At 40.1% G+C, this 115343-nt stretch carries 105 protein-coding genes, 10 tRNA genes, 1 rRNA gene and 1 riboswitch; of the genes, 18 read left to right on the top strand and 98 right to left on the bottom strand.

Annotation, left to right across the window (positions count from 1 at the left end; all coding sequences use genetic code 11):
• Positions 1–52: 52 nt before the first annotated feature.
• A complete protein-coding gene (locus F0Q01_RS00580) occupies positions 53–856 on the bottom strand; it encodes an enoyl-CoA hydratase-related protein (RefSeq protein WP_090153605.1) in 804 nt (267 codons plus the stop codon).
• A 177-nt stretch (positions 857–1033) separates the two neighbouring features.
• A complete protein-coding gene (nagB, locus tag F0Q01_RS00575) occupies positions 1034–1759 on the bottom strand; it encodes a glucosamine-6-phosphate deaminase (protein ID WP_090489708.1) in 726 nt (241 codons plus the stop codon).
• Between the two features lie 268 nt (positions 1760–2027).
• On the opposite strand from nagB, the gene F0Q01_RS00570 reads away from it, so the two are divergent.
• Genes F0Q01_RS00570 through F0Q01_RS00560 form a run of 3 tightly spaced genes read left to right on the top strand, consistent with a single transcriptional unit; the run spans position 2028 to position 4711 of the window.
• The gene (locus F0Q01_RS00570) at positions 2028–2720 is read left to right on the top strand and encodes an N-acetylmannosamine-6-phosphate 2-epimerase (RefSeq protein WP_090489706.1); all 693 of its coding nucleotides are present in this window, start codon (positions 2028–2030) and stop codon (positions 2718–2720) included.
• A gap of 1 nt (position 2721) precedes the next feature.
• Positions 2722–3891 (top strand): N-acetylglucosamine-6-phosphate deacetylase, encoded by a 1170-nt coding sequence (nagA, locus tag F0Q01_RS00565; RefSeq protein WP_090489704.1) that lies wholly within the window; start codon positions 2722–2724, stop codon positions 3889–3891.
• Positions 3878–4711, top strand: a complete 834-nt coding sequence (locus tag F0Q01_RS00560; RefSeq protein WP_090489702.1) for a MurR/RpiR family transcriptional regulator — start codon at positions 3878–3880, stop codon at positions 4709–4711. Before nagA ends, F0Q01_RS00560 begins: the two co-directional genes overlap by 14 nt.
• Positions 4712–4833: 122 nt before the next feature.
• Here F0Q01_RS00560 and F0Q01_RS00555 read toward each other — a convergent pair whose 3' ends face one another.
• The 5 genes from F0Q01_RS00555 to F0Q01_RS00535 all read right to left on the bottom strand — a co-directional run bounded on the left by F0Q01_RS00555 (position 4834) and on the right by F0Q01_RS00535 (position 11936).
• Complete coding sequence (locus F0Q01_RS00555; RefSeq protein WP_090489700.1) at positions 4834–6309, bottom strand: PTS transporter subunit EIIC; 1476 nt, start codon at positions 6307–6309, stop codon at positions 4834–4836.
• Positions 6310–6466: 157 nt separating this feature from the next.
• On the bottom strand, positions 6467–9034 hold the full coding sequence (locus F0Q01_RS00550) for an EAL domain-containing protein (protein WP_090489698.1): 2568 nt from the start codon (positions 9032–9034) through the stop codon (positions 6467–6469).
• 44 nt (positions 9035–9078) lie between these two features.
• Positions 9079–9759: a DUF6320 domain-containing protein gene (locus tag F0Q01_RS00545; protein WP_090153589.1), complete on the bottom strand. Its 681-nt coding sequence runs from the start codon at positions 9757–9759 to the stop codon at positions 9079–9081.
• Positions 9759–11006 (bottom strand): hypothetical protein, encoded by a 1248-nt coding sequence (locus F0Q01_RS00540; RefSeq protein WP_090489696.1) that lies wholly within the window; start codon positions 11004–11006, stop codon positions 9759–9761. Before F0Q01_RS00540 ends, F0Q01_RS00545 begins: the two co-directional genes overlap by 1 nt.
• Positions 11007–11015: 9 nt before the next feature.
• Complete coding sequence (locus F0Q01_RS00535; protein WP_242941886.1) at positions 11016–11936, bottom strand: alpha/beta hydrolase; 921 nt, start codon at positions 11934–11936, stop codon at positions 11016–11018.
• Between the two features lie 201 nt (positions 11937–12137).
• On the opposite strand from F0Q01_RS00535, the gene F0Q01_RS14015 reads away from it, so the two are divergent.
• Positions 12138–12335, top strand: coding sequence for a YjfB family protein (locus F0Q01_RS14015; protein ID WP_090153585.1), 198 nt, complete (start codon positions 12138–12140; stop codon positions 12333–12335).
• Positions 12336–12616: 281 nt separating this feature from the next.
• Here F0Q01_RS14015 and F0Q01_RS00525 read toward each other — a convergent pair whose 3' ends face one another.
• The 12 genes from F0Q01_RS00525 to F0Q01_RS00470 form a co-directional block, all read right to left on the bottom strand.
• On the bottom strand, positions 12617–14116 hold the full coding sequence (locus F0Q01_RS00525) for an ASKHA domain-containing protein (protein ID WP_090489694.1): 1500 nt from the start codon (positions 14114–14116) through the stop codon (positions 12617–12619).
• Entirely contained in the window at positions 14106–14609 is a 504-nt protein-coding gene (locus F0Q01_RS00520) for a metallophosphoesterase family protein (RefSeq protein ID WP_090489692.1), read from the bottom strand. The genes F0Q01_RS00525 and F0Q01_RS00520 overlap by 11 nt, the downstream gene beginning before the upstream one ends.
• Positions 14590–15201, bottom strand: a complete 612-nt coding sequence (locus tag F0Q01_RS00515; RefSeq protein ID WP_090153577.1) for an XTP/dITP diphosphatase — start codon at positions 15199–15201, stop codon at positions 14590–14592. The genes F0Q01_RS00520 and F0Q01_RS00515 overlap by 20 nt, the downstream gene beginning before the upstream one ends.
• Before the next feature lie 41 nt (positions 15202–15242).
• On the bottom strand, positions 15243–16307 hold the full coding sequence (locus F0Q01_RS00510; protein WP_090489689.1) for an N-acetylmuramoyl-L-alanine amidase family protein: 1065 nt from the start codon (positions 16305–16307) through the stop codon (positions 15243–15245).
• Between the two features lie 4 nt (positions 16308–16311).
• Positions 16312–18036, bottom strand: coding sequence for a lectin like domain-containing protein (locus tag F0Q01_RS00505; protein WP_090489687.1), 1725 nt, complete (start codon positions 18034–18036; stop codon positions 16312–16314).
• A 4-nt stretch (positions 18037–18040) separates the two neighbouring features.
• Positions 18041–19189: a THUMP domain-containing class I SAM-dependent RNA methyltransferase gene (locus F0Q01_RS00500; RefSeq protein WP_330388756.1), complete on the bottom strand. Its 1149-nt coding sequence runs from the start codon at positions 19187–19189 to the stop codon at positions 18041–18043.
• A 307-nt stretch (positions 19190–19496) separates the two neighbouring features.
• Positions 19497–19880, bottom strand: coding sequence for a response regulator (locus F0Q01_RS00495; protein WP_090153571.1), 384 nt, complete (start codon positions 19878–19880; stop codon positions 19497–19499).
• 100 nt (positions 19881–19980) lie between these two features.
• Positions 19981–20982, bottom strand: coding sequence for a substrate-binding domain-containing protein (locus tag F0Q01_RS00490; RefSeq protein WP_090489684.1), 1002 nt, complete (start codon positions 20980–20982; stop codon positions 19981–19983).
• A 14-nt stretch (positions 20983–20996) separates the two neighbouring features.
• On the bottom strand, positions 20997–22988 hold the full coding sequence (locus F0Q01_RS00485) for a methyl-accepting chemotaxis protein (protein WP_090489682.1): 1992 nt from the start codon (positions 22986–22988) through the stop codon (positions 20997–20999).
• A gap of 127 nt (positions 22989–23115) precedes the next feature.
• Entirely contained in the window at positions 23116–24117 is a 1002-nt protein-coding gene (gene hypE / locus F0Q01_RS00480) for a hydrogenase expression/formation protein HypE (RefSeq protein ID WP_090489680.1), read from the bottom strand.
• Positions 24118–24161: 44 nt separating this feature from the next.
• Positions 24162–25202, bottom strand: coding sequence for a hydrogenase formation protein HypD (gene hypD / locus F0Q01_RS00475; protein WP_090489678.1), 1041 nt, complete (start codon positions 25200–25202; stop codon positions 24162–24164).
• Positions 25202–25411, bottom strand: a complete 210-nt coding sequence (locus F0Q01_RS00470; protein ID WP_090153560.1) for a HypC/HybG/HupF family hydrogenase formation chaperone — start codon at positions 25409–25411, stop codon at positions 25202–25204. Before F0Q01_RS00470 ends, hypD begins: the two co-directional genes overlap by 1 nt.
• Positions 25412–25637: 226 nt before the next feature.
• On the opposite strand from F0Q01_RS00470, the gene F0Q01_RS00465 reads away from it, so the two are divergent.
• On the top strand, positions 25638–25979 hold the full coding sequence (locus F0Q01_RS00465) for a hydrogenase maturation nickel metallochaperone HypA (RefSeq protein ID WP_163927083.1): 342 nt from the start codon (positions 25638–25640) through the stop codon (positions 25977–25979).
• 160 nt (positions 25980–26139) lie between these two features.
• Entirely contained in the window at positions 26140–27357 is a 1218-nt protein-coding gene (locus tag F0Q01_RS00460) for an iron-containing alcohol dehydrogenase (protein ID WP_090489674.1), read from the top strand.
• Positions 27358–27404: 47 nt separating this feature from the next.
• Here F0Q01_RS00460 and F0Q01_RS00455 read toward each other — a convergent pair whose 3' ends face one another.
• From F0Q01_RS00455 to F0Q01_RS00405, 11 genes are all read right to left on the bottom strand, one after another.
• Complete coding sequence (locus tag F0Q01_RS00455) at positions 27405–28169, bottom strand: zinc ribbon domain-containing protein (protein WP_090489672.1); 765 nt, start codon at positions 28167–28169, stop codon at positions 27405–27407.
• Positions 28170–28243: 74 nt separating this feature from the next.
• Positions 28244–28606, bottom strand: a complete 363-nt coding sequence (locus tag F0Q01_RS00450) for a VOC family protein (RefSeq protein WP_090489670.1) — start codon at positions 28604–28606, stop codon at positions 28244–28246.
• A 62-nt stretch (positions 28607–28668) separates the two neighbouring features.
• Positions 28669–31197: a carbamoyltransferase HypF gene (locus F0Q01_RS00445; protein WP_090489668.1), complete on the bottom strand. Its 2529-nt coding sequence runs from the start codon at positions 31195–31197 to the stop codon at positions 28669–28671.
• Between the two features lie 726 nt (positions 31198–31923).
• Positions 31924–32364, bottom strand: coding sequence for a 4Fe-4S dicluster domain-containing protein (locus F0Q01_RS00440; RefSeq protein ID WP_090153543.1), 441 nt, complete (start codon positions 32362–32364; stop codon positions 31924–31926).
• A gap of 169 nt (positions 32365–32533) precedes the next feature.
• Positions 32534–33613, bottom strand: coding sequence for a nickel-dependent hydrogenase large subunit (locus F0Q01_RS00435; protein WP_090153541.1), 1080 nt, complete (start codon positions 33611–33613; stop codon positions 32534–32536).
• Position 33614: 1 nt separating this feature from the next.
• Positions 33615–33977: an NADH-quinone oxidoreductase subunit C gene (locus F0Q01_RS00430; RefSeq protein WP_090153539.1), complete on the bottom strand. Its 363-nt coding sequence runs from the start codon at positions 33975–33977 to the stop codon at positions 33615–33617.
• A 13-nt stretch (positions 33978–33990) separates the two neighbouring features.
• Positions 33991–34434 carry an NADH-quinone oxidoreductase subunit B family protein gene (locus F0Q01_RS00425; protein ID WP_090153537.1) on the bottom strand — a complete coding sequence of 148 codons (444 nt, stop codon included), beginning with the start codon at positions 34432–34434 and terminating at the stop codon, positions 33991–33993.
• Between the two features lie 30 nt (positions 34435–34464).
• The gene (locus tag F0Q01_RS00420; RefSeq protein ID WP_090153534.1) at positions 34465–35343 is read right to left on the bottom strand and encodes an NADH-quinone oxidoreductase subunit H; all 879 of its coding nucleotides are present in this window, start codon (positions 35341–35343) and stop codon (positions 34465–34467) included.
• Entirely contained in the window at positions 35343–37289 is a 1947-nt protein-coding gene (locus F0Q01_RS00415; protein WP_090489666.1) for an NADH-quinone oxidoreductase subunit L, read from the bottom strand. The genes F0Q01_RS00420 and F0Q01_RS00415 overlap by 1 nt, the downstream gene beginning before the upstream one ends.
• A 704-nt stretch (positions 37290–37993) precedes the next feature.
• On the bottom strand, positions 37994–40438 hold the full coding sequence (locus F0Q01_RS00410) for a hypothetical protein (RefSeq protein WP_090489664.1): 2445 nt from the start codon (positions 40436–40438) through the stop codon (positions 37994–37996).
• Positions 40439–40593: 155 nt separating this feature from the next.
• Positions 40594–41307: a LytR/AlgR family response regulator transcription factor gene (locus F0Q01_RS00405; protein WP_090153527.1), complete on the bottom strand. Its 714-nt coding sequence runs from the start codon at positions 41305–41307 to the stop codon at positions 40594–40596.
• 338 nt (positions 41308–41645) lie between these two features.
• On the opposite strand from F0Q01_RS00405, the gene F0Q01_RS00400 reads away from it, so the two are divergent.
• Positions 41646–44105: an ATP-binding protein gene (locus F0Q01_RS00400; RefSeq protein ID WP_163927081.1), complete on the top strand. Its 2460-nt coding sequence runs from the start codon at positions 41646–41648 to the stop codon at positions 44103–44105.
• Between the two features lie 22 nt (positions 44106–44127).
• Positions 44128–44211, top strand: a tRNA-Leu gene (locus F0Q01_RS00395).
• Between the two features lie 98 nt (positions 44212–44309).
• Here F0Q01_RS00395 and F0Q01_RS00390 read toward each other — a convergent pair.
• The 6 genes from F0Q01_RS00390 to F0Q01_RS00365 form a co-directional block, all read right to left on the bottom strand.
• Positions 44310–45428, bottom strand: a complete 1119-nt coding sequence (locus F0Q01_RS00390; protein WP_090489661.1) for a CobW family GTP-binding protein — start codon at positions 45426–45428, stop codon at positions 44310–44312.
• Positions 45429–45488: 60 nt separating this feature from the next.
• Entirely contained in the window at positions 45489–45905 is a 417-nt protein-coding gene (locus tag F0Q01_RS00385; protein ID WP_090489659.1) for a Fur family transcriptional regulator, read from the bottom strand.
• Positions 45906–45990: 85 nt separating this feature from the next.
• On the bottom strand, positions 45991–46503 hold the full coding sequence (locus F0Q01_RS00380) for an ECF transporter S component (protein WP_090489657.1): 513 nt from the start codon (positions 46501–46503) through the stop codon (positions 45991–45993).
• A gap of 12 nt (positions 46504–46515) precedes the next feature.
• Positions 46516–47271: an amidohydrolase family protein gene (locus tag F0Q01_RS00375; RefSeq protein WP_090489655.1), complete on the bottom strand. Its 756-nt coding sequence runs from the start codon at positions 47269–47271 to the stop codon at positions 46516–46518.
• Positions 47272–47362: 91 nt separating this feature from the next.
• Entirely contained in the window at positions 47363–48631 is a 1269-nt protein-coding gene (locus F0Q01_RS00370; RefSeq protein WP_090153514.1) for a diaminopimelate decarboxylase, read from the bottom strand.
• Positions 48628–49308 carry a lytic transglycosylase domain-containing protein gene (locus F0Q01_RS00365; RefSeq protein WP_090153512.1) on the bottom strand — a complete coding sequence of 227 codons (681 nt, stop codon included), beginning with the start codon at positions 49306–49308 and terminating at the stop codon, positions 48628–48630. Before F0Q01_RS00365 ends, F0Q01_RS00370 begins: the two co-directional genes overlap by 4 nt.
• A gap of 106 nt (positions 49309–49414) precedes the next feature.
• Between F0Q01_RS00365 and F0Q01_RS00360 the strand changes: the two genes are divergently transcribed.
• Positions 49415–49486: transfer RNA gene (locus F0Q01_RS00360), tRNA-Thr, on the top strand.
• Between the two features lie 71 nt (positions 49487–49557).
• On the opposite strand, the gene F0Q01_RS00355 is transcribed toward F0Q01_RS00360, so the two are convergent.
• Positions 49558–50172: a viroplasmin family protein gene (locus F0Q01_RS00355; protein ID WP_090489652.1), complete on the bottom strand. Its 615-nt coding sequence runs from the start codon at positions 50170–50172 to the stop codon at positions 49558–49560.
• 198 nt (positions 50173–50370) lie between these two features.
• Positions 50371–50856 (bottom strand): QueT transporter family protein, encoded by a 486-nt coding sequence (locus tag F0Q01_RS00350; protein WP_090489650.1) that lies wholly within the window; start codon positions 50854–50856, stop codon positions 50371–50373.
• Positions 50857–51014: 158 nt separating this feature from the next.
• On the opposite strand from F0Q01_RS00350, the gene F0Q01_RS00345 reads away from it, so the two are divergent.
• Complete coding sequence (locus tag F0Q01_RS00345) at positions 51015–52052, top strand: M42 family metallopeptidase (protein WP_090489648.1); 1038 nt, start codon at positions 51015–51017, stop codon at positions 52050–52052.
• 39 nt (positions 52053–52091) lie between these two features.
• On the opposite strand, the gene F0Q01_RS00340 is transcribed toward F0Q01_RS00345, so the two are convergent.
• The 17 genes from F0Q01_RS00340 to F0Q01_RS00260 form a co-directional block, all read right to left on the bottom strand.
• Complete coding sequence (locus tag F0Q01_RS00340; protein ID WP_090153504.1) at positions 52092–52925, bottom strand: YitT family protein; 834 nt, start codon at positions 52923–52925, stop codon at positions 52092–52094.
• Positions 52926–52951: 26 nt separating this feature from the next.
• Positions 52952–53221: a hypothetical protein gene (locus tag F0Q01_RS00335; RefSeq protein ID WP_090153502.1), complete on the bottom strand. Its 270-nt coding sequence runs from the start codon at positions 53219–53221 to the stop codon at positions 52952–52954.
• 18 nt (positions 53222–53239) lie between these two features.
• Complete coding sequence (locus F0Q01_RS00330; RefSeq protein WP_090489646.1) at positions 53240–53761, bottom strand: hypothetical protein; 522 nt, start codon at positions 53759–53761, stop codon at positions 53240–53242.
• A 746-nt stretch (positions 53762–54507) separates the two neighbouring features.
• Complete coding sequence (locus F0Q01_RS00325) at positions 54508–55485, bottom strand: diaminopimelate dehydrogenase (RefSeq protein WP_090489644.1); 978 nt, start codon at positions 55483–55485, stop codon at positions 54508–54510.
• Positions 55486–55691: 206 nt separating this feature from the next.
• On the bottom strand, positions 55692–56153 hold the full coding sequence (locus tag F0Q01_RS00320; protein ID WP_090153713.1) for a MarR family winged helix-turn-helix transcriptional regulator: 462 nt from the start codon (positions 56151–56153) through the stop codon (positions 55692–55694).
• Between the two features lie 55 nt (positions 56154–56208).
• The gene (gene fabZ / locus F0Q01_RS00315) at positions 56209–56637 is read right to left on the bottom strand and encodes a 3-hydroxyacyl-ACP dehydratase FabZ (protein ID WP_090153495.1); all 429 of its coding nucleotides are present in this window, start codon (positions 56635–56637) and stop codon (positions 56209–56211) included.
• A 222-nt stretch (positions 56638–56859) separates the two neighbouring features.
• Positions 56860–58092, bottom strand: coding sequence for a beta-ketoacyl-ACP synthase II (fabF, locus tag F0Q01_RS00310; RefSeq protein WP_090489642.1), 1233 nt, complete (start codon positions 58090–58092; stop codon positions 56860–56862).
• Positions 58092–58817, bottom strand: a complete 726-nt coding sequence (gene fabG / locus F0Q01_RS00305; RefSeq protein ID WP_090489640.1) for a 3-oxoacyl-[acyl-carrier-protein] reductase — start codon at positions 58815–58817, stop codon at positions 58092–58094. Before fabG ends, fabF begins: the two co-directional genes overlap by 1 nt.
• Entirely contained in the window at positions 58814–59770 is a 957-nt protein-coding gene (gene fabD / locus F0Q01_RS00300; protein ID WP_090489638.1) for an ACP S-malonyltransferase, read from the bottom strand. The genes fabG and fabD overlap by 4 nt, the downstream gene beginning before the upstream one ends.
• A gap of 24 nt (positions 59771–59794) precedes the next feature.
• Positions 59795–60730 (bottom strand): nitronate monooxygenase, encoded by a 936-nt coding sequence (locus F0Q01_RS00295; RefSeq protein ID WP_090489636.1) that lies wholly within the window; start codon positions 60728–60730, stop codon positions 59795–59797.
• A gap of 167 nt (positions 60731–60897) precedes the next feature.
• Positions 60898–61827 carry a beta-ketoacyl-ACP synthase III gene (locus F0Q01_RS00290; protein ID WP_090489634.1) on the bottom strand — a complete coding sequence of 310 codons (930 nt, stop codon included), beginning with the start codon at positions 61825–61827 and terminating at the stop codon, positions 60898–60900.
• Positions 61828–62679 carry an acetyl-CoA carboxylase carboxyl transferase subunit alpha gene (accA, locus tag F0Q01_RS00285; protein WP_090489633.1) on the bottom strand — a complete coding sequence of 284 codons (852 nt, stop codon included), beginning with the start codon at positions 62677–62679 and terminating at the stop codon, positions 61828–61830.
• A 9-nt stretch (positions 62680–62688) separates the two neighbouring features.
• Positions 62689–63462, bottom strand: coding sequence for an acetyl-CoA carboxylase carboxyltransferase subunit beta (locus F0Q01_RS00280; protein ID WP_090489631.1), 774 nt, complete (start codon positions 63460–63462; stop codon positions 62689–62691).
• Positions 63455–64837, bottom strand: a complete 1383-nt coding sequence (accC, locus tag F0Q01_RS00275; RefSeq protein ID WP_090489629.1) for an acetyl-CoA carboxylase biotin carboxylase subunit — start codon at positions 64835–64837, stop codon at positions 63455–63457. The genes F0Q01_RS00280 and accC overlap by 8 nt, the downstream gene beginning before the upstream one ends.
• Positions 64838–64839: 2 nt before the next feature.
• On the bottom strand, positions 64840–65283 hold the full coding sequence (gene accB, locus F0Q01_RS00270; RefSeq protein ID WP_090489627.1) for an acetyl-CoA carboxylase biotin carboxyl carrier protein: 444 nt from the start codon (positions 65281–65283) through the stop codon (positions 64840–64842).
• A gap of 2 nt (positions 65284–65285) precedes the next feature.
• Positions 65286–65510, bottom strand: a complete 225-nt coding sequence (gene acpP, locus F0Q01_RS00265; protein ID WP_205467945.1) for an acyl carrier protein — start codon at positions 65508–65510, stop codon at positions 65286–65288.
• Positions 65511–65706: 196 nt separating this feature from the next.
• Complete coding sequence (locus F0Q01_RS00260; RefSeq protein WP_163927079.1) at positions 65707–67389, bottom strand: methyl-accepting chemotaxis protein; 1683 nt, start codon at positions 67387–67389, stop codon at positions 65707–65709.
• A 218-nt stretch (positions 67390–67607) separates the two neighbouring features.
• Between F0Q01_RS00260 and F0Q01_RS00255 the strand changes: the two genes are divergently transcribed.
• Positions 67608–68762, top strand: a complete 1155-nt coding sequence (locus F0Q01_RS00255) for an FprA family A-type flavoprotein (protein WP_090489623.1) — start codon at positions 67608–67610, stop codon at positions 68760–68762.
• A gap of 213 nt (positions 68763–68975) precedes the next feature.
• The gene (locus F0Q01_RS00250; RefSeq protein ID WP_090153466.1) at positions 68976–69932 is read left to right on the top strand and encodes an L-lactate dehydrogenase; all 957 of its coding nucleotides are present in this window, start codon (positions 68976–68978) and stop codon (positions 69930–69932) included.
• Between the two features lie 47 nt (positions 69933–69979).
• On the opposite strand, the gene F0Q01_RS00245 is transcribed toward F0Q01_RS00250, so the two are convergent.
• The 3 genes from F0Q01_RS00245 to F0Q01_RS00235 all read right to left on the bottom strand — a co-directional run bounded on the left by F0Q01_RS00245 (position 69980) and on the right by F0Q01_RS00235 (position 71591).
• A complete protein-coding gene (locus F0Q01_RS00245) occupies positions 69980–70183 on the bottom strand; it encodes a hypothetical protein (RefSeq protein ID WP_143001132.1) in 204 nt (67 codons plus the stop codon).
• Positions 70183–70740 carry an elongation factor P gene (gene efp, locus F0Q01_RS00240; protein WP_090153462.1) on the bottom strand — a complete coding sequence of 186 codons (558 nt, stop codon included), beginning with the start codon at positions 70738–70740 and terminating at the stop codon, positions 70183–70185. The genes F0Q01_RS00245 and efp overlap by 1 nt, the downstream gene beginning before the upstream one ends.
• Before the next feature lie 134 nt (positions 70741–70874).
• Positions 70875–71591, bottom strand: a complete 717-nt coding sequence (locus F0Q01_RS00235) for a GH25 family lysozyme (protein ID WP_090489799.1) — start codon at positions 71589–71591, stop codon at positions 70875–70877.
• A gap of 263 nt (positions 71592–71854) precedes the next feature.
• Here F0Q01_RS00235 and F0Q01_RS00230 point away from each other — a divergent pair, with 263 nt between their 5' ends.
• Positions 71855–72304 carry a CYTH domain-containing protein gene (locus F0Q01_RS00230; protein WP_090489622.1) on the top strand — a complete coding sequence of 150 codons (450 nt, stop codon included), beginning with the start codon at positions 71855–71857 and terminating at the stop codon, positions 72302–72304.
• Positions 72305–72405: 101 nt separating this feature from the next.
• Here the strand turns inward: F0Q01_RS00230 and F0Q01_RS00225 are convergent, their stop codons facing one another.
• The 4 genes from F0Q01_RS00225 to F0Q01_RS00210 all read right to left on the bottom strand — a co-directional run bounded on the left by F0Q01_RS00225 (position 72406) and on the right by F0Q01_RS00210 (position 76802).
• Positions 72406–73407 carry a substrate-binding domain-containing protein gene (locus F0Q01_RS00225; protein ID WP_163927077.1) on the bottom strand — a complete coding sequence of 334 codons (1002 nt, stop codon included), beginning with the start codon at positions 73405–73407 and terminating at the stop codon, positions 72406–72408.
• Positions 73397–75427: a methyl-accepting chemotaxis protein gene (locus F0Q01_RS00220; RefSeq protein ID WP_090489618.1), complete on the bottom strand. Its 2031-nt coding sequence runs from the start codon at positions 75425–75427 to the stop codon at positions 73397–73399. The genes F0Q01_RS00225 and F0Q01_RS00220 overlap by 11 nt, the downstream gene beginning before the upstream one ends.
• Before the next feature lie 115 nt (positions 75428–75542).
• Entirely contained in the window at positions 75543–75791 is a 249-nt protein-coding gene (locus F0Q01_RS00215) for a hypothetical protein (protein WP_090153454.1), read from the bottom strand.
• A 27-nt stretch (positions 75792–75818) separates the two neighbouring features.
• Positions 75819–76802, bottom strand: coding sequence for a phosphatidylinositol-specific phospholipase C domain-containing protein (locus tag F0Q01_RS00210; RefSeq protein WP_163927075.1), 984 nt, complete (start codon positions 76800–76802; stop codon positions 75819–75821).
• A 256-nt stretch (positions 76803–77058) separates the two neighbouring features.
• Here F0Q01_RS00210 and F0Q01_RS00205 point away from each other — a divergent pair, with 256 nt between their 5' ends.
• Entirely contained in the window at positions 77059–77319 is a 261-nt protein-coding gene (locus tag F0Q01_RS00205) for a hypothetical protein (RefSeq protein ID WP_090153448.1), read from the top strand.
• Positions 77320–77323: 4 nt separating this feature from the next.
• Here the strand turns inward: F0Q01_RS00205 and F0Q01_RS00200 are convergent, their stop codons facing one another.
• The 10 genes from F0Q01_RS00200 to F0Q01_RS00155 form a co-directional block, all read right to left on the bottom strand.
• Entirely contained in the window at positions 77324–78931 is a 1608-nt protein-coding gene (locus F0Q01_RS00200) for a GGDEF domain-containing protein (protein WP_090489614.1), read from the bottom strand.
• Positions 78932–79075: 144 nt separating this feature from the next.
• On the bottom strand, positions 79076–79735 hold the full coding sequence (locus tag F0Q01_RS00195) for an alpha/beta fold hydrolase (RefSeq protein WP_090489612.1): 660 nt from the start codon (positions 79733–79735) through the stop codon (positions 79076–79078).
• A 23-nt stretch (positions 79736–79758) separates the two neighbouring features.
• Positions 79759–80520 carry a 4-hydroxy-tetrahydrodipicolinate reductase gene (gene dapB / locus F0Q01_RS00190; protein WP_090489610.1) on the bottom strand — a complete coding sequence of 254 codons (762 nt, stop codon included), beginning with the start codon at positions 80518–80520 and terminating at the stop codon, positions 79759–79761.
• Between the two features lie 8 nt (positions 80521–80528).
• Positions 80529–81677, bottom strand: coding sequence for a GGDEF domain-containing protein (locus F0Q01_RS00185; protein ID WP_090489607.1), 1149 nt, complete (start codon positions 81675–81677; stop codon positions 80529–80531).
• Positions 81678–81695: 18 nt separating this feature from the next.
• Positions 81696–83528 carry a translational GTPase TypA gene (gene typA, locus F0Q01_RS00180; RefSeq protein WP_090153437.1) on the bottom strand — a complete coding sequence of 611 codons (1833 nt, stop codon included), beginning with the start codon at positions 83526–83528 and terminating at the stop codon, positions 81696–81698.
• 290 nt (positions 83529–83818) lie between these two features.
• Positions 83819–85108 (bottom strand): serine--tRNA ligase, encoded by a 1290-nt coding sequence (gene serS / locus F0Q01_RS00175; protein ID WP_090153435.1) that lies wholly within the window; start codon positions 85106–85108, stop codon positions 83819–83821.
• A gap of 24 nt (positions 85109–85132) precedes the next feature.
• Complete coding sequence (gene secD / locus F0Q01_RS00170; protein ID WP_090489605.1) at positions 85133–87481, bottom strand: protein translocase subunit SecD; 2349 nt, start codon at positions 87479–87481, stop codon at positions 85133–85135.
• Positions 87482–87529: 48 nt separating this feature from the next.
• The gene (gene scfB / locus F0Q01_RS00165) at positions 87530–88906 is read right to left on the bottom strand and encodes a thioether cross-link-forming SCIFF peptide maturase (RefSeq protein WP_090489603.1); all 1377 of its coding nucleotides are present in this window, start codon (positions 88904–88906) and stop codon (positions 87530–87532) included.
• A 102-nt stretch (positions 88907–89008) separates the two neighbouring features.
• Positions 89009–89152 (bottom strand): six-cysteine ranthipeptide SCIFF, encoded by a 144-nt coding sequence (gene scfA / locus F0Q01_RS00160; RefSeq protein WP_033151787.1) that lies wholly within the window; start codon positions 89150–89152, stop codon positions 89009–89011.
• Between the two features lie 88 nt (positions 89153–89240).
• Positions 89241–90416 carry an FKBP-type peptidyl-prolyl cis-trans isomerase gene (locus F0Q01_RS00155; protein ID WP_090489602.1) on the bottom strand — a complete coding sequence of 392 codons (1176 nt, stop codon included), beginning with the start codon at positions 90414–90416 and terminating at the stop codon, positions 89241–89243.
• 183 nt (positions 90417–90599) lie between these two features.
• Here F0Q01_RS00155 and F0Q01_RS00150 point away from each other — a divergent pair, with 183 nt between their 5' ends.
• The 3 genes from F0Q01_RS00150 to F0Q01_RS00140 all read left to right on the top strand — a co-directional run bounded on the left by F0Q01_RS00150 (position 90600) and on the right by F0Q01_RS00140 (position 94790).
• On the top strand, positions 90600–91604 hold the full coding sequence (locus F0Q01_RS00150) for a LacI family DNA-binding transcriptional regulator (protein WP_090489600.1): 1005 nt from the start codon (positions 90600–90602) through the stop codon (positions 91602–91604).
• A gap of 24 nt (positions 91605–91628) precedes the next feature.
• Positions 91629–93104 (top strand): 4-alpha-glucanotransferase, encoded by a 1476-nt coding sequence (gene malQ / locus F0Q01_RS00145; RefSeq protein WP_090489797.1) that lies wholly within the window; start codon positions 91629–91631, stop codon positions 93102–93104.
• A gap of 120 nt (positions 93105–93224) precedes the next feature.
• Entirely contained in the window at positions 93225–94790 is a 1566-nt protein-coding gene (locus F0Q01_RS00140) for a DUF5722 domain-containing protein (protein ID WP_143096676.1), read from the top strand.
• A gap of 38 nt (positions 94791–94828) precedes the next feature.
• On the opposite strand, the gene ade is transcribed toward F0Q01_RS00140, so the two are convergent.
• The 16 genes from ade to F0Q01_RS00060 form a co-directional block, all read right to left on the bottom strand.
• Complete coding sequence (gene ade / locus F0Q01_RS00135; RefSeq protein ID WP_242941885.1) at positions 94829–96544, bottom strand: adenine deaminase; 1716 nt, start codon at positions 96542–96544, stop codon at positions 94829–94831.
• An 86-nt stretch (positions 96545–96630) separates the two neighbouring features.
• Positions 96631–96888, bottom strand: coding sequence for a hypothetical protein (locus F0Q01_RS00130; RefSeq protein WP_090153421.1), 258 nt, complete (start codon positions 96886–96888; stop codon positions 96631–96633).
• Positions 96889–96904: 16 nt separating this feature from the next.
• The gene (gene hypB / locus F0Q01_RS00125; protein WP_090489596.1) at positions 96905–97579 is read right to left on the bottom strand and encodes a hydrogenase nickel incorporation protein HypB; all 675 of its coding nucleotides are present in this window, start codon (positions 97577–97579) and stop codon (positions 96905–96907) included.
• Between the two features lie 73 nt (positions 97580–97652).
• A complete protein-coding gene (locus F0Q01_RS00120; RefSeq protein ID WP_163927073.1) occupies positions 97653–98048 on the bottom strand; it encodes an ATP-binding protein in 396 nt (131 codons plus the stop codon).
• A gap of 447 nt (positions 98049–98495) precedes the next feature.
• A complete protein-coding gene (locus tag F0Q01_RS00115) occupies positions 98496–99257 on the bottom strand; it encodes a class I SAM-dependent methyltransferase (RefSeq protein ID WP_090489592.1) in 762 nt (253 codons plus the stop codon).
• 32 nt (positions 99258–99289) lie between these two features.
• Complete coding sequence (locus tag F0Q01_RS00110; RefSeq protein ID WP_330584230.1) at positions 99290–100000, bottom strand: class I SAM-dependent methyltransferase; 711 nt, start codon at positions 99998–100000, stop codon at positions 99290–99292.
• A 146-nt stretch (positions 100001–100146) separates the two neighbouring features.
• A complete protein-coding gene (locus F0Q01_RS00105) occupies positions 100147–100905 on the bottom strand; it encodes an ABC transporter ATP-binding protein (RefSeq protein ID WP_090489589.1) in 759 nt (252 codons plus the stop codon).
• A 5-nt stretch (positions 100906–100910) separates the two neighbouring features.
• On the bottom strand, positions 100911–101696 hold the full coding sequence (locus tag F0Q01_RS00100) for an ABC transporter ATP-binding protein (protein WP_090489587.1): 786 nt from the start codon (positions 101694–101696) through the stop codon (positions 100911–100913).
• Between the two features lie 23 nt (positions 101697–101719).
• On the bottom strand, positions 101720–103285 hold the full coding sequence (locus F0Q01_RS00095) for an ABC transporter substrate-binding protein (protein ID WP_090489586.1): 1566 nt from the start codon (positions 103283–103285) through the stop codon (positions 101720–101722).
• A 29-nt stretch (positions 103286–103314) separates the two neighbouring features.
• Positions 103315–104166 carry a nickel transporter permease gene (gene nikC / locus F0Q01_RS00090; protein ID WP_090489584.1) on the bottom strand — a complete coding sequence of 284 codons (852 nt, stop codon included), beginning with the start codon at positions 104164–104166 and terminating at the stop codon, positions 103315–103317.
• Positions 104159–105124: a nickel ABC transporter permease gene (gene nikB / locus F0Q01_RS00085; RefSeq protein ID WP_090489582.1), complete on the bottom strand. Its 966-nt coding sequence runs from the start codon at positions 105122–105124 to the stop codon at positions 104159–104161. Before nikB ends, nikC begins: the two co-directional genes overlap by 8 nt.
• A 143-nt stretch (positions 105125–105267) precedes the next feature.
• The gene (locus tag F0Q01_RS00080) at positions 105268–106635 is read right to left on the bottom strand and encodes a right-handed parallel beta-helix repeat-containing protein (protein ID WP_090489580.1); all 1368 of its coding nucleotides are present in this window, start codon (positions 106633–106635) and stop codon (positions 105268–105270) included.
• Positions 106636–106806: 171 nt separating this feature from the next.
• Positions 106807–107310: a hypothetical protein gene (locus F0Q01_RS00075; protein WP_090153400.1), complete on the bottom strand. Its 504-nt coding sequence runs from the start codon at positions 107308–107310 to the stop codon at positions 106807–106809.
• 16 nt (positions 107311–107326) lie between these two features.
• Positions 107327–107746 carry a DUF523 domain-containing protein gene (locus F0Q01_RS00070; RefSeq protein ID WP_090489577.1) on the bottom strand — a complete coding sequence of 140 codons (420 nt, stop codon included), beginning with the start codon at positions 107744–107746 and terminating at the stop codon, positions 107327–107329.
• 31 nt (positions 107747–107777) lie between these two features.
• Positions 107778–108185 (bottom strand): acyl-CoA thioesterase, encoded by a 408-nt coding sequence (locus F0Q01_RS00065; RefSeq protein ID WP_090489575.1) that lies wholly within the window; start codon positions 108183–108185, stop codon positions 107778–107780.
• Positions 108186–108362: 177 nt separating this feature from the next.
• A complete protein-coding gene (locus tag F0Q01_RS00060; protein ID WP_090489573.1) occupies positions 108363–110420 on the bottom strand; it encodes a methyl-accepting chemotaxis protein in 2058 nt (685 codons plus the stop codon).
• A gap of 235 nt (positions 110421–110655) precedes the next feature.
• Positions 110656–110751, top strand: a riboswitch (THF riboswitch).
• Between the two features lie 66 nt (positions 110752–110817).
• Here F0Q01_RS00060 and F0Q01_RS00055 point away from each other — a divergent pair.
• Positions 110818–111339, top strand: a complete 522-nt coding sequence (locus tag F0Q01_RS00055) for a folate family ECF transporter S component (protein WP_090489572.1) — start codon at positions 110818–110820, stop codon at positions 111337–111339.
• A 44-nt stretch (positions 111340–111383) separates the two neighbouring features.
• Here the strand turns inward: F0Q01_RS00055 and F0Q01_RS00050 are convergent, their stop codons facing one another.
• The 10 genes from F0Q01_RS00050 to F0Q01_RS00005 all read right to left on the bottom strand — a co-directional run.
• Positions 111384–113390 carry a GGDEF domain-containing protein gene (locus tag F0Q01_RS00050; protein ID WP_090489569.1) on the bottom strand — a complete coding sequence of 669 codons (2007 nt, stop codon included), beginning with the start codon at positions 113388–113390 and terminating at the stop codon, positions 111384–111386.
• A gap of 898 nt (positions 113391–114288) precedes the next feature.
• Positions 114289–114362, bottom strand: a tRNA-Arg gene (locus tag F0Q01_RS00045).
• A 29-nt stretch (positions 114363–114391) separates the two neighbouring features.
• Positions 114392–114475 (bottom strand) — tRNA-Leu (locus F0Q01_RS00040).
• A 23-nt stretch (positions 114476–114498) separates the two neighbouring features.
• Positions 114499–114571: transfer RNA gene (locus tag F0Q01_RS00035), tRNA-Val, on the bottom strand.
• Between the two features lie 18 nt (positions 114572–114589).
• Positions 114590–114663, bottom strand: a tRNA-Asp gene (locus tag F0Q01_RS00030).
• 19 nt (positions 114664–114682) lie between these two features.
• A tRNA-Ile gene (locus tag F0Q01_RS00025) sits at positions 114683–114756 on the bottom strand.
• Between the two features lie 65 nt (positions 114757–114821).
• Positions 114822–114894 (bottom strand) — tRNA-Thr (locus F0Q01_RS00020).
• 26 nt (positions 114895–114920) lie between these two features.
• Positions 114921–114992, bottom strand: a tRNA-Glu gene (locus tag F0Q01_RS00015).
• Between the two features lie 83 nt (positions 114993–115075).
• Positions 115076–115147, bottom strand: a tRNA-Asn gene (locus F0Q01_RS00010).
• A 72-nt stretch (positions 115148–115219) separates the two neighbouring features.
• A 23S ribosomal RNA gene (locus tag F0Q01_RS00005) occupies positions 115220–115343 on the bottom strand; the annotation flags it as partial.

The raw sequence follows: 115343 nt of genomic DNA, 5'->3' as shown, positions 1-115343 counted from the left end.
CTACTGGAGTTTCAAATTTATTTCCTAATTTAATTTTGGCGATTCTTACATCTTAGAAATCTGTAAGTGTAGCAGCACGTCTCTCAAGGAATGCGCCCATGCCCTCTGCCTTATCGTGTGTAGAGCATGTGATACCGAAGAGATTAGCCTCCATCTCAACTGCGTTCTTGATGTCCATGTCATAACCGTTGTTGATAGCAGCCTTAGCGATAGATACTGCATAGCTACCCTTAGAAGCAATCTTCTTAGCCATAGCCTTAGCTGTGTCCATAAGCTCCTCACAAGGAACAACCTTGTTAACAAGACCGATTCTGTATGCCTCGTTAGCATCGATAGAATCACATGTGAAGATAAGCTCCTTAGCGCGTCCCATACCTACGAGACGAGCAAGTCTCTGTGTACCGCCGAATCCTGGAATGATACCAAGACCACACTCTGGCTGACCAAATGTAGCATTCTCAGATGCAATACGGATGTCGCAAGCCATAGAAATCTCGCAACCACCGCCAAGAGCAAATCCGTTAACTGCACAGATTGTAACCTGTCTCATGTTCATGAGCTTGAAGAAAGGAACTGATGCTCTCATACCAAAAGCACGTGCCTCTGCTGCTGTAAAGTTAACCATCTCTGAAATATCAGCACCTGCAACAAATGACTTAAATGCATTATCTTTCTTGTCTGGGCCGCCTGTAAGGATAAGTACCTTTACATCGTCTCTAGCCTCGATCTCTGTTAATGCAACGTTTAACTCATCAAGAGTCTCGCTGTTAAGTGCGTTAAGTGCTGCTGGACGTGAAATTGTAAGAACAGCAATCTCATCAGCAACCTCAAGCTTTAAATTGTTGAATTCGCTCATAGTAATCCTCCTCTTTTTGGGGTCATACCCAACTTTTTTCTCATATTATCTATAATAGTCTATTGTTAAAACTTTGTCAATCCTAATTATGGCGCTCCCCTCACCTAGATTTACCATGAGATTTACCAATTCAACATATTACCTAGCTACAAAATTTCCTGTAAAACCCTTCCAGCTTTACAGCTTTGCTGCTGCCTCCTCGTCACATATGATTGTTACATCAGGATGTGTCTGAAGTACTGAGCCTGGAACTTCAGTGGAAACCGGACCATTTATTACTTTTGCCAAAGCCTCAGCCTTCTTAGCTCCATTTACCACAAGAAGGATTTTCTTTGCACCCATTATTGTATTAACCCCCATAGAATATGCCTGTCTTGGCACATCCTCTATTCTCTCAAAAAGACGTGAATTTGCGTGAATTGTGCTCTCTGTCAAATCGACTACGTGTGTTCTCACCTTAAATGGAGTGCCTGGCTCGTTAAAACCGATATGTCCATTTTCTCCAAGGCCAAGCAACTGTAAATCGATTCCTCCTAGAGATTTGATAACCTCCTCATATCTTGCGCACTCAGCGTTATCATTCACCGCCATTCCATTTGGAATATTGATATTTGCAGGATTTATATCAACCTTTGAAAAGAGATTGTCATTCATATAATAGTGGTAGCTATTTTCGTTTAATTCATTGAGCCCCTTATACTCATCTAAATTCACAGTGCGAATCTCTTTAAATGAAATAGCCCCTGCCTTGTATTTTTCAACCAGTAATTTATAGATTCCAATAGGAGAGGAACCTGTAGCAAGGCCTAGAACGCTATTTTGCTTTTCTTTTATCTGATCTGAGATTATCTCAGCAGCCTGTTTGCTCACTGCATCATAATCTTTTACTACATATATTTTCATTTCCAAAACTCCTCACTATTTTTTCAATAAGCTTATTCTTAGCACATTATATTGGGGTCAAAAGTTTGGCGTCAATTAAACCAAAGACTTCTGAAACGCCTTTCAAAAAAATAGTCAATAAATCATTTTTGATGTTAGTACTTTCATAAACTTGGTAAAACATTGAGAAATTTCACAGCTTTTACCTATAATATAAAATATAGATGTCACGGAATTATGGTAAAACTGGCAACCATTCTGAGACACTCTTACTACAAAGGAGTCAAACATGGATAATTACCAAATTATAAATAAAATAAAAGGCGGTCTTATCGTCTCTTGTCAGGCCCTAGAAGATGAGCCTCTTTACAGCAGTTTCATCATGTCAAAAATGGCTCTTGCCGCTGAGGAAGGCGGCGCTGTAGGCATCAGAGCCAACAGTGTAGTTGATATAGCAGAAATCCAAAAGAGTACTGCTCTTCCTATTATTGGCCTCATTAAAAAGGACTATGCTGACAGCGAAGTCTATATCACACCAACTGAGGCTGAGGTGGATGCTCTAGTTTTAGTAGGCGCCGATATTATTGCAATGGATGCCACTAATAGACCTCGACCAAATGGCGAGAGCTTAGATACTTTTTTCAAAAAAATAAAGAAAAAATATCCAAACAAACTATTCATGGCAGATTGCTCTACCTATGAGGAGGGCATCCATGCCAGTGAGCTTGGATTTGATATAGTAAGCACTACTCTCTCCGGTTACACAAAGGAGACAAAGGGACGCTTGCTACCAGATTTTGACATGCTTAAAAAGCTTGTAGATTCTCTAGATCTTCCTGTCATTGCTGAAGGAGGAATCTGGGAGCCAGCTCAGTTAAAACAGGCATTTGATTTAGGCTGCCACAGCGCAGTTGTTGGCAGTGCTATAACAAGACCTAGGGATATAACAAGACATTTTATAGCCGCTATTAAGGAGAACTAAAATGAAAATTATAAATGGTAGTGTTTTTTTAGAAGATGGAAAATTTCAACAGGCAACAGTGGCCTGTATGGACGGGAAAATCACTGAGATAACAACAGGTGATGCCCTATCTGCCAATAATTCTGAGGCAGGTGAAGAGATAATAGACGCCACTGATTGTTATGTAATTCCAGGTCTTTGCGATATACATTTGCATGGCTGTATGAGTTACGATGCTTGCGACGGCACTAGAGAGGCTCTTAAGGAAATGGCCAAATACGAGGCTGCTCACGGAGTCACTTCTATCCTTCCTACTACAATGACCTATCCGGAAGACACTCTTACTACTATTGCAAATGCCGTAAGGGATTACCGTATATACGATAATGATACCCCAGGTCACGCTACAATCCATGGAATTAATATGGAAGGTCCTTTTATCTCACCTGAGAAAAAAGGTGCCCAGAATCCTAAATATATTCAGCGTTGCGATATCAATATGTTTCATAGAATCAATCTAGCCAGCGGCGGTGCAGTTCGTCTATGCGATATAGCTCCTGAGATGGATGGCGCTATGGAGTTTATAGATGAGGCAAGAAAAGAGACTAGAATTTCCATTGCCCATACCACTGCAGATTATGATACCTGCAAGCAGGCATTTGACCGAGGAGCAAGACATCTTACCCATTTATTTAACGCAATGCCACCATTTACACATCGAGCTCCTGGCCCAATTGGTGCTGCAGCTGAAAATGAAAATGTCACTCCAGAAATTATCTGCGATGGTATCCACGTATATCCAGCTGCCGTAAATCTTATGTACAAAGTATTTGGTCCAGAGCGTCTCATCATGATAAGCGACTCTATGCGTGCAACTGGACTACCTGATGGAGAATATGAATTAGGCGGACAACCTGTGACAGTAAAAGGCCGACTTGCCACCCTACACGATGGCACAATCGCCGGCTCAGCCACCAATCTATACGATTGCATGATTACCGCAGTAAAGGAAATGCATATCCCCCTTGAAGACGCTATTTTATGCGCTTCCAGAAATCCAGCAAAAGCTGTTGGGATATACCACACAGTAGGCTCTATTGCCCTTGGCAAACAGGCAGATTTTGTTATAATTAATAAATCAGATTTAATGATTAAAGCTGTCATTGTGAGGGGACAATATGGCAAAGGGTGATTCAACAAAACATAAAATTGAGGAGGCTTATACCAGCCTCACCAAATCAGAGCAGGGTGTAGCAGATTACTTCCTGGAGAATACCGCTATTAGCGATTTCTCCTCAAAGCATATCTCCACCCTGCTATACGTTTCTGAGGCCACACTATCTAGATTTGCTAAAAAATGTGGATTCAAGGGCTACAGAGAATTCGTCTACATGTACGAGCTTGATTTCAAGGATTACTTCACCGAAAAGGAGGAGAAGGAAATCTCTGACATCACACGCTCTGTCCGGAAAAACTATAAGGACATTATGGTCAAGGCATTTGATTTAATAGACGAGGATCAAATGCGCCGCATCGCAAGCCGCCTTAGCAACACAGAGTACACTGTTCCTGTGTATGGCATGGGCTCTAGTGGATATGTTGCCAGAGAATTCCAGCTTCGATTTATGAGACTGGGACTTGATGTTATCGCAATTACGGATTCCCAGATGATTGCTATGAATGCATCACTGGTGAAGCGAGGCTCTCTAGTCCTTGCCTTTTCCATCAGCGGCACTACCAAGGTAGTCATGGACAGTATCAAAAAGGCCAAACAAAATGGAGCGAGAGTGGTTCTTTTCACCTCCTCTAAGGACAAAAAGCTTAAGGAAATCTGCGATGAAGTTGTAGAGGTTGCCTACCTTAGCGAGCTAGAGACTGGCACCAAGATATCCCCACAGATATCTCTACTCATCTTACTAGATGTTCTCTACACCTATTATTTTGCAAACGATTCTTACTTCAAGGCTGAAAAATACAAGCGCACTCTCTCAGCTCTTGAGATCAAAATCTAAAATATTCTTAGGGCCCAGCTAGGGTCCTTTTTTGATGCATACTAAAACAGAAAAAAAGACCCCAAGCTATGCTTGGGGCCACTTTGTACATTCTACGTTATAAGGTCAGTTACCAATTTAAATTACAATAATTTTTTAAGTTCGTCATAAACAAACTGAACCTGAGTGCCTATGACAACCTGTACTGATGTCTTGCCTGGGCGAATCATGCCAGCAGCACCAGCGGCCTTAACAGCCTTTTCGTTGATTACCTCCTGATCCTTTACCTCAAGACGAAGTCTTGTAGCACAGTAATCAGCAGATGTGATATTATCCTTGCCGCCGAGAGCCTCTAATACCTTCTCAGCTACTACAGCGTAATTGCTGTTTGAAAGCTTAGCATCCTTATCGATCTCAGCGTAATCTTCCTCGTCATCCTCACGACCAGGTGTCTTAAGATCAAATGCGCCAATCACATAGTAGAATACTAAATAGAATACTACGAAAGCTGCGATTCCAAGTGGAATAAGCATCCATGTGTTTTGAGCAGCTGGAAGTGATGCAGAGAATACAGCATCAGTTGCTCCACCTGAGAATGAGAATCCTGCTCTAAATCCAACCAATCCTGTGATGATTGTGAAAATGCCATATAAAAGTGCATATACAAGATAAAGTCCAGGAGCCAAGAACATGAATGAAAATTCAAATGGCTCAGTTACACCGCAGACAAATGCACAGATAGCTGCTGATGAAAGAATACCGATTGCAAGCTTTCTCTTGCCTGTCTTAGCGCGTCTAATCATAGCGATTGCTGCACCAGGAACACCAAACATCATACATGGGAAGAATCCAGACATGTAGATACCTAAATCCCAAGAAACATCAGCAGAAGTCTTGCCTGCCCAGAAGTTTGTTAAATCGCCAAGTCCGATTGTATCGAACCAGAATACATTGTTAAGTGCATGGTGAAGACCTGTTGGAATGAGAAGTCTGTTAAGGAACGCATAGATACCAGCTCCTACAATTCCCATCTTTGCAATACCCTGACCAAGTGCTACAAGTCCTGAGAAAAGAATTGGCCATACAAAAAGAAGTACAACTGAAACTAAAATTGATATGAAACCTGCAATAATAGCAACGCTTCTCTTTCCACTAAAGAAAGCCAACCAATCTGGAAGCTTTGTGTTCTTGAACTTGTTGTAGCACATAGAACCAATAATACCAGCAATGATACCAATAAACGGATTGACAATCTTATCAAAGGCCATTGTCTTAACAGCATTCTCTGCGATAGATGGCATGATAGTTGTAACAAAGCCTGTGCCAAGAAGTGTTGTCATAATAAGCCACGATACTAGGGCTGCCAGTCCGCCTGTACCGTCATGGTCATCAGCCATACCAACACCAACGCCGATTACGAAAAGTAGCGCAATGTGGTCAATCAATGCTGCACCAGCTTTTACTAAGAACAAGCCAAAGAGCATCTTTGCACCGGTGATATCTCCTCCCTGCATTGTGGCTGGACACAGCATGTATCCAATACCCATTAAAAGGCCGCATAACGGAAGAACCGCTACAGGCAGCATGAGAGCTTTACCTAGTTTTTGTAAAAACTTCATACATTATCCTCCTTCTATACCCCCTACTTTGTAAGGTTGATTTAATATAATTAAATTATATTCAACCCCTAAAAATACTGTCAACGAATTCACTTTCTTCTGAAACCTCTTTCAGATTTTGCCCCCTGAGTTACGCTTTTATGACAGTACTTTCAATTCAAATATCACCTTGTTTCATTCTTTTCTTTTTTATGTACATATTGGCATCTGCCTGCTCAAAAACATCACCTACTGTAAGCCCCTCTTTGCCATAGGCTGCACCTACCGCCATAGTCACACGTCCCTTGGCTTTATTTTCTGCATTTGCTTTATCTATCTTTTCAATCAGATAATCCAGCTTGCTTAAATCCTTGCCCTGAGCAATTACAACAAACTCGTCTCCACCCACTCTATATACCGGACTGTGGGCAAATGCATTACAGATAAGCATACATCCGTCCTTTATAAACTGGTCACCTGCCAGATGTCCTAGTGTGTCATTTACATCCTTTAGGCCATTCATATCACAAACTACTATTGCGTAATCATTCACTTTGCCTGTTTTTATTTGCTCGTTCAAAAGGTTCTCTGCCTCTGCGTAGGCATTTTTATTTTTAACACCTGTAAGCTCATCAATATTGGCCTTTTTCTCAGCCACTGTCAGATTATTAAGATACTCCAGCTCCTTTCTCTTTTGGGCATCAACATCAATAATACCCACAATAAGCTGAGTGCCATCTAGCTCTTCCACAAGAGCAGCCTTAAGTGTTACATAAATTGGATTGTTACTGTCAAAGCAAAGCCTATATGTGTGAACAAAAATGCCCTCTTTATCGATAGTCGACAAGACATTTTTCTTGGTAAATACACGCTTAAATGACTCCAAATCCTCATAATACACAACATCCGTTGAATCTCTTATAGCATCTTTAAAGAAATCATCACCTGAACTATTTAGCTGTAGAGTCTGGAACATATAGCTTGTTTTGTACATGCTGTAGCTATTAGTCTCAGGGTTTACAGTGTAAATAGAAATAATGTCACCGGAAAGCGCTGTGATTCTTGCATAGGTAATTCGCTCTTCTTTTATGCGCTCTATAGTCTCCTGACGACGCATCTGCACATCCACATTGTTGACACCTATGATTACACGATCCTCACCTGAGCGAACCTTTACCGCCTTTAAGTTGACATAAGTAGGTTTCATATCGATAAACATACGATATGTCAGAGAAAATGTTCCATGTTCCTTTAGATTAGATGCCACATTCTCCATCGTCATGGCCTCAGTAAACATATCCAAATCCGCACTGTAAACTGTCTTTTTGGCATCAGAAACAATCCGTTTAAAGAAGTTTTTTCCACTCTTTTCAACGGACAAATCTCGATTTTGGCCGTCAGGATTGTACTCCACATACTCACCTGTTTTCATATCAACAAAATACAGGTAAATATAGTCCTCAGCCAGGGCTCTGGCTACATAGTTGTAGGTCAAATCATTTTCTTTTTTAGGTTTATCTGTAACCGAAAGAATAACTATGGCAAGGGCTGCCATTCCCGAAACTTTATTTACAGCGATTCTTTGAATCAGAAGCTGAACTGTTTTGCCATCACGGGTTCTGTCATCGATTATTCGTCGCTTTCCATCCTGGCCACATTGTCTGATAGCATTGAAGGTGTAGTAACCTGTACCCCTCTTGCCCTTCTTAAACTCATATACGTATGGCTCCTTTGCATCCGGGAAATTGCTTTCAATAAATCGCTTGAAATTTCTATTTCCTCTGGCAAAATGTATTATCTCATCATTTGCCTCTGTGATTACCATTGGAATGGTGTCAAAATAGCTGGCGTACTGATCATCATCCTGACTTAGGAATGACAAATCATATAGGCTGACCTTACCTACCTCTGAATAGTACTCAGCCTCATCTGGATTCTCAAATCCGATTTGATTGCCGCTTTTATATCGAGCAAATATTTTCTCCACTGGAATAGGCCTACAGTAATAGAATCCCTGCATTTTCGAGCAGCCTACCTCCAAAAGGAAATCCACCTGTTCCTGATCTTCTACACCCTCAGCAGCAGTCTCTATTCCTAGAGCAATAGCCATCCTTACAAGCTCTGTAATAATTATCTTTGTATTATCAGAAGAGCTTATTCTACTAATAACCCCTACATTTATCTTCAATAAATCAAAATGGACTCTCTGCAACATAACTGGCGAAGCACTGCCACTGCCATAATCATCCATCCATACCTTAAATCCAAGCTCCTGAAATCTCTCGAGCTGAGAAAGAACCTGCTCATTGTTTCTGCAGACAGCACTCTCTGTAACCTCTACTGCTATCTTTCCAAAGTCGATACCTGCCGCCTGTACACGTTTGACAAATTCCTCTACGATATCACAGCAATAGAAATCTATCTGGGACACATTGATGGAAGTTGTAACCAGATAAAGCCCCATCTCAACCTGGGCTTTCATCTTCTCAAGCACATGTTCGAGCACATACAAATCCAAGGTTGCAATAGCATTTACAGCCTCTAAAATCGGAACAAACTCGCCTGGATTAAGGACTCCCATTATTGGATCATCCCATCTGACCAGTGCTTCTTCCTCACAGACTCTTCCATTAACAGAGCGAACAATAGGCTGATAGTATACCTCCAACCATTCCTCCTCTATTGCCTTTGGAAAATTCTCCAGCAAATATTTACTTTTGTCGAAAGAGCTATCCTTAGTAATCATCTTTCATTCCCCGTGTACTTCCCCGTAAACCAATACAATTCTAGCTAAACACTCAAGCGTCTTTGAATCTCACTTACCACTTCACGACCTTTGAAAATAATAGCTCCAACCAAAAGCGCAAAGCCAACAAGCAAGCAAATTATCCATTCGATAGGACAATTCTTCTGGAAAATATAAAATGCAATATATGGCAAAATACCTATCAATACATTGGTAAGAAGATAGGCCATTGAATTGCCACTTTTATCCAGCATGGCAAACACGAAGTTTGCAACCATTGTAGCCATAACTACATTTGGCAAAATCCAGTATATAAAAAGTCTAATAAATCCCATGTAATATGCTGTAACCGCAAGCATTATCATTACAAATACAACAAATATAGATAGGATTCTCGATGGGCTCATACCCTTTTTGAAAAGTCTTATGATTCCAAACTCAAAGGCAAGCACCCACATTAACACAAGTAAGCTCCAATGGATTTTCTCAAATGGACCATCAAATGCTGCTGGATGAAGTCCAAATAGGAAGTCTATTCCAAGTGATGCAATAATAATAATCCATACAATAAAAAGCTGAAGCTTATAGAAAAATGACTGTATCTTTAAAATAGTCTGAGTAGGAAAATATCTTTCCTCTGGCTCTCCCACCATCTTACTCTGGCAAAATGGGCATTTCTTAAGGTCGCCACCAACCTGTATCTTACAATAAGGACAATTTTTCATTATCGAATCACCTCCGTAGCATATGCTTTAACTTTCATGCCATCTTCGCTAAGTCCGCGGACAAAATTCTTGATTACGCGAGTGTTTGAATATGGCGAGGTGACTCCAAGTGTAAGAACACCGTTGTAGCTTGACATTACCATAAATAAGTTAGAAGAACTGCAGAATCCAGAGTAGTTCTGAATCATAGATGTCAGCTCCTCAGGTGGACGCTGCACTCCTAAATTAGAAAGTACAACAGACACCTTTTTATCTGTAACTTTTGAGCCATAGCGGACAACCAGCTGCTTGATAAAAAGTGGCACCGCTCTAACTGGAATAACATATTCCATAGTCTCAAAATTATCCATCTGCTTTTTAATATTTTCTTCTGTCAAATTAGCCTTGAGCTTCTCGTCAAACTCCTTAGCCAAATCCTCAAGAGAAATATCCTCTGTAAAAATATGGGATACATTTATGTTGTTAAAAAAGTTTCTAGATGTCTTGCTAGGATAATAGTTTCTAAGGTTAACCGGCATAGACACGTTGATTGGCTTTTTCACCTTGCGAGGTGGCATGTCCGCCTTGATGGCAAGCATAAGTCTTGCACCTATATAACTTGTAAGTCCCACCCCCACTTCCTTAGCCTTTGGAAGAATGTCTGCTGTAGGAACCTGAAGCTCAAAAAACTGAAGCTGGTCATATGGAAGCTTAAGTCCTCCTGGATGATATGCGTACTTAAGAGTCGATGCCTTAAGTCCCATACTTCCAAAGAACTGCTTGTAGCTATCCTGATTCAAGTCATCCTCTGATGCTCCCGAATGGATCACAATGTCCTCAAATCTATCTGGATATTTAAGCTCTAAATAACTTGATACAATAATATTTAAAAATTCCAGGGCTCCTGTTCCATCTGATATAGCGTGGAACAAATCAAGATTAATTCTATTGTGATAGTAAGTCACCCTGTAATGAAGCATTGCCCTGCCTGGCTTGTAAAGGATAGGACAAACTCTGCCGTGCTCCTCTGTAACCACTGGCTGGATGTCTGTATCCTCCATGTAGTGCCAGAAAATTCCTCGTCTAATTCTTACCTGAAACTGTGGTCTCTCCTGAATTGCAAGAAGAACTGCCTCCTGTAAAAGCTCTGGGTCTATTTCATCCCAAAGAGTACAACTAACTCTAAGCGTTCTTGTGTCTCTTTTAGCTGCTGTAGCAAGAAAAACTTTTGCTACATTATCAACTTTGTACCAATTATCTCGTGCCATTATTACTCCTTATGCATTGTATATTTCCTCAGCAATGAATTTTGCTATACGCCTCATTGCACGCCCCGCCACTGGAAGTGGCAATTGCTGGTATACATGCCAACCATCTTTTTCTATATCAATAGTGGATTTCACTCCAGCTTTAGTCATTTTCTTGTTGAGCTGGACACTATCCTCAAGCAGGATTTCGTTTTTGCCTACCATAATAAATGTAGGTGGAAATCCTGAAAAATCTCCAAATAAAGGACTGTATTTAGGCTCCGCTGGGTCAGCCTTATCTCCTATAAATGCCTCTCTCACTCCAACCACATACTCGTATGTGAGAATCGGGTCCTTTGTCTTGTATGTCTCATAGCTAGAGGAGGATGCCGTCATATCTGTCCACGGACTCATCACAATAAGCGCTCTAGGTGGCATTCTATCCTGCCCAAGTAATCGCTGTGTCAATGAAATAACAAGATGTCCACCGGCAGAATCTCCTGCCATCAGAATATTTTTTGCACTAAAGCCCTTTTCTAATAGATAGTTCCAGATTATCTCCCCATCATCTATAGGTGCCGGAAATTTGTGTTCAGGAGCAAGCCTATATTCAAAAGTCACTACAGAAAATCCTGTAGCAAGGGCCAGCTTGGCACCAAGAATTCTAGCATATCTAAGTCCGCCACACACGTAGCCTCCACCATGGGCATTCAAAATAACATAGGATGGATTGTGTGCAAGAACTGGGCGTATCCACTCACATGAAATGTCTCCTACCTTAAATGGTTCTATCTCCACATCACCAGTAGGGGCCGCAAGCTTCCCTGCCAATTCCATAGCAGATCTCTGCTTTTTCAAATCCTCTTCTGTAAGGGAATTTCCCGTTATTGAGTTGAAGGCCTTGATTGCTTTCATCAAGGGGTCATTCCAGTTTATCCTTCGTAAAGCCATATAATTCCCCTTTTTAACATCTTATGGATTAATTATAATTATTCTTTCGTAAAATTTCATTAAGAAATGGTAACCATTCTGTTAAATCGAAAAACACAGAATTTTCACAATTTAGTCACAACTTGACACCATTTGTGAATTAACAAGTGCTAGAATTGGTTTTGTAGGAAAGACTAATGTCTTTTTAGGGGAGGCGCAGACATGGATGTAGCCGAGATTTCAATGAACCTAAGTCAAAATAAGCTTATGTCGGCGGTGGGAACGTCGATGCTTAGTAAGTCTTTGGACCTGATAGAGGGACAGGTTACGATGCTTACAGAGGGGATGGATATGAATTCACCTTCTCTTGAGAGTTTGGTTTACCCTACCTCGGGCACTGCCATTGATCTACGCATATGAACGATTGGGTGTTATAATAATTAAGGGCTCGCTACGGTGGCGAGCCTTCGTTCTGTCCACTTTTAATCAATTTCATTACATAATTCTTATTCAAAAATTCCTGTACAGTAATTCACAAATAAACTTTTATTCTGCAAGGTTTATTCACATATTTAACATTGTTCCTTCAGAAATGGATTGTATTATTACTATATCGCAAGACAGAAGCGATGAACCATTTTTTTCATAACATTATTCTCCCTTTTAGAAAAGGACGTCCCGCCGACGTCCTTTTCACTTTGTTATAAAGTTAAATTTTCTAAAAACAGTTTTTCAAAATCCGGATTGGTTGCCATGTAAATCACTCTGGATTTTTCTTTTATTTCCTTTAGTGCATCCTCATCCTGATCTGTGATAAATGCTATATTTCCTAGGAGGGATGTGTTGCCTGCTGCTTCAAACTTATTAATAAGCTCCTTTGGGAAAATATTAATTCCAGCTGCGGACCATACGCCAATGGAAGCTCCCAGACCACCTGACACATATAGGTGTTCTATGTCCTCCATCTCAATGCTAGACTCCCTGACTAAAAGTGTGATAGCAGAATAAATGGCAGACTTGGCAAGAAGCACCTGCTGAATGTCCTCTCCTGTAATGACAATCCCCTCTGCCACAGGGAAGCCCTCTTCTGCATATTCTTCTGCCAGAAGGCCGCCTGAATCTATGATTCCATTTCTAAATAGCTCAGAAATCAAATCGATAACACCGCTTCCACATATACCGATAGGAGCCTCGCCTCCGATGGTTGTGTACTTAACTCTTCCATGGGAAATGGAAATGTGATTGATAGCACCTCTGATAGATGCCACTCCACATCGCAGGTTTGCTCCCTCTAGGGCTGGACCAGCTGATGCAGATGTGCAAAGGTATTCATTGCCATCAAACAAAACTATCTCCGCATTTGTTCCCAAATCCACAAACAGATAGTTCTTAGGCTCTTTCTTTTTCTTTATGTAATAAAGACCTGCTACAATATCTCCTCCGATAAAGGCGGATATTGATGGCATAAAGAATATATCCTTGTAATCATGGGCAAATCTCACACTATCAAGTGTGTATGGAACAAATGGGAATTTGGCCATGCCATCTACAGGGTAATGTAAAAACAGATGGGTCATAACTGTGTTTCCAGCGATAACCACTCTATGCATAAGATAATCTTCGCCGAGTATTTGCCTGCCTATATTCATCAAGTCATTTCTCACTGCATTCATCAAATCCTCATCATGACCTTCCATAGCAGCCTTTACTCGCGACATTACATCTGCACCGTAGCCTGTCTGACTGTTGGTACAGTTTTTCTGTCTAAGAATTTTGCCTGTATGCAAGTCCACCACTGCCGCAGCAATAGTGGTAGTACCAATATCTACAGCAATAGCGATATTGGTCTTGTCTAGAGGTAAATTTTCATCTGCAATTAGTGTGTCTGGGGATTGAATCTCTGAAACTAGAGAAAGAGGCACCTGAATCTTGCAGTCTTTGGTGATGATACACTTGCAGCCTAGTCTCCATCCATTTCTTAGATCATTGAACTCTATACCTCGCTCATCTGCAGAAGTAATCTCAGGAGCTCCATAGGCAAATCTCACAGCACAACTCATGCACTTGCCTGCCCCGCCGCAAGGTCTGTAGAAATTGATTCCAAGTTGTTTCATCACCTCAACAAAAGAAATGTCCTCAAAGCTAACCAGGACATATTCTTTTTCAGGTTCGATGCCGTCAATTACAATTTTAATTTCCATGTGTTCTATCGTATTCCTCTAATGAATGTAAATTGAATTTCAACTCACCTTCATTATCCACCATAATTGTCATATAAGTGTGTTCACGACTATTCTGTCTTGGAAATGCTATGCTTCCTGGATTGGCTATAATCAAATCCTCATAATAATCGATAGTTGGAACATGGGTGTGTCCGTACAAGACTACGTCGCACCCCTTTGCTCTGGCCGCCTCAGCTATTCTCTCGTAGCCAAATCCCACGCCGTAGTAGTGACCATGAGTGAGCATAATCACATGCTTGCCCACCTCAAGCACTACCTCGTTTGGAAGATTAGTGCCCCAATCACAGTTGCCGCATACGCACTCAACTGGAGCATCAGTCATCATCCATATTCTCTCTTCTACGCCCTGGCCATCTCCAAGATGATAAATTCTATCTGGCTTTTCTATCTCAATAACATCACTGAGATTCTCTGACATGCCATGGGTATCACTAACAACTAATATTTTCATGCTTAACTATTTCTTCCTTTATCATTCTAAGAGCCTGGCCTCTGTGGCTGATTGCATTTTTCTCCTCTGGGGAAATGCTGGCTGTGCTAACATCCTTGTCCCATAGATAGAAAATTGGGTCGTAACCGAAGCCATTTTCGCCCATTGGCTCCCAGCCAATATAGCCCTCAATAGTGCCTCTTACAACAGCCTCGTTTCCGTCTGGGAAAACAGCTGAAACCGCACATACGAATCTAGCACTTCTATCTTCTTTTTCTACTCCATCAAGTCGCTCAATCAGATTGGCATTTTTAATGTCGTATGATGTATCCTCGCCCATGTATCTGGCAGAATAAATACCTGGCTCTTTGTTTAATGCATCAATTTCAAGTCCACTGTCATCTGCAAGAACGATAGCATCTGTTGCCTCTTTTGCAATGGCGCGTGCCTTTATAAGAGAATTCTCCTCAAAGGTGGTTCCATCTTCCACAATGTCCACATCAATGCCTGCTTCCTTCATAGACTGGATATCGTATTTCTCCTCCCCGAGAATCTCACGAATCTCTCTCATTTTGTTTGCATTTCCTGTAGCAAAAATAATTCTAGTCTTCATCATTCTCCAATCTGCCAGTGGCTCCTATAGCTTACCGACTATTATAAATTTAAATATTGTAATACAGAATTGTATATAGCCAATGCTGCTTTGTTTTGATACTCCTGTTCCTGCAGGTTATCCAGTTCCTTTTGGTTAGTCATAAATCCAACTTCCACGAGGGCTACTGGAGGCTTTGACATTCTGATAATGTATACCTCATCCCCCACTACTATCCCCTTTGATTTTGTGCCAAGCTCTCCCAAGAGATTACTAAGGCACATCTGGGCAAATTTCTTAGACTCACCTGTAGAATCTCCAGCTTCGTACATGACCTCTGTTCCATTTATGGATGACATACGTCCAGAGGCTGTTGAATTGTTATGAACTGATATAAAAAGATCAGCATCCGTGTCATTAGCCAGGCCTACTCGATTGGCAAATGATGGATTGGTGTCATCTGTTCTGGTGTAATAGACACCTATATTTTTATCGCATGCGTCAAAATACTTTTTCAACTCAAGAACTATATCTAGATTAATGTCCTTTTCACAGACCCCTTGCTTGGTGGCGCCAGGAACATTGCCGCCGTGACCTGCATCAATAACCACAACATAGTCATATATCTCATGAGGGTCAACAAAATCAAAATAAATATTTTCCCCCTCAGATGTCATGGACACTTCAAACACATCATCTGTTGTAATCTGGATGAGACCTACCAGATTCTCACTATTGTAGGTAACATCTACGATATTGTCCGAGTTACCTCTGATTGGGAATTCCTGGAAATAATCCTTGCCGATTCCCTTAATTTTGATGTTGATAGTTCTGTTGACGTAATTATTGTTAATCTCTACTGCAGAGCTGGTGACATTTTGTGGAAGGGTCAACCTAATCTGGTGCCCCTTTAAAATGCTCTGTCTTGTGTCAGGGTCATCCGCCTCCAAATCAGCGTTGCTCTCCCTAAGCATATCCATAATCGAAACTCGACCACCCATCATCTGAGAGTCTTCGATTTTAAGAGCAATAATATGCATGTTTGGCACATACACAAGCAAACAACTCATTGCAATCACCACCACTAGAATTATAGCGGTGAAAGCCCCCATAACCTTTTCTTCCATTTAATCACTCATAAACTTCGACTACATTATTTGCATACGCTTTTATGCATAGATTAGCACTTGCTACATCCTCAACGCTCTCCCAATCCAGACCGTTGTTACTGATATATCCCCTACCATCCTCTATTGTCACCTTCTCTGTCATGGAGTCGGCAACGTACTCAACTGCAAGAGGACGCAATGTATCAGGTGTGTTGACGTAGAGTACTATTGCGAAGTTTTCTCCCTCCGAAACCATTTTCGCCTGGTCAAATTTTACTGTGTAATAACCAGCCTGGTCAACCTGACCATATGCCACAAGCTCCTTGTTAACAAGGCTGCTAGTGTTTTCATAATTTGGAACAAAATAAACTTTATAATTAGTATCTTTACCAAGAGCGTAAAAGCCTGCTGCCTCTATCTGCTGATTGCCATCGGCTACGAATGTATTGGCACCATAAGCCCACTCCTTGCTGTAGCCTACCTGGCCTACCCAGCCACACAAGTCGCTCTGATAAATATAATTGTATGTGTTGTTAGTATCCACATCTACATAAGAAACTGCCTGATTACCTACATTGGTGTCATAGTAGGAAATGTAGAATACACCGTCCTCACCGAATCCGCTTCCCCAGCTGTTCTGGCAGATAAATGCCCCATTGCCAGGAGCAGTATCCATGAAATTAGTAGCTGGATAATTGTCATCCCAACCGATAATAACTACGTCATGATTAGGCTTTGAACTACCTCTATAATAGTAGGAATTAGTAAGGCTATTGTAGCTGTTAGAACCATTTAAGTTGGCTGTTGAAACGCTGGCGTATACTGATGTAGAAACTCCACCATATCTATATACAGCCCACTTGATTCCATCGAGATTTTCCGAATCATAAAACTGTACTGACTGAAGATGAACATTTTCCTGTTCACCATTTCCTGTCCACTCATCAATCAATGTAGTATGTCTGTCCTGAAGAGCTGGCCCCTGCCAAGAAAGCAGGTAGGCTAATGCCATTGTATAATCGCCGCCATCCGCCTCAGAAAGACCAAATGAATTGTCATTAATCATGGAATCCACTGAAAAATTGTAAGGCAAGGCTGGAAGCATAGATGACTCCATGGCCTCCAAGGATGCACAAGCCCAACAGGTAGATGTGGAACCTTGATTTCTAATATTGCTAACTCTGTTTACACTCCTGAGATCATATCTCTTAGGCAGTGTAGCTGTCTTTTTGTAAGAGATATTGACTGTGTATTTATTGGCGTCGTAATCGTATTTGTATCCGAATATCTGGCACAGATCCTGAAGTCCTACGTACATTTCCCCTCTATATATAGAAGGTGCAACCGCAAGCTCAAACTCCTCCTGGCCTTTGTAGGCTATTTTCTCACCTCTTGTAAAGGAAAAAATATCATTTGTAATTTGAATAAGAGCCTGGCTGTCATCCACCATAAAGGCAGAGCCCATAAGCTCTTTGCGAATAAATTCTAAGGATCCAACTGGATTGAGACTGTCATCAAGAATTGTATAACCAGCTGTATTTAAGTATGGCTGGCCATTAATATAGACCTTAAGTTGACCTGAATCATTAAGATTTTTAGACATGAGAGGGTACAGCACGTCCTTGTTCAGTGCTGCCCCGCGGAATGACTCTACAGCTGCGTATTTGTCATTCCAATTATTCAATTTCCAAAACAAAGTGGATGCCAAAAGAAGAGCAAACACTAAAAATCTCTTGGAAAATCTCATTTAACTAATCCTTTTTTGGCGGCTTAGGTCCTAAAAATTGATAGAATCTAGTCTTTATCATTCCGTTATATATTTTACGATTTTTATCAGCCTTTTTGCCGATAGCCTTTGGCGCATCCTCATAGCTTGTGATTACAAACATGGACCATGTTTCAAGCTTTTTGAATGCTGCTCCTAACTTGCCGTAGATTGCCGGCAAATCTCTTTTGTCTTCAAGACGCTCACCATAAGGTGGGTTTGTCAAAATAAATCCGTATTTCTTAGGGTGGCTAAGGTCTGCCACATCTCTCTGCTGGAAATGAATCATATGGTCCACTCCCGCCTGCTTGGCATTAAGGCGGGCGATTTTAACCATCTCAGGGTCAATATCATATCCCTGAAGGTCGCACTCTACCGATGTGTCTACCTCGGCTCTGGCCTCGTCAAAACACTCTCTCCATAGCTTCTGTGGAATCAAATTGTTCCAATCCATAGATGTAAACTCTCTGTTAAGTCCAGGAGCAATGTGGGCAGCCATAAGTGCAGCCTCAATCAAAAATGTGCCCGAACCACAGAATGGGTCCACAAGAATCCTGTCTGGATGCCATGGAGTAAGCTGAATAAGTGCCGCCGCCATAGTCTCAGAAAGTGGAGCCTTGCTAGTGTATGTACGGTATCCTCTCTTGTGAAGTGGAGTACCTGTAGAATCCAATGTGACAATAACATTGTCATTCATAAGGAATATTCTAACAGGGTAATCTGAGCCATCCTCGTCAAACCACTGAATATCATAGTGGGACTTCATGCGCTCAACCATAGCCTTTTTGGCGATGGACTGAATATCTGTAAGTGAAAAAAGCTTACTCTTAACAGAGGTAGCCTTAGTTACCCAAAATTTACCATCTACAGGAATGTAATTTTCCCAGTCTAATGACTTGATACCCTGAAATAACTCTTCGAAAGTAGTAGCTCTAAATCGACCTACCTCTATAAGAACTCGCTCTGCAGTGCGCAAATTGATATTTGCTCGACAGATTGCTTCTGCATCGCCAGTAAAGGTCACTCTACCGTCTGTAACCTCAGTAACCTCATAACCTAAATCATATATTTCTCTTTTTAATGGAGCTTCCAAACCGAAGTGGCATGGACAGCTAATAGTAAATAATTTCAACATAAAAATATCTTAACCTTTGAGCAGAATAGAGTCAAATACCATGTGTGTATTATTACTCATTGATGCACAATAAATTATTTTTATTGCATTATTATAAAATCTATATTATAATCGGAATCGTGACAGGCAGTTTCCTGTCATACCCTTATTAATTATTTATACTCCCCTCAAAAAGACCGAGTTTTTCGGTCTTTTTTCTTGCATAATTATTCACTTTTTGTTATATCACAATTTAAAAAAATCAAGAGAGTTTCCATTTTAGGCATATAAAAAGGGCTGTTCGTACAGCCCCTTAGTGTTTTTTTGATTACTTAAAGTGACCTAATGCCTCTGCAAATCTAGTCTCATCAAATGGCTTAATAACAAAATCCTTAGCGCCTGCCTCGATAGCCTCGATTACATAGCACTTCTGACCCATGGCGCTAACCACCAGAATCTTAGCATCTGGGTCAAACTCCTTGATCTTCTTGATAGCATCAATGCCATTAGAGCTACGACCAATGGTGTGACCATCTACTGTCATGGTGATGTCCATAGTAACTATATCAGGCTTGAGCTGCTTGTACTTTTCAACAGCCGCATCGCTACAATCTGCCTCAGCAATAACAGTCCAGCCATTTCTTTCAATTTCGCCTCTGACGACGGCTCGCATAAATTTCGAATCGTCAACAACTAAAACTGTCTTTCCCAAAGAGCGTCCTCCTCCTATCAAAAAATCAATTTGGAAGTTTACAGTTATTATACCACACAAGCCACCATCCAACTATGAAAATATTGTTAAGTCATCATCACTATTTATACTGATCAATATTTTCTGGTGTTATAGGAACAAACGGTACCCACACATATTTTAGATCCTCTGTAGCACCTTCCATTGAGCCTACTGAGCCACCCTTTGCCAAGGTTATTGCACAGTCTACTGCATTCTCTGCCTGACCAACAGTATCTTGAAGAACTGTCATGTACATATCGCCACTTCTTATTGCTGCGCAACCATCATCAGTTGCATCTATTCCTGCTACTAGTTTGTCATGTGTATCATATCCGTTATCCTTAAGCCACTTAATAGCACCAATAGCCATAGGGTCATTGTTACATATAATGCAATCAAAATCCTGATGGGTCTTCTTAAATATTTCAAGCTGATCATATGCAACAGTATCTGACCAGTCTCCGTGGTCTACGAATACATAATTTGCATCTACACCATTATCAAGGAAAAAGTATTTTACAGCGTTTGTACGCTGAGGAACTGCAGCATGCCCCTTCATTCCTTCCATGATAATTACATTTAATGACTGAGGCTTACCAAGTCCATTCCAAATGTACTCTGCCTGGAATCTTCCAGCATCCTGTTCAAATGAACCAACATAAACAAATTTATCTGCCTTTAGATAGTCTACATCTGGCTCATTGTTTATGAACACTATAGGCAGATTACCTGCCGCCTTTTCCATCTGAAGAATTGTGGTAGCATCTGCAAGTCTACAAATAATAGCATCGTATCCCTGCCCTGCAGCATCAGCAATCTGCTGCATCTGAATTTCCGGATCACTCTGACAGTAAACGGTATCAATTGTAGCACCTGTTTCCTGAGCTCTCTTATCGATTGTTTCACAAAGAGTGATGAGGAATGTATCTGTATCGTCATGAAGTGTCATGAGAATTTTCACTCCACTTCCATTTACTGAGCCGCCACCACCACTTGATTTAGCTCCACAGCCTACAAGGGATGCAACCGTCATCACTATACAAATTAGAAAAGCCATTGATTTTTTGATTTGATTTTTCATAATTCGTCTCCTTATTATATCTTGAACTGCTGAACATAAGATGTAAGTGTCTCAGAAGTATTTGCCAGTTTGTGTGAGTTGTCTGCAACATCCTGGCTGTTCTGGGTGATGCTGTTTGCCTGCTCAACCATCTTGTGGCTAGTCTCAAGGATTTCATCTGTACTAGCTGCCTGCTCCTGAGAGATAGCTGCTACGTTGCTAGCAACATCATCAACCTTTTGTACATCCTGTATCATAAGGTCAATAAGTTCATTAGACTTTTCAATGTTCTGATAAATCTGATCAAATGTATCTACGGCAGTATTGATGAGTTCGCTGTTTGCTTCAATCTTGTCTGCATTTGTCTGAGCCTGTCCAACAACGCTATCAATAGCCTTTCTTACATCATCAATAAGCTTTGCTATATTTTCCGCACTCTGTGCAGAGTTCTTAGCAAGGTTACCGATTTCAGTAGCAACAACTGCGAATCCCTTACCTGTCTCTCCTGCTCTAGCTGCCTCGATAGAAGCGTTGAGAGAAAGAAGGTTGGTCTGCTCAGCGATTTCTGCTATAAGACCTACAATATTGGTAATCTCCTCTGAAGCTTTACCAACTACATTGATTGATTCTACAAGTTCATCATTGCTGCTCTTAATATCTTGCATTGCACCTGCAAGCTGTTCCATATCATCACGGCCTTTTTTACTAATCTCAACAGTTTCTTTCATACTGTCATTGGCCTGAAGTGAATTATCTCTTGTATCTGAAACAACCATAGCAAGAGTGGTTGCATTTTCAGCAATCTCATTTACAGCAACTGCAAGCTGGTCAACAGTATTGTTAAGGTTCTGCATAGCCTCTGACTGTGACTGAGATGCTTCGTACATGTTCTTAGATACAACATCCGAATTATCCGACTGCTCTTTAAGCACCTTAGATTCTTCATTTATATCACTAAGCATCTTTCTCATGGACTGAACAAACTCGTTTACCTTGCTGCCCATAAGACCAATCTCGTCGTTGCTCTCCTCCTTCACATCAATTGTGAAATCACCAGCCGACATATCAGAAATGTTCTTTGTAATTCCACCAAGAGGAGCTACAACTCTTGATACCATCAAGTTGATAAGTATCATGATAAGTAAGATTGCAACTATTCCTATGATTGCAAGGGTGGTAACAAGCTTTGTCACATCCTGCATAATAGTGTCATTATGAACATAAGAAACAAGCACCCAGTCTGTTCCAGCTATCTGCTTAAATGCCACTACATTGTTTTGTAGAGTTACTGTGTTATAGTTTCTGGTTTTAACCTTTTCAGCTATTGCCGCCATAAGCTTGTCGCTGTCATCGGTGGTAAGCTTTGTAGAAACTCTAGACTTATCATTGTGGGCAAGTATTGTACTATCTGTAAGGTCTACAAGGAATGATGAAGCCTGATCCATTTTCACCCTTGAATTAACGATGATACTAATCTGATCAAGGGACAAATCGGCTGCAATAACCTTCAAGTCATCAGAGCCATCCTTGATGATACCTGTAGCACTTATAACATTGGTGCCGTCAGCATCCTCATAGGTACTTCCGTATACCATATTTACATGGCTAAGTCCCTGCTTGAACCACACCTTATCTGTAGGATTTGATGTGTCTTTGGTGGACTCTGATGCTTTGTAGACTCTTCCACTCTGGGTAGCAATATAAGGCCCATTCTTACAATAAGAATTAAATCCGTATAATGAATCCATCATAGAATTTAATTCCTCATCAGGTAAATGAGCCTGCTCTACCATATATTTTATTGTGGCAAAGGTTTGAAGATTGTCATCAAGCCAGGCTTCTATATTATCAGCCTGGTTTGAAATTGAAGAATTTAACTGCGATGTGGCCATGGTAGACAAACTTCTACTTGAAAGGTACCCAGATATGAGTACCAAAATAAGAATTGTAACTACTACAGCTGGTAGTAAGAATAATAACAACTTGTTTTTAATTTTAGCGCGTCGCTTCTCTTTTACTTTTCCCATTTTGAAAGTCTCCTTAGTTTAATAAATAACAGCTTTAATGACTTACCATTTTGAAAAAACATTTTAGAGCTTTAACGCAATTATAATTTTTAGTTGTTAAAATAATGTTAAAAAAGAGTGACTTTTACTAACAAATACGTGGTAATCCCTCTCCCTGCAATATATCAAGGAAACGTCTTCCACCTATCTCAGTTTTCATAATAAGAGCTCCCTCTTCTGTCTCATCCTCCGGGATATTAACGGCTCCTACCATACAAGCATTCTCGCCGTACTTGCAGCTTCTAATCACCTCTAAAGCCTGTACTGCATAGTCCTTTGGAACGATAGCTACAAGCTTGCCTTCATTTCCCATATAAAGTGGGTCAAGGCCTAAAAGTCCGCAGAATGACTGAACCTGAGGGTCAACAGGAAGCTTCTCCTCAAATAAATCAAATCTTAGACCAGATGCAAGTGCAAGCTCCTTGAGAACTGTAGCAAGTCCTCCTCGAGTCACATCCCTAAGTACATGAACTGGAATCTTGCTCTCGATAAGCTTGCCTACCATCTCCTGAAGTGGAGCGTTGTCGCTTACGATTGTATTTTTAATGCCCATGCGCTGGCTAAGTACTGTGGCGTGATGATCTCCCACATTACCAGATACGATAATAACATCATCATCTTCAGCATTCTTTGCCTTGATATCTACGCCCTTTGGCACAAATCCAACACCAGCTGTGTTGATATAGATTCCACCATTTCCCTCGATAACTTTTGTATCTCCGGCAACGATTTTAACCCCTGCCTCATCAGCAGTCTCCGCCATTGATTTTACAATTCTTCTGAGGGTATCAATATCTGCACCCTCCTCCAGAATAAATCCGCATGTAATGTACTTTGGAACAGCACCTCTCATGCACAAATCATTGACAGTACCACAGATGCAAAGTCGACCAATATCTCCCCCTGGAAACTCAAGTGGTGTAACAACAAAGCTGTCTGTTGTCATGGCAATAGTTCCATCTCCAGGAACAACTGCTGCATCCTCCATCTCTGAAAGTACATCACTGTGAAACTGTGATTCAAAAATCTCTCTAATTAACTCTCCTGTTGCACGTCCGCCTGAACCGTGCTCCATAATTATTTTTCCCATAATAATTCTCCATTTATCAACTTGCTACATTAACAAAACTATTTCTATTTAACCAAGTAGGCATTGAAGCATGAGCCCTCTTCGCTGACCATGCAGGCTCCCTCTGGAGTCATAGGTGTACATACCTTGCCAAAGAGAGGACAGTCATGTGGCTTAGCCTTGCCCATAAGAATCTCGCCGCAACGGCATGCCTTGTTACGCTTGTTGTCCTCATCAAGCCCATCACTTCCAGCATCAAATCTAGCGAACTCTTCTTTTAACAAAAGTCCCGAGCCCGGAATGATTCCCATGCCTCTCCATACCACATCTGCCGGTCTAAAGTACTTAGCCAGCTGCTTTTCTATGATGTCATTCTGGCCACTATCTACAACTGAAGTGTAGTAGTTCTTAACAGTGTTATCCTTGTTGATGACCATCTGCACAAGACCATAGATGGCAATCACCAGCTCCTTGCTGCCAAAGCCTGACACTGCAAATGGAATCTGGTATTTGGCTGCCAAATCATTGAAATAATCCGCTCCAGTGACAGCACTCACATGACCCGGTGCAATAAATCCATCTATCTGGGCTCCATTGTCACACAGGAAAGAAATGGCTCCTGGCATGGTCTTAAGAGCTGTAAGAATGCGAATGTTATCAAGCCCTCTAGCTATTGCATTATCCAGAAGAAGTGTATAGACCGGTGCAGTGGTTTCAAAACCAACTGCTGCAAATACATATTTTCTATCTGGATGGTCCTGTGCCAGCGACAAAACATCCATCGGAGAATAAACCATCTCCACGCTACCGCCTCGGCCCTTAGCCTCGTTAAGACTCTCCTTAGAACCGGGCACTCTCAGCAAATCTCCAAAAGTAGCCACCGTAGTGTTAGGCTCAAGGCTCAGCTCAATAAGCTTATCAATATAAGCTGTAGGTGTAACACAAACAGGGCACCCTGGTCCTGACAAAAGCTCTATCTGTGGCGAAAGCAAATCTCTGATGCCATGCTTTGCAATAGCATGTGTATGGCTACCGCAAACCTCCATCAGACGGATTTTCCTGCCATCATAATTTTTCAAAAAATCAACAAGCTCAACGATTTCCATTAGCCCTCAAGGCCTCCCATAAGCTCGAGGATCTCTTCAGCCTCATCTTTTTTCAAAGTCTGGATGACACATCCAGCATGAACGAGAGCATAGTCCCCCTCTTTTACATTAACAAGTCCTGCATATGCCTCAACCTCGTTACCATTGAAGTCAACAGTGACCTTTCCATCTTTCATCTTTTTAACTAAACCGGGTATTGCAACACACATAAATAATTCCTTCCAAGTATATGCCTAGGTTGTCCTTGGTATATACCATAAAACTTTAATTTACTTTCAATAGTTTATCACAATTAAGGGCACTTGGAACCTTTGTTTTAATATAAAGGCATTTTATGAAAAGTCCTTTGCCGTTAAGCCATATTTTATGATTTGAGTGGATGTTTTCTTTAGTGTATAATTGGTCGAGTATGAGTGAAAATTTTTGGAGGTAACTATGCACGAATTAGCGGTTACAGAGTATGTTTTTAATTTAGTAAAAAAACAGGCTGACGCAAACAAGGTCAGCCATGTAGATAAAATTCATTTATTAATCGGGGACCAGTGCGACTATGTTCCCGAAATCATCGAGGAATATCTCCAGGTAATGAGCGAAGGCAACATCACTTGCGGTGTAAAGGTGGACGCCAAAGTCAAAGAATCCACAGTCCTCTGCAAGGATTGCGGCGCTCAGTTCACCCGCCACGAATTCAAAGACGCCTGCCCAAAATGCGGCAGCGCAAATCTCAAGCTCAACCGCTGCACCGATTTCATCGTAGAAAATATTGAAGTGAGCTAATCCGGCCTTGATTCACCTTAGGACAAACATTTTAAAATATAAACGCCCTAATTTGTCCTTAGAAATCCCAGTCTTATAGTTATAGCAAACAAGCCGATTATTAGATATAATACTCTTATCATGTTATTTATGTAACAACTATAAAAGGAGGATTTTTACTATGGGAAGATTTACTTTACCTCGAGACATCTATCACGGTAAAGGGGCACTTGAGGCTCTTAAGACATTTGAGGGCAAGCGTGCCATCATTTGTACTGGCGGCGGTTCTATGAAAAGGGGCGGTTTTTTACAGAAGGTCGAGCAGTATTTACATGAAGCAGGCATGGAGACTACTCTCTTTGAGGGTATCGAGCCTGATCCATCTGTTGAGACTGTTATGAAGGGTGCTGAGGCAATGCAGCAGTTCCAGCCTGACTGGATTGTTGCTATCGGCGGCGGTTCACCTATAGATGCAGCAAAAGCTATGTGGATCAAGTACGAGTATCCTGACACAACATTTGAGGATATGTGCAAGGTATTCGGCCTTCCAAAGCTTCGTACTAAGGCAAAGTTCTGTGCTATTTCTTCTACATCAGGAACAGCTACAGAGGTTACAGCTTTCTCAATCATCACTAATTATCAGAAGGGTATCAAGTATCCAATCGCTGATTTCGAGATTACACCTGATGTTGCTATTGTTGACCCTGAGCTTGCTCACACAATGCCAAAGAAGCTTGTTGCACATACTGGTATGGATGCAATGACACACGCTATCGAGGCTTATGTTTCAACAGCTAACTGTGCTTACACAGATCCACTTGCAATCCACGCAATTGAGATGATTATGAATACTCTTGTTAAGTCATACAATGAAGATATGGAAGCAAGAGATGCTATGCACGACGCTCAGTGTCTTGCTGGTATGGCATTCTCAAATGCTCTTCTTGGTATCGTTCATTCAATGGCTCACAAGACTGGTGCTGCCTTCGCTGATTTAGGCGCTCACATCATTCACGGTGCCGCTAACGCAATGTACCTTCCAAAGGTAATTGCATTCAACGCAAAGGACCCTGTTGCTAAAAAGCGCTACGGCGTTATTGCTGACTACATGCACCTTGGCGGAGCAAACGACGACGAAAAGGTTAAGCTCCTCATTGATTATCTCCGCAAGATGAATGACGACCTTAATATCCCTCACAGCATTAATCACTACGGTCCAGATGGACTTCCTGCTGACCAGGGATTCGTTCCAGAAGATGTGTTCCTTGAGAGATTACATGACATTGCTGCTAACGCTATCTTAGATGCTTGTACAGGCTCTAACCCAAGACAGCCTAGCCAGGAAGAAATGGAAAAGCTTCTTAAGTGTTGCTACTATGACACAGAAGTAGATTTCTAAATATAATATTAATGAGCGGTACGTTTGGTACCGCTCATTTTTATATATTATCTCTTTTTAAATAGTATTAATTCTGGATTTTCAACATCTTTTTCATATGTACATATCATGATGAAATCCATATTCGCAATCACACCAAAGAACAGGCCATCCACAATTTCAGACTCCAATTGGTTCCCTAGATATGTAGTATTGTCATTTAAAAATTTAGCTTTGATTCCACTTGGCAATGGGTATTCTATGTTAACGTATTTACCCACCAGAGCATTTAGCTTGTCAAGCTTTGGCATCCCTTCTATTTGAAGCTCATTTATCTCTTTTACCAACTGCTCTTTAAATGCTTCAAACTCTCCATTGTCACTTAATTGCTCGTACTTTTTCCAATAGTTTAATGTAGGAAGTGTCTGCTGTAAGTACTCTCTAGCCTGCTCCTCTGAGATATTGTCATTTACCATATTCTTAACGCACACCTCAATCAGGTCGTCCATGTTGCTATAGGTAAATGTTCCGTCAGCATAGCACCATTTGCAATACTCTTCATTCAAAAATCCATCCTTATCCTTGCCAATAATCTCATCCTCCAGCGGCATGCCGCAGCATTGACAGATAAGTTTATTAGGTGCACCTAGCAAAGTGTTAATGGATACATTGAATTCTTTTGAAAGCAATTTTAGTGTTTCTGTATTTGGGACGGTGTCGCCATTTTCCCATCTGGAAACTGCCTGCCTTGTAACAAAGATTTTGTCTGCAAGCTCATCCTGGGACAATCCATTTTTTGTTCTAAGTTCCAACAATACATCCTTTGTCTGCATACTAATACCTCCTCTTGTTTATCTATATTGTAATATGCAGATTCTATTTGCACACGCAACTAGCTGTTGCGGGATTACATAGGCGTTCCAACTTCAATGAGATTTCCATCCAAATCGTAGAAGCGTACTACCCTCTGACCCCAACTATGGGTCATTAGCTTATTAACATATACCGTTTCAGGGTAGAGTTTTTCTAATTTTTCCACAAATCCTTCTATGTCTTTTTCCTCAAAATAAAGCTCACAAGAATTGTGCTTGTATGTGATATCCTGGCCTATAAAATCCTGCCAGATTTTCTTGTCCTGAAGTACTAGCCCCTCTGTCAGAATCATGTTGCCATCGTTGTCTAGAAGCATATCAAGTCCAAATAAATCATGGTAATATTTCTTTGATTTTTCAATGTCATTTACCACAATAAGAACATTTCTAAGTTTCATAGATTACTCCTTAAAATCTTTTTGCTATATAGCTCTTTTAGCATTACAACAGTCCCTAGTAACTAGTCCTCTGACATATGGTAATGTAAATATGCCTGCCCCAAGCATATTCCGCCGTCACCTGGTGGAAGCTGTTCTGAGATATACACTTTAAATCCTTCGGCCTCTAATTTATCAATTGTTTTTTCTAGTAGAATTCTATTTAAGAATGTTCCTCCAGATAAAACAATTTGATTAATCTTTTCTCTCTTGCATATCGTATATACGTAGTCAGCTATTGCATCTATGAAGCCTCTGGCTATTTTTCCTTTTACTTTCTTAGCACTCTCTTCATCTGAATCAGATTCTTTTATAATGCTGTTTCTATTTGCAATTATCGTATTTACGATATCTCTTAATAATGCTTTTGTGTCTCCATCCTCTCCTAAAGAAAATGAGAAACATTCATCTCTTTCAGTCTCTAATTCATCTGCTAAGGCTGCAATATTTTCAAGCTCAATAGGTGCCTGTCCCTCATAGGAATTGTAATGACAAATATCAAGAAGGGCTGACACCGCATCAAACAATCTACCCATAGATGTGGATGTTACAAGGTTAATGCCGTTATCTATGGCAGCGAGAATTAATTCGCTATTTGTACGCTCCTTTATCCACTCAGGAATTTCAACGCCATTATTATGAAGCATGCCAACTAATATAGTGTCGCAGTTTTTAGCCCCCTCATCTCCACCAATGAGCTTCATTGGTTTCAGATGCGCCACTCGCTCCATTCTGCCATTTCCATCCCATCTAAAGACTTCGCTACCCCAGATGGTTCCATCATCTCCATATCCAGTTCCATCAAAAGCAAATCCCAATACTGGACCATCTAATTTATGCTCGGCAATGACTGATGCTACATGGGCTTTGTGATGCTGAACATAGGAAATAGGAAGTGAATTATCACTTGCTTTATTTGCCGCAGCTGTCCTACTGAAGTATCCTGGATGCATGTCTGCCACTAAAGAATTAGGGTTGAATCCAAATATTGTCTTCATTGCCTGCATCTCATTCTTGTAGAACTTCTGGCAGCTGACAGATTCCAAATCACCAAGATACTGGCTGACGTACGCTAGTCCATTTTTCACATAACAAAAGCTAGACTTTAGATCTCCCCCTGCCGCAAATACCTCTCCCGCGGCCTCTATAGAAATAGGATTAGGAACATGGCCTCTTCCTCGTCTGATAAACTGAGTTCTGCTCCTTACTATTTTCATAACAGAATCATCCATTGGTCTAAGAATTCTTCTGTTGTGAGACAGCATAGCAAGCTTAACTCCAGCCATCTCCTGTGATGCAGCTCTTTTTTCAAGCCACATTTTCATATTCAAATCTTCTGTTTCAAGTACATCTCCGCTTGCATTACCACTTGTCATAATAAGCGGGCCGCATTCCTTTATAAGCATTATCTGCACTGGATTACATGGAAGCATAGCTCCAATATCTGGGCTTGTAAGGCACACATTGTCAGCTATATTTTTTGTTTCTTCTGCATTGCTTAAATCTGTTTTAGAGATTGTTTTCTTTTTATCTCTTGCAGCCGCGCTTTCTTTCCATGAACTAATGCCTTTTCTTCTCACAAGCACAATAGGTCTCGCAGGAGACAAAAGCTCTGCCTCCTCTTTGTCATTAACAATACAGTACTTTCTAAGCTGCTCTATATTTTCAAACATAACAGCAAAAGCTTTTTCTTCTCTGTGTTTTAGTCGTCTAAGTGCTGCCACCGCCTCTTCATCAAAGGGATTACTAGACAGATGGTATCCTCCAATGTCCTTAATTGCCAAAATTCCGCCATTTTTCAATGTTTCTACGGCTTTTTCAAGTGCATCTTCGTTACTGTTTTGTGGGCTGTTTTTAGTTATTTCACCCGCTGTAACTTTGTCTGAATTATTACTTGTGAACTTTCTGTGAACAGACTCATTTGCAAGATTTCCTGCAAAATCATTTTCTTCTTTATTATGCTGATAGGCCGAAATCCCAGTAAATACAAGGGTTGGACCACATTCTGGACATGCAATAGTCTGAGCGTGTCTTCGTCTATCATCTTTAGCAGTGTACTCAGTTTTGCATTTTTCACACATTCCAAAATCAGACATAGTGATTGTATCTCTATCGTAAGGCAGCTTTTCTATAATAGAATACCTAGGCCCGCAAATAGTACAGCTAATAAATGGATGTCTGAACCTGCGATTGTTTCGATCAAGCAATTCCTTTTCGCACTCTGGACATGTAGCTATATCAGCAGGAATAAGTGGAAGATTCGTCTTCTCATCCTGATTCGATTCTAGAATCCTAAAGCCAGCTTCTTCTATAGAGACTACTTCAACTTCTTCCACCTGGATAGAGCTAACAAAGCCACCTGTTGGCACATCACAAGAAAGCCTGCGATACAATTCATCCAGACTTTCTTCACTGCCAGATGCAAGCACTGTAACAATTCCTCCAGTGTTCCTCACCCAGCCTGCTATATTAAGTTCCTCCGCTATTCTTGCAACAAATGGACGATATCCTATCCCTTGCACCAGCCCTAAAATAGTGTATTTTCTAATCATTAATTCTAGTCAATCCTATTTTTATCTATTTAATATTCAATCCCTTTAAATTGAACTACATATCACCTGTTATTTTATCACTTTCCCTATCTATTCACTATCTCCTCCCATTCAAACTACTGCCTATTTCAAAAATTCAAATTTAGGCATTAGCCTTTTTTTATTTCACTACTGCCTATTTCTGAAATTCCATTCTAGGCAGTAACACTTTTCCATTTCGCTACTGCCTATTTCCCAAAATCTATCCAGGCAGTAGTGTTTCCCACTTTCGCTACTGCCTATTTCCTATAATCTCATTCAGGCAGTAACATTTCTCATTTTCGCTACTGCTTTTTTCCTATAATCCAATTCAAGCAGTAACATTTCCAAAATTCACTACTGCTTATTTCCTATAATCCAATTCAGGCAGTAGTGTTTCCCACTTTCACTACTGCTTATTTCCTATAATCCAATTCAGGCAGTACCATTTTTCAAATTCACTACTGCTTATTTCCTATATTCCCATTCAGGCAGTACTATTTCCCATTTTCACTACTGCTTTTTTCTTAAATTCCCATCTAGGCAGTACCATTTCCCAAATTCGCTACTGCCTACTTTCGAAAATCCCATCCAGGCAGTACCATTTCCCATTTTCACTACTGCCTACTTTCAAAATCCCATCCAAACAGTAGGCAGCACCCACGCACAAAAAAAGGACCAGATGAAATCATCTGGTCCTGAAATACTCTATGCCTGTGGTGCAGGTGCCTCTGCTGGCTTTGCAGCCTGAGCAGGTGCTGCGGCGCCGGCTGGTGCAGCTGGCTTAGCTGCTGGCTTTGGTGGCTCATAAGGTACATCTACGCTGTAGTTAACCTTTTCTGGGCCTGGCTCCTGGTAGCCTGGTGTGATAGAGAGGCACTTCTTAGGGCACTTCTCTACACAGTAACCACACTGAACACAGTCGAAGCGATTGATTGTCCATGTCTTACCAGCTCTATCTACATTGATAGCACCTGGAGGACAGCTTCTCATACACATTCCACAAAGAATGCAATTATCTTTATCGATATCTACATGACCTCTTGTACGCTCTGGATACTCTCTAGCAACGAAAGGATACTGAGTAGTAGCTGGTGCAGAGAAGAGGTTCTTTAAAACTTGTTTAGTAAATGGTAAAAATTGTCCCATTTCTATATCCTCCAATCCGCTTGTCCGACAGCCTAATTCCACTAACGTCGGTTACGTCTACAAGCCTGATGAATTCTCCGCTCAGCGAAATGCTTCGCTTGAGAATTATCAGAGCTTGATGCCTACCGACTATTTTTAAATAGCGCTTCTGTCTTCCAAGCTCATCAAATTATCGTTCTGTACAACTAATGCAAGGGTCGATTGTGAGCACTAAGAGTGGCACATCACCATACTGGCATCCCTGCAATGTCTGAGTAAGAGCTGGGATGTTAGCAAATGTAGGTGTGCGGACTCTGAATCTATCCAAGAACTTTGTGCCGTTAGCACGTACGTGGTAGAATGCCTCACCTCTTGGCTGCTCAACACGGATGATTGACTCACCGTTTGGCATACCTGTAACCTTTGTATTAATCTCTGTATCAGGAATCTTAGCTACAGCCTGTCTGATAATATCGATAGACTGGAAGATTTCACCAATACGAACCTCGCAACGAGCATATGAATCGCACTTGTTTGAAGTGATAACTTCAAAATCGATCTCGTTGTATGCTGCGTAGCCATTCTTTCTCATATCTACGTTGATACCAGATGCTCTCATCATAGGGCCAACAGCACCACGACGGATTGCATCCTCGCCAGTAAGAATACCAACATCTACAAGACGGCTCTTAACTGTGTAATCGTTAAGGAAGATGCTTGTTGTGTCGCGGATTTCCTTTTCCATCTCATCAAGCTGACGAACGAAATCCTTGAGCATATCGTTAGGCATATCCTTAAGAACACCACCGATTGTATTAACTGAGAAAATTACACGACCACCTGTTGATGCCTCGAACATATCAAGGATACGCTCACGAAGTCTCCATGAATGCATGAAGAGTGACTCAAATCCAAAACCATCAGCAAGTAATCCAAGCCATAATAAGTGGCTGTGAAGACGGCTCATCTCACACCAGATTGTACGAAGGAACTCTGCACGGCGAGGAACCTCAACATTCATGATGTCCTCAAGTGCCATACAGTATCCCATACCATGCATGTATGAGCAGATACCGCAAATACGCTCTGCAACGTATACCATTTCGTTAAAGTCTTTCTTGCTAGTAAGACTCTCAAGACCTCTGTGAATAAATCCAATAGAAGGAATAGCAGCTAAAACCTTCTCGTCCTCCAAAACTAAGTCAAGATGGATAGGCTCTGGAAGAACAGGATGCTGTGGGCCATAAGGTACTATACTTCTCTTTCCCATGCTACTCACCCTCCTTTTCGATAAATGGTGTCTCTACATCGATGCGGTAAAGCTTGTCGTGTAAATCTACCTTGATATTTTCTACATTAAGTCCCCAAAGCTCGTGCATCTCATTCTCATAATAGATAGCTGACTTGTATACACGAGAGATTGATGGAACATCCTCGTCCTTCTCTACGATAAGACGATAGTTAGCAAACTCATATCCATTTGCAAATGAATATGTAACTTCATAGTGATTTTCTGCCTTTGGGAAAGAGCAGCAAATCTGGCAAAGTCTCCAAAGAGCATTCTTTTTCTCCATGATGACCTGGAGGAGCTCTGCCTTATCAATTAAATACATATCTTTTTTAATTTCCTGCATAATATCCTCCTAATTAATTTGCCTTTTCTGAAGCCTTAAGAGCTGCAGCCTTTTCCTTGAAAAGAGCAACACCCTTAACAACACCATCAATGATTGACTCTGGACGAGCAGCGCATCCTGGAACATAGATATCAACAGGAATAACTGTGTCAGCGCCACCCTTGATGTTGTAGCACTCTTTGAAAATACCGCCTGTACATGCACATGTACCTACAGCGATAACTACCTTTGGCTGTGGCATCTGCTCATAAATCTGCTTAACAACATCAGCATTCTGAGAGTTGATACCACCAGTAATGAGGAAAATATCAGCATGCATTGGGTTACCTGTATTAATAACGCCAAAACGCTCAACATCATAAACAGGTGTAGTACATGCCAAAACCTCTATATCACATCCATTACAGCTACTTCCATCATAATGGAGTAGCCATGGCGATTTATGTATTGTACTCATTTAACGTTCCTCCTAATAATGAAACAGGCATTAGCCTTTAATAATCTCTAACAAGAATAAATTCATTCCAGCCGCAACAATTGTCACGCCCCAAGCAAGCTTGAGCATAAGCTGCCATTTTACTCTTGCAGATGTGTTGTCGATGAGAATCTCAAGGAACCATACAACAAGGATTGCGGCAACTGCACCGATTACTGACAAAATGTTGTTTGTAAGGAAGAACAATCCAACTATACCAAGAAGAATACCGTTTTCATACCACTCAGCCAGGGTAACCATTGCATATTCTTTACCAACCATCTCAGATGTAACACCCTTGATAACCTCCTGGTGTGCATGGTGAGAAGTTGCAATATCAAATGGTGACTTTCTGAACTTGATTGTAAGGATAAATACAAATCCTACAAAGAAGCCAGGAAGATACATAATGTATGGCGAAGCTGTTCCTGCAATAATCTCTGAAATATTGAATGTCTCAGCTGCAAGATAGAAACCTACTGCAACTAAAAGCTCCATTGGCTCACATGACATAATCTGAACAAGCTCTCTGTGAGTACCCTGTGCAGAGTATGGTGAGTGAGTTGATGTAGATGCAAGAATCAAAAACATCGCTGCTGTTGAAAGTGAAAATACAACAAGCAAAAGGTCAAAACCTGCGAAGAAGAGAATTCCTGAAAGTACGATGAAGCATAAATATGAACGAATCATAAATAGCTGTGACTTGTTAGCTGTAAGGAACTCCTTCTCAAAAAGCTTCTTTAAATCAAAGAATGGCTGAAGGACTGATGGTCCTCTTCTGCCCTGCATACGTGCAGAAATTTTACGATCAAAGCCATCTAATAAACCGATAATAAATGGGCAAAGAATCAAGTAGCAGATGGCAAAAATAACACGTGTTTGAATTGTCATTAGAATGCACCTCCTACTACGATAATCATGTAAACAATAATGATGAATGTTGAAATCATGATAGCTGGTGTGAATAACTTCTTCTCACCCATGATGTCTTCCATATAGAAGTTTGCAATGTGCATCTCCTTTGGATCACCAGTAGCTGATACGAAATTGAAGTTGTCACCAACATTAGCACCACCCATGTATGTAATAACTTGCTTTGCCTTTGTCCCCTTTGTCATCAAGTAATTGATGCATGGGATAACAAATACACCAACAAGAAGCACAATCATGATAATGATGTTCTGGTATGAAATAACCTGCTTAACTGTTCCAAACATATCCTCTGAAAGTGGCTTAAGAACATTCTCAGATAACCATGGGAAACCAAGGATAAGTGCAACCATCATAAATGCATGGAAGAACATTGAGATGTACTCGTTCTTCTTAGTAAGGTCTCTTGACTTCTCCTTTGGTGAAGCACCAAGAATCTTTGATAACCACTTTGTCCAGTAGAACATTGTAGTTGCTGAACCAAAGCAGATGAAAAGTACCATAAGTGATGATACATAAACTGAGCTTGTATCGATGAATGCCTTGAGTGCTGCCCACTTAGAAATAAGCATACCAAATGGTGCAAGGAACATGCCTGCGATACCAATCATAAGGATAACAGCAAGCTTAGGGAAGATTGCCATAAGACCCTGCATATCCTCAACATCACGGCTACCTGTTGTGTTCTCGATAGCACCAACGCACTGGAAGAGCATTGACTTTGAAACAGCGTGGAAAATTACAAGGAATACTGCTGCCCAAATTGTCTCTTCGTAACCGCAACCTGTACAAGCAACAATCAAACCGAGGTTTGAAATTGTAGAGTAAGCAAGTACCTTTTTGCCATCTGAAACTGAGATAGCAAGACAAGATGCAGCAAGGAAAGTAAAGCCACCGATAAGGGCAACCATGTTTCCTACGTAGTTGTCAGCCATAGCAGCTGAGATACGGATAAGAAGATATACACCAGCCTTTACCATTGTGGCACTGTGAAGAAGTGCTGATGAAGGTGTAGGTGCAACCATGGCGCCAAGCAACCATCCTGAGAATGGGAACTGTGCTGACTTTGTAAGTGCTGCAAATGCAAGACATGCAATTGGTAACAAGAAAATAAGTGTATGAGCACCTGTGCCGTGTTCAATTGCAAGATTAATAATGTCGTAAAGATTAACTGTGTTAAATGCAAGGATGCCAACTGCAATAGCTGCTGCAATGCCGCAACCACCGAGAAGGTTCATCCATAAAGCCTTGAATGAATTGTTGATTGCCTCGTCTGAACGAGTGTAACCAATAAGAAGGAATGATGTAACTGATGTAATCTCCCAGAAGAAATACATCCAAATAAGGCTCTGTGAGAACACGAGACCAAACATCGCTCCAAAGAAAACAAAAATCATAGCAAGGAAAAAGCTACGTCTGTCTGTAAGCTCCTTGTGATGATGAATGTGATAACCATGCATGTAACCTACAGCATAGATACCGATTAATGAACCAACAACACCGATGATAAGAATCATAACAAGTGTAAGCCAGTCAAAACGAAGGGCAGGGAGTTCCTCAAGCTCCGGTCCAAAAAATTCTAAGCCTGCCACAAGCAATGTCTGCACGATTGCAAGCAAAGAAATGACCCCCTTCTTGTACTTAAATGAAAGATATGTGATAAGACACATCAAGAAAAGATCACCAAAAAGAATGACACCATCAAATGCCTCTCTATAAGGTAAATCAAAGTCCAGAGTCTGGCCTCCAGCCAAATACCACTGAACAGCTGTAAAAACTGAAAGAACTATAACAATTCCACAGCCGAGATAGACGAAAAATGCTCTGCACTTAGAGTTGTGAATAACTGCAGGCAAAATCGCCCAGAGAAATGGTAAACAGATTAACGCTGTTACTAACATTTCCATAAGTGTTTCCTCCTTTTACTTTAAGTCCCTTTATATGAATTCCCTAAAAAATCAGGGAAATCGGGTCTATGTATGCCCATTTTTTCACAAATAATACTATACCACATTTGAAACCCCTTGTGTTTTTTTTAACAAAAAATACAGGCAATCTCTGTTCTAAATTTGATACAAATTTTAATGTAGATTTAAGGCATTTTTACCATAGATATTTCAAGGAATTTTGTTCTAGTCTCTCCCTTTTTACGTGCAATAAAAATAGAGTTTTGCATCGCAAAACTCCAGTATTACCAAACAGCAATTGTTCATAAAGTAAAAAAGCAGAGCCAAATGCTCTGCTTAGTGCTTGGTTTAGTGAATTAGTTTTTCTGTGGTTGCATTTTTTTTAGCTGACGTCTCAGTCTAAAGTTATCAACTCTAACCATCAGCATTTTCACTCGCAAGATTAACACCTTCATCATCAATCCCTACCTCGCCATTTTTCCATTACCCAGCGACACTAATCGCCAGCCTAAAAGGGTCCCCACGCCTTTAGGCCACATCAAAATTGCAAAACAAAAAATGTTCACAATCTCTACTAAGAAAATATCACTACATAGACTCTCATACAACCGATTGGCAAGAACGAGCTATATTTGGCAAAATAGTTACATATCATATTTTTTTGCAAAAAAATAACCAGCTACCAAAAGGTAACTGGTTAAGAATTATTGATTTAACTTGTCCAAAAGTTTGATTGCTGCACGGCGCTTAGCTTCAAATGCTGCAACACCTGCACCTGCACTTGATACACCTGCCAGACCCACAAACCATTTGCCTCTTTCGAGAATACCTTTAACAGTGATTTTCTCTGGCTTTTCTTCCGCAGGCTTTGGAGTAACTGGAGCTGGAACAGGCTGTTCTAGTGATGGCTCTTCCATATCCTGAAGTATTTCATCTGCCATCTCTGCAATGCCGTAATCTGAACTAGAAGACGACGATACATCTCCTATAAATGCAGTAGGAACCACCTCGTCTAGTATCTCCTCAAGCTCCTCTTCCTCTAACTCCTCTTCTATTTCTTCAGGAGCTTCTGGCTCACCCAAATCTACTATCACTGGCTGATTTGGAACCTCTACAATCTCTACCACAGGCTCAAGAGCGATCAGATTCTCTTCTGCAATACCAAAGCGTTCTGCAAAAGCCGTCCTAGCCTCTTCAAGCTTCTCCTGTGCAAGCTCTAAGTCATCAGATGCCTCCGCATAGCTAGCCTCTGCCTTCTCTAAGCTGATTTCAAATGAGGTAACAATAGCAGATGTATTAATAACTGTTGTATAGTTCTCTTCTATTGTAGCCATCTGCGTGCGAAGAGTTGTAAGTCTGTTGTTCGCTGCAAGCATCCTAGTCTTGGCCACATTCACTGTACCTAAAAGACTATAGTATGAATTAATCATCTCTGCGAAAGAATCGTCAAACTCTCTATTTTCATATTCAGAAACAACCTCTGCATACTCATGCTTTTCGCTAATATCTAAAATATTATTACTAGCTGCTTCATCGTATCCAGAAACACCACTTCTCGATGAAACAATGTACTGGTTCAAAGCATTGTATGCTTCATATGAAGAACCATAACGAGCATTTGCAATAGCTTCTGGGACATCTATGTATTCACCTACAATATTGTAATAGACATTATACGAAGAATTAACCGTTACAACATAGCGGGTTCTGTCAAAGCTCTTAGTTCCAGAGTTAAATATAGCATGAACACTGTAGTATTCTTCCCCGGCTCTAGGAGCCTTATATAATGCTTCCCAATATTCCTGACCATCACGAATGGTAATCGGATCAATGCTATTGAATGTTTCCATATTACCTTCGTATTCCTTGCGGAAAGACACTGTATCGACGTACCTAAGAACATATCTACCGGATGTTGAATAATATTTATCAATCTCAATCATATTATCAGGAGAAAGCCTCTCGGCATCGTCCTTAGAAATATAGACCTCTTCGCCGTCCTTATTAGTGTAATGGAAGACCTTTTCCCGAGTAGATATTTTTATCTCTCCAGTCTCATCATCTATCTCATATTTGTACTCTGCAGCACCTGTACGAAGAGTCTCTCCATCCTCGTCTACAACATCGTACTCAACGGTAACATATCCATCATCATCTGAGTCATACATGCAGAAATTAGAAACCGACTGGCCATCGGATATTTTCTCAGTCTCTGGAATGTAGTAATACTCAACAACAGTGGAAATATACTTGTCTATAGCAAGAGCGTTTGTACCGCCTCTGCCACCATTGGCTCCATTTCTAATAGAAAGAAGGCCTGTGGCACCTGCCTCTACCAACTCTGCCTTGCGAGCCTTGAGCTCTGCTTCTAAATCATCAACAGCATCCATTGCCTCAGTGAGGGCTGCCTCAGCCTCCTGAATCTCAGCCGCTGTCATATCCTTTTGTGTATTGTACTCATCAAGTATTGCATTGTAAGCTGAAACCGCCTGATTGTACGCATCCAAAGCGTCGTTATAATTGGTCTCGGCCTGGTCAAATGTAGCTCTAGCCTCATCAACTGTGGCCTGAGCATTCTCTATCACAAGAGACGCTTCATCAGAAGTGGTCTCCTCATTGTTAATAACCACAACAGCATTATCAGTCTGCTCAGATGCTGAGGCTGCTGCGTCCTTAGCATCTCCGGTAGCTGAAACTGCATTATCAATAGTTGCCGCTGCATCATCAAAATTAAAATCCTGCGGATTAACCTGCTCCCTGGCAGATGTAGAAAGTCTAGTCTCTGTTAAGGCCTCAGAAGGTGATTCCTCAATATCTCCTACAGATACGACAGCTTCTGTCTGCTGGGTTTCTGACTGTTGTTCCTCAGTTGCCTGTTCACTTGAAGGTTCTGCAACCTGCTCAACACCTGGCTCCTCAGAAACCTCTGCCTGTTCCTGCACTACTGCAGGTGTGTCTTCTGATTCTTCTGTTTCTTCAGATTCAGGGATATCAGCTTTAGGCTCTTCGGAACTGTTATTTTTAGACGCGAAAACAGAGCTTCCAGAATCCTCTGGAACCTCAGATGCATGTACTGGAAATGACACAGTACCGGCTATGAAAAATGCCGACAAGCCTAATGCTGCCAGTCTTGTAGTGCGTCTCTTCATAACTTATCCTTAAGTCCTACTCTCCCTGAATTTTATTATCGTTGCTATTAGCGTAACAAAAAACGAGTTAGAATCAATAGTTTTGGCAAAATAAAACATTATTTGGCAACTATTCGCAAAAACTATAAATTCTAACTCGTAGTTGTCCAATAACCTTATCGGTTACTGAACTGATAATCTTTAATTTGTTGACTAATTTCTGCAATTTTCCTAGCTGAAATTGGGAAAATAGTCTTGTCATCCATGTATATATCACCACCATCAACATAGTCGATATAGTCCATATTGATAATGATTCCTCGATTGACCATGATAAAGCGCTTGTCATCTCCAGCCATCTTCAAAAACTCACCAGAAGTAAGGCGAACTCTGTTGGTGACTCCATCTGCCCTGTTAATCTCAAGATAGTGACCATCTGTGGTAACGGAAATAATGTCCTTGAGATGAATCTTCTCTTCTAAGGCACCAACTGTGATTTTAATAAATGCCTCATCCATAGGTGTATGCTCAATTATCTCATCAAGCACCTGCTTAATGCGCTGAAGTGTAAATGGCTTTGTAACATAGTCAAATGCATGTAATGAAAATGCATCTGGATAATGCCCCTCAGACGCTGTCATGAAAATAAGGAATGTGCGCTCTGTCAAATCTCTCAGCCTCTTGGCAGTTGCGATACCATCCATATCTGGCATAAAAATGTCCATAAAAACTATATCGTAACGCCTATTTGACAGTCCCTCTATAAATTCCTGACCGCTAGCGAACCCCTCTACTTCCATGTGTATTTCTTTTTCAGCCGCGATCTTCTCCACCATCATTTGAAGCTGCATTCTAAAGATGCTCTCATCGTCTATAACTGCAATTCTCATGTAGGCCTCCCCAAGAAAAATCTATCACTTAAAATAATACCACAAAAGCGCTATATTGATAATGAAAAAAATAAAAATATTAGATATAATAAACATTATATTTAATAACAAATTAACTTTTGCACAATTTCTTATTTACAGTAAAAAGGATTTTCCAAATGGAAGCTTTATATCGCAATGTTACATATATAAATATTATTCTAGCTCTAGCCGGCGCCACCTCAATCCACCTAGGTGCCAGCTTTTTAAAGCGCGAGAGACACTCCCAGGGTTTTTTCAAATATTCCGTTTTCCTTCTCGCTTTAGGAAATGGTCTATGTTGTCTGGGATATTCAATCATGTCCCTCAGTCCAAATATTATTTATTCATATTACTTCCGTGTAATCGGTCTCTTTGGAATTGAAATTTATCTTATTGCCGAGATACTTCTTGTCACAAGCTGTCTCCATTTCAGCCACACAGCCGAATTCTTCATTATATTCTTCACTTCGGTTGCAGCTTTTTTTGACTTAATTATTTACGGCCATCCAGCTTCTAATAAATTTATTCGCTATGCAACTTACAACTTCACAAGCTACGTTAAAAACGACCCTTATCGTGTGCTTTTTCATTATTCATACATATGCCTTTTAGGTCTGTTTATGTTTATCATGGCTTGCGTTTGGGCAAAGACATCTTCATATCGAAGAGACAAGCGACTGATTGTTTTTGCTTTCATTTCAAATATTATTCTGGCTCTTTCAACAATACCTGACTATCTGAAGCTAACCTACGATGTGCATTTGCCTCATATTTACTACTGCACAGGAATCTTCCTTGCATTCGTAGTATTTTTTATGGCATCAAATAGCTACATGACTTTTTACATTACCGTAAACAGTATCAGTAGGGATATTTTCTCCACATTAGGTACAGGACTTTTAGTTTTTGACACCAACTACCATCTTAATATGGCAAATGAATATGCCAAGAGACTTTTAGGCCTAAACAAGGAGCCTCACCGTATCCGTTTAAAGGAAATTTTCCAGCTTAATCCAGGTGAGCCTCTTCAGATGTTTGAAAAAGCCACTGAGGGTCTCTCAATCGACTATCGTCTCACTGCAGAAGTCACAGGCAAGGTTGTCCTTGTAAATTTCTCCTGCAAAATGGATAGAAACCAAGAGCCTATGTGCTACATTTTGGTTGCCACTGATCTTACAGAAGAAAATCATCTTATTAAGGAAGCTCAGGCAGCTAATGAAGCTAAATCAGAATTCATCAGCAACATTTCTCACGAAATACGTACACCTATCAATATTATTTCCGGTATGGATGAGCTGATTTTGCGAGAATGTACAGACGATCAGATTATTAAGTACGCTGACAATATCAGTGTTGCTTCTAAGAATCTTACCTCCCTTATTAATGATGTACTTGATATTTCAAAAATCGAATCTGGCAAGCTTGAGATTTGCTCTTTCGATTACTCAATCAAAACTGTCCTTAGGGACTGCTACAACATGTTCATAAGCCTTGCAGATAAGAAGCATCAGGCACTTGATTTCATCTGCAACCCAGATTTACCAAAGACACTAAAAGGCGATGAAATCCGAATCAAACAGATTCTTTCTAACCTGATTTCAAATGCCTTGAAATATACTCCTGAAAACGGAAAAATTTCTGCAACTATCGACTTTAAGGAGACAGCTAACCCAGACTCTCTGCTGCTTATTATCAAAATCAAAGATAATGGTATTGGTATCAGAGACGAGGATCTTCCTTATGTGTTTGATAACTTCCAGAGATTTGAGCTACAGCGCAACCGTACTATCCAGGGAACAGGTCTTGGTCTTTCAATCACCAAAAATCTTATTACTTTGCTTCACGGTGATATCTCTGTTGAAAGTACCTATGGCTGTGGAAGTACATTTACAGTAAAAGTACCTCAGACTATATCAGACCACTCTCCTATTGGTCCGATTTCTGATTACAAATACACTGGCAAAATCCGTAAATACGAATCTTCATTTGTGGCACCTAATGCTAAGATTCTCACAGTGGATGATGTACAGATGAACCTTGATGTGTTCTGTGGATTGCTGAAGAAAACTCAGGTACAGATTGACTGCGCTCTTACTGGTGCAGAGGCTCTTTCACTGATGGGCTCTACCAAGTATGACTTGATTTTCTTGGATCACATGATGCCAGAAATGGACGGCGTAGAGGTGCTTAAGAGACTTCGTGAGGACACCACAAGCCTCAGCCATGATGTGCCTGTTATTATGCTGACAGCCAATGCCACAATGGGTGCAGACCAGAAGTATCTAGAGGATGGATTCACCGACTATCTTTCAAAGCCTATTCAGCCTACACAGCTTGACGAGATGGTGCTAAAGCATCTGCCTGAGGAATTGATTTCCTATGTAAATACAAGCAACGATACACCAACTAGCGATTCACCTAGTGATTTAATGCATGCCCTTGATTTTATAGATGCAAATGCAGGCCTTGAATTTGCCGCAGGTGACGAAGATTTCTATCGTCAGATTCTAAATACATACGTCACCGAGGACAAGCGACCACAGCTCAATAAACTCTTAGAAAAAGAGGACTGGCCTAATTATCAAATTGTGGCTCACGCATTAAAGGGCACCTCACTTACCATCGGTGCATCGGAACTTTCGGCTGCTGCAAAAGCATTAGAATTTGCTGTAAAAGAGGACAATTTAGACTACATAAAACAGCACCATAATTCAGTAATGGAGCAGTACGGAATACTCCTTGAAAAAATAAAAAATGCGTTGCAAATAACCAGTTAATTTAGTATACTAGTCTGCGGACGCCGGCTTGTCGGAATTGGCAGACGAGGCAGACTCAAAATCTGTTGATGGCAACATCGTGCGGGTTCAAGTCCCGCAGCCGGCATAATAAAAAAGCTTGAGAAATTTATTTCTCAAGCTTTTTCTTTTTTCATAATCAACCATCCCAATCAAGGGAAATATGCGATAACCAGTGCAGATTAATTAAATCGCCACATCTTCCTTTTCAATGCAGTTATTAACAAGCTCTACTATCTCGCTCTTTTCGTAGCCCTTGCCAATGAAAACAACCTGGTTGATTCTGTCGCCGTATTTATCATCCCAGTCGTCTTTTATGTCTGGGAAGTCGTTTAAAATAGACTTTAGCTCCTCCTCAGGCCATGCTGCAACCCATGGTGTCAGCTCAGTGATAGATGCATTTCTTCCTGCCTGCTCAAAAAGCTGCACGTGCTCAGTGTCATCTGAGAACCAAATGTAGCCTTTGCTTCTGATAAGTGTAGTTGGGTAGTCCTCTAAGAGACGATTAAATGCCTCTCTATTAAATGGGGCCCTCTCCTCGAAAACAAATGAAGAGATGCCATATTCATCTACGCAAGCCTTCTCATCCTCTGGCTCACATTCATTAAGTGCCATCTGCACGCTACTAGATGCCAGCACTTCATCAAAATCAAAGTCCTCTCCATCTAATAATATTTCCAAGTCAACTTTGCCCTGAACACAAGGAATAAAGTCAGCTGTTTTTTGAATCTCACGAAGGGAACTTGTCACCTTTGAAATCTGGCTTTCATCAAGCAAATCTGTTTTGTTCAAAAGCATAATATTGCAAAACTCAAGCTGATCCATAATGAGATTGATGATATCGCCATCCTCTGTGTCCTGATCACTATCAAGCTCATTTAAAAACTCTCTGTAAATTCTGTCGGCGTCAACCACTGAAACTACTGTCTTAAGATAAACTCTAGTATCAGTAGACTCTTCATAACCAACAAAAGCGCCAGCAATAGATGATGGTTCGCTAATACCTGAGGCCTCCACAAAAATAGCCTCAATGGAATCATCTCCTGCCAAACGCTCTATCTGCTCCATGAATTCATCCCTCAGGGTACAGCAGATGCAACCATTTTGCATCTCAACCATCTCCACCTGAGCTACCTGATTTCCTGTTTTGCTTAAAAGGGAAGCATCGATATTAATGCTTCCCATATCATTTACAATCAATGCCACCTTGCGCTTCTCCTGGCTTAAAAGATTCTGCATCAAAGTGGTCTTACCTGAACCTAAATATCCTGTTATTAATACTACTGGAACTTCTCTTCTAGACATATGCAACCTCCATTCCGAATATAATTCGCAACACTGTTGCATATTTTAGATGTATAATTTCTACTTGTCAATAGAAATTGCAATTCTGTTGCATTTTTTGCATTGAACCACAAGCATTGTTTTTGCCGTATTCAAATCCAGCTTATACTCTGTCTGAAGCTTATCTATAAACTCCACCACAAAATCATCGTCCAAATGAAATACTCTGCCACATCTGCTGCACCTAGCATGAATATGCTTGTCACAATGCATGTCCTTCGCGGAAAACTGATAGTACCATGCATCCTGATTAGGGTCCTTGAATCTAATAAGCTCCCCTTCTGCACACAGCTTATCCAGGTTGCGATAGACAGTAGTTCTGTTGACTCCCTCCAGGCCATCCTTGATACCATCATATACTTCCCTGGCGGTAAGTCTTTTTTCTGTGTTAGCTTCCAAGTATTTAATTATTGCATCTCTAGCTTTTGTTTTATACAATTTCTTTTCCTCATTGACTAGGGCGCAACTAGCGCCATTTCATTTACCTGCAAATAAAATTATATAAAACATTTTATCAGTTATATTAATAATCAGCTATAAGTGATGAAACTTTATTTTTTATCATTCCAAAAATAATATTTCCAAGGACAATTCCGCTAAGTGTCTGAAGTGACAGTGTAAGCAATGTGGCAAATGCATAAGAGGCGCCAAACATTGGAATTTTGATTAATGTATATAAAAGAATATGTACCAGTCCTCCTGCGATTGCTCCTCCCCACAGGTTGTATTTAAACTTCTTCAAAAGTTTAAATGCTACAAGCCCCATTACAATAACCCATGCTGCCTTAAATGCCATAGTAGGAAATACCCAAGCTGTATATCCTCCAACCAAATCTGCTAACCCAGCTCCAAAAGCTCCAGCCACCGCCCCTTTTTTCGTGCCAAGAAGGCATGTGGCAAGAATAATCATGCAATCCCCTAAATGTGTATATCCAAATGCCGTTGGAATTTTAAAATAAAATGTACCTAGAAAAACCAGTGCAATCATCATGCCTGTAATGGCAATATCCTTTTGTGAAATCTTCGATGTCTTCATTTTTTGTCCTCCCTAGTCTAAAAGCGATCCCATAAAGTTCTTTGCATTGTTATAAAAAATGTTTTCGTAATCTTTTTCCTTTAAAGGACATGATAATATCTTTTGTATCTCCACCTCCGGCGCATGAAATGGTGTATCAAGTCCAAACATTACTTTATCGTTACCGACATTTTTATATGCATTGTAAATCTGTGCTGTCATGGATGTTCCTGATGTCTCAAGCCAGATATTCTTATATCTTTTAGCTATAGTCTGAGCCGCCTCAACATATATTCCATGACCATGTCCCATATGAAGCATTGCAAATTTACATTTTGGATGTCTTTCCGCCAAAAGCCCAATTTGCCATGGCAATGAAAATGGCTCATGTCCAGAATGAACAAAAAATGGCACATGGTATTTTTCGCATATCTCCGCCACCGGATCCACAATTGGTGAATCAGCTGCATAACCATCAAAAAGGGACTGGATTTTTGCCCCCTTGCAGCCCTCATCCCTAATTAGCCTTTCAAGTTCGTCATAAGCCTCCTGCCCTTTAGTACAGTCTACCCAAGGAACTGGAACAATTTTGTCCTTAGCATTCTTATATGCCTCAACAATCTCCTTATTCTTACTTGAATCTGATGGACACAAAATTGTCTTTTCTATATTGAACTTCTCCATCAATTCAAGAATCAGATTAATATCCCCACTAAAGTTAAATGGATTCCCCCATGTACCTATGTGTGAATGCATATCAATCTTTTTAAAATCCCTAAAATTAAACATAGCACCATATCCTCCTTTGCTGTTGGATATGATGCTATCTTAAATCTGACATCTTTAAAAGTCGTAATTCTATGAAATTTTTAGGGGACAGTTATTTTAATAAACCATCCACAATACCGAACTCATCAAGTGTAGAAAGGTAATCCTTGATAGTCTCAGGTCTACGGATCATCTTGAATCCGCCGTCCTGCTGAAGAAGTACCTCAGCGCTCTTAAGCTTGCCGTTGTAGTTGTAACCCATTGAATATCCATGAGCACCTGTGTCATGAATGAAAAGTACATCACCCATGTCAATCTTTGGAAGCTGACGGTCTACTGCAAACTTGTCACAGTTCTCGCAGAGGGAGCCTGTTACATCGTATACGTGATCTGCTGGAGCATTTTCCTTGCCAAGTACAGTAACATGATGATATGAGCCATATACAGCTGGTCTCATCAAATCAACAGCGCATGCATCTACTCCGATGTACTCCTTGTAGATGTGCTTCTCATGAATAGCTGTAGTAACAAGTCCACCATAAGGTCCCATCATAAATCTACCCATCTCAGTGAAAATAGATACGTTATCCATTCCTGCTGGTACAAGGACCTCTTCGTATGCCTTCTTAACGCCCTCACCAATCTTTGCAATATCGTTTGGTGTCTGGTCAGGTCTATATGCAATGCCAACGCCGCCTGAAAGATTTACAAACGAAAGAGCAATACCTGTCTTCTCCTTGAGCTCAACAATAAGCTTAAATAAATCTCTAGCAAGAGTTGGATAGTAATCATTAGTAACTGTGTTTGAAACAAGGAATGAGTGGATACCAAACTCCTCTACTCCCTTATCTCTAAGTACCTGGTATGCCTCAAAAATCTGCTCTTTAGTCATACCATATTTGCTGTCACCAGGATTGTCCATGATACCATTTGAAAGTTCATAAACTCCGCCTGGATTGTAACGGCAGCTCATTTTCTTTGGAAAATGTCCTACTGACTTTTCAAAGAAATCAATATGTGTAAAATCATCAAGGTTAACGATTACGCCTAATTCATCAGCGTATTTAAACTCCTCTGCTGGAGTATCGTTAGATGAAAACATGATATCGTCGCCCTTGAAGCCAAGCTCGTTAGAAAGTGCAAGCTCAACATAAGAAGCGCAGTCCACTCCGCAGCCCTCTTCCTGAAGGATTTTAAGGATAAATGGATTTGGATTAGCCTTTACTGCAAAATACTCTTTGAAGCCTTTGTTCCAGCTAAATGCTGCATGAACGGCTTTTGCGTTTTCTCTGATTCCTTTCTCATCATAGATGTTAAATGGTGTTGGAATAGTTTTTGTGATTTCCTGAATCTTTTCTTTTGTTACAAATGGGGTTTTCATAAATAATTCATCTCCGCTAATGTGTTTCTAAGTACACGATATTCTTCTGTGTCTGGCATTTGAGAAAGAAGCATTTTCAAATCTGCCTCAACCTCTTCTTTTGATGCATCTCGCGAAATGTAATTAGCATAAGGCACGTCAGCTCCTCGCTTCATAATAGCCTTTATGTTTCTTACATAGCTCTGTGTCTCCCCATAAGGTGGTACTCCACCGTAATTTTTCACCACACTGCTGCCTGCATTGTAAGCAGCCAGCGCCTTCTCCACATTTCCTCCGAACTCTTTTAACTTCTGAGAAATGTATTTGGCGCCTGCCATGATATTTTCATAAGCATCAAATGGATGCTCAAGCCCCAGTCCCTTGGCAGTCTCAGGCATAATTTGCATAATGCCCATAGCGCCTGTGCGGCTGACAGCCTCTGGATTAAATCCTGATTCCTGCTGAGCCATAGCTGTTAGCAAGTCGTAGCTGACACCGTATTTCCTACTGGCCTCAATAAAAATATCCTTATATGACTTGGCTGTGGATGTACCCTCAGCCACTGTGGTGGTATTTAAAGCCCTTGCAAAAGCACCGCTATTGGTATTAGCATCGCTCTTGCTGGTCTTTTGTGTGATGGACGCAATAACATCTTCATATGTTATATTGCCTCCAGGAGACACTACCGAAATTTTCATACTTCCCTACACCTCTGATTTTTAAAAATTATACCCTTATATATCATCTCAATGGTTGACATCACCTTGCAGCTTTGATATGCTTTTTCTTGCTGAAAAGCAATCTGCTGGTGTGGCTCAGAGGTAGAGCACTTCCTTGGTAAGGAAGGGGTCACGGGTTCAATTCCCGTCACCAGCTTTTTTCTTTTGCTCATCACTTTACCACACTAATGTGATGGTGTAAACCATTATTATATTAATCTATAATTCTCATTTGCTGAGGCCCACTTCTTCTTTGGCCATGGCGTCAGCAGCTTCATTCCCAGGAATCCCCGTATGTGCATTAACATGAACAAACTTCACATGGATTTTGTCTTTTAGCGCACTATATTTTTCCACGTAAAACTGAGAAATTTTCTTATTAGCCTTCCAAAGTCCCGTAGGCCATTTGGCAACTCCCTCGTAGTCATAATATATAGTAAGCTCACTGAGGCCTAGCTCCACAGCTTTTTCAATGGCAGCAACTGCTCCATGAACCTCTCCCGCCACATTTCGAGATGTGGCCTCATCTGGGTCACAGCCATTTCCCCTAATTTCAATATCAGGCTCCACCTGACTGTAATGAAGGAATCCACCGAATCCATACACTCCTGTTGTGGCATTAAATGAGCCATCAGTAAATGCATAAACATCAGGAAGGTCTAATGCTCCATCCCATTTACCTGAGTCCTCAAACTCCATATATGCTTTTGCTTCTTCTAATGTAGGAAAACCTTTGAAAACGGCTCCTGAAAAGCCAGATGTGTTCTTTTGGCACTCATCCCAGGTCTTGTAAATCCCTGGATTTCTACCATTTTTCACCGCATAGAAATTATTTTTCGCCATTAATCTCTCCTAATAAACATGAGCTCTTGCTCACACAAAATTATTTTATACTTTTTTATCCCTCTTGTGTGATTTTTAACAAAATTTACCAAAACATTTTTTATGACAATGATGTATAAGTCCCATATGTTAAGGGTTAATATAAAAATGCCCTTCTAGAGCTTTCCAGAAGGGCATCTATAGGGTCGTATTATATTTTTAGAAAATAACTTTTCTATATTTCCACAAGCCAACTTTAAGGATCAAACCAAGTATGCACACGCTGATGATTTCTCCTGCTGCAACTGTAGCTACAAGATACCAGTGAGCATCTCCCACCCCATAAGCGTATCTAAGAACAAATGGCACGATAACAGCATTGGCTATTACTGGCGGTAACGTAAATACGAATTTGGTCTTTCTAAGGAAGTATGTTCCAAAGGCTCCAATCAATGTAGCCAGACTTCCGAAGATAATATCCCAGATTACACAGCCATTTAAAATATTAGCTAGTAAACATCCCACAAAAAGTCCTGGAATAGCTGCAGGTGTAAATACAGGTAAAATGCAAAGGGCCTCTGAAAATCTCACCTGAATAGCACCATTTGCAAGTCCAAGTGCATTGGCCACCCATGTGAGTACCACGTATAAGGCTGCTATCATAGCCCCCTGTGTTATCTTTAAAATAGTATCGTGTTTTTTCATTTCAAAACTCCTATATCATGTTTAATTCTCTTAGAACAGTATACCAAAAGCACAGTCGACATAATGCCATATTTACAAAGATTTCACAAAACTTTACTAATGAAACTGCATCAGAAAAATAGTACAATACCACTAGAATCTATTATTTGGAGGATACCATGAAGACTAAAGAATATGTTGAATATATGGTAAAGCAGGCTGTTGATGTGCTTGATATCGATAGTCCTACTGGCTTTACTAAAAATGCTGCCGACCACATCATGGCAGAGTATAAAAAGCTTGGTTTCGCGCCAAAGCTCACCACAAAAGGTGGAGTTATTGTGGACTTGGGCGGTAAGAATTCTGAGGATGCCATCCTGGTAGAGGCCCACATGGACACCCTAGGTGGTATGGTTTGCAAAATCAAGGATAATGGCAATCTGGAGCTTACTCCACTTGGCGGATTTAGCCCAAACAATGGAGAGGCTGAAAACTGCCGCATCTATACTAGAGATGGCAAGATATACGAGGGCACATTCCAGCTTAATGATGCATCCGTTCACGTAAACGACGATTACAAGACAACTGCCAGAGAATTCAAATCAATGGAAATTGTTGTAGACGAAGAGGTTTCTAGCGCTGATGACACCAAAAAGCTGGGCATCATGATTGGTGATATCGTTGCCTTTGAGCCACGTACTAGAGTTACAAAATCAGGCTATATCAAGAGCCGCTTCCTTGATGACAAACTTTCCGTTGGGATCCTTTTAGGCCAGGCCAAATATCTTGCCGACAATAAAATCACTCCAGAGCGCCGTCTCTTCCATCACATCACAGTTTACGAGGAAGTAGGCCATGGTGCTTGCGGAACTGTACCTGATGGAGTTACCGAAATTCTCTCTGTAGACATGGGCTGCATTGGTGATGGACTTGATTGCAAGGAGACACAGGTCAGCATCTGCGCCAAGGATTCTGCTGGTCCTTACAACTATGATGTAGTATCAAATCTCATCAAAACTGCAAAAGACAATAATATCGATTTTGCTGTGGATGTATACCCTCATTACGGTTCCGATGCAGACGCTGCATTAAATGCCGGATACGACGTTAGACATGGTCTCATAGGAGCTGGTGTATACGCCAGTCACGGCTACGAACGCTCCCACAAAAAGGGTGTGGAAAACACATTCAAATTACTTATTAACTATATTAAATAAAAACAAGGGACAGCGATTATTTCGCCGTCCCTTTTATATTTACCTTAATATCTCATCTATTGTAGATACTGTACTAAAACTTCCTGAATGGATTGAAATGATTTCTTTCATTATAGGAAGTTCAAAATAACTGACATAACAAATCAAGGTATTGTTCTCCCCTGCTATAGCACCTCTTGAATCCATTATTGTACATGTCTTGTTCAGCTTTTCTTTAATGTCCTTGATAATTCCATCTGGATCTTGTGTGATAATAGTAACCTGCTTGATAGACTCAAAGTGATCAGTAAAGTGATCAATTACTGCTGTGGCCACCACATATACTAGAAGACTAAGAAGGGCTGCCGTCACATCAATCAGTGCAAAAATAGTCATATATACAAGTGCATTAAATGCCAGCAAAACTGGTGTCATACTGTAGTTGCGACCGGTTTTGTCTGACAGTCTTTTGACCACAATATTAGCCAGTATCTCAGAGCCATCAATACAGCCACCGCTTCGTAAAATCAACGACAGTCCCGCTCCTAAAATGGCACCACCAAATGCCACCGCAAGGAAATGCTCTGTATCTAATTCAAATGGAATATTCTCAAAGAAATCAAGTCCTGCTGTATAAACTATGGACCCTAGAGCTGCCTTAACAGTAAATTGCTTTCCTAAGAAAATATACCCTGCAATAATAAATGGTATAAAAACAGCCAACACGCAAGTAGACAACTGAACTCCAGACAATTTACTTATTATGATTGCCACACCTGCTGTTCCATAATCAATAGCATCATTTGGAAGCAAAATAAGAGCGACAGAAAAGCTAGCCATTATAGCTCCCAATATGATAAACAAATACGATAAAACATCCTTCTTTTTTCTCATAAACCCCTACCCTATTTTTACCTGAACTACATCCAGCTATAATCTCCACCTGTCACTGCAAGTGATAGCAGTGCATCCATCTTCTCAACCTCATCAGCTCCCTGAACTACAGAAAGTAATTTGGCAGTCTCTGTTGCAACAGGCATCTCCTCATCTGGTCCTATTTCCATATTAGGCTGTTCCCCACAAAATGGACAAACCAATGTAGGCCCCACCTGAACTGATAAAAATCTATTTGCACACTCACTGCATTCATAAAATCCTGCAAGAGCAGTGCCATCTGGTACATAATACATCTGCTTTCTCTCTTTCTATTATTCTTCTATGTAATCTCTTATATTGAAATTCTCACCCGTTTTTTCTTCTTCATCCATAATATCTGGAACAAATTCTGTAACATAGGTATCACCAGTATGTACATCAACATAGTATCGTACTATTGCTGCTGTATAAGATCTGTAAGCCACTACGATTTGCTCTGCATCAGAGGACTCTACATTCCAGTACAAAGTGTAATCATCAGACTCTGCCATCTCTTCCAGATCAGGATTCTGCTGAATGCAGTATTTTCTAATAGCAGAAAGTGCCTGATCATCTGTTATAACATCATCTGCGGTTGCCTCTTCAGAAGTCTCTGCATCAGATTCCTCTACTGTATCTTCTGTCTCTTCTACCTCTTCTTCCTGCTGCTGAGTATCCTCAGTATTGCTGGCATCTAACACAATAGTAGTAGGCTCATCAGCTCCGCCAATTATATCTTCCTGGTCATCTTGCTTTCCACAAGCCACTGCCATAACTGCCATTAAACATGCTAAAAATAAAACTCTTTTTTTCATATCCTCATCTCTTTCTACTTTTTATCCCCTCATATCCTATCCGAATTAATGGAATGCCCCACATATCTCTCCAATTAATTCTCTTAATAGTAATATAATAGATATTCTCCAATTTGAATACCGTAAACATTTATAAAATTAAATCCGCAACCTTTGTCTAGGGCACTGTCTTCTATATATCTTTGAGATAAGTATCTCTTTGTATTGGTCCCCTTTTAGTTTTGTTCTTTTTTGCAGCTGATTTACGGGTATTTTTGAATAATTCTATTTTGCACCGTAGTCCACCTTTGTAAAAATTTTTCAGATTTCAAAACCTACGGGTATTTTTCATTTTTTCGATTTGTACCGTAGGGATTTGGGGAGGACTACGGTATATTTTTAAAATCCCCATTTTTCCCCGTAGAATGATACCCTTTGGAACAAGCCGACTACGGGGATTTTTAAGAAATTCAAAATATCCCCGTAGCCAGAAATTTTCAAGTAGAAATTCCTACGGTACAAAATGAGATTTCACAATAAAACCCGTAGTTTTTTGAATCCAACTTTTTTTCGCAAGTCGTTAGGCAACAAGACTACTAGTCCGTCGTCCAAATTGCCATAATAAAACAAGCTTCGGCTTTCAGAGGCAAAGACTCACGCACAAAAGCATATCATCGCCCCAAAAAACTATCACTATCGCGCAGGAATCCGTAAACAAAAAAGGATGGCCAGGTCACTGGCCATCCCAAAATCGTTTTGATTACAAATTATAAGAAGTGTGCACGAAGCTCTTCTGGTGCAATTGGTGAAAGATAAGCTGGTGCAATATCAAATACTGTCTTAGCACCTGTAACGCCCTCCTTATTAAGGCGTGACACTGCTCTAGCATAAGCTGTTAAAACAGCTCCTGTGAACTCTGGGTTAGAATCTAAGTTCAAACTATATTCAATGACGTGCTTGTTACCATCGAAGCCTGTCTCACCTGTGTAGATAACGCTTCCGCCATGTGGTAAGCCGCTGTGATTCTTCTTAAGCTCTTCCTCAGAGATAAAGTTAACAGTGGTGTCATAATCTGCGAAGTAGTTTGGCATCTCCTTGATTTCTTTTTCGATGCGAGCCTTGTCTGCTCCCTCTTCAACTACAACATAGCACTCTCTTGTGTGCTTCTCTCTAGTAGAAAGCTCAGGATTCTCTCCACTTCTAACACGCTCTAATGCCTCTGGAACTGGTACTGTGTACTGTCTTGCATCTACAACACCCTCGATACGACGAATAGCATCTGAGTGTCCCTGGCTAACGCCCTTGCCCCAGAATGTGTATGCCTCACCCTTTGGCAAAATAGATGTAGCATAAAGTCTATTTAAAGAGAACATACCTGGATCCCAACCACATGAGATAAGGCCGATCTTACCTGCTGCCTTAGAAGCCTTCTCAACATTTGCAAACTGCTCTGGGATTCTTGCATGTGTATCAAATGAATCAATAACATTGTAAAGTGCTGCGTACTTAGGAGTCATCTCTGGTAAATCTGTAGCACTACCACCGCAGATAATAAGAACATCAATGTCTTCCTTACCTGTATCCAAATCTGCTGTAGACTTAACTGCAGCATTTGACTTTACTGTAAGTGTGCTTGGGTCTCTTCTTGTGTAGATAGCCACAAGCTCCATGTCATCGCTAAGTGTGACTGCAGCCTCAACGCCACGTCCCAAATTGCCGTAACCTAAAATTCCAACTTTAATCATAGTTCCTCCTTATTACTCCAAGGGAGATAATCATTTAATTCTTAGGGTCTATTGTATCATTTAGTGTAAATTTGTTAACCCCTTTTTCCCTATATAAAAAAATCTTATAAGTAAATATCACAATAAAACGCCACTAGACTTTATGCTAGTGGCGTTTTAACTTCGTATTTAGTTTTGCACATACATATCCAAATAATTCCAAATCATTAATTAGGGTTAATGGATACTGGAGGGATGGCTACATCTTTCATAAGCTCCAGAGACATATCTCTAAGGATATCATCCAAGAAAGCTATCTGCTCCGGTGTAAAATAATCCTGCGCACGCTCCACTACCGTATTCACGTATTTCTGTGATAAATTGAAGTAATTAATGTACTTGTCTGTAACAACAAGATGGTACTCTCGTCTGTCAGTCTCAGACTGAATCTTTTCAATGTAGCCCTTTTTGATAAGGCTGTTAACCTTGTAGGCTGCATTAGGAGATGATACATTAATGAAATTTGCGAACTCAGCCACGGTAGGATTCTTGAGAGCGTAGATGACCTCTACACAGAACATCTCAACAGTAGTAAGGGATGTCTCTCTGGAATGAAGATGGTTAAACATCTCCTGATAGAAGTGTATTTTGAATTTTGTATACACCTCAGATAATGTTTGTTCTAACATTTCTAGTACCTTTTCCTTTGTTAATTTTTTACTCCCTAGAAACATCATACCTAATCTATTCTCCTATGGCAAAGGAAATTTCTGCCTTTGCTGCAATCTGACCATCTACATACGCTACAGCTTCGCCAAAACCGACTGGACCTTTTCTAGATGTGAGCTTGCACTCAAGCTCTAAAACATCACCAGGCTCAACCTGCTTCTTAAATCTAGCGTTTTTAATTCCGCCAAAAAATGCTAGCTTTCCTTTGTTTTCTTCCTCGGTAAGAAGCGCCACTGCACCTACCTGAGCAAGAGCCTCTATTATAAGTACTCCTGGCATAACTGGATGTCCAGGAAAATGTCCAAGAAAATGCATCTCATTTGCTGAAACACACTTGATTCCCTTGGCGTAATTGCCTGGCTCACACTCCACAATCTTGTCCACTAGTAAAAAAGGATAGCGATGTGGAAGAATCTCTTGTATCTCTTTGTTGCTTAACTGCATATATACTCCATTCCGGCCAGCTTATTAATAATCTAAGTAATATTCACCTCTATCATCCGACAGTTACGCTCTCAAGCCTAAGATATTACTTCCGGTGACTACATGTCACCTGCTGTAACACTTAGAGCTTGATATCTACTGCCTCATCTATAACATATCTGACATTTAATGACTCATTAATAGAACTTAGCTTATTGATACCGGCCTCATATAAACGACCTACTAGATATACTTCTTGAACACAATGGATGCGTTGTGGCCGCCGAAACCAAGTGCGTTAGAAAGAGCCACATTTATATCAGCCTTACGACCTTCATTTGGAACGATATCCAAATCGCAGTCCTCGTCCTTCTCACGATAATTGATTGTAGCTGGCACAAATCCATCTCTAAGGGCAAGTGTTGTGATGATGCCCTCAACTGCACCTGCTGCACCAAGCAAATGTCCAGTCATAGACTTTGTTGAGCTAACCATAAGCTTGTATGCATGGTCTCCAAATGCCTTTTTAATAGCAAGTGTCTCGCCTGCATCATTAAGGCTTGTGCTAGTACCATGTGCATTGATGTAATCCACATCTGTCATTTCAAGGCCTGCATCCTTTACTGCAAGAGTCATACACTTTGCACCGCCCTCGCCCTCTGGATTAGGAGCAGTAATATGATATGCGTCACAGTTTGTGCCGTATCCAACAATTTCAGCGTAAATCTTTGCGCCACGAGCCTTAGCATGCTCAAGTTCCTCGATTACAAGAATACCTGCGCCTTCACCCATAACAAAACCATGTCTTTCCTTATCAAATGGAATAGATGCACGATTTGGGTCCTCGCTTGTACAAAGAGCCTTCATAGACTGGAAGCCTCCGATAGCAAGAGGAATAACAACACCCTCAGCTCCACCGCAAACCATCACGTCTTCATAACCATCTCTAATTCTGTGGAATGAATCACCGATAGCATTATTTGAGCTTGCGCAAGCTGTTACAACAGATGTGCACATGCCCTTAAGGCCGTACATGATTGCAATCTGACCTGCTGCCATGTTGCTGATTGACATAGGAATGAAATATGGAGAAATTTTGCTATAGCCCTTCTCCTCTCCTTTACCATGTTCAATGCAAATAGTCTCAAGACCGCCAATACCTGATGAAACAATACAGCCACATCTGTCTGCATTTTCTTTTTCCATATCAAGTCCTGAATCTGCAAGAGCTTCTTTCGCTGCTGCACATGCATACTGTGTGTACACATCCATACGTCTTGCTTCCTTAGGACCAATAACCTCTGCGGCGTCAAAATTCTTTACCTCGCCTGCTAATTTAACCTTTAAATCAGTTGTATCAAAATGTGTAATAGGACCAATTCCGCACTTTCCTTGCTTTACAGCATCCCATGTTTCCTCCACGCTGTTTGCCAAAGGATTGACGGTTCCCATGCCAGTAATTACTACTCTTCTCATTACATACCTCCAGTTACTTCGATGACTTGACCAGTTACGTAAGCTGCTTTTTCTGATGCTAAAAATTCAACTACAGATGCTACGTCCTCTGGTGTTCCGAATCTGCCGAGAGGAATCTGTTTAAGATAAGCACTCTTTACTTCCTCTGGAAGACTGTCTGTCATTGCTGTTTGAATAAATCCAGGTGCTACCGCATTTACGGTAATTCCCTTTGAGCCATACTCCTTAGCAACTGATTTTGTAAATCCAATTAAGCCTGCTTTGCTGGCTGAATAGTTTGCCTGGCCCGCATTTCCTGTTACTCCTACAATAGAAGTAATGTTGATGATACTTCCTTTTTTGGCTTTTAACATATCCTTTATTGCCGCCTTTGTGCAAAGGAATGCGCCCTTAAGATTAATATCAACAACCTTTTCAAAATCCTCTTCGGTCATTCGAAGAAGAAGTCCATCTTTTGTTATTCCTGCATTATTTACAAGCACATCAACAGGACCAAGTAAACTTTTTACTTCAGAAAACATATTTGCGACATCATCAGCGTTGCTTACATCAGCCTTCACATAAATTGCCTGAACACCATATTTCTTACATAAAGAAATGGTCTCCTGAGCAGCTGATTCATTTCCTGAATAACAAATTGCTATATCGTATCCTGCTTTTGCCATAGTCTCAGCAATTACTCTGCCGATTCCACGGCTTGCGCCAGTTATAAGTGCTACACTCATGCTCCAAGCTCCTTTACTGTTGCCTCAAAGTCTTCAACTGTATCAATTGAATAGACCTTTACATCATCTACTGTCTTTGCAATAAATTTGCTTATTGCCTTGCCTGGTCCAATCTCAATGATTGTATCCACGCCTTCACCTACCATATATCTAATAGAATCTTCCAGATAAACTGAAGTCTGTACCTGCTTTTCGAGAAGTGCTGGAATTGTCTCCTCCTGCTTTCTTTCACGACCAAGGCAATTGAAAATTACCTTTGATCGTTCCTGCTTAAAATCTACAGTCTTGAACTCTTCCTTAAGCTTGTCGCCTGCTGGCTTCATAAGCTTTGTATGGAAAGGACCGCTTACCTTAAGAGGAAGAATTCTCTTTGCTCCTGCTTCTTTTAAATAAGCGCTTGCCTGGTCAACTGCCTGAGCATCACCAGATATTACAATCTGTCCTGGGCAGTTAAAATTTGCAGCCTGAACAGTAAGCTTGCCATCAAGTTCGCTATTTACTCTGTCGCATGCATCCAAAACTGTCTGTCGCTCAGCGCCAAGTACAGCTGCCATCTTTACCTCAAGTCCCTCAGAAGCCTCTGTCATGAAAAGTCCACGCTTTGCAATAAGGTCCAAAACCTGCTTTTCATCAATCGCCTCTGACTCATAGAGAGCTGAATACTCTCCAAGGCTAAGTCCAAGTGTATAGTCAGCCTTGATTCCTCTCTCATGTAAAAGCTTTGTTACGCCAATGGCAAATGCAACCATAGCTGGCTGAGTGTATTTTGTCTGGGACAACTTTTCCTCTGGACCATTAAACGAAAGCTCTGCTACATCCATATCTGTTACAGCCTTGACTGTATCTGTAGCATTATCAATTGTCTCCTTAAAAAGATCGTACTTCTCATAAAAGTCCTGACCCATTCCCACTTTTTGAGAACCCTGGCCAGCGTACACAATTCCTAGTTTCATTCCAACTCCATCCTCATCTAAATCTTATATTGCAATTGCATTTGCGTTTGCCAAACAATCTTTTGCGCCAACGTACATATCATCTAAGATATCTGCCACTGGGCGGATTTCTGAAAGCTGACCACATACCTGTCCTGCCATAACAGAACCTCTAATCATGTCACCCTCAAGAACTGCACGTCTAAGACCACCAAGTGTAATCTGCTCAAGCTTCTCGCGGTCTGCGCCCTCGGCCTCAAGCTTTAGATATTCGCGGGCCATTTCATTTTTAATGATACGAACTGGAGCACCCTGGCTTCTTCCTGTAACAGTTGTGGAATTGTCCTTTGACTTGATAAGTGTCTGCTTATAATTGTCATGGATTGGACATTCCTCTGAAACCAAAAGACATGTTCCTATCTGAACTCCACATGCGCCAAGCATCATAGCTGCTGCCATCTGCTTGCCACTTGCAATACCACCTGCTGCAATGACAGGTACATCAACTGCAGCTACTACCTGTGGGAGTAGAGTCATTGTTGTCATATCGCCAACATGGCCACCTGACTCGCCGCCCTCAGCGATTACTGCATCAGCACCAGAACGAACCATCACCTTTGCCAAGGCAACAGATGCAACTACTGGGAATACCTTTGCTCCCATTTCCTTCCAGCCCTTCATATACTTACCTGGGTTACCAGCACCAGTTGTAATGAACTGGACCTTTTCCTCAATAAGCATGTTTGCAATATTGTCCACATCAGGATTCATAAGCATAAGATTTACGCCAAATGGCTTATCTGTCTTGCTCTTGCAAATTCTAATCTGCTCTCTCAGCTGCTCTGCATTCATGCCACCACTTGCAACGAGACCAAGTCCACCTGCATTTGAAACTGCAGCTGCAAACTCTCCTGTTGCAATGTTGGCCATACCACCCTGAATTATTGGATACTTTGTACCTGTTAAATCAACTAAATTCATATCCTACCTCTTATCCGACTGTTACGCTCTCAAGCCTCAGATGTTGCACCGCTCGACTAACACGTCTCGCTAAGCAACACTAAGAGCTTGATAGCTACAGTCTCATCTAATAATCGTTTTTAACTATTACCTCAATTTAATAATTTAACTTCTATTATTAGCGTTTTTTACATTTCCATAACCACGGCACCCCAAGTTCTTCCGGCACCAAAAGCACACAAAAGAACCTTTTCGCCAGGCTTAATTTCACCCTTTTGCATAGCCTCGTCAAATGCTAGTCCCACACTGGCTGCTGAAGTATTTCCGTATTTATCAATATTAACAACAAATTTGTCCATTGGCTGCTTTACCTTTTTCGCAATGGATTCGATGATTCGAAGGTTTGCCTGATGAAGAATAAAATGATCGATTTCATCATAGGTAAGACCAGCTTTCTCAACGGCCTCTGCTATAACCTTTGGCACTGTAGCAACGGCAAATTTATATGTTCCCTGTCCATCCATATGAATAAGACCATTTGGGGATTTGATATGAATCATTTCCTCATCGCCGTCTACGCCAATCACTGATGAATACAAACCATCTGTTGGAACAACCACCGCAGCTGCCGCTCCATCACCAAATAGTACGCAGGTGCTTCTGTCTGTCATATCCATTTTCTTAGACAACACTTCTGCACCAATCAAAAGGCCTGCCTTGCAGCCTCTTGACATTAAAACCCCACGCATTGTTTCCAAACCAAATATAAAACCTGAACAACCTGCACTTAAGTCAAATGCAATTATGTCGTTAGGCAATCCAAGTCTTCCTTGAATAAGGCAAGCTGTAGAAGGTGAAAAATAATCAGAAGAAACTGTGCAGACAATAACTGCTCCAATGTCTGAAGGCTTAAGGCCTGAACGCTCAAGAGCGATTCGCGCTGCCTTTTCTGCAAGTCCTGTATGATTCTCCTCTTCAGTAACATAATGTCTAAGGGACATTCCTGTTCTTTGCTTTATCCATTCATCGCTAGTTTCCACAATCTGTGCCAAATCATCATTTGACACTACCTTGCTTGGAGCTGTAGCTCCTGTGGATATAATCTTTATTCCTGTCATTTACACATTTCCCATTCTTGCCTTAGATTTTGTTTCAATAAATCTGGCATCTATATTTCTGAACTTGTCAAAACGCTCTGCTGCAATTTCCTCTTTTGAGAAGCCCTCAAGCTCCTTTAAGGCCGCAGTAATCTGCTTATCAATACGAGTGTAAAGTCTTCTGTGAGCATCTGTTATTTCCTGACCCTCAACTACAGAAAGAGTGCTACCTCGTTCAGAAATAATTCCATCAATAACTCCAAACTCCAAAAGGTCTGCGGCAGTAAGCTTCATAACCTCAGCTGCCTCATCTCTTTTTTCGCTATCATGCCATAAAATTGATGCAAATCCCTCTGGCGAAAGCACAGAGTAAATTGCATTTTCAAGCATATAAACTCTATTTGCTACTGCTATACCAAGAGCACCACCACTGCTGCCCTCTCCAGTAACAATAGAAATCACTGGCACTTTCAAAGTGCTCATCTCCGCCAAGTTAGCGGCGATTGCCTGAGACTGACCATACATCTCAGCCTCAAGTCCAGGATATGCTCCCGGAGTATCTACAAAAGTAATAATTGGACGGTTGAATTTCTCAGCCTGTCTCATGATTCGCATTGCTTTGCGATATCCCTCTGGCCCTGGCATACCAAAATTGCATGCCACATTTTCTTCAACTGTCTTTCCCTTACGGTGTCCAAGAACTGTTACTGGCTTTCCATGGAAAAGTGCAATACCTCCATAGATGCTGCCATCTTCCTTTCCAAGGAAATCCCCCTTTTGCTCAAAGAAATCCGTAAATACGTTTTCAATATAATCTGTAATCTTAGGTCTATCCTTATCTCTAGCATTAAGAACTCTATCTATCGCTTTCATAAAGACCTCCTATTTGCTATGAAGCATTAAAATCTGAGTCAAAGCTTCTTTCATATCTTCTCTGTGGACAATCTTGTCTACAAATCCATGCTCCTCCAAAAATTCTGCTCTTTGGAATCCTTCTGGAAGCTTTTGACCAATTGTCTGCTCTATTACTCTAGGGCCTGCGAATCCAATTAAGGCTCCCGGCTCAGCTAGTGTAATGTCCCCTAACGTTGCAAAACTAGCAGATACACCACCAGTTGTTGGATGAGTTAAAACTGTAATATAAAGTCCGCCTTCATCCTTGAACTTCTGGATAACTGCACTTGTTTTTGCCATCTGCATCAGACTTAAAATTCCCTCTTGCATTCTGGCTCCGCCACTTGCTGTAAATATTACAAAAGGAATATTTTTCTTGCCGGCATACTCAGCTGTCTGGCATACAATCTCGCCAAGCTCAACTCCCATGGATGCCATCATGAATTTTTTATTCATAACAGCAAGAGCCACTTCGTAACCGCCAATCTTACAAGTTCCTGCCACAATGGCATCGTGGCAATCAGTTTCTTTTCTAAGCTCCTCTTTCTTCTGAACATAACCCTCGAATTCAAGTGGATTAGTCTCTTCAAAATCAAAGCCAAATTCCTTGAAACTGTCCTTGTCTGTCACATCATTTATTCTGTCCCAGACACCATACTCTGCCACCGGCTTAATAGCAGGTTCTAGCAGTTCAGCAGGATTCTGACGCAAATCCTTGTACCTATTAAATTTGTCTTTTCTCTGATCAACTACACTATTCATCTATATCACTCACCGCTTTATCCCAAGATAATATTTCATCTGCATGATTTTCTATAAAGCTGACGTTGTAATTACCCTTAACAAAATCGGGATGATGCAAAAGCAAATAATCAAAATCTCCGTTTGTAGTAATGCCCTCTGTAACAAGCTCAAGCAAAGCTCTTCTCATTCTTCTGATTGCCTCCAAACGTGTTGGTGCATGAACAATGATTTTCGCCATCATAGAATCATAAAATGGGCTTGTTTCATATCCATTATAGAGGATAGTATCCACTCTCACCCCGGGACCACCTGGCACATTTAAGAATGTAATCTTTCCTGTGTTTGCCATAAATCCCTTTGCTGGGTCCTCTGCATTAATTCTGCATTCCATGGCATGTCCATTTAGCTTTACATCCTTTTGCTTTATCTTAAGAGGCTCGTGGAAGGCTATTCTAATCTGTTGCTTAATTAGGTCGATTCCTGTAACAGCCTCTGTAACACCGTGCTCTACCTGAATACGAGTATTCATTTCAATGAAATAATAATGATCCTTTTCATCAAGTACAAATTCAACTGTACCTGCGTTTGTGTAGCCTGCAGCCTTGGCTGCTGTAACAGCTGCCTTACCCATAGACTTTCTAAGATCATCATTAATATACATACATGGGCTTTCCTCAATCAGCTTTTGATTCTTACGCTGTATTGAGCAGTCGCGCTCTCCAAGATGAATCACGTTGCCATGCTCGTCAGCCAAAATCTGAAACTCAATATGTCTTGGATTCAGAATCAGCTTTTCCACATACATCTCATCATCGTTAAAGCATGCTCTAGTCTCCGCCTTAGCTTCTTCGTATAGCTTCTTTAAATCCTCTGGATGATAAACTCTACGCATTCCTCGGCCCCCGCCACCGGCGCTTGCCTTAATAAGAACTGGATAGCCAATCTTTTTCGCTATTTTTTCTAGCTTCTTGAAATCCTCAACCGGTCCATCTGAACCTGGCACAACAGGAACTCCTGCCTTCATCATCATCTTTCTAGCAGTAGCTTTGTTACCCAAAGCATCCATTGCATCAGCAGTTGGTCCAATAAAAGTGATTCCTGCTTCCTGACATTTTCTAACAAAATCAGAGTTTTCAGAAAGGAATCCAAACCCTGGATGAAGAGCATCACAGCCAGTAACTTGTGCTGCTGTGATAATTGCATCCATATTTAAATAGCTGTCCGCCGCTCTGGCTGGTCCTATACAAATGCTTTTTGTGGCTAACTTCACGTGAAGTGATTCCTTATCCGCTGTGGAATAAATAGCCACACACTCAATATTCATTTCCATGCAGGCTCTGATTATTCGTACTGCAATCTCTCCACGATTAGCAATTAAAATTCTCTTAAACATAACTAATCTCCTATGAGAAATAACTGTTCTTCAAAGCCAACAACATCCTGATTCTTTACATATATTTCTTTTATGACGCCATCTCTTGGTGCTGTGATTTCGCTCATCATCTTCATGGCCTCAATCAAGCAAAGGACCTGTCCTTCTTTTACCTTATCCCCAACCTGCACATATGGCTTTTCATCTGGGGAAGGAGCAGAATAGAAAACTCCAACTAATGGAGCTTTCACTACATCGCCCTCTACCTTTTCTTCTGTCGAAATCTGTGGTGTCTCTACCGCCACCTGAGCTGACGGCTGTGGAGCTACTGTAACTGGCGCCGCCTGAACTTTTATATCAGAAGGCTTTTTTAGTTTAAGCTTGAATCCCTGGTCCTCAATTTCAAAATAGGAACTTCCGCTTGCATCAAAAGCCTTCATTAGCTCCTTAATTTCTTTTAATTCCATGATTACTTGTGTGCCTCAAGATAATTTACGATATCTGCTACAGTCTTAATCTCTGCCATAGCATCCTCATCGATTGTGATACCTGTCTTTTCTTCAACGGCAAGAGAAAGCTCTACAGCATCAAGTGAATCTGCACCAAGGTCCTCAAAAAGATTTGCCTCCATTGTTACCTTGTCAGCTGCACAGCTAAGAGTGTCAATGATTACTTCCTTTACTACTTCAAACATAATTTTCTCCTTTTCTAATTGGAATACTTAATATTTTTTAGTTAAAATATATTTAGTTAAATTTCTTTAACTAATGTTATGATACCCAACTTCAAAAACATGTCAAGGTTTTTAGTTAAAATATTTTAGATATTAATTCTCAAAAAAATCGCTAGTGCCTTTAAACACTAGCGATTCCAAATATAAAAATTTTTATTTATTTTTTAAGTTCAAATTTCTCAACCAGACCCTTAAGCGAATTTGCATGTTCATTCATCTCGTAGCTAAGAGCAAGTGACTCCTGAGATGTGGCTGCATTGTTCTGTCCAACGGACGAAATCTCGCTGATATTAGAAGACATTTCCTTAACTGAAGTAGCCTGTGAACTTGATTCATCAGCGATGGTCTTAACCTTTTCAGCAATCCCCTGAACCTGCGCTACCATTCCATTAAGCTTCTCAGCAGTTTCATTTGCAATTGTGATACCCTCTTCCACGCTCTTAAGAGATGCATTAATAAGACCCGCTGTATTTTGAGCAGCCTCCACTGTCTGTCCTGCCAGCTGTGATACCTCTGTGGCAACAACTGCAAATCCCTTACCTGCCTCACCAGCTCGAGCAGCCTCGATAGATGCATTAAGTGAAAGCAAATTGGTCTGATCTGCAATAGCGTTGATTGTATCGATAATCTTTGAGATTTCCTGAGAAGAAGCAGAGATTGCATCCATAGCATTTACAACGTCTTGCATCTTCTGATTGCCTTCTACAATATTCTGTGCAACCACTTCCACTTCCTGTGATATAGCTGTTGCATCTGATGAATTATTAGAAATCTGTTCTGTAATATCCTTAACTGTAACTGACAAATCATCTACGATATTTGCCTGTGATGTAACTGTATCAGCAAGATTCTGACCTGCACCTGCAATCTGGTTGGCACCATCAGAAACCATATCAGAAACCTCCATAATCTCTGTCATTGATTCGGAAATTTCCTTCGAGAATGTTTCTACAGCAGTCTGGATTTCTTTAAAATCTCCATCGAAATCACGTTCAAAGTTAATGTTGAAATTGCCACCTGCCATAGTAGACATAACAGCTGCAATCTCATCAATATAATAAACAAGGGATTCTACCGCAATCTTTAACTGTTTTGCGACGCGGCCAATTTCATTGTCGGCTTCATAATCAATCTCTACATGAACATTACCCTGAGCAATCTCCTCTGATGCCTTCGCAAGAATATCAAGGTCACGCTCAATACCCTTAATCATATCTGCACTTCTCTTCCTATTTATTAGGATAATGATAACTAAAGCTATCACAAGAACAATAGCTGCAACAACTACTACAACCATAATAGTCATATATTTTCCTGCAGCTGCAGACTCTGCCAGTTCACCTGTCTCATCCAAAGCATCTGCAAGGGTTTCAGCAGCCTCATTTAATGTAGAGTTGAAATATTCTACGGCTTTATCTGTTTCACCGGCTTCAACTAGGGCAAGCATTTCAAATGATGCATCCTCAAATCCCTTCCAATAGGTATCTAAGTTTGCTCCCAGTTCGGCATTATTCAAGTTAGCAGAAATGGTTCCAAAGTATCCCTCAATTTTCGGGAATCTCTTCTCCAAATCAGCCTTTTGGTCAGCTGTTACTTCAGGATCATTTGATGCCACAGCAAATAAAAGTCGCTTGTTGATGGTCTGTACGTCTTTACGAATTTCCATCTGATACTTCTCTGTTACAAACTGTACATTATAAAAGTTGTACACATTTATAAAAATAATAACAAAGAATACAATCATTATAATTGCATTGGCAAGGAACATTCGGATAGTAAAACCGGAAAACTCTCTCAAAGCTCCTGCAATTGTGCCTTTTGCGTTTCTATTGTTTTTCATAAATAAAATACCTCCAATGCCTAGACTCCCTTGTGTAATAATACACGTTGTTATAGAGTTCATTATAAAGGTAATATTCTAACAAACTGTGAACTTTCACAGATTGTTCAGACTATTCTACATATTTTTCATTATTGAATATAATTAATCACTAAGAGACTAGTGAAGAACAGGGGAATTTGATAATATATAGCTATAGCAAAAGGAGGAAATACATCATGTCAGTAACAATTTCAGATTCAATAAAGTATATTGGCTGCGACGACAAAACCATCGACTTATTTGAGAGCCAATATCCTGTTTCAAATGGAGTTTCATACAATTCCTACTTAATATTAGATGAATCAGTAGCTGTAATGGATACTGTTGATCCTAGATTTACAGAGCAGTGGCTTTCAAATCTTGAGAAAGAATTAAAGGGTAAAAAGGTTGATTACCTTGTTGTCTCTCATATGGAGCCAGACCATTCAGGTTCCATCAAGGCATTTTTAGAGAAATACCCTGATACAAAAGTTGTAGGTAATGCAAAGACATTTACAATGATGGCTCAGTTTATGGATGAGGCATTATTTGCTGATAGAAAGCATGTTGTTGCCGAGGGCGATACACTTTCTCTTGGTGAGCATGAGCTTACATTTATAATGGCTCCTATGGTTCACTGGCCAGAGGTAATGGTTGAGTACGAGTCAAAAGAAAAGATTCTATTCTCAGCTGACGGCTTTGGAAAATTTGGAGCATTAGATGTTGACGAGCCTTGGATTGATGAGGCTCGCAGATATTATCTTAATATTGTTGGAAAGTACGGCGCATCTGTACAGGCTCTCCTTAAGAAGGCAGCCGGTCTTGATATCCAAAAGATTTGCCCTCTTCACGGTCCAATTCTCACAGAGAATCTTGGCTACTATATCAACTTATATGATATTTGGAGCAGCTATAAGCCAGAGGAGGAGGGCGTTCTTATAGCTTGTGCTTCCATCCACGGTAATACAAAGCGCGCCGCTCTTAAGCTTCAGGAAAAGCTTGAGGCCAAGGGTGTAAAGACTATGTTTATTGATTTATGCCGTGAGCCTCTATCAGAGGCTGTAGCCAGAGCATTTTACTATGACAAAATGATTTGTTGTGCAAGCACATACGATGGTGGCCTCTTCCCACCTATGGAAGACTTCCTACACCACCTTCGTGCAAAGGCTTACCAGAACAGAAAGGTTGCTTTCGTTGAAAATGGAACTTGGGCTCCACAGGCTGCAAAATGCATGCAGGCAATCCTTGAGCCACTAAAAAATATCGAATTCGTAGAACCAGTGGTATCTATCAAGTCTACGCTCAATTCCGTATCAGAAGCAGCCATGGACGAAGTGGTATCTTCGTTATAATAGACACATTGTAGAGTAAGAATAGCCCGTAACTATCAAGCTCTTGGGTAATTTAGTCTAATTGTCTGTAGTTCACAAGCTCTTAGATTGCGGAGGGAATCGTGTTAGATGACCGGAGCAATACTAAGGCTTGTTGACGTAACAGACTTCAGAAACTGTAATATCCAAGGCTTGAGAGTGTAATGGGCGAGAGAAAATATAGGAGGTAAATATATGGCAGTAGAAGTAAATCACAGAAAAGTTGCTATAATTGGTGCAGGATTTGTTGGCTCCGCAACAGCTTTTGCATTGTCTCAGAGTGGTCTGTTCTCTGAGATGGTACTTATTGACGCAGACCATGACAAGGCAGAGGGCGAGGCAATGGATATTTCCCATGGCGCTCCATTTAATAAGCCTATGAAAATTTATGCAGGTGACTATGATGATGTTGCAGATGCAGCAATCGTTGTAGTAACAGCTGGCGCTGGCCAGAAGCCAGGCGAGACCAGACTTGATTTGGTTCATAAAAATGTTGGCATTTTCAAATCTATTATTCCTGAGATTGCAAAGAGAGATTTCGGTGGAATTCTCCTTATCGTAGCAAATCCAGTTGATGTACTTACACTTGCAGCTCTTAAGCTTTCTGGACTTCCAGAGGAGCGAGTTATCGGTTCAGGTACTGTGCTTGATTCAGCTAGACTTAAGACAGAGCTTGGCTTGCATCTTGGTATTGATAGCCGTTCTGTACATGCATTTATCATCGGTGAACACGGCGATAGCGAGATTGCTGCATTCTCTAGTGCAAATGTCTCTGGTATTCCACTTAATGATTTCTGCGAGATGCGTGGTCATTTCGAGCACGAGAAATCAGAGAAGGCAATTGCTGAGCGAGTTAAGAATGCCGCTTATGAAATTATCAAGAGAAAGCATGCCACATACTATGGTGTTGCTGTAGCTGTAAAACGTATTTGTGAAGTAATCGTCCGCGACGAGAAATCTATTCTTCCTGTATCTCACATGATGCATGGCGAATATGGCATCGATGGTGTATGCCTTTCAATGCCATCAGTTGTAGGTGCTGACGGACTTGAGACAAAGGTACCTATTTCTCTTGACGAAGATGAAATTAAAGCTCTGCAGGAATCTGCCAGAACTCTTAAAGAGGTTGTAGATTCAATCGATTTCAACTAAATGACATAAACTAAGGCCTTGGCAATCGCCAAGGCCTTTATTATTGATTATCTAGAAAGTCTCTCCACTATCTTATCTAATGTCTCGCGAGGTACTGTACCGTCACGATACAATTGATTAATAGTACACTCGCTTCCAATGAGAGCTGTGGCATCCAACCATGTGCCCTTTTGAAACTCTTCATCAAAAACAGCATATATTTTTCGATTTTGTAACAACTCCGAAAGTGGATATTCTCTGTAATCCATCATTATACCCTTGATAAATACTCACCTGTTCTAGTATCAATTTTGATTGTCTCACCATTCTCTACGAAAAGTGGAACGTATACTGTAGCGCCTGTCTCAACAGTAGCTGGCTTTGTAGCACCTGTAGCTGTATCACCCTTGAAACCTGGCTCTGTATCTGTAATCTGAAGCTCAACAAACATAGGTGGCTCAACTGAGAAGATTGAACCATTGTGTGAAAGCATCTTAACGATTTCATTTTCCTTAACGAACTTGAGAGCATCACCAATCTGGTCAGCTGTAAGAGCTACCTGATCATATGTCTCAACATCCATGAAGTTGTAAAGCTCACCATCATTATAAAGATACTGCATATCCTTACGATCGATACGTGCTGCTGGGAACTTCTCAGTAGGTCTGAAAGATGTCTCTGTAACACCGCCGCCCTTGATATCCTTAAGCTTTGTACGAACGAATGCTGCACCCTTACCTGGCTTAACATGCTGGAACTCGATAACCTGATAAACTTTGTTGTCCATCTCGATTGTCATACCGTTTCTAAAATCACCGGCTGTAATCATTATAAAATCCTCCTTAACAGGTATAAGACTACGCAGTCTCATACGTTTAATACTAAATTCAATTGGCTTATAGCCACACTCGTATACAATATATTACTTCAAAAATCAGATAATTTCAAGACAATTTTCTGCCACTATATTTGAGTCCCATATGACTCAAATTCTTCTTTGGTGCCATAAAATACATTCATATCTATAAATGGTTCTTCCCCCTCATATCCATTTAACCTATGACGGTTAGAATATTGCCAAAATGTCCAGTCAAGGTCCCCATCAATTTTGCCATATACACTTCTGTACCAAATATCACAATCCGAAAACTCCTGCGCCACAATGGTATTGTATGTTTCTTCACTGACATATAATACTGGATTAACCCCATATTCTTCCTTTAGAATATTAATCATATTCCGCAGCTCAGCTCTTATTTCAACCACATCAATGTCGTCTTCATTTTGGTATTTGCCATAATACTCCACATCAATTACTGGCGGTAGCATCATAGGTATTGCATCCACTGAATCAATAAAATTAGCCGCCTGCTTTTCTCCTGATGATTCAAAACTAAAGAAATGATAAGCTCCAATTCTTAAATCTGTCTCACCCGCTTCCTTCCAATTGTATTCAAAGCAAGAATCCTTAAATGTGGAGCCCTCTGTTGCTTTAATATATGCAAAATCAATATCCTGACTTGATAATGTATCCCAATCTACCTGTCCTTGATATGCCGACACATCCACACCATTCACTGGATATTTCGCCTTGCTGGGATTATTAATATGAACAATTCCCAAATATAAAAGCAATGCTAGCAAAGCAGATAGGAAAATCAGAATTATTAAAATTGCCATACCATGTTTTTTATTCAAATCTATGTCCTTTCTTTAATGGACCTAGGGGACGGGGTTAGTGGTCCATTTATTCAAGCCTCGTATATCAGCTCTTTTAAAGAATTTCCCTATTTTATCAACACATAGATTTAATTGTAACATTTAGCATTTTGGTTGTCTACAGCTACGCTGTAGGTTTTGCATTACCCCTTTCTGTTTTAGTCGTGCATCTATTCTTTGGATGTGCTACTATCTTATTATCAATTATTAATAGGGAGTTTAAAATGGAAATCGAAAGAAAATTTTTAATTAAAGACCTTCCAGATTTATCAAAATATGAATATGTAGATATTGAGCAGGGATACCTTTCTACCGAGCCTGTTGTACGTATCAGAAAGAAAAATGACAAGTACATTCTCACCTATAAGGGAAGCGGCAAGCTTGCTCGGGAAGAAATCGAAGCTGCTCTTACAGCTGAGGCTTACCAGCACCTTTTAGAGAAAATAGATGGACATCCTATAACCAAGCGCCGTTACATAATCCCATATGAGCCTTACACCATCGAGCTTGATATTTTCGAAGGCCACATGCTAGGGCTTATTATGGCTGAGGTGGAATTTCCATCTATTGAGGAGGCCAATTCATTTACGCCACCTGAATGGTTTGCCACTGATGTTACCGATGATGAGCGTTACCACAACTCAAATATGATATGGGCCAATCCATTTTTATAAATCGAATACATAAAATAGAAAGTGCCAAGGACCAGTCTTTAAGATTAGCCCTCGGCACTTATATTTTATTTAAAGCAAGAAGCAATAAATAAATTTTCTAATTACATATAATCCTTAACATTGGATGCATCTACAGGCTCGTATGGAACCCATACATAATAGCCATCTTCTGTAAGGCCTTCGATGCCCTTAGCTGTTCCCTTAGTTGCAAGTGCAATAGCTGTCTGAATAGCTGCTGCACCCTGACCAGTTGCTGACTGGTATACAGTAAATTGCATTCCGCCATCGATAATCGACTGGCATCCCTCTGTTGTAGCATCTACACCTACTACAGGGATTTTGCCTGGGTCAAGTCCTACCTCTCTCATAGCCTGGACTACACCAACGGCCATAGAATCATTGTTGCAAATTACTGCATCAAATGGCTGCTTAGTCTTAAGGAAAAGCTTGAACTCTTCTGCTGCTTTTGCAGTATCCCAATATGCTGTGTCGTTAAATACAAATGTTACATCGATTCCATTTTTCTTGTAGTATTCCTTGACTGCTGTAGTTCTAAGTCCTGCAGCTGGATGTCCTGGCTCGCCCTGGAACAATACGATATTCATGCTAGATGGCTGTCCTAGTTTGTTCCATACATATTCCGCCTGGAAGTTGCCGGCATCCTTATCGTAGCTTCCTACATACATGTATTTATCTGGCTCAAGATACTGCTCATCTGGCTGAGAATTTACAAATAAAATAGGTGTATCACCAGCTGTAACCTCAAGCTGAAGTGCTGTTGTAGCATCTACTGGATTACAAATGATTGCATCATATCCCGCATCAACCGCCTGCTTAATCTGAGCAACCTGCTCATCTACAGAGCCACATTCCGCGCCTACATCAACAGTTACCCCTGCTTCCTTACCGCCTTCTACTACGGCATCCTGAAGCATCCCCTTAAAGGTATCAAGTGTAAGTGTCGAGAAGAATATCTTCATTCCCTTTGCCGAACCACCACCTGAACCTGAACTGCTATTTCCGCAGCCTGTAAGGGTCATTCCGATAACCATAACCCCTGCAACAAGAAGGGCCGCTATCTTTTTAAGTCTATTATTCATCATAATCGGTATCCTCCTTAACAATCTTAAACTGCTGAACATAACCTGTAAGTGTCTGGCTTGTATTTGCAAGCTGATGTGAATTATCAGCTACATCCTGGCTACTCTGAGTGATTGCCTGTGCCTGCTCAACCATGTTCTTAGATGTCTCAAGGATTTCATCTGCCGAAGCTGCCTGTTCTTCAGAAATAGCAGCAACGTTAGTAGATACCTCGTCAACCTTATTGATGTCTGCAATCATTTCTTTGATTACATCACTTGTACTCTCAATATTTTCAAAAATCTTGTCAAAAGTTGTAACTGCTGCATCAATCAATTCGCCGTTGGCCTCGATACTCTTGGCACTGGCGTCTGCCTGAGAAACAACCTTTTCAATCTGATCTCGAACCTGATTAATCAAATCAGAAATGCTCTGGGCACTCTCTGCTGAATGCTTAGCAAGTCCACCGATTTCAGAAGCAACAACTGCAAATCCCTTACCAGCTTCACCGGCACGGGCTGCCTCAATAGAGGCATTAAGTGAAAGAAGATTGGTCTCTTCAGCGATTTCAGAAATCATACCAACGATATTGGTGATTTCCTCAGATGCCTGACCTACCTTTTCAACTGAAGCAACAAGCTCTTGGTTGGCAGCTTGAATCTCTCCCATAGCAACTGAGAGTTTCTCCATATCTGCTCTACCGCTCTTAGAAATCTCAACTGTCTCAGCCATTCTCTCTGATGCTGTATCTGAATTGGCCTTTGTATCAGAAACAACCATTGCAAGTGTTGTGGCATTTTCAGCGATTTCATTAACCGCTATAGCAAGCTGATCAACTGTCTGATTCAAGTTAACCATTGCGCTCTCCTGAGACTGAGATGCATCAAACATCACTCGGCTTACCTGATCCGAATTATCGGATTCTTCTTTAAGCTTTTCAGACTCATCATTGATACTTGAAAGCATATCTCGCATCAGTCCAACAAACTTTCCAACCTGCTGTCCCATCACGCCGATCTCATCATTAGATGTATTCTTGACCTCTATTGTAAAGTCACCAGATGACATTGCGTGAATGTTTTCTGTGATGTATGAAAGTGGCTTAATAACACGGCCAATAATTGCGCTAACAAGAATAACAATAAGTATAGTTGCAACCACACCTATAATAAGAAGAATTGTAATAAGCTGTGTTACATTGGCAAGAATTACACTGTTTTCAATATATGAAACAAGGAGCCAGTCTGTACCCTTGATTTCCTTAAAGGCTACAGTGTACTGTCCTAAATTTGTTGTGCTGTAATCACTTGATATGATTGCATTGTATGTTCCATCCATTACAGGTCGGCCTAAGCTTCCTGTCAAAGTTGTAGAAACTAGGCTACTGTCACGATGCGCAAGAACCATCATATCATTTCTATCCACAAGGAAGGAATTGGCATTCTTCATTTTTACACCAGAGTTTACAATGATAGAAATCTTGCCGAGAGTAACGTCTGCTGCTACGACTTTAATCTCATCACTTCCATCATTCAAAATACCTGATGCCGAAATAACATATTCCCCTTCATCATTTTTATATGGCTCACCGTATGCCATATTAATACGTGAAAGGCCTTCTTTGTACCACTGCTGGTCAGTTGGATTGGTAATAGATAAATCTGTGCCTCTACCTGTATAGACCTTACCTGACTGAGTGGCAATATACACACCATTTGGCGCATTGCTATTAGAACCTACAAAGGTAGTAAGCACCTCTTCATAGTAGGTCTCATCAAGATCCATACCCTCAAGTGAAGCCTTGATTGTACTGAAATTCTCCAAGTTCTGTTCAAGCCATGCATAAATATTATCTGCCTGGTTGGTAATAGAACTTTCAAGCTCGTTGCGAGCCATTTCTTCCAGTCTGCTTTTAGAAAGAAATGAAGATATTGCTACCAATATGATAATTGTAACAACAACTGCTGGCACGATAAACAAAAGCAGTTTATCCTTAATCTTTTTAGTCTTAGTGCCTTTAGGACTTTTCTCTGTTTTCGCCATTTCCCCTCCTAATGTCTGTAATATAACCCAAGTCTAAACTTATGGGAAAATTTTACCATCTAAATATGTAGCAATTGTTATCAAAAGGCGTTTTTTCGCATTATTGAGAAAATATTTATCTTCTTAAGCGCAATGTTTCGTATTTTGCTCTAGTTTTAACGCAGACCTTTAATTCCTGCACTCTGCTCTCTATATCCCCATCCTCAATAACACAGTCGATAGATGAGGCCATATTGTCAATTAACAAATTGTCAAAATCCATAATCGGTGTAGCAACCAATATCTTGTATTTTTCCTCAAAATCATCTGTATCCAAGAATTCTAACAGAATTGGATTAACCTGCTCTTCTTCAAAATTACTCATACTATGTCCTCCTTTAATCCTCTTTTATTAGAATGAATTTGTTAAATATATTCTTCTAGCTAATTCAGCATCGCCGAAATCAACTATAATAATACCGTAGCTTGTATTTTCTTTAAAAGAATAATCCATAAGCAGACCGTTAAGGCTGTTAGCATATCCTTTAGGATGTCCTATTTTTCCATCACCACTTGTGCTGACAAAATTTAAAAACCATGTATCCTCGTCTGCTTCGCAGTTTTCTAAGCCATCAACTACCGCCTCATATTTGTCCTCAACTGAGTATTTATATCTATCCTGAACCCAATATCTGAATTCGTCATTTACATATAATTCGTATGGGATATCCACTGGGGTCTTGTTGTCCTGCTCAGCCCAGATCATATTAAGTCCCGTCAATCCAGTACCTGCTATATCATCAAATCTAGTGGCAAGCACCGCCCTACCTCTGGCCTCACCTAAAGTAGGTATATATTCTTCTGTAAACCAATAATCCTTGTTGGATGTAATCTCCTGATTTAGAAGCTTTTGAATCTCTTTTACATTAACCTCATCATCTTCTATTTTAAAATTTACAATTACTGTCTCATCATTATATTTCTGTAAAAATGTGTAGATATCTTTTGTCACATCCTCCAGATGAAGATAATCGGAAAATAGCCCTCCATCAACATGACAATTAGCAAAATTATGAACTAGCTTAATGCTGTGTTCCTTTTGGCTCTTATCAAGGGCAATTCTAAGATCCAAGTATCTATATCCATTGTCCAGCTGCTCATAAATACTTGTATCCTGACATCTCATTACGTAGCCAAGCATAACATATCTAGCTGCACTGTCGTGGGTACCTGGTATGGTAATCTCAGACAAATAGGTGTCATCAGACAAGGACTCCATCCATCTGCTAGGATCATAATAGCCAGGCTGCATCCCCTGACCATCCACTTCATCTCCGCCATTATTGTCATCACTAACAAATACCTGCACTAAAATCACAGATATTATAAGTATCATAATGCCGCAAATTATTCTAAAAAATCGCCCCTTGCTCATATTGCCCCCTTTACATTTTATAAAAATATTTTAACATTCTTCCCTATCATTGTCTTTTAGTTTATCTACTAATTCAAAACTAAAATCATTGAATATTTCTATTCTCCCTTTCTTTTTATTTATGTTAAAATCTTATTTGTGGTTTTTATTTTATGAGAATCAGAATTTCATAAGAGGTTACTAAGACCTAATTTTACATATCAAATAGAGGTTTATAATGATAGAACGCAAAAGACTATTATCACTTGGATACTATAAAAAAGCTCCCTCTTTTACCGGGAGCGACAAAAATAAATGTTATAAAATAGAAAAAATCCATCCAGAAGAGACTGATGAAGATCTCTTTCAGGCCACCATCTGGCCTGGTCCCTACAGCTCCGAGAACACTCCCGATGAGGTAAAGCAGAAAAACACTGCTCCATTCACCGAGGAGGGTCTTCAGGAATTAGTGGACTGGATGAATCAAATTGATATCTAAATTCTTAAGAGCTGGCCTTTTTGCTGGCTCTTTTATTTGCATACATAGCACTATCAGCTCGCTTAACAACTGAGCGTAAATTACTATCTATAGAAGGAGCGTAGCTTGCAAATCCAATCGCTACTCCTATGTTAAATTTATAATCTCCTTCAACATTTTCAGTGTAAACCTTTGCAAGGAAAAGCTTCTTAAGTCTTTCTATATTAATATCCTTGCCTGATGGGATGATACAGCAGAATTCATCTCCACCTGTACGATAGCAATCACCATATTTTCCAAATGTACTGCTGAATATATCAGCAACAACTGTAATATACTCATCACCAACATCATGACCATGCGTATCGTTGCATTCCTTCAATCCATTAGCATCTGCAACAATAGCTACCAAATCTTCCAACTCACCATTAGAATTAGCATAAGTTTCAAATGCATTTCTATTTAAAAGACCTGTCATGCTGTCTGTAAGTGCAAATAACTCAAGCTGCTTTGCTCGGCGCCCCTTTTCAATGAACTCGTATGTACCCTTTAACAAATCCCAAGCCAAGAGTACAAGGAACACAAGGAATAAATATCTGCCAAGCTGATCTGAATCACCAATTCGCTTGTAATAAGAAACAATATCAAATATAACGCCAAAAGCAAATAGTGTCAGACCAACCACACATACCTCCACGCGTCTTGTGTAGTTTTTATTAATCATCTTAATTACAACACCCACAACCACGTAAATGGTAGCAATAAATATCATTAGGTGAACATATGGTAAAGTCTCTCTATATTCTGCTATCTTTGTAAAATGCAAGAACGAAAGCACTATTAATTCCAGGCTAGACATAGTAATTATTATGTTCTTAATCCATTCATTTTTAAACTTCAGATAGCAATGGAAAAACAGCACAAAAGGCGGGATAACAAACATAAGACATAAGTAAGGAACCACCACTTCAACAATCTTGTTTTTGAAAATCAAAGTGATTACATCTGTCTCCATGAATGTCCAAAGTCCAATGAACAAAGCAAAGTATCCAAGATATATAAGTTCCTCGCCGATTTCCAGCTTCTTTTTCATAAAATGATAATAAACAATCAATGAAATGCTTATTACAAGAATAAGCATACTTGCAACAAATCGAGGCATGGACTTAACCATGATGTCATTGTACATATTGTATGAAGACCCTACTTGAAATAGGATTTCATCATCTGCCACCACGTCATAAATAGGTGTGACAATAACAGCGATATTAGTCATACGCTCATTAATATCAACAAAATGATAAGCAGAGCCTGTAGATGAAGACCAAATACCGCCTGTCTTGGTAAATGAATAAATCATATTACCGCCATTATAAACTTCTACCTTTTTGTGGGATGTATAGAACATAAAGCCAGAATATTTATAATCTAGCTTTCTGAGATCAAATAGATACTCCGTAGAACCATCATCTAATTTAACAACAGCATATGGCTCAATATCTTTTGTAAATGCATCTGTTGTATATCGTGAAATAGTAAAAAGATAGCAAACTATAACAGCTGCTAAGCAAATACCTATTAATGCTTTATTCAGTTTATCACAATAACAGGTCTTCTTAGCACCCTTTGCCATAAATGTACTCCAAATCGCCAATAAATCGTTATATCTAAAATGTTATATTTAATGCATTCACAGTTTTATAACATTTATATAGATATTAACATGGTTCATGGAATATAGCAATAGAATCAGCCACTTTTCGTTAACTTTTTAACACTAATTGCAAATGAATCCCTTTATATAACTATACAATTTGTCAGTTCCTACAATATAGCTAAAGTGATTCTCATCTGGCAAAATCTGAAGTTGTGCATCTGGTATATATTTTGCAATTTTTACCGTCTCTTTTTCTTTGATGCAATCCTTCTCTCCTGCAAATATCATAGCAGGAACTGATATCCTACTCAGTTCTGACGTGGAAATATCAGGCTCAGTAATCATCATAAGAGTCCGTAGATCACCTGTCTTTTTGTATTCTTTTTTCATTTCCCTGAAATCCCTATGGTGGATTCCATCTGGTGTAAGATTAGCTCCGCAGCAAACTATTCCTGAAAGTAAAGAGCTTGCCTTTATAGCTACTAATAAAGCAATAATTCCTCCATCAGAAAATCCAATAAGATATGGCTTTTCAATATCGAGAGCATTGATAAGATTGATTACATCCTCCGCCATATCCTTATAGTGGTATTCCTTTGGAGTAGCGCTTTCTCCATAACCTCTTGAATCCATTGCATATACTGTATGATAATTGCTCATCGTCTCTGCCAATGCATCAAAAGTATGATGGTCGCCCTTATTTCCATGTATAAGAATAACCGGCGAACCCTCGCCGGTCTTTTCATAGCATATTACTTGTGAGTTAAGCTGAATATACATATTGTCCCCTTATTTATCAGTTATTATTTGTTGCTGATAACCTTCTTCATGTCATAAAGTCCTGCTGGCTGTCCTACAATATACTTAGCAGCTTCAACAGCGCCCTTAGCAAATACGCTCTTTGAATAAGCTGTGTGCTTGATTGTAATAACCTCATCAAGACCTGCAAAAATAACTTCGTGCTCGCCTACGATATTACCGCCGCGAACTGCTGAGATACCAATTTCCTTAACTGGTCTCTTCTCACGTCTATCAGCTCTACCATAGCAATACTCATATTCATTTCCGAGAGCCTCATTACAAGCATCTGCAAGTGCAAGAGCTGTTCCACTTGGAGCATCAAGCTTTTGATTATGATGCTTCTCAACTATTTCGATATCAAATCCTGCATCAGCAAATACCTTAGTTGCCTTTTTGCATAAATCAAATAATGTATTAATACCAAGAGACATGTTAGCGGAACGAAGTACTGGAACTGATTTACAAGCTTCATCAACGTGCTTGAGCATATCGTCAGTCAATCCAGTTGTGCAAAGAATAACAGGCTTGTTATTAGCTACACAGTAATCAAGTAATCCATCGATTGCTGCTACATTTGAAAAATCAATGATAGCATCAAAGTTTTCCTTAACCTCAGCAATAGAGTCGTAAACAGGATAGCTGTTATCGATTCCCTTGAACTTATCTACACCTGCAACTATCTCAACATCTGCATCAGCAGCACAAATGTCAGTAATAACTCGTCCCATATGGCCATTACAGCCGTGCATAACTACTCTTGTCATTGTTCACCTCAACCTAAAAAGCTAATATTGTTAGTAAATGTCTCAAGCCTGCTTTCAAACTCATCACTTCTAGAATGACTTCGCTTGCTCTTGCTAGCTTTATAAGCACTTTTATCCTCATACATCGCCTTGTCTGCTCTCACAACTGCTGCATCAAAATCATCTCCCGGCTTATAAGGATAGATTCCAAATGAACAAGTATAAGGTGTCTCAGTAAGCTTTTCTTTTACAAGCTCAACAAGCTCCTTTGCCTCATCCTCCGTAGCCTTAATGCCAAGAATCATAAACTCATCTCCTCCTGTACGGTAAAGGATGAATTTGTTAGTCTTTACACTTCGAACTACTTCTGCAAAAGTAAGTAGCGCAATATCTCCCGCCTTGTGACCATAATTATCATTGATAAGCTTCAGATCATTAAGATCCATAGAGATAATCATCATGTCCAGCTTGGAATATCTATTGGCATCAGAATAAAAGCATCTTCTCTTGTAGCATCTAGATACAGAATCTACATTGTATCTCTCTGCATATATATAAATATATAGGAATACAACGCCGACAATGCTTGATTCCATTGTGCAATTTGGGAATATTTTTTCTTCTTCTAGGATGACTCCCACACACACTGCAAAAAGCATAAATAGAATCACTGTGGCATCATTTTGATATCCATCAAACCATTTATGTATGCACGCTAAAAGTGTGACCACAATATAAGAAGCAGCCTGTATGAAAATAATATTTCCAATTGGTCCTCTTATAAATTGATTGTCAGCAGTAAAGGAATAAATCCTACTGCTAAACGGAGCTAAGCATACCACTACACTAGCGATAACAAATGGTATTAACAGCAATTTTTTATTAAGATTTGTGTGATCTCTAATGATTATTAGAAGCACAAAATACTCCGACAGCCCCTGAGTAATGTACTTTACATTTTTAACCAAATAGCGTATAGCTAGTGGCTCAGCCAATGTATCAAGATACATATCTACAGCAGCGGCTGCAAGAGAAATCATTACCGCAACGACCAACTTAATAAATTGTGTCCTTAACTTTGGGTCAAATGATCGCATAGCGATAATAAACAGTAGCATGCCCACACATGTGAGAAATCCAATGTATGTGCCGCCATCAATCCCCAATACATTTTCCATGCAATTCCCCCTGAATTACTACTTGCGAATACCTGCTCTCTTTCTCATAAGAGGATCAAGGATTCTCTTTCTGATTCTGAGTGACTCCGGTGTTACCTCCAAAAGCTCATCTACATCGATAAAGTCAAGAGCCTGCTCCAAGCTAAGAATTCTAGGTGGAACAAGTGTAAGCGCCTCATCTGCTGAAGATGAACGTGTATTTGTAAGGTGCTTCTTCTTGCATACATTAAGCTCGATATCTTCTGCACGTGAGCTCTGACCAATAACCATTCCTGAGTAAACCTTCTCGCCTGGTCCAATGAAAAGTGTACCACGCTCCTGAGCTGAGAAAAGTCCGTAAGTTACTGATTCACCAGTCTCAAATGCAATAAGAGATCCCTGTTTACGATAAGCAATGTCGCCCTTATAAATCTCATATCCGTCGAAAATTGTATTGATTATACCATTTCCTTTTGTATCTGTCATGAATTCTCCACGATATCCAATAAGACCACGTGAAGGAATCTTGAACTCAATTCGTGTAAAGCCACCAGTAATTGGTGTCATATTCTGAAGCTCGCCCTTTCTCTGAGAAAGCTTTTCGATAACTGCTCCTGTAAATTCATCTGGAACATCTACATAAGCACGCTCCATTGGCTCAAGCTTGTGGCCCTTCTCATCTGTCTTGTAAAGAACCTCAGCCTTTGATACAGCAAACTCAAATCCTTCACGACGCATGTTCTCAATAAGAACTGAAAGGTGAAGCTCACCACGTCCTGAAACCTTGAGAGAATCAGGAGAATCTGTATCCTCTACTCTAAGTGAAACGTCTGTATTTAACTCTTTCATAAGACGCTCTCTAATGTGACGTGAAGTAACGTACTTACCTTCCTGACCAGCAAGTGGGCTATCATTTACAATGAAATTCATTGAAATGGTAGGCTCAGAAATCTTCTGGAATGGGATAGGATTTGGAGCATCTACTGCGCAAATTGTATCACCGATATGAATATCAGCAATACCTGAAATAGCAACGATTGAACCAATATTAGCCTCGTTAACATCTACTTTTTCAAGTCCATCATATTCAAAAAGCTTTGAAATGCGGACCTTATTATTCTTCTCTGGGTCATGAGCATTGACAACTACCGCATCCTGGTTCACCTTGATAGAACCATTCTCTACCTTACCGATACCAATACGACCTACGTACTCGTTGTAGTCGATTGTAGAGATAAGCACCTGTGTAGGAGCCTCTGGATCACCAGTTGGAGCTGGAATGTAATCGATGATAGTCTCAAATAAAGCTGTCATGTCCTTGTGCTCATCGCTTAAGTTCTTAATGGCAAAGCCTTCCTTAGCGCTGGCATAAATAAATGGGCAATCAAGCTGCTCATCAGAAGCATCAAGATCCATGAAAAGCTCTAATACTTCATCGATAACCTCATCAGGTCTAGCCTCTGGTCTATCAATTTTGTTAATACATACAATAACTGGTAAATCAAGGTCAAGAGCCTTCATAAGAACGAATTTTGTCTGTGGCATTGCACCTTCGAATGCATCTACTACAAGAACAACACCGTTAACCATCTTAAGAACACGCTCTACCTCGCCACCGAAATCAGCATGACCTGGTGTATCAATAATATTAATCTTAGTATCCTTATAATATACAGCTGTATTCTTTGAAAGAATTGTAATACCACGCTCACGCTCAATATCATTTGAGTCCATGACACGCTCTGCAACTTCCTGATTCTCTCTGAATACACCCGACTGCTTTAAAAGCTCATCAACAAGTGTGGTTTTACCATGATCTACATGGGCGATAATCGCAATATTTCTAATATCTTCTCTACTCTGAACTGCCATAATAATCTCTTTCTACTGCAAAACTTTAGTTACAGTAAAAACCCCAAAACCGCTGGTTACGCCTACAAGCCTTTGTATTTCTCCGCTCAACAACAGGTTTCGCTTGAGAAATCAAAGAGCTTGTTGTCTACCAGCTCATATATAATACAGCGGCATCACTGTCTTGGCAAGCGCGAGCAAGAGGGCCCCATGGGCGCAACAGAGGGGACCCACGCCGGCGGGGAGTTTCTGTTGCGACCAATGGGAGTTGACTTGCGGGAGCATGTAAAACTAGGATGCCGCTTTAAAATTTATTTGATAGGCACGAGTACCTCTTTGCCACCCATGTATGGGCGAAGTGCCTCAGGGATAGCTACGGAGCCATCCTCACGTAAGTTGTTCTCAAGGAATGCAATAAGCATACGTGGTGGAGCAACAACTGTGTTGTTAAGTGTGTGTGCGAAGTATTTGCTTCCATCTGCACCCTTAACACGAATCTTAAGACGACGAGCCTGTGCATCTCCAAGATTTGAACAGCTACCAACCTCGAAGTACTTCTTCTGACGTGGTGACCATGCCTCTACGTCACATGACTTAACCTTGAGATCTGCAAGATCTCCCGAGCAGCACTCAAGAGTACGAACAGGAATATCAAGACTTCTAAATAAATCAACTGTGTTCTTCCAGAGAACATCATAGTATTTCTTAGACTCTTCTGGCTTACATACTACGATCATCTCCTGCTTCTCGAACTGGTGAATACGATAAACACCACGCTCTTCGATACCGTGAGCGCCCTTTTCCTTACGGAAGCATGGGCTGTAGCTTGTAAGTGTATAAGGTAAGTTAGCCTCATCGTTAAGTGTATCGATGAACTTACCAATCATAGAGTGCTCTGATGTACCGATAAGGTAAAGGTCCTCGCCCTCGATTTTGTACATCATAGCATCCATCTCTTCAAATGACATAACACCAGTTACTACGTTTGAACGAATCATGAAAGGTGGAATACAGTATGTAAATCCTCTATCAATCATGAAATCACGTGCATAAGAGATAACTGCTGAGTGAAGACGAGCAATATCTCCCATGAGGTAATAGAAACCATTACCTGCTACCTTTCCAGCTGCATCCATATCAATACCATTGAATCTCTCCATGATATCTGTATGGTAAGGAATCTCAAAATCAGGAACTACTGGCTCACCAAACTTTTCGATTTCAACATTGCAAGAATCGTCTGGACCGATTGGAACTGAAGGATCGATAATGTTAGGAATCTTCATCATGATTTCCTCAACCTTGTCTGCAAGCTCCTTCTCAACTGGCTCTAAGTCCTTAATCTTCTGCTTGAGGTCAGCCACCTCAGCCTTAACAGCCTCAGCCTCGTCCTTCTTGCCCTGTCCCATAAGAGCACCAATCTGCTTTGCAGCCTGATTCATCTTAGCTCTCATGTCATCAGCTTCCTGCTGAGCAGCACGTCTCTTATCATCAAGCTCGATGACCTCATCTACGAGGCCAAGCTTGTGTTCCTGAAATTTCTTTTTGATGTTTTCCTTTACTGCGTCTGGATTCTCACGCAAAAACTTAATGTCTATCATCTTATTTCTCCTAGTTCTATAACCTTAGTTCTTTTTTCCAATCTTACATTTAAAGATGTACCAAAGCTGTGTAGCAATGAAGATTGAAGAATATGTACCTGCAATTACACCAGCAAGAAGTGGTAATGCGAACTCTCTGATTGATGAAACACCAAGGATGAGAAGCATAAGTACCATGATTGCTGTTGTAATAGATGTAGAAATTGAACGTGAAAGTGTCTGTGACAATGACTCATTACATAACTCCTTAAGTGTCTCTGGAGTCTCTGTTCTGATTGCCTTGTGGTTTTCACGAATTCTATCAAATACAACGATTGTATCGTTGACAGAGTAACCAATTACTGTAAGCATACATGCGATAAATGCAGCACCTACTGAAATACGAGCAAATGCATAAAGTGAAAGTACAATAAGTACGTCATGTACAAGTGCAATGATTGCAGATGATGCAAATCTAAGATCCTTAAATCTGAACCAGATATAAAGAAGCATAAAGAATACAGCAACAATTACTGCAATCATTGACTGAGAACGCATCTCGCCTGAAATTGTAGAACCAATATTCTGAGAAGTGATTGATTCTTCTGTAACGCCGTAGTTAGTCTCAAGCATTGTATTAAGTGCTGTTCTCTCATCAAGTGAAAGTGTACGAGTCTTGAAGATTACCTGATTTGTACCATCAACTGTACTCTTCTGAACTGTTCCGTCACCGATTACCTTCTGAATATCAGGAATAATCTGATTGTTGATTACATCATCAGTCTGTGGTGCTGCAAAATCTACTGTTGTAGAAGCACCACCCATGAACTCAAGGGAGTAGTTAAGTCCGCTGCCGTTCTTAGCCTTGAATACGCCCATTGAGATAAAGCCTGCTGCAATTATAAATACTGAGATACCAATGAAAATTGCCTTTTTGCCAACGAAGTCGAACTTTGTAGGCTCCTTAGCCTTGCCGTATGCCTTAGCATTTCTGATGCCGATAGCATAGAAAGCATTAATAAGGATTCTTGTAATAACAAGTGCTGTAAACATTGATAAGATAACACCAAGTGCAAGAGTGATAGCAAATCCCTTTACAGAACCTGATCCAAGGAAGCCAAGCACTGCTGCTGCAATAAGTGTTGTGATGTTTCCATCAAGTATAGCTGAAAGAGCCTTAGAGAAACCTGTCTCAATAGCTGAGATTACAGGACGGCCTGCTTTGATTTCCTCGCGAACACGAGCGAAACAAATAACATTGGCGTCAACAGCCATACCAATTGAAAGAATCATACCAGCGATACCTGGAAGTGTAAGTGTAATATCAAATGCCTTTAAGATGCTTACAAGCATTACTGTATAAAGTGCAAGTGCAAGTGAAGCAACTACACCTGGTACTAAATACATAACGATTAAGAAAAGCATTACAACAAGAAGACCAATACCACCTGCAATAAGCGATGTCTTAAGCGCATCTGAACCAAGCTGAGCACCAACAACCTGTGACTCTAACTCCTGAAGCTCAATATCAAGTCCACCGATACGAATATATGAAGCAAGCTTCTCAGCCTCTGCATAATCACTCATTCCGTTGATTACGCAGTTACCATCTGTGATAGCTGCCTGAACTGTAGGAACTGATACGAATTTACCATCGTAGTAAATTGCAATTGACCAGCCGTTAGCATACGCCTTTGAAGTTGCATCAGCAAATGCCTTTGTACCTGCATCATCAAACTTAAGCTCAACAACATACTCAGTAGCACCTGTTGTCTTGTCCTGGTCAGTACCAGCCTGAGAACTTCTAACATTCTTACCTGTAGCAATTACTGAGCCATTATCAATAAGTGTCTGGATATCATAGTTTAATGTACCCTGAATGTCACCATTCTCGTCTCTACCTGTTGTAGTGTAATTGGCATTACCCTGGTCATCATACTGCATAATGAAGTAAAGAGTACCTGGTGTACCAAGCTCCTTAAGAAGAGCATTAGCATCTGTAACACCTGGAATCTCAACAGTGATTCTCTTGTCTCCTACACGGTAAACATTAGCCTCTGTAGTAGAGCTCTCCTCACCAAGGTCATTCTCAATACGCTGCTGGAGCTTAAGAATTGTATCATTCATCTGCTCATCAGTAGGTTTGTCACCAATTGCCTCATATGTAATACTAACGCCACCATCTAAATCAAGCCCCAACTTTAAGCTGTCAGCATTATACTTAGCCATCTTAGCCTTCTGTGCATCTGTGGCATCTGCTCCCAACTTAAGACTTGTGTCGTTAGCCTTAATAGTTCCCTGAACTACAGTCATTGCATAATATCCCAGTAATCCGAGACATAAAACAAATGCTATAAGCCAGGCAATCCCCTGTCCTTTTTTTAATCGTTTCATGTTTATTCTCCTATTTCCTTTTATTTGTCAGCAAAGCTGACCAAAGGGTTATTCTCCCTTTATTTCTGCTTCCTTAACTTTCAGTGCGATAGCACATTCAACACGCTTCTTCTGAAGCTCGCAACCTACATGGTAATTGCCAAGAATGCTGCCTGTGAAGTTGAATGCATTAGCAGCACATCCACCGCTACAATAGAATCTTGCAAAGCACTCTCTACACTCTGGCTTAGCATATACGTTGCAGTGCTTGAACTCATTGACAACGTCCTTCTTCTGAACGCCGTGCCATACATCACCTAAACAGAAGTCTGTGTTACCAACAAACTGGTGACATGGATAAAGCTCTCCTGTAGGTGTAACTGCCATGTACTCTGTACCTGAGCCGCAACCTGAAAGTCTCTTGTATACACAAGGACCACCCTCCAAATCAATCATGAAGTGGAAGAAATTGAAATCCTCTTCTGTACCCTTGCGTCGCATCATTTCTGCTGCGAGCTTGTCATATTCTTCAAAAAGCTTTGGCAAATCCTCTTCGCGGATAGCGTAGTCATCAGTCTCCTGAGCAACTACTGGCTCCACTGAAATCTGCTTAAAGCCTTCGTTAGCTAGATGAATTACATCCTCTGAAAAATCTAAGTTATTTCTAGTGAATGTACCTCGGATGTAGTATTTATCCTGATTTCTAGACTCTGCCAACTTTTTAAACTTAGGCATTATGAGCTCATAGCTTGGTGCGCCCTTCTTAAATGGACGCATGAGATTGTGAATCTCTGGACGACCATCGCAGCTAAGAACTACATTGGCCATCTCCTTGTTAGCAAATTCCTGAATCTCGTCATTTAAAAGAACTCCGTTAGTAGTAAGTGTGAAACGGAAGTTTTTGTCATGCTCCTTCTCAATGGAACGACCATAAGCCACAAGATCCTTGACTACCTGCCAGTTCATAAGTGGCTCACCACCAAAGAAATCTACCTCAAGATTTCTTCTGCTGCCAGAATTAGCAACAAGGAAATCAAGTGCCTGCTTACCAACTTCAAATGTCATAAGCTCACGCTTACCTGTGTGGTACTCGCCTTCCTCTGCGAAACAATATTTACATGCCAAATTACAATCATGTGTGATATGTAAGCAAAGAGCCTTAACTACTGTAGGTCTTGCAGTAAAATCTGCAATACGTGGCTCGTAATTATCCTCTGTGAATAGGGACTTGTCCTCAATCAGGCTCTCAATCTCTGATTTAATCTGTAAAAGCTCAGCCTCAGAAACCTCACTGTGGGATTCCTTCATAGAAGCTAAAGCTGCATCCCCGCCTTGCTTTTGCCAGAAAGCAAGAAAATCGTATGTTACTTCGTCAACAACGTGAATAGCTCCGCTGTTAACATCTATGACAACGTTGTAACCGTTGTTTTTAAACTGGTGTATCACTAAAAAAATGTCCTTTCATAAACGCACAATAGACCGTTCCCTAATAATAGAATTAATAAGGACCGGTCTGAGCGTTAAATATAACTAAATTTAAGTCTGTGATTAGTTCTTGTGCTCACAGCTCTGATTTCCAACTGTGCAAGATGTCTTGCAAGCTGACTGGCATGATGTCTGGCACTCGCCGCATCCGCCTTCCTTTACTGTATTCTGTAATCTCTTAGTGTTGAGAGTCTTAATGTGTTCCATATTCATATCTCCTTTATTTTTAAAATCGGGCATAGGCCCAAAAACTAGCATAAATTATACTACAGCTTAGGTAAAATATAAAGCCTTTCTATTCAGCGGATTCTTCTGTTGCATCTTCTTGAACTGCCTCATCATCTGTGACTTCCACATCCTCTACAAGTGGTGGCTCCTCAAATGATACTACGCAGTTTTCAACAAGATAATCTAAAGCCTTCTCGGTTCTGTAGGCTAATTCAAAATATCTTCGTCCGTCATAGCCCTCTACTGAGAAATCAGAATATAATTCTTCAGCATTATTATATTTCATCTGAGTATATATATTTTTGACAAATTCTTTATACCCATCATCAATCTGGATATTCTCAGCATCAGCTATAGCCTCTAAAATAATCTCTGTCTTAGTAGACTCCTCTAGATTCTTTTTCAAGGTAGCAATAGTTTCCTCGTAATCATATCCAGCTGAAGTGGCATATTCTTCCATGGTAGTGCCCATTGCTTCATACTGCTTTTCCTGCATATTGATAATCATATCCACTCTAGCCTGAAGCAAGTCCTCTGGCACTTTCTCAACTGTACCTATATTGCCATTTGAAATTGAATTTAATATAGCTGTCTCTTTGTCACTTTCTAATGCAGTCTCAAGATTGTCCTTGTACTTTTCTTCAAGAGCTGCCAAATATTCATCCACAGTAGTATAGTCCGGAATCTTCTCAGCAACTAAATCATCTGTAAGCTTGTCCTTTGAATCGATGGCATTGGCAATATAATTAATTTGGAATGTGAAGACAACTGTCTGTCCAGCCAAGTCAGGGCTATTATATTGCTCTGGGAAAGTAACCTCGTAAGCTACCTCCTCTCCAACCTCATGGCCCACAAGTCCAGCTGTAAAGCCAGCAATATATCCAGTCTTTTGGGTCGCTGATGAATTGTTGGCTATATCAATCATCTGGTCCTCGGCAGAACCGCCATCAAAAGCAACTCCATCCTTAGATCCAACGTAGTCTACATTTACAATAGAATCTTCTTCAACAGTAGTAAGTGAATCGTCTGGAATAAAGATACCTAGCTGCTGAATCGAATTCTCAACAAATGCATCAAATCCCTCTTCTGTATATTCATAATTATTATTAAGAGTAATCTCCATACCCTTGTACTGGCCGAGCTCCACTAGGTCGCTTGCCTTATATTTTATTTCCTTTTTGCAGGCTACTGCTGAAACTGCAAGTGCACCACAAAGTAATACTGTAAAAAGCTTTTTTTTCATAGCTTATCCTCCTAAAGCGCTTTTTGTAGTTTACCATAAGAAAAAAGTGCCTGCAAGTTTAGTAGTAATTTACTTAGCAAATAATAAATGATATTGACTGGGTGCATTTATGGTTGTATTATATATTTGTTCCGGAAACGTTTCCAGTAACGTTTCCAGAAAACTTATCAGAAAGGAATAGTTATGACAATAAAAGATATTGCCAGGCTTGCAGGCGTTAGTGTTAGCACTGTTTCAAGAGTGCTTAACAATCATCCTGATGTCAGTCAGGATGCTGTCAAAAAAGTCATGGCTATTGTGAACAAATACAATTATATCCCCAATACTAGCGCAAGAAATTTGGGCATGTCCTCTTCCGACAACATCGGCGTAATAATGCGAGGCATTTCCAACCCCTTCTATACTAAAATCATCACCGCCATTGGGGATAAAATAGAGAAATCAGGTTACACCATGGTAATGCAGCAAATATCCACCGATGAGGATGAACTTAGAGTGGCCGCCATGATGGAAAAAGATAAGCGTCTTCAGGGGCTCATCTTATTAGGTGGACATCTCAATTACACCAAAGAACAGGTATCCTCCATCGGAGTTCCATTTGTCTGCTGCACCTTTAGCAATGAATACGGAAATCTAAACAGCGACCAGTACTCCAGCGTCTGTATCGATGATGAGGCCACCGCTTTTTCCGCCGTTGAACAGTTATATAAGAAGGGACACAAAAAGATAGCTGTTCTTCTATCAGCTGTGGACGACGGCTCCGTCAGCCAAGTTAGATACGCTGGATATAAGCGAGCGCTTAAAGATTTTAATATCCCCGAGGATGATAATCTCATCATCCAGATTCACAGTTTTAACATTGCTGACGCGTATCATGAAATGAGTAAATGGTTAGATAAAGGCATTGATTTTTCTGCTCTGTTTTGCATTTCTGACAATATGGCCATGGGAGCCATGAAAGCGCTCCGAGATGCTAAAAAGATTGTCCCTGATGATGTAGCTGTTATTGCTATAGATGGTATCGAGGCATCCGAATATACCAATCCAGTTCTTAGCACCCTATGTCAGCCAATGGAACATATTGGCATCAAGGCCGTAGATGTACTTGTTGACATTATTAATAATGAAGGGCAACATCAGCATTTAACATTACCTACTACCCTTCGAGAAGGAGAAACTCTTAGATAATTTTTTAGAATGGAGATTATTAATATGAAAAGAAGTAGCGGAATTCTATTTCCAATTTCATCTTTGCCATCCCCTTATGGAATAGGTACATTTGGCAAAGCAGCATACGAATTTGCAGACTTTTTGAAAGCTGCCGGACAGAAATATTGGCAGGTGCTTCCTCTAGGCCCTACCAGCTACGGCGACAGCCCATACCAGAGCTTTTCTACCAATGCCGGTAATCCTTATTTTATTGATTTGGATATGCTCATTGAGGATGGTCTCCTTACAAAGGAAGATGTCAAAAAGGAAAAATGGGGAACAAACCCTAGATATGTGGACTATGGCCAGATTTATATAAGCCGTTTTAAGGTTCTTGAAAAAGCAAAGGAACGGGGCTACAAAAGCCTAATAAATGAAATCGGTGCCTTCGTAGATGACAACCCTTGGGTAGAAAACTATGCACTATTCATGGCGCTTAAAAAGCATTTCAACATGATTAGCTGGCAGGAATGGCCAGAGGAAGACATACGTCTCCATGACAAAGATGCAGTTTTAAAATATAAAATGGAATTGTCTGATGATATGGAATTCTACATATTTATTCAGTATCTTTTCTTCAAACAGTGGGATAAGCTCAAAAAATATATCAATGACTTGGGCATAGAAATAATTGGAGACCTTCCAATATATGTAGCCCTAGACTCATGTGATGTATGGGCAGAGCCAGAATTCTTTAGTCTTGATGATAAGAATTATCCTGTTGAGGTAGCTGGGGTTCCACCAGATTATTTCAGTGCCGATGGACAGCTTTGGGGCAATCCATGCTACAACTGGGATGCTATGAAAAAAGATGGCTACCGCTGGTGGCTTCGCCGTATTGAGGGCGCTGTAAAGCTATATGATGTACTTAGAATCGATCACTTCCGTGGCTTTGATGAGTACTGGGCAGTTCCAGCTGGAGAGTCTACCGCTAAAAATGGTCAGTGGAAACCAGGTCCTGGCATGGATTTAGTAGGTCTATTATCTTCTACCTTCCCAAAGACCGAGTTTATTGCTGAGGATTTAGGCCAGCCATCGCCTACTGTTGTAAAGCTTCTAAATGACAGCAAATGGCCTGGTATGAAGGTACTTGAATTTGCATTTGACTCTGGAGAGGCTAACAACTATCAGCCTCATACCTATGACAAGAATTGCATCTGCTACACCGGCACCCACGACAATGCCACAGTTATGGAATGGTACCAGACAGCCAAAAAAGCTGACAGAAAATATGCCAAAGAATATCTCGGCATTTCTCGCTTTGAAAAGTTTAACTGGGGAATGATTAGGGGCGGAATGAGCTCTGTAGCCGTACTTTTTGTAGCTCAGATGCAGGATTATCTGGGACTTGGCAAGTTCAATCGTATTAATGTACCTGGAACCAAAAGCGGCAACTGGCAGTGGCGCCTTTTGAAAAACGAGCTTTCTGATGAGCTTGCAGAGAAAATTTTACAGTTAGTACACATGTATGAGCGATAATCACATTTTGTTACAATTATTTTCACAATTATTTTGCAGTGTTTTTTATAACCTTGTGATATAATGTCCCTATTGCTTGACGCAAAGGACATAAATGTAATGCAGAAAGGACAAATCATTATGAAGGTTTTAAAATCACTTGCAAGCTTAGCACTTTCACTAGCGCTTGTAATCACTGCTTTTGCCATGGTACCACCAGTCGATGCAAAGGCCGCTGGTTCAGTTGCAATCGGAAGTGTACTTATCCAGGGCTCTGATGTAGTTATTGCTACAACAGGTGCTACCGGTTCAGATGATGGACTTTTCCATCTAGTTGCTTCCGACGTAAACGAAAGCGCTCCTGTAGGAATAGATGTGGCTCAGGCACCTGCTGCTTCAGGCACTACATTTTCAGTACCTCTCAACAAGGGAGCTGCTGAGTCAGTTCTCTTCAAGAAATTCACTGTATGTGTAATGTCTGGTGGAGCTTTAAAGCCTGTTTCAAACAGTATGTTTATTTTAAATCCAGAGGCAGCTGCACAAGCTGGTGCACGCCGTATGGATAGATCAAAAAAGGGTATTCTTCCAGCACTTGAAGGATATCAGCTTGGCAAATGTCAGCCAAAGGATTTAGGTTGTACACAGGTCAATCTTACTCTTCCACTTTCTTGGATTACTGGTGGTTCTGGTATTCCTTGGAACTACAATGGCAAGACATATAATTTCGAGACAGCTAGACTTTCAGCTTATGATATTTCACTTAAGAAGTTTAATGAGCAGGGATGTCAGGTTTCAGTTATTATCGTGGTAGATGCCGCTGCTGATGGCAGATTCATCAGCCCATATTCAATGGATCAGCTTGGTCTCCACAACTACTACGGATTAAATGCTTCAACAAAAGAGGGCGTAGAGCTTCTTGCTGCTGCATCATCATATCTTGCTAATCGTTGGTGCGGTCGTGGCTACGGTCAGGTAGACAACTTCATCATTGGTAATGAGGTTAATGCTTACACTATGTGGAACTACATGAACTGCGGTTCTCACGAAGCATTTGTTAGAGAATATGCTAATGCATTCCGTGTAATCTATAACGGTATTAAGTCTGAGAATTCAACAGCAAATGTTTACACTTGTATCGACCATCAGTGGGCTAGACCAGAGGCTGGTTATTACATGAGTGGTAAGGGCTTCCTTTCATCATTTAACTCATATATCAAGAGTCAGGGTAACATTGACTGGAGATTAGCTCACCACCCATACAACTCACAGCTTTCAGATCCTTGCGCTTGGTTAGGCGCAGGTGCACCACATAGCCAGAGTGCTCCTTATGTAACTGTTTACAACTTCGATGTACTTACAGATTACTTATCAACACCTGATTTACTTTCTCCATCTGGAGCAGTCAGAAGTGTTAAGATTTCTGAGGTAGGTTACACAAGTGCATATGGCCAGGAACAGCAGGCAGCTTCTATTGTCTATGCATACCTTGTAGCTATGAATAATAGATTTGTAGACGGTATCGTTCTCTCAAGAGAGACAGACCATACAGACGAAATTGCTCAGGGCCTTGCTTACGGTATCTGTAATGTAGATGCATCTAGAAAGATGGCATACTCATGGTACCAGAGTGCAGATAATCCAAATACAATTGCTCAGGCAAGTGCAATTGCTGGCGTTGATTTAATGTCACGTATAACACCTAGATAATATAGATAAAACCAGTGCTTTTTAGCACTGGTTTTCTTTTACTTAAATATCTTACCTGATGCAACATCAACCACGCCTTTTGTGGTAATGCGAAGTTCCGGAATCACCGGAAGGGCCGTAAAGCTTAATGTCATAAATGGATCAATATCCTTATTAGCTCCTAATTCGTAGGCTGCTAAATGAATTTCTTCTAAATGCTTTTTTGTCATATCAGAACTTTCTTCGCTCATCAACCCTGCTACCGGAAGGGGATATGACGCCTTCACCTTTCCATCAGCCCACACAACCATTCCTCCACCTATATCTTTAAGTGCATTTATAGCATGTGCCATATCCTTCTCACTGGCACCTATAGCTATAATATTGTGAGCATCATGGGCTACTGATGTAGCAATAGCACCCTTTTTCATGCCATATCCATTAACAAATCCTATGCCAATATGTCCGGTATTATTATGTCTTTCTACCACTGCAACTTTCAGTATATCCTGGTCTATATTTATCCCATCAGATAGCCCCTCTCTTGTGGTATAAAGCTGCCCAGGCACCAGACCTATTATAGGAAGCTTGCCCTTGTTTCCAAGCATTTCTTCCGTAATAAACGGCAGATGAAAAGTATCATGTGATTTTTCAATCAAATCATCTGTAATATGACTCTTGCATTTTAGCTTAAGAGCCTCATCTGTAATTTCTATTCCATTTTTATAAACAGCACCTACTCTGGCATCATTTATATCCTCAAGCACAATAAAATCAGCAAGAAATCCTGGAGAAATAGCCCCTCGGTCTCTCAATCCAAAATATGCTGCAGCATTGTAGGATGCCATCTTATAAGCTATAGCAGGGTCTGCCCCCAGCTTAATTGCTTTTCTAATAATAGCGTCTATATGCCCCTCATCCATAATGTGATTTATATGCCTATCGTCTGTGCAAAACATGCTTCTAGATGCATAAGGCTCCTGACACAAGCCAATCAGATCCGCTAAATTTTGTGCCGCTGTACCCTCACGAATCATTATCCATACACCAAGTCCCATTTTTTCCAGCGCCTCTTCTAAGGAGGCACATTCATGATCAGAAAGAACACCTGCCGCTATATAACTTACCAATTTCCGTCCTGTTACCATAGGGGCATGCCCATCTATCAGCATGTCTTTTTTTATAGCTGAATAGGATTTGTCTAAAACTGATGGATTCCTACTTACCACTCCATCCACATCCATAAGCTCTGCCATGCCCTTGACTCTATCTCTGCCATAGAACTGTTCCATATCTGATGCCATAATAACGGCACCTGCCTCGTCGTATTTACAAGATGGGACACATGATGGAATCATAAAGAAAACATCCATAGGCAGCCCCTCTGTGGCCTCAAGCATGTAGTTGATTCCATCTACTCCCATTACATTTGCTATCTCATGAGGGTCTGTTATAACTGCAGTAGTCCCGTGCTTAATAGACTCTTTTACAAATATCTCAGGGACAACTGTGGTGCTTTCGATGTGAATGTGGGCATCAATAAATCCAGGCACAATAGTCTTGCCTGTCATGTCTATCTCCTGTGCACCTGAGTACTTTCCAATCCCCGCAAAGGTACCACTTGAAATAGCAATATCTCCCGATTTAAACCTATTGGTAAATACATCAAGAAAGTTAGCATTCTTTAATACAAGCTCCGCCTTTACTTCCCCTGCGGTGACCTGCAAAAAATACTCATACTCATCTCTTGTCATACTCTTCTGTTTATATCTCATGAACCTCTCCTATTAATTATTTCCCCTAAAAAACATCCCTTTTATATTCTAAAAAAGCTCAAGGGCAAACTGCTCTTGAGCTTAAATTATTTCGTGAAGGCAGAAAAAATATCTATCCCTGCTGCCATCTTCTTTAAATCAGAAAGATGCTCACGCATGTATTTTTCCAATTCGTTTACTTCGATTGCTGCAAATCCATTATTGTTGAGAATCTTACATTCTGGAATACGTCCTTCAGCATCTCTAACCCCATCAGAAAAGGTCACAAAGGCATACTTTTGCCCCTTGTCGTTCTGGCAAACTGCTGAAACTGACATATTAAGTTCACCATGATTTTCCTTCATAACCCCTCCAATCAAACTAAGCTTGCTTTACTGCTGCAATTTCACTTTCCAACCAATCAACCACGGCATCTAGGCCCTCGCCAGTCTTACCACTGACGAAGAAAATTTTCGCATTTGGATTTAGCTTTAAAATTCTCTCAGTAACTTTTTCCTTACTAAAATCAAAATAATCCAAAGTATCGATTTTGTTAATCAGAACCACATCGCTAACCTCAAACATAAGTGGGTACTTAAGCGGCTTGTCATCTCCCTCTGGAACAGAAAGAAGCATGAGATTTTTATTGGCTCCCACATCAAACTCTGCTGGACACACTAAATTACCAATATTTTCAAGTATAAGTAAATCCAAACCAGTAGTATCGTACTCAGAAAGAGCACGGCTAGTCATATCTGCATCAATATGGCAAAGTCCCATGTTGTGAATCTGAATAGACTCAACGCCCGTGGCATCTGCTACACGCTGGGCATCAATACTAGTCTCTATATCCACGTCCATCTCGCCAATTTTATATTTATCCTTCATGCGATTAATAATTGCAGAAAGAGTAGTTGTCTTTCCTGAACCAGGTCCTGACATTACATTTACAAAAAAAGTCCCCTGCTTCTTCATCTGCTCTCTAATAGATGCAGCTGCAGCTTCGTTTTCTGCGAATACGCTCTCTCCTATTTCAATCACTTTTACTTCAGACATTATTAATACTCCTAAAAAAATAAAGTTAGAATCCCTCTTAAGATTCTAACTTATATTATAGACTATATTGCAGTTAAAAGACCACCTTAAATTCTGAGCCCCCACCGATGCCATTATCGGTAATCAGCTTAGCCTGATGAAGCTCCACTATATCCTTAACGCTAGTGATAATAGGATCCGCGTAAGGAGTGCCCTTGCCATCGTCCTTAATGGAAATAGTAGGGCCATCGCTGGTGTATACCTTTACCCAAATATGTCCACCCTCGTCATTATATTTAATAGAGTTTTCCACAAGATTAAATACTACCTCTTCCAGGTTCTCCTTGCTGCCAAAAACACTACACCTCTCTCCTGAAAAAGACAATGAAATATTAGCCTCCTTGGCCTCGCCATCTAATTTTGAAATACAATCCCCAACAAGATTAGACAACTCCAGGGCCTCGAAAACTGGTTCTTCCGCTTTATTCATAACATAGTTCTCCGTGTCCAAAAAGTTATATTGTGTAACATTGTAGTAACATTTTCGTAACATTTAGGATTATAACACAGATGAACTATTCTGGCAAATATAAGTCTAAACGCTGAAAAACTGGGAGAAATACCCTTAAGAAAAAATTACAAAAATATAAAAAGCCGACACCAATGTGTCGGCATAATATTCGGGGAGTGCGACCAAAGTTGCCCCTGGTCGCTGAGTTATGAAAAATTTGGTATTAGCTTTTCGCTAGTACGATGTATAATATACCACGACCTAAACGTTTTCGCAAGAAAAAATTACAAAAAAAATTGTATTTTTTTGTATTCGTCTGATGGGATTTTTTGTTGATTATTTAGGGCTTTCCACCACTTTTTTACTCACTTGTGGTGATCCAATCACTTTTAATCAATAGTTATCATAAATAATCAGTATTCATGATTATTTAATAGCTTTTATGCAAAACATTTTATCCGGGATATAGAATTCATCATGCTCAATAAAAATCCTATCTCCAAACTCTCTATCAATATCTATCTCATTAAAGCCTAAATGTGAAAGAACCTCCTGATCCCACTGAGGTCTATCTAGCATACTGATGGTAAGCATATGATAAATATGGTGACACTCATCCTTTAAAGCATCGTCTATATTGCTGTGGGCAATGTTTTCTGGGCTCTTTAAATTATGTGCTCCCTTGGCGTACTCTGCGTCAAAATTAATAAGAACGCCACCTTTTTTAAGCACACGCATCCACTGACTGTATGCATCAATAGGATGTGGCAGTGTCCAGGTAAGATTTCGGCTAATTACCACATCGAAAGTCTCATCTTCAAAACTAAGGTTTTCAGCATCACCTGTAATTGCCTTAACTGCACTTTTGTCCAAACCATATAGTCCAATCATCTCATTGGCCCTATCTATCATCTCTTGAGTCAAATCTATGCCAGTAACCTTATGACCGCATCTACCTAAAATGACTTCAAAATACCCTGTTCCACATCCCACATCAAGGATATTAAGGTTTTCTTTTTTGGGAAGTAGCTTTTCTATCTCTCCTAGCCATCTAGCAGCCTTAGGGCTTTCTATTTCATCATGCCTAAGTTCAAAAAAGCTCTCTGCCCTTTTTGTCCAGTAGCTCTCTACTTTTTCTTTTATATTGTCAGCCTCATCTTCAAAGGCTATATAGTGTAATTTTCCCATTATTAATTATTCCTATTCTACCTGTGGCCCAATTAATCCTTTATCAGCTTCACCATAAATAGTGGTGTTGACTTATAATTTATCTTTTCCTTTGTTGAATATAGAACCTGGCCTATATCTTCTTTTATACTCACCTGTCCAGCAGCCATAGACTGCAGGTATTCTTCATCCCAAGCTGGCCTAATCCTGTCGGTAAGAGGCATCTGTATAGCAATTGCCTCCATCTGATCAAAATTAGCTCCTATATTGTAATCGCCTAGCCCCTGCTCAGCAACATTCATTCTGTCCTGATTGTACTCGCCCCTCTTTTTATCATCCACTAAATATGTATACCAATTGGCGTCAAATACAAGCATAAGGCCATTTTTCTTCAATACTCTAACCCACTGATTATAAGCGGTCTTGGGCTCAGGCAAATTCCATGTGAGATTTCTGGAAAATACCACATCAAATGTCGCGTCCTCAAATGGCAATTCCATAGCGTTTCCCTGGATAAAGGTAATACTCTCTGTCATGTTCCCTGCGTTGGCCCTGGCCTCCTTCAACATAGATTCTGAAAAATCAAATGCTGTCACATTAAATCCAGCCTCAGCCAAAATGATAGATATAAATCCAGGTCCTGCTCCCACATCAAGAATCTTTATATCGCTTCTTTTCCTACCTGGAAACTGAAGTGTAATTTCAGAAGTCAAAAAAGACGTCCAATTTTTTCTTTGGACGCCTGCCAATTCTTCTTTATTCACCTCAGAATATCCTAAGGCTCTATTTTGCCAATAGACATGATTTTGCTTAATTAATTCTTTATTCATAACTTAACAAAGTATATCACAAAAATATAAATATAAGCTTCAAGCTCATGATTTAGAAAAAAACATTCAATGCGAGTAGCCTACAATATTGAATCCACAAGCAACTTTGTATAGTCTGCTTGTGGGTTGTTTATTATCTCATCAGGTGTGCCCTGATCTACGATTTTACCGTCATAGAGCACTATTACTCTGTCACAAAACTGCTGCACCAAAGCTAAGTTGTGACAGATAAAAATAATTGATAAAATCTTTGATTTTCTCAATTTATCCAGCAGCTCAATTATCTGCTTTTGAACAGTTACATCAAGAGAGCTTGTAGCCTCATCACAAATAAGTATCCTTGGTTCCACTGCAAGAGCTCTTGCGATAGCCGCTCTCTGACATTGACCACCACTGACCTGGTGAGGATATTTCAATGCTATCTCCGCTGGTAGACCACACATTTCAAGAAGCTCTGCCACTTTATTGGCTGTGGCTCCACTATTATATCCTCTATTTTTAAGGGACTCACCAATTCCATAACCCAAAGTCTTTCTTGGATTAAATGACTCTGCAGGATTCTGAAAGACCATCTGAATCTGACTGTAAAGCTCTATGGCTTTGTTCTTTTTCATTTTGCATATATCCTTATCGTATATGCGAATGTTTCCATCTGTAGCCTTTATGAGCCCAGTAAGAAGGCGGGCGATTGTACTCTTTCCACTTCCCGACTCGCCAACCAGGGCAAGTGTTTCTCCATCATGCAGGGAAAATGAAACATTGTCAACTGCTGCTGTGTCAGCCTTACCATGTGCTTTGAAATATTTAGTTAGATTATTTACTGTTATTATTTCTTTCACCTAAACTAAGCCCTCTTAAGTCGTGGAACTGCCTCCATCAAATGCTTGGTATAATCATTCTCCGGACTATCAATAACTTTCTTAGCCTCACCGTATTCCATCATATTGCCATCCTTTAATACAAGAACCGTATCTGCCATAGCTGCTGCAACGCTGATGTCATGGGTAACAATAATAATAGCCGTTCCAAATAATTCTCTGAGATTGAGCATCTCATCTACAACTTGCTTCTGCACAGCTACATCCAGCGCACTTGTAGGTTCATCCGCCAGCAATATAGATGGATTCATAAGCATTGAAATAGCAATACCAACTCTTTGATTCATGCCACCTGACAATTCAAATGGATAACTCTTCCAAAGCTTTTCGGCCTCTCTAAATCCTATTTTTTCAAATAAATCTAGCGCCTTTTCCTTTGCAATAGCCTTTGGAATTTTCTTGTGAGAATTCATGCTCTCTATAATCTGACTGCCGATTGTTCTAATAGGGCAAAGTGAGCTTTTGGCATCCTGAAAAATCATGCCAATTTCAGCACCACGAATCTTTCTCATTTCCTTTTCAGATAGCTGTAGTAGATTGGTGCCTTTGTAATAAATATCTCCCTTAGTCACCAGACCATTGTCATTTAAAAGACCCATTGCAGATTTTATAAGCGTACTTTTCCCGCTGCCCGACTCTCCAACCAAAGCAAGGATTTCCCCCGAATGCAAAGAGAAGCTTACGTCATGAACAACGGGGCCTTCTTCAAATGAAATTTCTACTGAATCAAATTTTAAGATTTCCTCCCTCATAACCTAAGCCTCTCTAAAACTATCTACTGAATATCCAAGTCTGCTGTAAATTCATAGTAATCACTTGGGTGTGCCTTAAGTCCTGTTACATTAGCCTTTGTAATCATACTCATACGAAGGAATGAACAGAAAATAAATGAGTTGTCATCAAGAAGCTGCTGCTGCATCTGAATAGCAAGCTCGCCCCTCTTTTCTGGATCAAATGTGACATTCATTTCCTCTGCAAGTTTCTGAAGCTCATCACTGTGATATCCACCACGATTCTTAGGTGAATCATCTAAGCAGTTTGTTGTAAAGAAATACATTGGGTCTCCAATGCTAGCTGTAACAAATGCTGCTGCATATACATCCCAGCCATCCTTCTCAGATACGATTGTACCATGGTCAGCTGTAATGTTGAGCTGAATATCAAATCCTATATCCTTAAGTGTTGCCTGTGCTGATTCACAGAGAAGTGGAAGCTCCTGTCTACTTGGGTAACTAACCCATTTAAGTGTAAGAGTCTTTCCACCCTTTTCTCTAATTCCGTCTCCATCAGTATCCTTCCAGCCAGCTTCCTCAAGTACAGTCTTAGCTGCTTCTGGGTCATATCCAACAGTAGATACTGCATCACCGCCGAATGAGAAATTGTCAGGGAAGGCACCAACACCTACTGCGCCGTATCCCTTTAGTAATGTATTTACAAAACCTTCCTTGTCGATGCCCATTGCAAGCGCTTTTCTGACAGCATCATCCTGGATGATTTTAGAGTTGTAATTCATCTGGCAATAGAAAGCACGGCTTGTTGGTGTGCCAGTAAATACATAGTCATCATTTTCAAAAATTGGATAGTTGGCATAGGCCATACCATAAGCTGCATCTATATCACCATTTTGAAGAGCAAGTGCAAGTGTATCTCCATCTGTGATTGTAAGCACTGTAATCTCATCAATCTTTGGCTGCCCATTCCAGTAATTGTCATTCTTAACCAGCTTTAGATGGTCTGATGTAACAAGCTCTGTTGCCACATAAGGACCTGTTCCTACTACGATACCATCTGCATTTCCAGATTCCACATCAATGATGCATCCATAAGGATCGCAAAGATAATTCATAAGTGTAGGCTTTGGTTCCTGTGTTTTGATAGTAAGAGTCAGTCCATCTGCCTCAATAGAATCAATTGCAAGGTCAGCTGCAGCTCTTTCATGAACTGCCACCAAATCCTCGATACAAGCCTTTACTGCTGCTGCATCGCAAGCCTTACCATTTGAGAATGTAACTCCATCCTTGATTACAACCTTCCATGTAAGGTCGTCTATATTCTCATAGCTTTCTGCCACCCATGGCTCAAGCTCCATATTGTCATTGAATTTAAATAATGTCTCACCAACACCATAACGAATGCAGGCCCATCCACAATATGCTTCGTGTGGATCAATAGTTGCCTCTTCATTTTCTGCGTTAAATGTTGTGTCTCCAAAAGTAAATGTCTTCTTTCCGTCGTCACTTGCATTTGTAGGCTCTTTTTTTGAACCACTACAACCTGTAAATGCTCCTAATGTAAGCGCCATAGCCATAGCAAAGGCAACGGCTTTCTTTATTCCCTTCATATATGCTCCTTTCTATTTATGGTAAAGTGCTATTTAGGATCAAGATAATCCCGCACTGTGTCACCAAGTAAATTAAAAATAACTACAGAAATAAATATGGCAATTCCTGGGGATAGTACTACCCACGGATATGTCTGTAACATACTTCTGCCACTTGACATCATACTGCCCCATTCTGCAATCGGAGGCTGCGCACCCAGTCCTAAAAATGAAAGTCCTGCCAGCTCCATTGTCATAGTGCCAATATCAAGCATAGCTGTCACAAGTATAGGACCGAATATATTAGGCAAAATATGGCGAAAGATAATCTGAGGGGGATTGTCTCCCGCCAAGACTGCCGCCTGAACGAAGGAGGAAACCTTCACTGATAACGTCTGACTTCTGGCAACTCTGGCATATTTAGGCCAGCTTATTACCGCAAGGGCAATAATAGCATTTAAAACACCACCGCCTAAAAGAGCTGCAACTGCAAGGGCAAATACAAGCCCTGGGAAAGCAAGGAAAAAGTCTGATACTCGCATTACGATAGCATCAACTTTCCCACCAATAAATCCTGAAATTGTTCCGACTGCTGTCCCTACAAGAGTAATAATACACACAAGGGCAAGTGTAGAAAGGATACTTGCTCTGGCACCAACAATAACTCTAGAAAACATATCTCTGCCATAGGCATCAGTTCCCATAATATGGGCAGCTGATGGCGCCTGATAACTTAAAGATAAGTCCTGGGCATAAGGGTCATATGGACATAATCTATCTGCAAAAACTGCCACTGCAACCAAACAAATTGCTAGCGTAGCAAATACAATAAGTCGACACTTAGTATTACATTTTTTTACTTTTAGCTGTCGGACGGACACCTGTCTATTCACACTACTCATTGTCAGTGCCCTCCAATCTAATTCTTGGATCTAATAATCTGTACGATAAATCTGTAATCAGATTAACTGTCACATAAATAATGGCCATCCACATAACATAGGCTTGGATAATAGGATAGTCTCGCATGTTGATAGCATCCACTGCCATCTTTCCTACGCCGTCCCACATAAATATGGACTCAACTATGGCTGTACCACCCAAAAGGCTTCCGATGGAAAGTGCAAGTAGAGTAATAATTGTGACAAGGGATTCTCTCATTACGCTCTTCCATAGGGTGGTAGAAAACTTAACACCTCTAGCCTTAGCGCCCATAATATAATCCTTGCCAAGCTCATCTAAGACTGTAGTCCTAACCTGACGCAGGTATTTAGCACTCATTGCAATAGCTAGAGTGATAGTAGGCATAGCCACACTTTCAAAGCTCATCTCTCTTGATATAATAGGGAAAAATCTAAGCTTGATTCCTAGGATATACATAAGTACAAGGGAAACAAAAAAGTTTGGCATACTATTTCCAATAAAGCTGAAAAACCTGATGAAATAATCCCAGAATTTATTTTTATATACTGCTGAAATAATCCCTAGAGGGATAGAAATAATTACTGTAAGTACTATGGATGTTACAGTAAGGAACAATGTAGCTGGCAGCTTTGAAATGAATGTATCAAACACATCCATGCCAGAAACAAAGCTAACCCCCATATCACCGTGGAGTAAGTCATTAAGCCATGTTATGTATTGAACTAAAAAAGGCTTATCTAAACCTAGCTGGGCCTTTGCTGCCTCAAGCTGGGCATCAGTGACCACCTGACCGGTGTTCAGCATCTTTTGCTCAACAACATCTGAGCCAGCCAGTCGCATCATAGCAAATGACAAGAAGGTAATTGCAAACAATATTGGGATTAATTGTAGAATTCGTTTGATTGTATATTTCAAAAGAGAATACCCCTTAAACATTCTTTAACTAGTCTAGTTTACTATTAAACCAGTAGTGTATCAAATGTTTAAGGGGTATTAGTTATTCATAATTATTAAATTTGTTATTCCACTTTGGAATATTCAGTATATGACAAATGCATTTTAAGCTGTAATTGTTATTATTAATTATTTCTTACAACCACATTTCCAGAGCTCAATTTTCCAAAAACTTCTTGGTATTTCACCGCAGAGCCCTGTGCATCAAATGTGTTTTGATAAATAACATTTGTACCTGAGCATGCGAACTGAACCATGAAACATGTTCCTGAAGTATTATAAATATAGTTATTTTCAAAGGCACAGCCTGTTGCCCAGCCAGTTATTTTTGGATCATATCCGCCAAATGCTATTCCAGCAAATGCATTGTTTTCTCTTAAAATATTGTCATGTACATAGATTGCTGTAACTGCCACACCTGGATGCTCTGTAGCAACTTCTATACCAATATCACAATAGGATACTGTATTTCCAAAAACAATTACATGGTCTCCTCCATCAACATAAATACCTGCAGCGCACTTACTCTCGTATGTAATATTGATGCTTGGGTCGCAAGAAATATACTCCACTGTATTATTGGAAATGACACCATCTCTAGCTCTATCTAATTCTCGATCTTTACTACCTTCTTTTGTTTGCTCATAGCCTATAGCATCTATACCGATATTGTCACAATTATGAATGTAATTGTTATTAACAGTGAAATTGGAAACATTACCATTTAATGCGAGGGATTCACTCTGTCCAAGATGCAAATCATAAAGCTCGCATCCACTTATATTAATATCAGTTGTTGGTTCTTTCACACCACCTGAAACGTAGATTCCATGTCCGTTGTACTCCTCAGACACAGTTGTGTAAATACATCCGATATCATGAATTATGCAATCCTTTATAGTAACATTTGAGGAACCATCTGCCACTTCAATACCTGTAGTTGTAATGTCCTCTGATGGTCCTGTATACTTGAAATTTTCAATTTCCAAATTGCTAACAGACACATCTGATGCCTGAATATATATCATAGCATTTGCATCATCAGTAGGTGTTAGATCTTCGCCATCAAGAATGGCTCCTACTTCTGCTTCTATTTTTATGCCATCTGTTTCAATAAATAATTGCTCACTATAATGTCCAGCAGGAACAATAATTGTTCCACCACCTGCTTCTGAAGCCATATCTATAGCATCATTAATACTATCAGCGTCACTACCCACAACAATAGGTCCCTCTATAGTATTTGACTCCTCAGTCTCATCATCTAAATCTACTGTAGTATCATCTTCCTCAGCTTCCACCTCAACCTCATCATCTGAGTCTTCGTCTGAAACTTCTTCTACATCTTCTTCTGTCTCTTCTTCGATGCTCTCTTCCTCTACATCTTCAGCAATTACTTCAGCCGCCTTTACCTTAGTAACATTTGTTTCAAAGCCTAACACCAAAGCTAATGCCACCATACCTAAGGCAATAATCTTCTTACTATTAATCATCAACACTATCCTTTCTGTCTCAATAGTCTAGTTAATTTGTGTTCTGATCAGTTAACACGGCTGTTATCATAGCACAACTCATTTTAGCTGTGAAGATAATATCACAATAATACTCATATGTGTAATATCCCTTAGAACAGGCTTATTCTATAGGGTATGATTTATGATGATTTACTGCATAAATCGCTCCATAACCTCAGTTGTATGCATAGAGAGAATTCCTGCTCCAAAGGCTTCCATTATTTCTGTGTAGCTGTCATCAATAAACATAATTTCGTTCATATCATATCCATCTCGTTCAGCTATCATCTTCATAATAAGCACCTTTTTATGTCTTGATTCTGTAGAAATCAAATCACCATGATGCTCGAAAATACCAGGATAGCATTCCTTTAATCTATTGAACTTAGAGTTATATTCAAAAGAATTGCTACACTCAGTCAACCCGTAAATTTTTACACCATGATTAAAATGCAAATCATCAATGAGATTTTTCACGCCACGTGGTGCCTGGCATTTGATGTATGCATTATGATTAATATTGTATTTAAGCCAGTCATTGGCATCCTCAAAACCTACGATTCGCTTGCCCTCTTCATTGTACATTTTCAGGCAAAGTAATGTGTTGTCCACATCTCCAAATAAAACTTTGATTCTTCCTAATTTTTCTTTCATATCCCCAACCCCTTTACTATTTAATGTCTGCTGCATCAATTACTTTTATTCCACTTTCTATTAACATCTCAGCGAATACGCCCTGCCCATCTATTAGTCCACCAGTGAAGGTTCCATCATATATTTGATTAACTCCACAAGATGGGCTTCTAGATTGAAGTATCGCCAAGTCTACATTTTCTTCAATGGCTTTTTTAAGTCCAAGTCTTGCCCCAGTTCTAAACTCTAGATCTTTGCTCTGTCCCTGCCTATCGGTTACAATCCCATTTACAATTTCACAGGGAATCCTAGGTGTCGAAAGTCCACCGTCTACCTCAGGACAAACCGGTATTATCTGATGCCCCTCCACGTACTTAAGTACGTTCTCGTTATAATTGTTACCGCCATTGTATTTGCAATTTTCTCCTAAGAGACATGCGCTAACCATTATTTTCATGGATAAAACTCTTCTTTCTTTGAAATAAAACTTATTGTTCGTCTGTTGAAAGCAACTGGTATAGCTCAGGATAATCCTGTTTCATTCTGATTGGTCTTCCCTTAGCATTTAAAAATGCATGGCCAGTTGTACCAACACATACCACTTTGCCGTCCTTATTTTTCATTTCATATTCAAGAAATAATTTTACGCCCTTAAATTCTTTTACTCTAACATTTATAAATATTTGTTCAGGAAATGTTGTAGTCAGCTTGTAATCACAATTTACGCTTAACACTGGAGACACTATTCCTAGCCCTTCTAGCTTGTCAAATGGCCAGCCCATCTGAGCCAAAAAATCTATTCTCGCCTCTTCCATCCATCTAATGTAGTTTGAGTGATGGGTGATTTGCATTTTGTCTGTTTCATAATACTGAACTGTGTGTATATATTCTTTCACTAGATTATCCTTCCTTAAAACATATGTAAAAGCCTACTTTTTCGTACTTTTTTATTTTAATCAAAAAATCTATATAAGTAAATCTTTGTAAAATAGCAGACTATAAAAAAGCCACTCCCTTACCAACTATAAATCTAGCGGTAAGGGAATGGCATGTATATTTTTTAATAATAGGTTTTAAAGTTTAAATCTGCTGAGTGATTCATTCAACTCATCTGAGATACTTGTTAAGTTAAATGCCATATCCTTGATGCCCTTCACAGTGTTGTTAACCTGCTCCATAGAAGCTGATGTTTCCTGAGATGATGCAGCATTTTCTTCAGATATTGCAGAAAGTCCTGACATTGTATCCTCGATAACTGCTGACTTGTTCTTCATATCTAAGCAGGCATCTTTTGCCTTTGTAAAGCTTTCTCTTACTTCATCAATCATTGAGATAACTTCTGTTACAGCATTTCTTGTATCAGTACTAATCTGCTGTTGCTTTTCTACTACACTTCCCAAATCATCAACTGTCTGTACAGCTTCTTTTGAACGGTTAGATAGCTGTTGCATTATCTCGCCAATTGAATGAGCCGCCTGTCCTGACTGTTCAGAAAGATTACCAATTTCTTCAGCAACAACTGCAAATCCTCGACCTGCCTCACCTGCTCTAGCTGCCTCAATAGATGCATTAAGTGAAAGCAAGTTTGTCTGGCTGGCAATAGAATCAATTGCATCTGCAGCTTCCTGAACCTGGCTAACGAAATCATCCACTGCTGCCATTGATTCAGAAACCTGTGTAAGGCTGGCCTGTGTCTCTTCCATAGCCTTGCCAAGGTTTTCGAAATTATAAAGCATATCCTTAGATGATTTTGACATTTCTTCAGCTTGCTGATCTGCGCCACTAAGGTTATCGTTAAGATTCTGAACAGAATCCACAATATCTGCTACAGCCTGAACGCCCTCCTGAATTGTTTCAGCCTGTGATGAAGCGCCATCTGCAATCTCAGCTACAGACTCTGAAATATTAAGTGCTGTCTGCTCAGTTGAGCTTGCGGAGTTATCAAGCTCATTTGCCGATGTCCTAAGTCCATTAGCATTAGTTTTAAGGGCACTGGCTATGTCTGTAATAGCCCTAATCAATCCAAGGGTTGAATTAGAAACCATTCCAACTTCATCATGACGATGTGCATATTTTTCTAGCCCAGAAGTCTGTGTCAAATCAAGTGAAGATGAAACATCATTTATATTATTGCTAAGTCTTGTTAAATCCTTAAGTAATATGTTGATTACTATAAATGTGATTGCAGTAATAAGTATAATTACCACTATAGCAAGAATTATTACCATTTGAGTCATGCTTCTCATAGAGGCATATACTTCATCAGCTGTATCTTGAACTAAAACTGTAATTCCATAGTTTGGAATATTTGAATAGGCAAGAAGGATTCCCTTACTTCCTAAATTATCGCTATTAACTCCACTCTCACCGTTGGCATAAGACATAATTGGGAAAACATAGCTTGATTCCTCAACAGTTGTTCCAATTAAGCTTTGGTCATCAGAGTATGTGTAATTAAGATTATTTACATCCACAAGTGATACAGTTGCCTTGTCCCATCCGTCAAATGATAATGTGCTCAGCTGATTGATAAGACCTGTGGCATTAACAGAAATACCTGCTACTGCAACCATCTTGTTTCCGCTCATTACAGGATATGAGAAAATGATACCCAAGTCACCTGTTGGCGATGCCATAACACCTGAAAACATAGGTGTTCCAGCCTGTCCCATGGCCTCATACATAGGTGTTAATGTATCTAGTAATGCCTGATCAGTTACAGACTGCTTACCTATCGTTTCATTTACATGTCCACAAAGTACATAAGTATTCGTACGGCTCATATAAATATTTTCAAGATTTGGAATTCTTGCAGCATATTCATCTGTAAATTTTTTTGCTTCCGCATAGGCCTCTGGATCATCCTGGTTTTCTGCCAATCTTACCATAGAAGGACTTACTGCGTATGCTGCTAGAAATGTCTCTATATCGCTAAAATAATTATTTATCAAAGCTGCTCTTGCTTCTGCCGCTTCTTTCATTCTAGCTTCTGCGGATTGCTCCATAGCATTTCTTGCAGTAAAAGTAACAAGCACAACAAGAATTGTCATACTAATAATTAATACTGCAATAACAACAGCCGCAATTCTTGTAGCTAGCTTCCCCTGCTTTACTACCTTAGTCTTTGCCATATAATACCCCTCCTCGAATTAAATTCGAATTACGTTACATTTATACCAATACTATTTGTAATACCCCAATCTTGTATTCTTTTAAGCTAACAAAAAATAATGTCCTTAATGTGAATAATGTATCAATAAAGTAAGGAATAACTGTAAAAACTAGCATGTTTTTACAAATTTCCTCATTTTATCTACATCGTATTGATTTGTGTTGCTTATATGGATATAATACGAAAAAAAGAAATGCAGAGTAGACTGTAAAGCGTTAAGTGCCAGGTGAACAGGGAGTTGTCACTTGGACGAAGGCAATGCCGCGGTTTTATGGTCGCATCCCGCTGCTACATAGTGAAGTGTATTTTTACGCCTCCATTGTAGATTAAGTGGACTGCAAAGGAGGTGTATTTTTATGACTAAATTACGTAACACAAAAACACTGGCTCTTGCAGCAATGCTTACAGCTATCGGTATCATCCTTAGCTTTTTCAAGATACCAGTGAATCAACTCATCACTATAGGCTTTGGCTCATTGCCCCTTAGTGTATCTGGAATGCTTCTAGGCCCAGCAGTATCTGGTGTTGTAGGAGCACTAATGGATATAGGTGGCTATCTTGTAAAACCTACCGGTCCATTTTTCCCTGGCTTTACCATCAGTGGAATAGTCAGTGGTATCATCTATGGACTTATGTTTTACAAGAAAAAAATAACCTTCACACGGGTGCTTGTCGCTCAGGTTATTTTAACAATAGTTGTTAATATTCTAATGAATAGCTACTGGCTTAAGCTTCTTTATCTCAAGGACGCCTATTTTGCCGTAATAATTTCACGACTCCCTAAGGAAGTTATTATGCTGCCAATCATGACTGTTATGAAATATATAGTTCTTAAGACAATTCAAGAGGTTAAGGTATTTCACTTACAGGTAGAGTAAAAAAATGGCTTGATTAACGCATTCAGCGCTAATCAAGCCTATTATTATGCTTTCAGTCTTTGCTTGTCCTCGTACATTTCTTTGTCTGCTCGCTCAAATACATCTGATACAAAGCAATCGGACTCTGGTTTATATTCTGACATTCCTGCTGCCAGGATAACTCCAGCACCAATCTTTTTGTTTTCAAGAACTTGTGAGCGCAATTGGTTCATAAGCTCGTGCCTTTGAGTATAATCATTACCGCGGAGGAATACCACAAACTCATCACCGCCCACTCTAAATACCGGACTATGTACGAAAATATCACATAATAGACGTGCCGATGCTCTAATGTACTCATCTCCTGCGGCATGTCCTAAAGTATCATTTATCTGCTTTAGATTATTAGTATCGCATACAACCAATCCAAAATTCAGATAATCCATGCCATGATCAATATTTCCTTGAGCTGATTCCTCTAGTTCTTTGTACGCAGTCTTGTTTTTAACTCCAGTCAACTCATCACGACGTGCTAGCTCTTTTTCTGTCTTCAGCGCTCTTAGTTGTTGCATCTGCTTTTTCACTTCAGCATCAACATCTTCTACACCAACGATAAAATGCGTGCTATCACTTGTCTTTCTAACAACCATTCTCGTAAAACGAGGCTTTCCCTTTACTATGATTCGGTAATCTATAGATGCATCTTTTTGATTTTCTAGTAAACTAATCAAGTTATCTTTATTAAGAAAGTCACAAACTGCATCTCTATCTTGGTGATGAATAATCTTTGGAATATTTTCAATTGATTCCTTAAAAAAATCGTCTCCAGATTTAGCAATCTCCAACTCTCCAAATATATTACTTACTATATAATTAACATATGAAGAATTAGCTATATCTATGTAATAGATTGCATCATAGTTGCTAGCAAGACTCTCTGCAATCTGTCCGAATGTTATGGTCTTTTTCTGATTTTCCTTATTTATTTTTTCTGCATTTAACTCATCATCAATATCTTTTTCATAGAAGATAAGATGCTTACTACTAGTGTCATGCATAACCGTAAATAAGAAGAATCTAGGTTTTTCATTTACCATGACTCTATATTTAAAAGAGAATGAGCGCTTGCCCTCAAGATTTCTCAGCATAGTTTCCTTGTTATAAAAGGCCTTCGCATATTCCTTATCATCAGGGAAAACACACTCATCAATACTATCATATGCCTCTTTAAAGAAATCTTTTTCCAAGGCAGTTGCATTTATAGACATGTATTTTTCACTTTTAGCAAATGTTAAATATTCTCCCGATTCTATGTCAATGTAAAATATGGCTTCATAGTCTTTCGCCATAGTACTAGCGATATGATCATGTATTTCTTTTTCTTTCTTCTCACTAGATTGTACGAAAGAATGCACTAGACATATACCAAATATAAGTCCTAATGCATACGAAGGATGCAATGCAAATAATATCTGAAGTGTAAGAGAAATTCCTAAAACAACGCTTGTAACTGCCACTGTTTTGTATCTAATTTTTTGTCGTCCAGTACTTTTATGGGCAACATATAACATATAAATTGATACTACAGTGTAAAATGCAATCTGCAGGAAAAATGTTATATTTTTTCCTTTTTCTCCAACATATTCATGTGCTTCATTATAGAAAAACATCAAATGATGGAATGGATTAAGCGATAGAAATACCAGCCCTATAGTAAACATAGACCATACGCCATATAGGAGTATGTCGTTTCTAAGTCCTTTTCTATCAAGATATGCCACTATATATCTCGTCCACGTAAGCATTGTTAGCAGCATAAACAAGAAATACAAAACTGTTAAAAAATATATAAATGGGAAAAATGCTTGTACCTCTTTGTGCTCATACAAAATTCCCCATGTCATATCTACTAAAAAGTATCCACATGCAGCAAGAACAAAATAGTTATATCGCACATGAACCCACTTTTTTTCATCATTGCCCTTTATACTGAATCCATATTTTTTAAATAATTCCCAGTTAATTATTAAATTTATCACCAACGCCGATCCCGGCACCATTGCGTAAATCATATAAATTTAAGCCCCCACGCTCCCCTTTGAGTAAATACATAGTTTTTTGTTTCTGATAATTATAAATCACAATTGTTAACATTCTTTTAACGTCAAAAAACTTTCACAATTTTTATAACTTTATAACTTGCGCATATAGACAATTCTTATATTGACCGGCCATCCACACCTTTGACTCTCTCCCAATTGACTGCCATACAGGGCTAGATGGGGGTTCCCCATGGATTTTTCATCACTCCACGCTCGTGCTCCCATTTTATTGGCGCTATTATCAATTTTTCTATTTTACTAGGCCTTTTGAGGCTTAATTTACGGGTTTTATTCAATATACTTAATTTTTACCGTAGGATTACAAAATTGATTTTTTTCAGAATCAAAAACCTACGGTGTTTTTCGAATATATTGAATAAATACCGTAGCCATTTTTTGATTTCTACGGTACATACTTAGTTTTTCAATTTATACCCGAAATTCAACACTCTTTGAATACCTCGTGTTACGGGTATTTATAAAAAAATCGATAAATACCCGTAACTGTAAATTTCAAACTTCAAAATCATACGGTGCAAATTTAAAAATCGGAAAAATCCCCGTAGGATTTCAGTTCCTGCCCTATAACAACAATGCTTTACTCCACAAATACAGCCATCTTGAGTATCTATTAGTCTGTTTAAATGTACGTGTATGGTTTCAGACGTCCTTTGGACGTCGCTTTTCATTGAACAAGCCGGCAAGCGAGCATTCCTTTAATTTTATCTCGTGCGTGAGAGGGCGCTGACGTCCGGTGGACGTCGTTTAGCAACGACCGATTTATTCGAACCAGTTCGAATTCGACCTGCCGGTGAGTTAAAAGAAAAAAGAGATAGGATATTTCCTATCTCTTTTTCTTTTAAATAAGCGTGCGTGAGAGGATTCGAACCCCCGACACCTTGGTCCGTAGCCAAGTGCTCTATCCAGCTGAGCTACACACACATAATATTAAAATGTACTCCTAAGAGTAATGCCGTAGACCGGAATCGAACCGGTACGATGTCGCCACCACGGGATTTTAAGTCCCGCGCGTCTGCCAGTTCCGCCACTACGGCATGTTATCCGTAAAGATAACAAATGGGACCTACAGGGCTCGAACCTGTGACCCTCTGCTTGTAAGGCAGATGCTCTCCCAGCTGAGCTAAGATCCCATGACCAAAAACTGGAAACGACCCCAGAGGGACTTGAACCCTCGACCTCCGCCGTGACAGGGCGGCGCTCTAACCAACTGAGCCATGAGGCCATATTATAAAAATAGAAAGTGGACCCTCAGGGACTCGAACCCTGGACCGACCGGTTATGAGCCGGTTGCTCTAACCAACTGAGCTAAAGGTCCATATTGTGTGAATACAAGCAAGACCTTTATAAAAAAAATTGGCCTCTTTCTACTCAATAGAAAAAAGCCGATGATCGGACTCGAACCGATAACCTGCTGATTACAAATCAGCTGCTCTGCCAATTGAGCCACATCGGCTTATTGATAAGATGCCACTTGGCAAGTGACTCCGACGGGAATCGAACCCGTGTTACCGCCGTGAAAGGGCGATGTCTTAACCGCTTGACCACGGAGCCAAACCGACTGAATTCACAACGCCTGTGTTCAGCGACTGCATTATCATAACATATAGATTTTCAAAAATCAACATCTATATGAGCTCCCCGAGTAGGGCTCGAACCTACAACAACTCGGTTAACAGCCGAGTGCTCTACCATTGAGCTATCGAGGATTATAAGTATCAAATACTCACTAGCAACCTCAAAACTTCATACAGTGTCACGAGAACACGCTAACATCTTTTTAGAATAAACCTTCGATCTATTAGTATTCATCAGCTGAATGTGTTACCACACTTACACCTTGAACCTATCTACCTTATCGTCTTTAAGGGATCTTATCTCCTTGAAGGAGGGGATATCTCATCT

It is taken from the genome of Pseudobutyrivibrio xylanivorans (assembly GCF_010906925.1).
Taxonomy (GTDB): Bacteria; Bacillota; Clostridia; order Lachnospirales; family Lachnospiraceae; genus Pseudobutyrivibrio.
Note: the sequence above shows the minus strand (reverse complement) of the source record. Positions and strands in the feature narration are given on the sequence as shown.

Bases quoted from the DNA above. Each gene is read 5' to 3' on its own strand.
- F0Q01_RS00355 (WP_090489652.1), bottom strand. From the start codon at position 50,172: ATGGCGAAAAATAATTTCTATGCGGTGAAAAATGGTAGAAATCCAGGG.
- F0Q01_RS00570 (WP_090489706.1), top strand. From the start codon at position 2,028: ATGGATAATTACCAAATTATAAATAAAATAAAAGGCGGTCTTATCGTC.
- F0Q01_RS00365 (WP_090153512.1), bottom strand. From the start codon at position 49,308: ATGAAAATTTCGGTAGTGTCTCCTGGAGGCAATATAACATATGAAGAT.
- accA (WP_090489633.1), bottom strand. From the start codon at position 62,679: ATGAAAGCGATAGATAGAGTTCTTAATGCTAGAGATAAGGATAGACCT.
- hypB (WP_090489596.1), bottom strand. From the start codon at position 97,579: ATGTCTGAAGTAAAAGTGATTGAAATAGGAGAGAGCGTATTCGCAGAA.
- F0Q01_RS00490 (WP_090489684.1), bottom strand. From the start codon at position 20,982: ATGAAAAATCAAATCAAAAAATCAATGGCTTTTCTAATTTGTATAGTG.
- F0Q01_RS00070 (WP_090489577.1), bottom strand. From the start codon at position 107,746: ATGAAAATAATGGTTAGCGCATGTCTCTTAGGAGAAAATTGCAAATAC.
- F0Q01_RS00225 (WP_163927077.1), bottom strand. From the start codon at position 73,407: ATGATGAATAATAGACTTAAAAAGATAGCGGCCCTTCTTGTTGCAGGG.
- F0Q01_RS00050 (WP_090489569.1), bottom strand. From the start codon at position 113,390: ATGATTTACGCAATGGTGCCGGGATCGGCGTTGGTGATAAATTTAATA.
- secD (WP_090489605.1), bottom strand. From the start codon at position 87,481: ATGAAACGATTAAAAAAAGGACAGGGGATTGCCTGGCTTATAGCATTT.
- F0Q01_RS00460 (WP_090489674.1), top strand. From the start codon at position 26,140: ATGGGAAGATTTACTTTACCTCGAGACATCTATCACGGTAAAGGGGCA.
- F0Q01_RS00215 (WP_090153454.1), bottom strand. From the start codon at position 75,791: ATGAGTAATTTTGAAGAAGAGCAGGTTAATCCAATTCTGTTAGAATTC.
- F0Q01_RS00400 (WP_163927081.1), top strand. From the start codon at position 41,646: ATGTCCCTCAGTCCAAATATTATTTATTCATATTACTTCCGTGTAATC.
- F0Q01_RS00220 (WP_090489618.1), bottom strand. From the start codon at position 75,427: ATGGCGAAAACAGAGAAAAGTCCTAAAGGCACTAAGACTAAAAAGATT.
- F0Q01_RS00340 (WP_090153504.1), bottom strand. From the start codon at position 52,925: ATGAGAAAAAAGAAGGATGTTTTATCGTATTTGTTTATCATATTGGGA.
- F0Q01_RS00415 (WP_090489666.1), bottom strand. From the start codon at position 37,289: ATGGAAATGTTAGTAACAGCGTTAATCTGTTTACCATTTCTCTGGGCG.
- fabG (WP_090489640.1), bottom strand. From the start codon at position 58,817: ATGAGTGTAGCACTTATAACTGGCGCAAGCCGTGGAATCGGCAGAGTA.
- F0Q01_RS00245 (WP_143001132.1), bottom strand. From the start codon at position 70,183: ATGATGGATTACAGAGAATATCCACTTTCGGAGTTGTTACAAAATCGA.
- F0Q01_RS00430 (WP_090153539.1), bottom strand. From the start codon at position 33,977: ATGCAGGAAATTAAAAAAGATATGTATTTAATTGATAAGGCAGAGCTC.
- nikC (WP_090489584.1), bottom strand. From the start codon at position 104,166: ATGAGTAGTGTGAATAGACAGGTGTCCGTCCGACAGCTAAAAGTAAAA.
- fabF (WP_090489642.1), bottom strand. From the start codon at position 58,092: ATGAGAAGAGTAGTAATTACTGGCATGGGAACCGTCAATCCTTTGGCA.
- F0Q01_RS00500 (WP_330388756.1), bottom strand. From the start codon at position 19,189: ATGTTGAAATTATTTACTATTAGCTGTCCATGCCACTTCGGTTTGGAA.
- nagA (WP_090489704.1), top strand. From the start codon at position 2,722: ATGAAAATTATAAATGGTAGTGTTTTTTTAGAAGATGGAAAATTTCAA.
- F0Q01_RS00370 (WP_090153514.1), bottom strand. From the start codon at position 48,631: ATGAAAACCCCATTTGTAACAAAAGAAAAGATTCAGGAAATCACAAAA.
- F0Q01_RS00200 (WP_090489614.1), bottom strand. From the start codon at position 78,931: ATGGCAAAGGGTGCTAAGAAGACCTGTTATTGTGATAAACTGAATAAA.
- F0Q01_RS00130 (WP_090153421.1), bottom strand. From the start codon at position 96,888: ATGAAGGAAAATCATGGTGAACTTAATATGTCAGTTTCAGCAGTTTGC.
- F0Q01_RS00465 (WP_163927083.1), top strand. From the start codon at position 25,638: ATGCACGAATTAGCGGTTACAGAGTATGTTTTTAATTTAGTAAAAAAA.
- F0Q01_RS00445 (WP_090489668.1), bottom strand. From the start codon at position 31,197: ATGATTAGAAAATACACTATTTTAGGGCTGGTGCAAGGGATAGGATAT.
- F0Q01_RS00440 (WP_090153543.1), bottom strand. From the start codon at position 32,364: ATGGGACAATTTTTACCATTTACTAAACAAGTTTTAAAGAACCTCTTC.
- F0Q01_RS00550 (WP_090489698.1), bottom strand. From the start codon at position 9,034: ATGATTACTAAGGATAGCTCTTTCGACAAAAGTAAATATTTGCTGGAG.
- F0Q01_RS00280 (WP_090489631.1), bottom strand. From the start codon at position 63,462: ATGAATAGTGTAGTTGATCAGAGAAAAGACAAATTTAATAGGTACAAG.
- F0Q01_RS14015 (WP_090153585.1), top strand. From the start codon at position 12,138: ATGGATGTAGCCGAGATTTCAATGAACCTAAGTCAAAATAAGCTTATG.
- F0Q01_RS00560 (WP_090489702.1), top strand. From the start codon at position 3,878: ATGGCAAAGGGTGATTCAACAAAACATAAAATTGAGGAGGCTTATACC.
- accB (WP_090489627.1), bottom strand. From the start codon at position 65,283: ATGGAATTAAAAGAAATTAAGGAGCTAATGAAGGCTTTTGATGCAAGC.
- F0Q01_RS00515 (WP_090153577.1), bottom strand. From the start codon at position 15,201: ATGAAGACTAGAATTATTTTTGCTACAGGAAATGCAAACAAAATGAGA.
- F0Q01_RS00330 (WP_090489646.1), bottom strand. From the start codon at position 53,761: ATGAAAAAAAGAGTTTTATTTTTAGCATGTTTAATGGCAGTTATGGCA.
- F0Q01_RS00080 (WP_090489580.1), bottom strand. From the start codon at position 106,635: ATGATTAATAGTAAGAAGATTATTGCCTTAGGTATGGTGGCATTAGCT.
- F0Q01_RS00450 (WP_090489670.1), bottom strand. From the start codon at position 28,606: ATGAAACTTAGAAATGTTCTTATTGTGGTAAATGACATTGAAAAATCA.
- F0Q01_RS00115 (WP_090489592.1), bottom strand. From the start codon at position 99,257: ATGGGAAAATTACACTATATAGCCTTTGAAGATGAGGCTGACAATATA.
- F0Q01_RS00380 (WP_090489657.1), bottom strand. From the start codon at position 46,503: ATGAAGACATCGAAGATTTCACAAAAGGATATTGCCATTACAGGCATG.
- F0Q01_RS00075 (WP_090153400.1), bottom strand. From the start codon at position 107,310: ATGAAAGAAAAATTAGGAAGAATCAAAGTTTTATTTGGAGATGTGGAC.
- F0Q01_RS00335 (WP_090153502.1), bottom strand. From the start codon at position 53,221: ATGTATTATGTACCAGATGGCACTGCTCTTGCAGGATTTTATGAATGC.
- F0Q01_RS00505 (WP_090489687.1), bottom strand. From the start codon at position 18,036: ATGAGATTTTCCAAGAGATTTTTAGTGTTTGCTCTTCTTTTGGCATCC.
- F0Q01_RS00540 (WP_090489696.1), bottom strand. From the start codon at position 11,006: ATGGCACGAGATAATTGGTACAAAGTTGATAATGTAGCAAAAGTTTTT.
- F0Q01_RS00055 (WP_090489572.1), top strand. From the start codon at position 110,818: ATGACTAAATTACGTAACACAAAAACACTGGCTCTTGCAGCAATGCTT.
- F0Q01_RS00295 (WP_090489636.1), bottom strand. From the start codon at position 60,730: ATGAATTTAGTTGATTTAACAGGTACAAAGTATCCAATAATTCAGGGT.
- hypD (WP_090489678.1), bottom strand. From the start codon at position 25,202: ATGGAAATCGTTGAGCTTGTTGATTTTTTGAAAAATTATGATGGCAGG.
- nikB (WP_090489582.1), bottom strand. From the start codon at position 105,124: ATGTTTAAGGGGTATTCTCTTTTGAAATATACAATCAAACGAATTCTA.
- F0Q01_RS00545 (WP_090153589.1), bottom strand. From the start codon at position 9,759: ATGAAAAATTGTCCTTATTGTAAGATACAGGTTGGTGGCGACCTTAAG.
- serS (WP_090153435.1), bottom strand. From the start codon at position 85,108: ATGATAGACATTAAGTTTTTGCGTGAGAATCCAGACGCAGTAAAGGAA.
- fabD (WP_090489638.1), bottom strand. From the start codon at position 59,770: ATGAAACTAGGAATTGTGTACGCTGGCCAGGGTTCTCAAAAAGTGGGA.
- hypE (WP_090489680.1), bottom strand. From the start codon at position 24,117: ATGGGAAAAATAATTATGGAGCACGGTTCAGGCGGACGTGCAACAGGA.
- F0Q01_RS00580 (WP_090153605.1), bottom strand. From the start codon at position 856: ATGAGCGAATTCAACAATTTAAAGCTTGAGGTTGCTGATGAGATTGCT.
- F0Q01_RS00060 (WP_090489573.1), bottom strand. From the start codon at position 110,420: ATGGCAAAGACTAAGGTAGTAAAGCAGGGGAAGCTAGCTACAAGAATT.
- F0Q01_RS00095 (WP_090489586.1), bottom strand. From the start codon at position 103,285: ATGAAGGGAATAAAGAAAGCCGTTGCCTTTGCTATGGCTATGGCGCTT.
- fabZ (WP_090153495.1), bottom strand. From the start codon at position 56,637: ATGCAGTTAAGCAACAAAGAGATACAAGAGATTCTTCCACATCGCTAT.
- F0Q01_RS00260 (WP_163927079.1), bottom strand. From the start codon at position 67,389: ATGAAAAACAATAGAAACGCAAAAGGCACAATTGCAGGAGCTTTGAGA.
- F0Q01_RS00100 (WP_090489587.1), bottom strand. From the start codon at position 101,696: ATGAGGGAGGAAATCTTAAAATTTGATTCAGTAGAAATTTCATTTGAA.
- F0Q01_RS00390 (WP_090489661.1), bottom strand. From the start codon at position 45,428: ATGTCTAGAAGAGAAGTTCCAGTAGTATTAATAACAGGATATTTAGGT.
- ade (WP_242941885.1), bottom strand. From the start codon at position 96,544: ATGAGATATAAACAGAAGAGTATGACAAGAGATGAGTATGAGTATTTT.
- F0Q01_RS00520 (WP_090489692.1), bottom strand. From the start codon at position 14,609: ATGAAAATATTAGTTGTTAGTGATACCCATGGCATGTCAGAGAATCTC.
- acpP (WP_205467945.1), bottom strand. From the start codon at position 65,510: ATGTTTGAAGTAGTAAAGGAAGTAATCATTGACACTCTTAGCTGTGCA.
- F0Q01_RS00205 (WP_090153448.1), top strand. From the start codon at position 77,059: ATGATAGAACGCAAAAGACTATTATCACTTGGATACTATAAAAAAGCT.
- F0Q01_RS00235 (WP_090489799.1), bottom strand. From the start codon at position 71,591: ATGGCAATTTTAATAATTCTGATTTTCCTATCTGCTTTGCTAGCATTG.
- F0Q01_RS00150 (WP_090489600.1), top strand. From the start codon at position 90,600: ATGACAATAAAAGATATTGCCAGGCTTGCAGGCGTTAGTGTTAGCACT.
- F0Q01_RS00555 (WP_090489700.1), bottom strand. From the start codon at position 6,309: ATGAAGTTTTTACAAAAACTAGGTAAAGCTCTCATGCTGCCTGTAGCG.
- F0Q01_RS00470 (WP_090153560.1), bottom strand. From the start codon at position 25,411: ATGTGTGTTGCAATACCCGGTTTAGTTAAAAAGATGAAAGATGGAAAG.
- efp (WP_090153462.1), bottom strand. From the start codon at position 70,740: ATGATTACAGCCGGTGATTTTAGAAACGGTATGACAATCGAGATGGAC.
- F0Q01_RS00120 (WP_163927073.1), bottom strand. From the start codon at position 98,048: ATGAATAAAGCGGAAGAACCAGTTTTCGAGGCCCTGGAGTTGTCTAAT.
- F0Q01_RS00250 (WP_090153466.1), top strand. From the start codon at position 68,976: ATGGCAGTAGAAGTAAATCACAGAAAAGTTGCTATAATTGGTGCAGGA.
- F0Q01_RS00525 (WP_090489694.1), bottom strand. From the start codon at position 14,116: ATGGAAATTAAAATTGTAATTGACGGCATCGAACCTGAAAAAGAATAT.
- F0Q01_RS00455 (WP_090489672.1), bottom strand. From the start codon at position 28,169: ATGCAGACAAAGGATGTATTGTTGGAACTTAGAACAAAAAATGGATTG.
- F0Q01_RS00410 (WP_090489664.1), bottom strand. From the start codon at position 40,438: ATGAAGAGACGCACTACAAGACTGGCAGCATTAGGCTTGTCGGCATTT.
- F0Q01_RS00255 (WP_090489623.1), top strand. From the start codon at position 67,608: ATGTCAGTAACAATTTCAGATTCAATAAAGTATATTGGCTGCGACGAC.
- F0Q01_RS00345 (WP_090489648.1), top strand. From the start codon at position 51,015: ATGAAGACTAAAGAATATGTTGAATATATGGTAAAGCAGGCTGTTGAT.
- F0Q01_RS00420 (WP_090153534.1), bottom strand. From the start codon at position 35,343: ATGACAATTCAAACACGTGTTATTTTTGCCATCTGCTACTTGATTCTT.
- F0Q01_RS00485 (WP_090489682.1), bottom strand. From the start codon at position 22,988: ATGGGAAAAGTAAAAGAGAAGCGACGCGCTAAAATTAAAAACAAGTTG.
- F0Q01_RS00185 (WP_090489607.1), bottom strand. From the start codon at position 81,677: ATGGAAAATGTATTGGGGATTGATGGCGGCACATACATTGGATTTCTC.
- dapB (WP_090489610.1), bottom strand. From the start codon at position 80,520: ATGACAAGAGTAGTTATGCACGGCTGTAATGGCCATATGGGACGAGTT.
- scfA (WP_033151787.1), bottom strand. From the start codon at position 89,152: ATGGAACACATTAAGACTCTCAACACTAAGAGATTACAGAATACAGTA.
- F0Q01_RS00510 (WP_090489689.1), bottom strand. From the start codon at position 16,307: ATGGAAGAAAAGGTTATGGGGGCTTTCACCGCTATAATTCTAGTGGTG.
- F0Q01_RS00290 (WP_090489634.1), bottom strand. From the start codon at position 61,827: ATGACAGGAATAAAGATTATATCCACAGGAGCTACAGCTCCAAGCAAG.
- nagB (WP_090489708.1), bottom strand. From the start codon at position 1,759: ATGAAAATATATGTAGTAAAAGATTATGATGCAGTGAGCAAACAGGCT.
- F0Q01_RS00325 (WP_090489644.1), bottom strand. From the start codon at position 55,485: ATGATTAAAGTTGGAATTTTAGGTTACGGCAATTTGGGACGTGGCGTT.
- F0Q01_RS00210 (WP_163927075.1), bottom strand. From the start codon at position 76,802: ATGATACTTATAATATCTGTGATTTTAGTGCAGGTATTTGTTAGTGAT.
- F0Q01_RS00195 (WP_090489612.1), bottom strand. From the start codon at position 79,735: ATGTATATTCAGCTTAACTCACAAGTAATATGCTATGAAAAGACCGGC.
- typA (WP_090153437.1), bottom strand. From the start codon at position 83,528: ATGGCAGTTCAGAGTAGAGAAGATATTAGAAATATTGCGATTATCGCC.
- F0Q01_RS00375 (WP_090489655.1), bottom strand. From the start codon at position 47,271: ATGTTTAATTTTAGGGATTTTAAAAAGATTGATATGCATTCACACATA.
- F0Q01_RS00230 (WP_090489622.1), top strand. From the start codon at position 71,855: ATGGAAATCGAAAGAAAATTTTTAATTAAAGACCTTCCAGATTTATCA.
- malQ (WP_090489797.1), top strand. From the start codon at position 91,629: ATGAAAAGAAGTAGCGGAATTCTATTTCCAATTTCATCTTTGCCATCC.
- F0Q01_RS00435 (WP_090153541.1), bottom strand. From the start codon at position 33,613: ATGGGAAAGAGAAGTATAGTACCTTATGGCCCACAGCATCCTGTTCTT.
- F0Q01_RS00350 (WP_090489650.1), bottom strand. From the start codon at position 50,856: ATGAAAAAACACGATACTATTTTAAAGATAACACAGGGGGCTATGATA.
- F0Q01_RS00140 (WP_143096676.1), top strand. From the start codon at position 93,225: ATGAAGGTTTTAAAATCACTTGCAAGCTTAGCACTTTCACTAGCGCTT.
- F0Q01_RS00425 (WP_090153537.1), bottom strand. From the start codon at position 34,434: ATGAGTACAATACATAAATCGCCATGGCTACTCCATTATGATGGAAGT.
- F0Q01_RS00535 (WP_242941886.1), bottom strand. From the start codon at position 11,936: ATGGCTTTACGAAGGATAAACTGGAATGACCCCTTGATGAAAGCAATC.
- accC (WP_090489629.1), bottom strand. From the start codon at position 64,837: ATGTTTAAGAGAATTTTAATTGCTAATCGTGGAGAGATTGCAGTACGA.
- F0Q01_RS00405 (WP_090153527.1), bottom strand. From the start codon at position 41,307: ATGAGAATTGCAGTTATAGACGATGAGAGCATCTTTAGAATGCAGCTT.
- F0Q01_RS00155 (WP_090489602.1), bottom strand. From the start codon at position 90,416: ATGAAAAAAAAGCTTTTTACAGTATTACTTTGTGGTGCACTTGCAGTT.
- F0Q01_RS00320 (WP_090153713.1), bottom strand. From the start codon at position 56,153: ATGTTAGAACAAACATTATCTGAGGTGTATACAAAATTCAAAATACAC.